The 115343-nt window shown below is 68.9% G+C and carries 103 protein-coding genes (2 of these 103 running past the window's edge); 47 read left to right on the top strand and 56 right to left on the bottom strand.

Features of this window, described 5'->3' with window-relative positions:
- Window positions 1–465 carry the end of an NAD-dependent formate dehydrogenase gene (locus J9315_RS01525; protein ID WP_211978667.1) on the top strand. It extends 696 nt beyond the left edge of the window, so only the last 465 of its 1161 coding nucleotides appear in the window; its start codon lies beyond the left edge, outside the window; the stop codon is at window positions 463–465.
- Window positions 466–866: 401 nt separating this feature from the next.
- Here J9315_RS01525 and J9315_RS01520 read toward each other — a convergent pair whose 3' ends face one another.
- Window positions 867–1667, bottom strand: coding sequence for an SDR family NAD(P)-dependent oxidoreductase (locus J9315_RS01520; protein WP_211978666.1), 801 nt, complete (start codon window positions 1665–1667; stop codon window positions 867–869).
- Complete coding sequence (locus J9315_RS01515) at window positions 1664–2488, bottom strand: thioesterase family protein (RefSeq protein ID WP_211978665.1); 825 nt, start codon at window positions 2486–2488, stop codon at window positions 1664–1666. Before J9315_RS01515 ends, J9315_RS01520 begins: the two co-directional genes overlap by 4 nt.
- Window positions 2489–2525: 37 nt before the next feature.
- On the opposite strand from J9315_RS01515, the gene J9315_RS01510 reads away from it, so the two are divergent.
- The 6 genes from J9315_RS01510 (at window position 2526) to J9315_RS01485 (ending at window position 8718) form a co-directional block, all read left to right on the top strand.
- Window positions 2526–3311 (top strand): exodeoxyribonuclease III, encoded by a 786-nt coding sequence (locus J9315_RS01510; RefSeq protein WP_211978664.1) that lies wholly within the window; start codon window positions 2526–2528, stop codon window positions 3309–3311.
- 170 nt (window positions 3312–3481) lie between these two features.
- The gene (locus J9315_RS01505) at window positions 3482–4393 is read left to right on the top strand and encodes a RelA/SpoT domain-containing protein (RefSeq protein WP_211978663.1); all 912 of its coding nucleotides are present in this window, start codon (window positions 3482–3484) and stop codon (window positions 4391–4393) included.
- Window positions 4394–4448: 55 nt separating this feature from the next.
- Entirely contained in the window at window positions 4449–5321 is an 873-nt protein-coding gene (locus J9315_RS01500; RefSeq protein WP_211978662.1) for a DUF5926 family protein, read from the top strand.
- A 2-nt stretch (window positions 5322–5323) separates the two neighbouring features.
- Entirely contained in the window at window positions 5324–6073 is a 750-nt protein-coding gene (locus J9315_RS01495; RefSeq protein WP_211978661.1) for a glycosyltransferase family 2 protein, read from the top strand.
- Window positions 6070–7020, top strand: coding sequence for a prephenate dehydratase (gene pheA, locus J9315_RS01490; RefSeq protein ID WP_211978660.1), 951 nt, complete (start codon window positions 6070–6072; stop codon window positions 7018–7020). Before J9315_RS01495 ends, pheA begins: the two co-directional genes overlap by 4 nt.
- Window positions 7021–7050: 30 nt before the next feature.
- Window positions 7051–8718, top strand: a complete 1668-nt coding sequence (locus tag J9315_RS01485) for an FAD-binding dehydrogenase (RefSeq protein ID WP_211978659.1) — start codon at window positions 7051–7053, stop codon at window positions 8716–8718.
- Here the strand turns inward: J9315_RS01485 and J9315_RS01480 are convergent.
- Window positions 8715–9677: an NAD(P)-dependent oxidoreductase gene (locus tag J9315_RS01480; protein WP_249120991.1), complete on the bottom strand. Its 963-nt coding sequence runs from the start codon at window positions 9675–9677 to the stop codon at window positions 8715–8717. The two genes, J9315_RS01485 and J9315_RS01480, sit on opposite strands and share 4 nt — an antisense overlap.
- A 285-nt stretch (window positions 9678–9962) precedes the next feature.
- Here J9315_RS01480 and J9315_RS01475 point away from each other — a divergent pair, with 285 nt between their 5' ends.
- Complete coding sequence (locus tag J9315_RS01475) at window positions 9963–11543, top strand: Na+/H+ antiporter (RefSeq protein ID WP_249120990.1); 1581 nt, start codon at window positions 9963–9965, stop codon at window positions 11541–11543.
- Window positions 11544–11682: 139 nt separating this feature from the next.
- Window positions 11683–14289 (top strand): ATP-dependent chaperone ClpB, encoded by a 2607-nt coding sequence (clpB, locus tag J9315_RS01470; protein WP_198499874.1) that lies wholly within the window; start codon window positions 11683–11685, stop codon window positions 14287–14289.
- Between the two features lie 96 nt (window positions 14290–14385).
- Here the strand turns inward: clpB and J9315_RS01465 are convergent, their stop codons facing one another.
- The 3 genes from J9315_RS01465 to J9315_RS01455 all read right to left on the bottom strand — a co-directional run bounded on the left by J9315_RS01465 (window position 14386) and on the right by J9315_RS01455 (window position 17836).
- The gene (locus J9315_RS01465) at window positions 14386–15600 is read right to left on the bottom strand and encodes an HTTM domain-containing protein (protein WP_232623743.1); all 1215 of its coding nucleotides are present in this window, start codon (window positions 15598–15600) and stop codon (window positions 14386–14388) included.
- Window positions 15601–15655: 55 nt separating this feature from the next.
- On the bottom strand, window positions 15656–16525 hold the full coding sequence (locus J9315_RS01460) for a DUF5819 family protein (RefSeq protein WP_232623744.1): 870 nt from the start codon (window positions 16523–16525) through the stop codon (window positions 15656–15658).
- Between the two features lie 129 nt (window positions 16526–16654).
- Complete coding sequence (locus J9315_RS01455; RefSeq protein ID WP_198499875.1) at window positions 16655–17836, bottom strand: CoA transferase; 1182 nt, start codon at window positions 17834–17836, stop codon at window positions 16655–16657.
- 189 nt (window positions 17837–18025) lie between these two features.
- Between J9315_RS01455 and J9315_RS01450 the strand changes: the two genes are divergently transcribed.
- Both J9315_RS01450 and J9315_RS01445 read left to right on the top strand, forming a co-directional pair.
- The gene (locus tag J9315_RS01450; RefSeq protein ID WP_211978657.1) at window positions 18026–19042 is read left to right on the top strand and encodes an agmatine deiminase family protein; all 1017 of its coding nucleotides are present in this window, start codon (window positions 18026–18028) and stop codon (window positions 19040–19042) included.
- A gap of 218 nt (window positions 19043–19260) precedes the next feature.
- The gene (locus J9315_RS01445; protein WP_198499877.1) at window positions 19261–19917 is read left to right on the top strand and encodes a hypothetical protein; all 657 of its coding nucleotides are present in this window, start codon (window positions 19261–19263) and stop codon (window positions 19915–19917) included.
- A gap of 140 nt (window positions 19918–20057) precedes the next feature.
- On the opposite strand, the gene cls is transcribed toward J9315_RS01445, so the two are convergent.
- On the bottom strand, window positions 20058–21545 hold the full coding sequence (gene cls, locus J9315_RS01440) for a cardiolipin synthase (RefSeq protein WP_232623746.1): 1488 nt from the start codon (window positions 21543–21545) through the stop codon (window positions 20058–20060).
- Between the two features lie 142 nt (window positions 21546–21687).
- Between cls and J9315_RS01435 the strand changes: the two genes are divergently transcribed.
- Window positions 21688–22296 (top strand): NUDIX hydrolase, encoded by a 609-nt coding sequence (locus J9315_RS01435; protein WP_198499879.1) that lies wholly within the window; start codon window positions 21688–21690, stop codon window positions 22294–22296.
- 13 nt (window positions 22297–22309) lie between these two features.
- On the opposite strand, the gene J9315_RS01430 is transcribed toward J9315_RS01435, so the two are convergent.
- From J9315_RS01430 to J9315_RS01420, 3 genes are all read right to left on the bottom strand, one after another.
- A complete protein-coding gene (locus J9315_RS01430; RefSeq protein ID WP_198499880.1) occupies window positions 22310–23101 on the bottom strand; it encodes an enoyl-CoA hydratase-related protein in 792 nt (263 codons plus the stop codon).
- An 11-nt stretch (window positions 23102–23112) separates the two neighbouring features.
- Window positions 23113–24291, bottom strand: a complete 1179-nt coding sequence (locus J9315_RS01425; protein WP_198499881.1) for an MFS transporter — start codon at window positions 24289–24291, stop codon at window positions 23113–23115.
- Between the two features lie 66 nt (window positions 24292–24357).
- Window positions 24358–26169 carry an HNH endonuclease signature motif containing protein gene (locus tag J9315_RS01420; RefSeq protein WP_232623747.1) on the bottom strand — a complete coding sequence of 604 codons (1812 nt, stop codon included), beginning with the start codon at window positions 26167–26169 and terminating at the stop codon, window positions 24358–24360.
- Window positions 26170–26277: 108 nt separating this feature from the next.
- Here J9315_RS01420 and J9315_RS01415 point away from each other — a divergent pair, with 108 nt between their 5' ends.
- From J9315_RS01415 to J9315_RS01400, 4 genes are all read left to right on the top strand, one after another.
- Window positions 26278–26646, top strand: coding sequence for a hypothetical protein (locus J9315_RS01415; protein ID WP_198499882.1), 369 nt, complete (start codon window positions 26278–26280; stop codon window positions 26644–26646).
- A gap of 966 nt (window positions 26647–27612) precedes the next feature.
- Window positions 27613–29196 carry an FMN-binding glutamate synthase family protein gene (locus J9315_RS01410; RefSeq protein WP_211978656.1) on the top strand — a complete coding sequence of 528 codons (1584 nt, stop codon included), beginning with the start codon at window positions 27613–27615 and terminating at the stop codon, window positions 29194–29196.
- Between the two features lie 17 nt (window positions 29197–29213).
- Window positions 29214–29789: an alpha/beta fold hydrolase gene (locus J9315_RS01405; protein WP_211978655.1), complete on the top strand. Its 576-nt coding sequence runs from the start codon at window positions 29214–29216 to the stop codon at window positions 29787–29789.
- Between the two features lie 652 nt (window positions 29790–30441).
- Complete coding sequence (locus tag J9315_RS01400) at window positions 30442–30687, top strand: hypothetical protein (protein ID WP_211978654.1); 246 nt, start codon at window positions 30442–30444, stop codon at window positions 30685–30687.
- Between the two features lie 69 nt (window positions 30688–30756).
- On the opposite strand, the gene J9315_RS01395 is transcribed toward J9315_RS01400, so the two are convergent.
- Window positions 30757–31617 carry a MurR/RpiR family transcriptional regulator gene (locus tag J9315_RS01395; protein WP_211978653.1) on the bottom strand — a complete coding sequence of 287 codons (861 nt, stop codon included), beginning with the start codon at window positions 31615–31617 and terminating at the stop codon, window positions 30757–30759.
- A gap of 115 nt (window positions 31618–31732) precedes the next feature.
- A complete protein-coding gene (locus J9315_RS01390; RefSeq protein WP_211978652.1) occupies window positions 31733–32536 on the bottom strand; it encodes a 3-oxoacyl-ACP reductase in 804 nt (267 codons plus the stop codon).
- Between the two features lie 201 nt (window positions 32537–32737).
- Here J9315_RS01390 and J9315_RS01385 point away from each other — a divergent pair, with 201 nt between their 5' ends.
- From J9315_RS01385 to J9315_RS01365, 5 genes are all read left to right on the top strand, one after another.
- Window positions 32738–33775: a hypothetical protein gene (locus J9315_RS01385; protein WP_211978651.1), complete on the top strand. Its 1038-nt coding sequence runs from the start codon at window positions 32738–32740 to the stop codon at window positions 33773–33775.
- 222 nt (window positions 33776–33997) lie between these two features.
- Window positions 33998–35026, top strand: coding sequence for a 3-oxoacyl-ACP synthase III (locus J9315_RS01380; protein ID WP_211978650.1), 1029 nt, complete (start codon window positions 33998–34000; stop codon window positions 35024–35026).
- Between the two features lie 7 nt (window positions 35027–35033).
- Window positions 35034–37865 (top strand): alpha/beta fold hydrolase, encoded by a 2832-nt coding sequence (locus J9315_RS01375; protein WP_211978649.1) that lies wholly within the window; start codon window positions 35034–35036, stop codon window positions 37863–37865.
- 44 nt (window positions 37866–37909) lie between these two features.
- Window positions 37910–38899, top strand: a complete 990-nt coding sequence (locus tag J9315_RS01370; RefSeq protein WP_211978648.1) for an NAD-dependent epimerase/dehydratase family protein — start codon at window positions 37910–37912, stop codon at window positions 38897–38899.
- A 105-nt stretch (window positions 38900–39004) separates the two neighbouring features.
- Window positions 39005–39556 carry an AAA family ATPase gene (locus J9315_RS01365; RefSeq protein ID WP_211978647.1) on the top strand — a complete coding sequence of 184 codons (552 nt, stop codon included), beginning with the start codon at window positions 39005–39007 and terminating at the stop codon, window positions 39554–39556.
- An 82-nt stretch (window positions 39557–39638) separates the two neighbouring features.
- Here J9315_RS01365 and J9315_RS01360 read toward each other — a convergent pair whose 3' ends face one another.
- The 5 genes from J9315_RS01360 to J9315_RS01340 form a co-directional block, all read right to left on the bottom strand.
- Complete coding sequence (locus J9315_RS01360; protein ID WP_211978646.1) at window positions 39639–40448, bottom strand: hypothetical protein; 810 nt, start codon at window positions 40446–40448, stop codon at window positions 39639–39641.
- 113 nt (window positions 40449–40561) lie between these two features.
- Entirely contained in the window at window positions 40562–40900 is a 339-nt protein-coding gene (locus J9315_RS01355; protein WP_211978645.1) for a P-II family nitrogen regulator, read from the bottom strand.
- Between the two features lie 47 nt (window positions 40901–40947).
- A complete protein-coding gene (locus J9315_RS01350) occupies window positions 40948–42219 on the bottom strand; it encodes an ammonium transporter (protein ID WP_211978644.1) in 1272 nt (423 codons plus the stop codon).
- An 89-nt stretch (window positions 42220–42308) separates the two neighbouring features.
- Window positions 42309–43556: an FAD-dependent oxidoreductase gene (locus J9315_RS01345; RefSeq protein ID WP_249120989.1), complete on the bottom strand. Its 1248-nt coding sequence runs from the start codon at window positions 43554–43556 to the stop codon at window positions 42309–42311.
- Window positions 43557–43634: 78 nt separating this feature from the next.
- The gene (locus J9315_RS01340; RefSeq protein ID WP_249120988.1) at window positions 43635–44918 is read right to left on the bottom strand and encodes a tyramine oxidase subunit B; all 1284 of its coding nucleotides are present in this window, start codon (window positions 44916–44918) and stop codon (window positions 43635–43637) included.
- Between the two features lie 127 nt (window positions 44919–45045).
- Between J9315_RS01340 and J9315_RS01335 the strand changes: the two genes are divergently transcribed.
- Together J9315_RS01335 and J9315_RS01330 are read left to right on the top strand one after the other, a co-directional pair.
- Window positions 45046–46047 carry a LysR substrate-binding domain-containing protein gene (locus tag J9315_RS01335; RefSeq protein WP_211978643.1) on the top strand — a complete coding sequence of 334 codons (1002 nt, stop codon included), beginning with the start codon at window positions 45046–45048 and terminating at the stop codon, window positions 46045–46047.
- Window positions 46048–46199: 152 nt separating this feature from the next.
- Window positions 46200–48110 (top strand): acetate--CoA ligase, encoded by a 1911-nt coding sequence (locus tag J9315_RS01330; RefSeq protein ID WP_211978642.1) that lies wholly within the window; start codon window positions 46200–46202, stop codon window positions 48108–48110.
- 35 nt (window positions 48111–48145) lie between these two features.
- Here J9315_RS01330 and J9315_RS01325 read toward each other — a convergent pair whose 3' ends face one another.
- The gene (locus J9315_RS01325; RefSeq protein ID WP_211978641.1) at window positions 48146–49174 is read right to left on the bottom strand and encodes a hypothetical protein; all 1029 of its coding nucleotides are present in this window, start codon (window positions 49172–49174) and stop codon (window positions 48146–48148) included.
- 86 nt (window positions 49175–49260) lie between these two features.
- Between J9315_RS01325 and J9315_RS17395 the strand changes: the two genes are divergently transcribed.
- Window positions 49261–49926 (top strand): MarR family winged helix-turn-helix transcriptional regulator, encoded by a 666-nt coding sequence (locus J9315_RS17395; RefSeq protein ID WP_249120987.1) that lies wholly within the window; start codon window positions 49261–49263, stop codon window positions 49924–49926.
- Window positions 49927–49975: 49 nt separating this feature from the next.
- Here the strand turns inward: J9315_RS17395 and J9315_RS01315 are convergent, their stop codons facing one another.
- The 4 genes from J9315_RS01315 to J9315_RS01300 all read right to left on the bottom strand — a co-directional run bounded on the left by J9315_RS01315 (window position 49976) and on the right by J9315_RS01300 (window position 54057).
- Window positions 49976–50467, bottom strand: a complete 492-nt coding sequence (locus J9315_RS01315; protein ID WP_211978640.1) for an SRPBCC family protein — start codon at window positions 50465–50467, stop codon at window positions 49976–49978.
- A gap of 90 nt (window positions 50468–50557) precedes the next feature.
- Window positions 50558–52027 (bottom strand): LssY C-terminal domain-containing protein, encoded by a 1470-nt coding sequence (locus tag J9315_RS01310; protein WP_211978639.1) that lies wholly within the window; start codon window positions 52025–52027, stop codon window positions 50558–50560.
- 154 nt (window positions 52028–52181) lie between these two features.
- Window positions 52182–53243: a MerR family transcriptional regulator gene (locus J9315_RS01305; protein ID WP_211978638.1), complete on the bottom strand. Its 1062-nt coding sequence runs from the start codon at window positions 53241–53243 to the stop codon at window positions 52182–52184.
- A gap of 142 nt (window positions 53244–53385) precedes the next feature.
- Entirely contained in the window at window positions 53386–54057 is a 672-nt protein-coding gene (locus tag J9315_RS01300; protein ID WP_211978637.1) for a HEAT repeat domain-containing protein, read from the bottom strand.
- 169 nt (window positions 54058–54226) lie between these two features.
- Between J9315_RS01300 and J9315_RS01295 the strand changes: the two genes are divergently transcribed.
- The 4 genes from J9315_RS01295 to J9315_RS01280 all read left to right on the top strand — a co-directional run bounded on the left by J9315_RS01295 (window position 54227) and on the right by J9315_RS01280 (window position 57432).
- Window positions 54227–54871, top strand: coding sequence for a GyrI-like domain-containing protein (locus J9315_RS01295; RefSeq protein WP_211978636.1), 645 nt, complete (start codon window positions 54227–54229; stop codon window positions 54869–54871).
- 96 nt (window positions 54872–54967) lie between these two features.
- The gene (locus tag J9315_RS01290) at window positions 54968–55555 is read left to right on the top strand and encodes a peptidoglycan-binding protein (protein WP_137826531.1); all 588 of its coding nucleotides are present in this window, start codon (window positions 54968–54970) and stop codon (window positions 55553–55555) included.
- Window positions 55556–55568: 13 nt separating this feature from the next.
- Complete coding sequence (locus J9315_RS01285) at window positions 55569–56558, top strand: ABC transporter substrate-binding protein (protein WP_211978635.1); 990 nt, start codon at window positions 55569–55571, stop codon at window positions 56556–56558.
- Window positions 56559–56676: 118 nt separating this feature from the next.
- Complete coding sequence (locus J9315_RS01280) at window positions 56677–57432, top strand: class I SAM-dependent methyltransferase (protein ID WP_211978634.1); 756 nt, start codon at window positions 56677–56679, stop codon at window positions 57430–57432.
- 70 nt (window positions 57433–57502) lie between these two features.
- On the opposite strand, the gene J9315_RS01275 is transcribed toward J9315_RS01280, so the two are convergent.
- Window positions 57503–58900 carry a PLP-dependent aminotransferase family protein gene (locus J9315_RS01275; protein WP_211978633.1) on the bottom strand — a complete coding sequence of 466 codons (1398 nt, stop codon included), beginning with the start codon at window positions 58898–58900 and terminating at the stop codon, window positions 57503–57505.
- Between J9315_RS01275 and J9315_RS01270 the strand changes: the two genes are divergently transcribed.
- The 3 genes from J9315_RS01270 (at window position 58899) to J9315_RS01260 (ending at window position 60702) form a co-directional block, all read left to right on the top strand.
- Complete coding sequence (locus tag J9315_RS01270; protein WP_211978632.1) at window positions 58899–59924, top strand: DMT family transporter; 1026 nt, start codon at window positions 58899–58901, stop codon at window positions 59922–59924. The genes J9315_RS01275 and J9315_RS01270 overlap by 2 nt on opposite strands.
- Complete coding sequence (locus J9315_RS01265; protein ID WP_211978631.1) at window positions 59921–60181, top strand: hypothetical protein; 261 nt, start codon at window positions 59921–59923, stop codon at window positions 60179–60181. The genes J9315_RS01270 and J9315_RS01265 overlap by 4 nt, the downstream gene beginning before the upstream one ends.
- Before the next feature lie 161 nt (window positions 60182–60342).
- Window positions 60343–60702: a metalloregulator ArsR/SmtB family transcription factor gene (locus tag J9315_RS01260; RefSeq protein ID WP_140954867.1), complete on the top strand. Its 360-nt coding sequence runs from the start codon at window positions 60343–60345 to the stop codon at window positions 60700–60702.
- Window positions 60703–60764: 62 nt separating this feature from the next.
- Here J9315_RS01260 and J9315_RS01255 read toward each other — a convergent pair whose 3' ends face one another.
- On the bottom strand, window positions 60765–61973 hold the full coding sequence (locus J9315_RS01255) for an aminotransferase class I/II-fold pyridoxal phosphate-dependent enzyme (protein WP_211978630.1): 1209 nt from the start codon (window positions 61971–61973) through the stop codon (window positions 60765–60767).
- Window positions 61970–62683 carry a peroxidase-related enzyme gene (locus J9315_RS01250; protein WP_249120985.1) on the bottom strand — a complete coding sequence of 238 codons (714 nt, stop codon included), beginning with the start codon at window positions 62681–62683 and terminating at the stop codon, window positions 61970–61972. Before J9315_RS01250 ends, J9315_RS01255 begins: the two co-directional genes overlap by 4 nt.
- A gap of 149 nt (window positions 62684–62832) precedes the next feature.
- Here J9315_RS01250 and J9315_RS01245 point away from each other — a divergent pair, with 149 nt between their 5' ends.
- The gene (locus J9315_RS01245) at window positions 62833–63141 is read left to right on the top strand and encodes a cupin domain-containing protein (RefSeq protein WP_211978628.1); all 309 of its coding nucleotides are present in this window, start codon (window positions 62833–62835) and stop codon (window positions 63139–63141) included.
- 351 nt (window positions 63142–63492) lie between these two features.
- Here J9315_RS01245 and J9315_RS01240 read toward each other — a convergent pair whose 3' ends face one another.
- The gene (locus J9315_RS01240; protein ID WP_211978627.1) at window positions 63493–63804 is read right to left on the bottom strand and encodes a hypothetical protein; all 312 of its coding nucleotides are present in this window, start codon (window positions 63802–63804) and stop codon (window positions 63493–63495) included.
- A 159-nt stretch (window positions 63805–63963) separates the two neighbouring features.
- Complete coding sequence (locus tag J9315_RS01235; RefSeq protein WP_249120984.1) at window positions 63964–65430, bottom strand: glutamate--cysteine ligase; 1467 nt, start codon at window positions 65428–65430, stop codon at window positions 63964–63966.
- 171 nt (window positions 65431–65601) lie between these two features.
- On the opposite strand from J9315_RS01235, the gene J9315_RS01230 reads away from it, so the two are divergent.
- A complete protein-coding gene (locus J9315_RS01230; RefSeq protein ID WP_211978625.1) occupies window positions 65602–66774 on the top strand; it encodes a M20 family metallopeptidase in 1173 nt (390 codons plus the stop codon).
- Window positions 66775–66932: 158 nt separating this feature from the next.
- On the opposite strand, the gene J9315_RS01225 is transcribed toward J9315_RS01230, so the two are convergent.
- Window positions 66933–67877 carry an FkbM family methyltransferase gene (locus tag J9315_RS01225; RefSeq protein WP_198499909.1) on the bottom strand — a complete coding sequence of 315 codons (945 nt, stop codon included), beginning with the start codon at window positions 67875–67877 and terminating at the stop codon, window positions 66933–66935.
- 134 nt (window positions 67878–68011) lie between these two features.
- Here J9315_RS01225 and menC point away from each other — a divergent pair, with 134 nt between their 5' ends.
- Window positions 68012–69136, top strand: coding sequence for an o-succinylbenzoate synthase (gene menC, locus J9315_RS01220; RefSeq protein ID WP_198499910.1), 1125 nt, complete (start codon window positions 68012–68014; stop codon window positions 69134–69136).
- A gap of 70 nt (window positions 69137–69206) precedes the next feature.
- Here menC and J9315_RS01215 read toward each other — a convergent pair whose 3' ends face one another.
- Window positions 69207–70835: a DASS family sodium-coupled anion symporter gene (locus tag J9315_RS01215; protein ID WP_232623751.1), complete on the bottom strand. Its 1629-nt coding sequence runs from the start codon at window positions 70833–70835 to the stop codon at window positions 69207–69209.
- A 94-nt stretch (window positions 70836–70929) separates the two neighbouring features.
- Between J9315_RS01215 and J9315_RS01210 the strand changes: the two genes are divergently transcribed.
- Together J9315_RS01210 and J9315_RS01205 are read left to right on the top strand one after the other, a co-directional pair.
- The gene (locus tag J9315_RS01210) at window positions 70930–71856 is read left to right on the top strand and encodes a LysR substrate-binding domain-containing protein (protein ID WP_211978624.1); all 927 of its coding nucleotides are present in this window, start codon (window positions 70930–70932) and stop codon (window positions 71854–71856) included.
- A 99-nt stretch (window positions 71857–71955) separates the two neighbouring features.
- Entirely contained in the window at window positions 71956–73074 is a 1119-nt protein-coding gene (locus J9315_RS01205) for a tartrate dehydrogenase (protein ID WP_211978623.1), read from the top strand.
- A 97-nt stretch (window positions 73075–73171) separates the two neighbouring features.
- Here the strand turns inward: J9315_RS01205 and J9315_RS01200 are convergent, their stop codons facing one another.
- The 4 genes from J9315_RS01200 to J9315_RS01185 all read right to left on the bottom strand — a co-directional run bounded on the left by J9315_RS01200 (window position 73172) and on the right by J9315_RS01185 (window position 79437).
- Window positions 73172–74080 (bottom strand): cation diffusion facilitator family transporter, encoded by a 909-nt coding sequence (locus J9315_RS01200; protein ID WP_211978622.1) that lies wholly within the window; start codon window positions 74078–74080, stop codon window positions 73172–73174.
- A gap of 405 nt (window positions 74081–74485) precedes the next feature.
- Window positions 74486–76471: an SPFH domain-containing protein gene (locus J9315_RS01195; RefSeq protein ID WP_211978621.1), complete on the bottom strand. Its 1986-nt coding sequence runs from the start codon at window positions 76469–76471 to the stop codon at window positions 74486–74488.
- A 162-nt stretch (window positions 76472–76633) separates the two neighbouring features.
- Window positions 76634–77086 (bottom strand): DUF3817 domain-containing protein, encoded by a 453-nt coding sequence (locus tag J9315_RS01190; protein ID WP_211978620.1) that lies wholly within the window; start codon window positions 77084–77086, stop codon window positions 76634–76636.
- Between the two features lie 323 nt (window positions 77087–77409).
- A complete protein-coding gene (locus tag J9315_RS01185) occupies window positions 77410–79437 on the bottom strand; it encodes a M20/M25/M40 family metallo-hydrolase (RefSeq protein WP_211978619.1) in 2028 nt (675 codons plus the stop codon).
- Between the two features lie 348 nt (window positions 79438–79785).
- Here J9315_RS01185 and J9315_RS01180 point away from each other — a divergent pair, with 348 nt between their 5' ends.
- Together J9315_RS01180 and J9315_RS01175 are read left to right on the top strand one after the other, a co-directional pair.
- Window positions 79786–80895 (top strand): VIT1/CCC1 transporter family protein, encoded by a 1110-nt coding sequence (locus J9315_RS01180; RefSeq protein ID WP_198499918.1) that lies wholly within the window; start codon window positions 79786–79788, stop codon window positions 80893–80895.
- A 132-nt stretch (window positions 80896–81027) separates the two neighbouring features.
- On the top strand, window positions 81028–81903 hold the full coding sequence (locus J9315_RS01175; RefSeq protein WP_211978618.1) for an aminodeoxychorismate lyase: 876 nt from the start codon (window positions 81028–81030) through the stop codon (window positions 81901–81903).
- A gap of 27 nt (window positions 81904–81930) precedes the next feature.
- Here J9315_RS01175 and J9315_RS01170 read toward each other — a convergent pair whose 3' ends face one another.
- Complete coding sequence (locus J9315_RS01170) at window positions 81931–82215, bottom strand: hypothetical protein (protein ID WP_211978617.1); 285 nt, start codon at window positions 82213–82215, stop codon at window positions 81931–81933.
- Between the two features lie 190 nt (window positions 82216–82405).
- On the opposite strand from J9315_RS01170, the gene J9315_RS01165 reads away from it, so the two are divergent.
- Window positions 82406–82702 (top strand): DUF4235 domain-containing protein, encoded by a 297-nt coding sequence (locus tag J9315_RS01165; protein ID WP_137826580.1) that lies wholly within the window; start codon window positions 82406–82408, stop codon window positions 82700–82702.
- A 150-nt stretch (window positions 82703–82852) separates the two neighbouring features.
- Here J9315_RS01165 and J9315_RS01160 read toward each other — a convergent pair whose 3' ends face one another.
- Entirely contained in the window at window positions 82853–83722 is an 870-nt protein-coding gene (locus J9315_RS01160) for a type I 3-dehydroquinate dehydratase (protein WP_211978616.1), read from the bottom strand.
- Between the two features lie 462 nt (window positions 83723–84184).
- On the opposite strand from J9315_RS01160, the gene J9315_RS01155 reads away from it, so the two are divergent.
- The 4 genes from J9315_RS01155 (at window position 84185) to J9315_RS01140 (ending at window position 88136) form a co-directional block, all read left to right on the top strand.
- Window positions 84185–85477: a glycine betaine/L-proline ABC transporter ATP-binding protein gene (locus J9315_RS01155; RefSeq protein WP_198499922.1), complete on the top strand. Its 1293-nt coding sequence runs from the start codon at window positions 84185–84187 to the stop codon at window positions 85475–85477.
- Window positions 85477–86421, top strand: a complete 945-nt coding sequence (locus J9315_RS01150) for a proline/glycine betaine ABC transporter permease (protein WP_211978615.1) — start codon at window positions 85477–85479, stop codon at window positions 86419–86421. The genes J9315_RS01155 and J9315_RS01150 overlap by 1 nt, the downstream gene beginning before the upstream one ends.
- 46 nt (window positions 86422–86467) lie before the next feature.
- Window positions 86468–87376, top strand: a complete 909-nt coding sequence (locus J9315_RS01145) for a glycine betaine ABC transporter substrate-binding protein (protein WP_198499924.1) — start codon at window positions 86468–86470, stop codon at window positions 87374–87376.
- Between the two features lie 244 nt (window positions 87377–87620).
- Window positions 87621–88136, top strand: coding sequence for a methylated-DNA--[protein]-cysteine S-methyltransferase (locus tag J9315_RS01140; RefSeq protein ID WP_211978614.1), 516 nt, complete (start codon window positions 87621–87623; stop codon window positions 88134–88136).
- Window positions 88137–88284: 148 nt separating this feature from the next.
- On the opposite strand, the gene J9315_RS01135 is transcribed toward J9315_RS01140, so the two are convergent.
- From J9315_RS01135 to J9315_RS01125, 3 genes are all read right to left on the bottom strand, one after another.
- Window positions 88285–89739 (bottom strand): Dyp-type peroxidase, encoded by a 1455-nt coding sequence (locus tag J9315_RS01135; RefSeq protein ID WP_349251974.1) that lies wholly within the window; start codon window positions 89737–89739, stop codon window positions 88285–88287.
- Window positions 89729–90331, bottom strand: coding sequence for a copper chaperone PCu(A)C (locus J9315_RS01130; RefSeq protein WP_249120983.1), 603 nt, complete (start codon window positions 90329–90331; stop codon window positions 89729–89731). The genes J9315_RS01135 and J9315_RS01130 overlap by 11 nt, the downstream gene beginning before the upstream one ends.
- 363 nt (window positions 90332–90694) lie before the next feature.
- Window positions 90695–91360 carry a hypothetical protein gene (locus tag J9315_RS01125; RefSeq protein ID WP_211978611.1) on the bottom strand — a complete coding sequence of 222 codons (666 nt, stop codon included), beginning with the start codon at window positions 91358–91360 and terminating at the stop codon, window positions 90695–90697.
- A 283-nt stretch (window positions 91361–91643) separates the two neighbouring features.
- Here J9315_RS01125 and J9315_RS01120 point away from each other — a divergent pair, with 283 nt between their 5' ends.
- Window positions 91644–92783, top strand: a complete 1140-nt coding sequence (locus tag J9315_RS01120; protein WP_211978610.1) for a hypothetical protein — start codon at window positions 91644–91646, stop codon at window positions 92781–92783.
- 190 nt (window positions 92784–92973) lie between these two features.
- Here the strand turns inward: J9315_RS01120 and J9315_RS01115 are convergent, their stop codons facing one another.
- From J9315_RS01115 to J9315_RS01085, 7 genes are read right to left on the bottom strand one after another with little or no spacing between them, the layout of a single operon-like run.
- Window positions 92974–93444, bottom strand: a complete 471-nt coding sequence (locus J9315_RS01115; RefSeq protein WP_211978609.1) for an isochorismatase family protein — start codon at window positions 93442–93444, stop codon at window positions 92974–92976.
- Between the two features lie 46 nt (window positions 93445–93490).
- The gene (locus J9315_RS01110) at window positions 93491–94681 is read right to left on the bottom strand and encodes an N-acetylglucosamine-6-phosphate deacetylase (RefSeq protein ID WP_249120982.1); all 1191 of its coding nucleotides are present in this window, start codon (window positions 94679–94681) and stop codon (window positions 93491–93493) included.
- Entirely contained in the window at window positions 94678–95481 is an 804-nt protein-coding gene (locus tag J9315_RS01105; RefSeq protein ID WP_198499930.1) for a DeoR/GlpR family DNA-binding transcription regulator, read from the bottom strand. Before J9315_RS01105 ends, J9315_RS01110 begins: the two co-directional genes overlap by 4 nt.
- 10 nt (window positions 95482–95491) lie before the next feature.
- A complete protein-coding gene (locus J9315_RS01100) occupies window positions 95492–96439 on the bottom strand; it encodes a class II fructose-bisphosphate aldolase (RefSeq protein WP_211978608.1) in 948 nt (315 codons plus the stop codon).
- Window positions 96436–97641: a PfkB family carbohydrate kinase gene (locus J9315_RS17390; RefSeq protein ID WP_249120981.1), complete on the bottom strand. Its 1206-nt coding sequence runs from the start codon at window positions 97639–97641 to the stop codon at window positions 96436–96438. Before J9315_RS17390 ends, J9315_RS01100 begins: the two co-directional genes overlap by 4 nt.
- A complete protein-coding gene (locus J9315_RS01090) occupies window positions 97638–98585 on the bottom strand; it encodes an ROK family protein (RefSeq protein ID WP_211978607.1) in 948 nt (315 codons plus the stop codon). Before J9315_RS01090 ends, J9315_RS17390 begins: the two co-directional genes overlap by 4 nt.
- Window positions 98582–99511 carry an SIS domain-containing protein gene (locus J9315_RS01085; protein WP_211978606.1) on the bottom strand — a complete coding sequence of 310 codons (930 nt, stop codon included), beginning with the start codon at window positions 99509–99511 and terminating at the stop codon, window positions 98582–98584. The genes J9315_RS01090 and J9315_RS01085 overlap by 4 nt, the downstream gene beginning before the upstream one ends.
- A gap of 62 nt (window positions 99512–99573) precedes the next feature.
- On the opposite strand from J9315_RS01085, the gene J9315_RS01080 reads away from it, so the two are divergent.
- Complete coding sequence (locus tag J9315_RS01080) at window positions 99574–101031, top strand: sugar porter family MFS transporter (protein WP_349251973.1); 1458 nt, start codon at window positions 99574–99576, stop codon at window positions 101029–101031.
- Window positions 101032–101127: 96 nt separating this feature from the next.
- Here the strand turns inward: J9315_RS01080 and J9315_RS01075 are convergent, their stop codons facing one another.
- The 11 genes from J9315_RS01075 to dcd form a co-directional block, all read right to left on the bottom strand.
- Window positions 101128–101814, bottom strand: a complete 687-nt coding sequence (locus J9315_RS01075) for a hypothetical protein (protein WP_211978605.1) — start codon at window positions 101812–101814, stop codon at window positions 101128–101130.
- Window positions 101811–103910, bottom strand: coding sequence for an ATP-binding protein (locus J9315_RS17385; protein WP_249120980.1), 2100 nt, complete (start codon window positions 103908–103910; stop codon window positions 101811–101813). The genes J9315_RS01075 and J9315_RS17385 overlap by 4 nt, the downstream gene beginning before the upstream one ends.
- Entirely contained in the window at window positions 103907–104659 is a 753-nt protein-coding gene (locus J9315_RS01065) for a response regulator transcription factor (RefSeq protein ID WP_198499935.1), read from the bottom strand. The genes J9315_RS17385 and J9315_RS01065 overlap by 4 nt, the downstream gene beginning before the upstream one ends.
- On the bottom strand, window positions 104649–105044 hold the full coding sequence (gene mnhG / locus J9315_RS01060; RefSeq protein WP_198499936.1) for a monovalent cation/H(+) antiporter subunit G: 396 nt from the start codon (window positions 105042–105044) through the stop codon (window positions 104649–104651). The genes J9315_RS01065 and mnhG overlap by 11 nt, the downstream gene beginning before the upstream one ends.
- Window positions 105034–105726: a monovalent cation/H+ antiporter complex subunit F gene (locus tag J9315_RS01055; protein WP_211978604.1), complete on the bottom strand. Its 693-nt coding sequence runs from the start codon at window positions 105724–105726 to the stop codon at window positions 105034–105036. The genes mnhG and J9315_RS01055 overlap by 11 nt, the downstream gene beginning before the upstream one ends.
- Entirely contained in the window at window positions 105723–106316 is a 594-nt protein-coding gene (locus J9315_RS01050) for a Na+/H+ antiporter subunit E (protein WP_198499938.1), read from the bottom strand. Before J9315_RS01050 ends, J9315_RS01055 begins: the two co-directional genes overlap by 4 nt.
- Window positions 106316–107896: a Na+/H+ antiporter subunit D gene (locus J9315_RS01045; RefSeq protein ID WP_211978603.1), complete on the bottom strand. Its 1581-nt coding sequence runs from the start codon at window positions 107894–107896 to the stop codon at window positions 106316–106318. Before J9315_RS01045 ends, J9315_RS01050 begins: the two co-directional genes overlap by 1 nt.
- The gene (locus J9315_RS01040; protein ID WP_211978602.1) at window positions 107893–108558 is read right to left on the bottom strand and encodes a Na(+)/H(+) antiporter subunit C; all 666 of its coding nucleotides are present in this window, start codon (window positions 108556–108558) and stop codon (window positions 107893–107895) included. The genes J9315_RS01045 and J9315_RS01040 overlap by 4 nt, the downstream gene beginning before the upstream one ends.
- Entirely contained in the window at window positions 108555–111605 is a 3051-nt protein-coding gene (locus J9315_RS01035) for a Na+/H+ antiporter subunit A (RefSeq protein ID WP_211979227.1), read from the bottom strand. The genes J9315_RS01040 and J9315_RS01035 overlap by 4 nt, the downstream gene beginning before the upstream one ends.
- A 125-nt stretch (window positions 111606–111730) precedes the next feature.
- Complete coding sequence (locus J9315_RS01030; protein ID WP_211978601.1) at window positions 111731–112729, bottom strand: hypothetical protein; 999 nt, start codon at window positions 112727–112729, stop codon at window positions 111731–111733.
- On the bottom strand, window positions 112726–113304 hold the full coding sequence (gene dcd, locus J9315_RS01025) for a dCTP deaminase (protein ID WP_137824968.1): 579 nt from the start codon (window positions 113302–113304) through the stop codon (window positions 112726–112728). Before dcd ends, J9315_RS01030 begins: the two co-directional genes overlap by 4 nt.
- Window positions 113305–113755: 451 nt before the next feature.
- Between dcd and J9315_RS01020 the strand changes: the two genes are divergently transcribed.
- Together J9315_RS01020 and J9315_RS01015 are read left to right on the top strand one after the other, a co-directional pair.
- Entirely contained in the window at window positions 113756–115126 is a 1371-nt protein-coding gene (locus tag J9315_RS01020) for an LPXTG cell wall anchor domain-containing protein (RefSeq protein ID WP_211978600.1), read from the top strand.
- Between the two features lie 6 nt (window positions 115127–115132).
- On the top strand, window positions 115133–115343 hold the start of the coding sequence (locus J9315_RS01015) for an ABC transporter (RefSeq protein WP_211978599.1). The gene runs 896 nt beyond the window's last position; only the first 211 of its 1107 coding nucleotides appear in the window; the start codon lies at window positions 115133–115135; the stop codon falls past the right edge of the window.

Raw genomic sequence — 115343 nt, 5'->3', positions numbered from 1 at the left:
GAGGAGCTCGGCCTCACCTTCCATCCCGACATCGGTCAGATGGCTCAGCATATGGACATCATCAGCCTGCAGGTTCCGCTCTATCCGGCGACTCGGCATCTCTTCGACGCGGAGCTCCTCGGCTCCCTCAGGCGTGGAACGTACCTTGTCAACTGCGGGCGGGCCGAGCTCGTCGACCCCGCCGCCGTCGATGCCGCCGTGCGCTCGGGGCATCTGGCCGCGTACGCCGGCGATGTGTGGAATCCGGAGCCGGCCGGCGCCGACGACCCGTGGCGGTCGATGCCGTGGAACGGGATGACCCCGCACATCTCGGGAACGACGCTGTCGGCCCAGGCGAGGTATGCCGCCGGCACCCTCGACATCCTCCAGCGCTTCCTCGAGGGGCGCCCCATCGAAGAGGACTACCTCATCGTCGAGGGCGGCGGGCTCGCCGGAACGGGTGCCCAGTCCTACGGACTTCGCTGACCTCGTTGCGATCTCAGCTGATCGCCCGTTCGAACCGGTCGGTCATGTCCCGTTCGTGACCTGTCAGCGACTTGTTCATGACCTGCGTTTGTCGTGAATGACAAAGACCCCGGGGCGCGTAATCGCGTCAACCCGGGGTCCTCGCAGCACTCCCCTCGAGTACCCGGACGCATCCCCATACGTCCGTTATGTCCACCCGATCCCCACCGGGCGGACATCACAATTCCACCACACTTCACGGCCTGTTGTAAAGAATGATTTGAGACATATTTGGTCTCATTGAACAAGAATGCTGAACGCGAACTTCCGCGAATTTCCAGTTCAGAGCGGTGGGTCAGATGGTTCAACCCTCAACTTCTCTTACCGCGTGCGGCCGAAAAAACTTTGCGAAAAAGTTCCCCTCAGGCCCCTCGCGCACCGCCCTCGCCGCGCTGCCGATCGAAGGCGAATCCCGCCGACCCCCAGCGGATGAGACGGCGCGGGACCAATCTCGCCGCATTTGCCGCAAGACGGTAGTGGATTCCGGGGATTGAGACGACCTTCCCGGCCCGCGCGTCACGCAGGGACACGTCGACGACCTCGTCGATGTCGAGCCACATCCAGCCCGGTCCCGGACGCCTCGCGCCGAGGCGGTCGTGGAACTCCGTGCGGACGAAACCGGGGAGCACGGCGGTGACCGTGACCGGCTCGTCGCGCAGCTCGCCGGCGAGCGCCTCGGTGAAGACGAGGGCCGCTGCCTTCGAGGCCGCGTACTGGCCCATCGTCGTCACGGCCGCGAGCGAGGAGACCGTGATGATCCCGCCGCGACCGCGGGCCCGCATCCCCGGCACGGCGGCCAGGGCGAGCTCGCGCACGGCGGTGCTGAGCACCCGGTCCTGAGCGGCGAGCGCCTCGGAATCGGAGTCGAGGAGGCCCTCCTTCAGTCCGTAGCCGGCGTTGCCTATGAGGACATCGATGCGCGTGGACCTGATGACCTCCGCAACCGCGGCGATGCCCGCCTCCGTCGCGAGGTCGGCGACGACCACCTCGGCGCTGATCCCGTGGGCGGTCGAGAACTGCGCCGCCAACTCCCGCAGCCGGTCCTCAGTGCGGGCGACGAGCACGAGGTCATAGTGCTCGGCCGCGAGCGCCCCCGCGTACCCGCGCCCCAGCCCAGCACTCGCGCCGGTGACGAGGGCTCTCGGACGCGGGCTCTCGCTCACTTCGCGCCCTGCCCCACCCGCACGGTCAGGGACTGGGCGGCGGTGCCGAGCGGGCCGGTGGCGTCGCTGAGGACGCTCGCGGTCTCCCCGATCCCGGTCGGGCCGAAGGCCACGCGGGTCTCGAAGCCGACCCAGCCGGGCTCCGGGGTGCGCGTGAGGTGGATCGTGAGGTCGACGTTGGGGAAGAACGTCGTCGCCGGGTCGACCCGGACGGCGAGGCCGTTCGCGGTGTCGACGAGTTTGACGAGCGCCGCGGTCGGCGGGTCGACCTCGCCATCGACGAGGGGATAGGGCGAGCGGATCCAGCTGCGCGCATAGCCGGGCCGGGCATCGTCGGCCTGTCGCCCCTCGAGGGAGGCGATGAAGCCGCCGGACCACCGTTGGGCGAACGGGACGGCGGGAACGAACTCCGGGTCGGGCAGGTGCGTCCACTCGTGGTCGGCGACGTCCGCGGTGTCGCTGCCGAGCAGCCGCCACACCCGGGCGGCGATGCTCACGCGGTCGCCGTGGCGCATCCGCGCCTCGACGAGTTCGATCGTCCGACCCGGCCGGACGACGTCGACATCGATCGTGAACTCACCGGAGTGGATGACGCCGAGGATGTCGTAGCTGATGCGCGAGACGATCTTGTCACTCGGCAGGCGCCGTTCGACCTCGGCGAGGATGAGCCCCGACGCGGGCGCGAGATGCTGCTCGCCGGGCTGCCACGCCCCCTGGCTGTGCAGGGTCGAGACGAAGCGGTCCTCACCGCGGCGCACGTAGTAGGAGTCGGGGACCGGTGATCCGTCGTGGCCGAGGTGGGCGTTGAGAGCGTCAGGCATGGCTTCAGACTATCCGGTAACCGGTTAGGGTGGTGGGGTGAGAATCGCGACGTGGAATGTCAACTCGATCCGTGCCCGCCAGGAGAGGATCGGAGCGTGGCTCGACCGCTCCGATGCCGATGTGCTCGCCATCCAGGAGCTCAAGTGCCGGGACGACCAGTTCCCCCGGGAGATCTTCGACTCCCGCGGCTACGAGGTCGCCTTCCACGGGCTCAACCAGTGGAACGGCGTGGCGATCGCCTCCCGCGTGGGACTGAGCGATCCGCAGATCGGCTTCGCCGGCATCCCCGAGTACGAAGGCGTCGTCGAGGCGCGTGCGCTGTCGGCGACGTGCGGCGGCGTGCGGGTCCACTCCCTCTACGTGCCCAACGGCCGTGAGCTCGACCACCCGCATCTGGCCTACAAGCTTCAGTGGTACCGGGCGCTGACGGCCGACATCGCCGCGCAGCTCGCCGCAGACCCTGAGAAGCGGATCGTGCTCTGCGGCGACTTCAACGTCGCCCCGCTCGACATGGACGTCTGGGACATGGCGGCCTTCGACGGCGCCACCCACGTCTCCCCGCCCGAGCGCGCGGCGTTCACCGACCTCCTCGGCGCGGGCCTGCAGGAGGTGACCCGGCAGTTCACCCCGGGGCCCGGCGTCTACACGTACTGGGACTATCAGAAGCTGCGCTTCCCGAAGAAGGAGGGGATGCGCATCGACTTCGAGCTCGCATCCTCAGTCCTCGCCGAGGCGGCGGTCTCCGCGCAGATCGACCGCGAGGAGCGCAAGGGCAAGGGCGCGTCCGACCACGCCCCCGTCATCGTCGACTACGACCTCTGAGGTCGGCTGGGACTGCCGAGTCGCGCGGGCGGTCGATCGCGCCCGCGGATAGCGCCCGCGGATTCCCCGCCACCGCCTCGGCGAGTGATCCGGTCGCGCAAAACGACGCGCAAAGCATGGACATCGCCCGTCTCATCTGGTGAAGTTGAACCAGGAGGAAGGTGACGACGATGTCAGCAAAAGTCCGCGAGCTAGTCGGTGAGGCCTACGACCGGCGCGAGTCCACCTGGAGGGCAGCGCTCGAGACGGTCGAGGATTGGATCGAGTCCGCCCGCTCGCGGTCTCCGCAGCTGACGGAGGACCGTGTCCGCATCGTCCCCGGCCGGATCAAGGACCCGCTGCGCACGGGCGAGAAGCTGCGCCGGAAGCTCGCCGACGCCAACGACGAGATCCACGAGGCCGTCGAGGTCGAGAACCAGGTCATCGACGTCGTCGGCGCCCGAGTGGTGTGCCGCACCGAACGCGAGCAGGCCGTGCTCTGGGACGTGCTCACCGATCCGAACGACGATTCGTCCCTGTCGATCGCCGAGGTGCGCGACTACTCCGCGCACCCGAAGCCCTCGGGCTACCGAGGACGCCACCTCATCGTCGAGGTGCCCTTCGACTCCGAACCCTCCGTCCTCGTCGAACTCCAGATCCGCACGATCCTCCAGGACGCGTGGTGCGTGCTCTCCGAGGAGCACCTCTTCAAGCCCGGTCAGGTGCTCACCTCCGACTCGCAGCAGGAGAGGCTCGGCCTCGTCCTCGCCGGGCTCTTCGCGCAGGCCGATTCCGTCGCCGGCTTCATCGCCGACGACGTCGGCGCCTACCTCGGCCTCGGCAATGCGGCCCCGCTGCGGGCGATGACCGACCCCGACGCCGAGGCGCCCTCGATCGAAGTGACGATCCGCGAGCTCAAGCACTCCTACGTCCTCGCCGCCGACGAGGTGGGCCGCCATGGGATCATCCGCTTCGAGACCCTCGGGCTCACCCCGGACAACCCGGACCGGGCGGGACTGCCCTCCCCCGGCGACACCCTGCGGGTGCGGATGGACGAGTCCCACTCGACCCGGTACTTCATTCCCGTCGCCGGGGAGAGTTGACGGCGCGCCGGACGCTGACCGTCCAGGGGCCCGGCACCGACTAGACTTGCGTCCCATGGGAAAGAAGTCGAAGCGCTCCAAGGAAGACCTCATCGCCAAGCGTCTGGCCCGGGCTCAGGCCACGGCCTTCGTGCCCCGCCCCTTCGAGGGCCTGCCGTTCGAAGCCGACCTCATCTGCCTGCGCGAGCTCGTGCCCGCCGCGACCGCGGAGGTCCGGCTGCGCGAGGACTTCGGCGGACACACCGTGACGATCGCCTCCCTGCTGCCGGCGGCCTGGCAGGCCTGGCACCGCGAGGACGGCACCGTGCTCGCCGGCATGCAGGTGCCCGTGTCCTCGACCGATGCCTCCCGTGACGTCGCCCGCGGCATCCTCGCCGCTGTCGACGCGACCCCCGGCACGACGATCGAGGCGACGACCGAACCCGGTGAGGGACCGCGGCTGCAGGACATCCTCGACGACGCCCACCCCTTCGACGTCCGCGTCCTCGAGACCTTCGAGTACTGGGAGCTGCCCGGTGACGACGCCGAGGTCGCGGCGGCCCTCGAACAGGCCAACGACTCGATCGCCCCGACGGAGAAGCTCGCCTCCGTCGACTCCGCCTACTGGACGGAGATGTCGGGCCGCACCTATGTGCGCTGGGCTCGCAGCGAAGGCGAGGACCAGGTCGTCGACGCCCTCGCACGGCTGCAGGCCGAGGGGCGCAACGACCTCGGCGGACCGGGGACGTTCCTCGGCTACTTCCGCGCCCACGGGATCATCGTGCCCGTCTGGGAGCTCGAGTTCGGCACCCAGGTCGACGACGTCGAGGAGCCGATCGCCGAGTTCGCGGCCCGTCTCGACGAGGCCCTGAGCGACGACTCCCCGCTGAGCACCGAGGCCCGCCGGACCCGCTCCGGCATCGTCGCCCGCCAGCTCACCATCCACTGACCATGGCTGAGCACCCGAGCCCGATCGGCATCGCCGCCGTCATCCCCGCGATGAACGAGGCCGAGCGCATCGCCGCGACCGTGGCGAGCACGAAGCTCATCCCCGGCGTCGACATCGTCATGGTCGTCGACGACGGGTCGAGCGATGACACCGGCACCGTGGCCCGGCGCGCCGGCGCCGAGGTCGTCACCCACCCGAAGAACAAGGGCAAGGCCGCGGCGATGATGACCGGGGCCTTCGCGATCCGCAACCGGGAGATCTCTCAGACCCCGCCCGGGCAGACACCGGCCCACCGGGCGCTGCTCTTCATCGACGGCGACCTCGAGGACTCCGCGGTCAACACCGCACCCCTGGCAGCCCCCGTGCTCGCCGGGGAGGCCGATATGACGATCGCGATCCTGCCCGCGCAGAAGCGCAAGGGCGGGGGCTTCGGCTTCGTCGTCGGGCTCGCGAAGAAGGGCATCGCCGAACTCTCCGGGTTCGAGGCCACCCAGCCCCTGTCGGGCATGCGCTGCCTCTCCCGGGAGGCCTTCGACGCGGCCCTGCCGTTCGCCGCCGGCTGGGGCGTGGAGACCGGCATGACGATCGACGTCGTCAACGCCGGCCTGCGCGTCGAGGAGGTCGAATGCGACCTCCACCACCGGGTCACCGGCCGCGATCTCAAGGCCCAGCTTCACCGCGCAGCCCAGTACCGCGATGTCGCACGGGCGCTCATGGCCAGGCGGCGGCAGGCGAAGCAGGCGTCCTCATGAGGTACGCGTACCTCGGCCCCGAGGCGACCTTCACCGAAGCCGCCCTGCTCAGCTACCTCGGCGAGCAGGGACAGACCGAGACGGCGACGACCCTGCCGATGCGGGGCGCCGCAGCCGCCCTCGACGCCGTCCTCGACGGCGACTGCGCGGCCGCGATCGTGCCGATCGAGAACTCCGTCGAAGGCGGTGTGCCCGCGACGATCGACGCGCTCACCGGGCACGGTGACCTGCAGATCATCGCCGAGGTGGTCGTGCCCGTCCGCTTCGTCCTCGCGGTGCGCCCGGGCACCGACCCGACCGCGATCACGTCGTTCGGCAGCCACCCGCACGGTGAGGCGCAGGTGCGCGGCTACATGGCCGAGCACTTCCCCGACGCCGTCTACATTCCGACGTCCTCGACGGCCGCGGCCGCCCGCGACCTCGCCGGTGACGCCGCGGACTACGTCGCCGCCGTGTGCCCGGCACTGGCCGCGCAGCGCTACGGCCTCGACGTCATCGCCGAGGACATCGGCGACCGCCAGGATGCCGTCACCCGCTTCGTCGTCGTCACGCTGCCCGGACGCATTCCCGATCCGACGGGAGCGGACAAGACGACGGTCGTCGCGGCCCTGCGCTCCGACCGGGCCGGCGCCCTCCTCGAACTCCTCGAGCAGTTCTCGACGCGCGGGATCACGATGTCGCGGATCGAGTCGCGCCCGACCGGCGACCGCCTCGGCCTCTACCAGTTCTCGATCGACCTCCTCGGCCACATCAGCGAGGCCCGGGTCTCCGATGCCCTCATCGGCGTCCACCGTGTCGCCCGGTCGCTGACCTTCCTCGGCAGCTACCCGAGCGCCGACGGGACCCGGCCGATCGTCGATCCGACGACGACCGACGCCTCGTTCGACGACGCGATCGCCTGGATGTCCGGCATCCTCGACGCAGCGGACGGTTCGCCGACCGCCTGACCCCACCCGCCGACGAAGGAGTCGAGCCCGATGAGCACCGCCGCCACCTCACCGACCCCGGACGCGATCATCGTCGGAGCCGGCCTCGCCGGACTCGTCGCCGCCCACGAGCTCACACAGGCCGGCAGGTCCGTGCTCATCGTCGACCAGGAGAACCGGGCCAACCTCGGCGGGCAGGCCCACTGGTCGCTCGGCGGCCTGTTCCTCGTCGACTCCCCCGAGCAGCGCCGCCTCGGCGTCCGGGACTCCCTTGCCCTCGCGCGGCAGGACTGGGCCGCCTCGGCAGGGTTCGACCGGGCCGAGGACCGCTGGCCGCGTGCGTGGGCCGAGGCCTATCTCGAGTTCGCCGCCGGGGAGAAGCGGGACTACCTGCGCCGGCTCGGTCTGCGGCTCACCCCGATCGTCGGCTGGGCCGAGCGCGGTGGGTCGGGTGCCTCCGAGCACGGGAACTCCGTGCCCCGATTCCACCTCACGTGGGGCACCGGCCCCGAGGTGGTCCGGGTGTTCCGGGAACCCGTCGAGGCGGCGGAGGAGCGTGGGCTCGTCGATCTGCGCTTCCGCCACCGGGTCGACGAACTCGTCGTCGCCGACGGCGCCGTCGTCGGCATCCGCGGGCACGTGCTCGCCCCGAGTCCGACGGCCAGGGGTGTGGCCTCGAACCGCGAGGAGGTCGGCGAGTTCGAGTTCCGCGCTCCCGCCATCATCGTCACCAGCGGCGGGATCGGCCACAATGCCGAACTGCTGCGCCGCTTCTGGCCCACCGACCGCCTCGGCGAATTCCCCGCCCACCTGCTGGCCGGGGTGCCCGCGCACGTCGACGGGCGGATGCTCGACATCGCGCAGGCGGCCGGGGCGAACCTCATCAACCGCGACCGGATCTGGGCGTACACGGAGGGCATCGAGAATTGGAATCCGATCTGGCCGGGCCACGGGATCCGGATCATCCCGGGACCGTCCTCGCTGTGGTTCGACGCCGCCGGCAACCGCTTCCCCGCTCCGAACTACCCGGGCTTCGACACGAACCGGACGATGGCGGCGATCCTCGGCACCGGTCACGACTACTCGTGGTTCGTCCTCAACGAGACGATCATCGCCAAGGAGTTCGCGCTCTCGGGCTCCGAGCAGAACCCCGACATCACGCTCAAGGACTGGCGGCTGAGCCTCGCGCGCGCCCGGTCCACCGGGGCTCCGGCCCCGGTGGAGGCGTTCACGCGCTACGGTGCCGACTTCGTCGTCGCGGACACGACCGAGGAGCTCGTCGCGGGGATGAACGCCCGCTCCCGCGGACCCGTCATCGACCACGACCACCTCGTCGCCCAGATCGTCGACCGGGACCGGGAGGTCGCCAACCCCTACTCGAAGGACCCGCAGGTGCAGGCGATCCACGGAGCCCGCCGCTACCTCGGCGATCGGATCGTGCGGGTGGCGCCACCGCATGAGATCCTCGACCCCGCGCACGGCCCGCTCATCGCGGTGCGGCTGGGGATCCTCTCGCGCAAGACCCTCGGCGGGCTCGAGACGAACCTCGAGGGTGAGGTGCTCGCGTCCGACGGGACGCCGATCCCCGGTCTCTTCGCCGCCGGTGAGGTCAGCGGCTTCGGGGGCATGCACGGGTACAACGCGCTCGAGGGGACGTTCCTCGGCGGGTGCATCTTCACGGGGCTGCGCGCCGGACGTGCCGTGGCGCAGTCGGTCTAGGCGCTCCGGTCCGGGGCGTCGGGGCCCTGCTGGAAGCGCGAGGGCGTGAGGAACTGGGTCGTCGAGATGCCGAGGACGCGCTGCTGCCGGGAGAGGTTGTACGTCCGGTCGAACTGCAGGTACTCGACGAGGAAGAGCCGGGCGCTGTCGCCGCGCTTGAAGAGGGACTTGACCTTGAGCCCGACCTTCGCCGCGACGAGGGCCTTGTCCTTCGCGATCGCCTCGATGACGACCGGCGGATAGCCCATGCGCGCGAAGTGCGTGGCCACGGCGTCCTTGAGCCGGTACGGGGTGGGGTCGCCGATGTTGAACGGACCGGAGGCCGAGGGCACGTCGAGGCACGCGAGCGCGGCCCGCACGAGGTTGTCGATCGCCGTCAGCGTCATCTTCTGCCGACCGCCGCCGGGCAGGGTGAGCACGCCCTTCTTCGCGAAGTGGCTGAGGCTGGGCATGAGCATCGTCTCCCCCGGGCCGTAGACCGCGGCGGGACGGAGGACGGCGGCGTCCGGGCGGATGCGGGCGAGCAGCTGTTCGGCGAGCACATGCGTCTTCGCATAGTCGTCGTGGTACTCGCTCGGATCCTGCGGGCCCGCCTCCTCCCACAGGTCGGTGTGCGGCTGGGTCGGCGAGTAGACCGTCGTCGAGGAGATGTGGACGACCCGGGCGTCGGCGAAGACGTCGAGGACGTGGCGCGTGCCGGTCACGCGGACATCGTAGAAGTCGTCGTAGGCCGCGGTGACATCGGTGAGTCCGGCGCAGTGGAAGACTGCGGTGACGGACTTCGCCAGCGACTGCACGGCGGTCGGGGCCGGCTGCCTGATGTCCCACTCGTGGAAGTTGACCCCGGGGATCTCCGGGTCGCGGCGGCAGAGCGCATAGACCGTCTCGTCACGCGTCGCCAGGGCGCGAGCGATGGCTCCGCCGATGAAGCCGCTTGCGCCGGTCACCACTATCGCCACCGCTGCTCCTTCCCTTCAACCGCTCTCCCGCACGCTGTGCGTCGCCCTGCTAGTGCCACTGTAGCCGACGTCGGGGCCGCATCCGCGCGGATGCCCACATGGTCGATCCGCATCCGCGACATCGCACGGTCCGCACCGACCTGCGACACCCCGGCCCCGCCTCGGCGCCGCGATTTCCTCATCCTTTCCCCTCTCAAGCGGTGAGCGCGAGCCTACAATGGGCACTGTCGCAACCGATACCTGTGCGAACAGCCTGCTCGCACACGCCGCCGCAGGAGGATGCCGATGACGACTCTGCTCATGGTCATCGGCTTCGGCGCGGCGACGAGCATCGTCGTCGGCATCGGACAGCGGCTGCGTCTGCCCTGGCCGGCGCTCATGGTCGTCGTCGGCATCGTCGGCGCGTTCATCCCCACCTTCGCCGATGTCACGATCGACCCCGAGCTCATCCTCCCCCTCTTCCTCCCGCCGCTGCTCTTCGCGGCCGCGCAGAAGACCTCGTGGGCGCTCTTCGCGATCCGGTGGCGGACGATCCTCGGCATGGCCATCGCCCTCGTCGGCGTCACCGTCGCCGCCGTCGCCGGGTCCGCGCTGCTCCTCATCCCCGGGATCACGATCGCCGCCGCCATCGCCCTCGGCGCGATGCTCGCCCCGCCGGACCCCGTCGCCGTCGACGCGGTCGCCGGCACCGTGTCGATCCCGCGCCGGATCATGAGCACCCTGCAGAGCGAGGGCCTGTTCAACGACGCCGCCTCCCTCGTCATCTTCCAGACCGCGATGGCCGCCGCCCTGGCCGACACGGATGTCGACTTCGGCAGCCTCGCCGTCGCCTTCGTCCTCTCGGCGGTCGTCGCGATCGCCATCGGCTGGCTCGTCGTCTTCGTCGCGTGGTGGGTGATGGAGCGCATCGACCACACGGTCGCCCGCTCCTCCCTCCTCCTCGTCCTCCCCTTCGGCGTCTATCTGCTCGCCGAGCACTTCCACGCCAGCGGCGTCATCGCCGTCGTCGTCGCCGCCCTCGAGGTCCGGCGGCGCGACGTCGAGGGCAACTCCGCCGAACGCGTCACGCAGGCCACGACGTGGCAGGTCCTCGAGATGCTCATCACCGGCATCGCGTTCGGCCTCATCGGCCTCGACCTCCGCGTCGTCATCGAGACCGAGAGCTCCGACCTCGGGCGCGCCGTGCTCATCGGGCTGGCGATCGCCGCGGTCATCATCGTCGTGCGCTTCGTCTGGCTCCTGCTCTCGATGCTCCTCATCAGCAAGCGCATCCGGGAGGAGGATCCGGACGCGGCCCCGCTCAACGTCCGCGACTCGGTGCTCATGACCTGGGGCGGGATGCGCGGGCTGGCGACGATCGCCCTGGCCCTGTCGATCCCGCAGCTGACCGACACCGGCGAGCCGTTCCCCGGTCGCTCCTACCTCCTCGTCGCCGCCGCCGTCGTCCTCCTCGTCACCCTCGTCCTCGCGGGCCTGACGTTCCCGGCCGTCGTCGGTGCCCTCGGCATCGACGACGAGGCGGAGAAGGAGAGGCGGCAGACGGAGGAGATCGCGAAGCGCGCGTATGCCGCGGCGATCAGGCAGATCCAGTCCGATGACGACCTGCCCGATGATGTCGCCGAGGCGCTGCGGACCCGGTTCAGGACGCTGCGCACCCAGCTGCTCGGCACTCCCGATGATCAGGTGAGTGCGGAGAAGGCGACCGAGTTCAAGGAGAACCGCCAGCGGCTCCTCGCCGTGCAGAAGCGGGCGATGCAGGCCGCCCGCGACGAGGTGCTCCGGGCCCGCCGCGAACGCGGCATCGACCCCGAGGCGGCGGACAAGGTGCTGCGGCGCTTCGACCTGCAGGCGGTGCTGCAGTCATGACCGGGACGGAGGCATGGGACCCCTGACATGATCGCTTGTGTGAACTGACCCTCGAAAATCAAAGTTGAGTGGAATAGACTCAACTTTGGAGGCGTTGCACCGGAGAGAAGCACAATCCACCACTGTTGAGGAGATGCGCATGGACGCACAGATGACCACCAAATCGCGAGAGGCGCTGCAGACGGCAGTCAACGACGTCGTTGCGCGCCACAACAACCAGGTCGAGCCCGCCCACATCGTGGCCGCACTGCTCGAGCAGCCCGATTCTCTCGCCTCGAACCTCCTGGCGAAGGTCGGCGCTGACCGAAACACCGTGCTCACCGCGGTCGCCGCCGTCATCGGCGGCTTCCCCACCGTGAGCGGACAGTCCGTGGCGCAGCCGAGCCTGTCCCGGGCCGCCCTCGAGCTGATGAACCAGGCGCAGGAGGAGATGACCTCGCTCGGAGACCAGTACGTCTCGACCGAGCATCTGCTGCTCGCCGCCGCCGGCGGCCATGACGGCTCCGGCGATGCGCTGCGCGCGAACGGCGCCAGCCGCGACGCCCTGCTCGCGGCTCTGCCGGAGCTGCGCGGGGGCAAGAAGGTGACCTCGGAGAACCCCGAGGACACGATGCAGTCGCTCGAGAAGTTCGGCATCGACCTCACCGCCGCCGCGCGCGAGGGCAAGCTCGATCCCGTCATCGGCCGAGACAAGGAAGTCCGTCGCGTCATCCAGGTGCTCTCCCGCCGGACGAAGAACAACCCCGTCCTCATCGGCGAGCCCGGAGTCGGCAAGACGGCCGTCGTCGAGGGCCTCGCCCAGCGCATCGTCGCCGGTGACGTGCCCGAGTCGCTGCGGGACAAGACGCTCATCAGCCTCGATCTCTCGGCCATGGTGGCCGGCGCGAAGTACCGCGGCGAGTTCGAGGAGCGGCTCAAGGCGGTGCTCGAGGAGATCAAGAACGCCGACGGTCAGATCATCACGTTCATCGACGAGCTCCACACGATCGTCGGCGCCGGTGCCGGCGGCGACTCCTCGATGGACGCCGGCAACATGCTCAAGCCGATGCTCGCCCGCGGCGAGCTGCGGCTCATCGGCGCGACGACCCTCGACGAGTACCGCGAGAACATCGAGAAGGATCCGGCGCTCGAGCGTCGCTTCCAGCAGGTCTACGTCGGGGAGCCGAGCGTCGAGGACACGATCGCGATCCTCCGCGGTCTCAAGGAGCGCTACGAGGCCCACCACAAGGTCTCGATCAACGACGGCGCGCTCGTCGCCGCGGCGGGTCTGTCGAACCGGTACATCACCGGCCGTCAGCTGCCGGACAAGGCGATCGACCTCGTCGACGAGGCGGCCAGCCGGCTGCGCATGGAGATCGACTCCGCTCCGGCGGAGATCGACGAGCTGCGCCGCTCGGTCGACCGCCTGAAGATGGAGGAGATGGCGCTGTCGAAGGAGACGGACTCCGCGTCGCAGGAGCGCCTGAGCAATCTGCGCGCCGACCTCGCCGACAAGGAGGAGAACCTCCGTGCCCTCGAGGCGACGTGGGAGTCCCAGCGGGCCGGCCTCAACCGGGTCGGTGAGCTGAAGACGAAGCTCGACGAGCTGCGGTCGCAGGCCGAGAAGGCCCAGCGCGACACCGACCTGGAGACGGCGTCCCGCCTGCTCTACGGGGAGATCCCCGCCGTGCAGAAGGAGATCGCCGAGGCCGAAGCCGAAGAGGCCGAAGCCGATGCCGGGCAGAGCTCGGATCCGATGGTCAGCGACAAGGTCACGGCCAACGACATCGCCGAGGTCGTCGCCTCGTGGACCGGCATCCCCGCCGGACGCCTCATGCAGGGCGAGGTCGAGAAGCTCCTCGGCGCCGAGAACGAGCTGGGCAAGCGCCTCATCGGTCAGAAGGACGCGGTCGCCGCGGTCTCCGATGCGATCCGCCGGTCCCGGGCCGGGGTCTCCGACCCGGATCGCCCGACCGGTTCGTTCCTCTTCCTCGGCCCCACGGGTGTCGGCAAGACGGAGCTCGCGAAGTCGCTGGCCGACTTCCTCTTCGACGACGAGAAGGCCCTCATCCGCATCGACATGAGCGAGTACGGCGAGAAGCACACGGTCTCGCGGCTCGTCGGTGCGCCTCCCGGCTACGTCGGCTACGACGAGGGCGGTCAGCTCACCGAGGCGGTGCGCCGTCGGCCGTACTCCGTCGTCCTCCTCGACGAGGTGGAGAAGGCGCACCCGAGCGTCTTCGACATCCTCCTGCAGGTGCTCGATGACGGTCGTCTCACGGATGGTCAGGGCCGCACGGTCGACTTCCGGAACACGATCCTCATCCTCACCTCGAACCTCGGTTCGCAGTTCCTCGTCGATCAGGCGATGACCGAGCAGGAGCAGAAGGATGCGGTCATGGACGTCGTCGCCTCGGCGTTCAAGCCCGAGTTCCTCAACCGCCTCGACGACATCGTGCTCTTCGATGCGCTGAGCAGCGACGAGCTGACCTCGATCGTCGACCTGCAGATCAAGAGCATGGACAAGCGTCTGGCCGACCGCCGGATCACGCTCGACGTCACGCAGGAGGCGAAGGACTGGCTGGCGCTCGAAGGCTACGATCCCGCCTACGGTGCGCGTCCGCTGCGTCGCCTCGTGCAGCGCGAGATCGGCGACAAGCTCGCCCGTGCGATGCTCGCCGGTGACGTCCAGGACGGCGACACCGTCGAGGTGACGATGCCGGTGCACGCCGACACGACGGGCCTGGAGCTGCACGCGAAGAAGTGACCACTGATTGGGCGAGGGGGCGACCGCACCGGTCGCCCCCTCGCTGTGTCTGCGGCCACCTCGGTGAGGGTGCGGCGCTCAGCCGGTCTGCCGCACTCAGCCGGTCTGTCGGACACCGCTCCGGGAGCCGATGCCCGTCGCTGACCACCAGCGTCGCAGGAGTGCGCTGAGCTTCTCGTAGCTGCTGTCCTTGATGAAGATCGCGTCGACGGCGATCATCGTCAGCGAGAACCACGGCAGGCCCATGAGGAGGGCGATGCCGAGGTGGAACGAGAGGATGCCGAGGAGCGCGACGACCCGCGTGTAGCGGTTGAAGAGCATGAACGGGAAGGCGCACTGGAAGAGGATCGACCCCCACGAGATGACGACGACGCCGGGACCCCACGCGGTGACGAGGTCGGAGAGCACCGGCCAGGTGCCGAACTGGAGGGTCTGCAGCGGGTTGTAGACCGCGTAGCCGTGCTGCCACGCCTGGCCGCCGGCCTTGTAGAGTCCCCCGGACATGTAGATCGCGCAGACCTGGAAGGCGAGCACGACGATCGCGAGGTTGTTGGCCATGATGAGGATCCACGGGCCGTCGGCGGCTGCCGGGAGAGTGCCGAAGCGCTTCCGGTGGCGGCGGGAGTCGAGAGACCAGCGTCGCGTCGTGTCGGCGAAGAGGAGCGCGATGAGGAAGATCCGGTAGGCGTTGTCGCCCTGGTCGCCGGCACTGTCGTTGAGCTCGATGAAGCTCACCCAGGCTACGAGGTAGAACGGCAGGATGATGCGGGTGCGCCAGCCGAGGATGATCGTCACGGCGAGCACGGCGAGGCCGATGATCATCGCCGTGAACAGCGGCGGGTTCGTCACCGCACGGTGGAAGAGAGAGAACAGCCAGATGTTCGGGAAGTCGCTCTGGGGTTCGGCGATCTCGCCGTTCCAGGCCGACCCGACGCCGAACGCATAGTTGCGGGCCGCGAAGTTCGTGAGGATGAGCCCGAGCCCCGTCACCCCGATGAGGATGCGGGTGACGGCGAGGCCGTAGGTCGCGTGGTAGCGGCCGGTGAGCATCTCCTCGAGCCAGTTCCAGCCGCTGGCGAGCTTCGCCACGACGCGGGCGGCGACAGGGGTGGATGAGCCGTCAGCGGATGATGAGTCGTCGGCGGCGCTGTGGTGGCTGCCCTCGAGGGTGTCGGTGCTGTAGGAGCCGTTGATGCGGTCAGCGCCGCCGGAGCCGTCAGTGCCGCCGCTGCGGTCGTCACGGTTCGCCGTCGCTTGCGCTGTTCCCGCCTGCGCTGCGCCCGCAGCCGTCGCGCTGTCTGCAGTCGTCACGTCATCCGCCGACACTGCGTCCGACGGCGTCGTGGTCCTCTTCCCGGCCGGAGTCTCACTGCTCACTGACGCACCTCACTGTGTCCGAGGCGCAGAAGTAGTCCGCGAAGTCCTCATTCGACTGGTCATCGGCGAAGGTCAGGGCCCGCCAGCCGACGGCGGCGGGCTGGACCGCGGGACGCTCGGCGTCCTTGTCGTTGCGCTGCGCGAACGGCACGACGTTCTGCCGGGCCGCGAGGAACTGGACCCGCTGGACATCCTCGCCCCAGACGGCGAGCGCGACCTGCGTCGCGTACGCCGTCGCCGTGTTCTCCTCCGCCAGGTAGTCGTCGACCACGCCGTCGGGGTCGGCGTACTCGTCGAGCTTCGTCGTCAGTCGCTCGACCGAGTCCTCTCCCCGGAAGTAGTCGAGGGCGACGATCGACTTGTGGTCGTCGCTGAGGTCGTCCCACGATCCCTTGAGATCCGAGGCCACACTGATGCCGAGGCCGGCGGAGCGCGGCGGGAAGAGCTTGTACGTCGAGTGGTCGAGTTCGACATCGGTCGCCCGCACCCAGTCCGTCGTCTCCTCTCCGCCATCCGGGGTGGAGACGACGGCGCGGACGTCGAAGTAGTAGTCGCCGTTGATCGGTTCGGGGGCGAACACGCTCCACGACTGTCCCCACATCGGGATCATGTACTGCGAGAGCAGGTTGCCGGGGATGACCTCCCGCAGCGTCGACGACGGCGCGATCCAGAGGAACGAGGCGAACAGGTGGAACCCGGTCAGCGCCATGGCGATGACCATGATCGTGCGTTTGACCACGGGATTCGTCTTCGACTTCGCTGTTCGCGGCGAAGCAGTGCTCTTCGTGTCGTCCATCTCAGTTCCGGATTCGTCGTCGGCCACACCGCCGCGGAACCCGCGGCCGCGGGCACCGATCACCTGGCGATTCAGGGTTCGTTCAGACTCTAGGCTAACCGAGTCGCGAGCGCTCCCGTCGACTTTTCGCCATCACACAGTTCCCGCCGGCAACGATCCCTGCCGCCGGAGTCATGTGCCCTGCCACCGCACTCACTCCCCCGCCGGCTGTCGCAGCCACTCCTTGACCGCTTCGGTGCTCTGCCCGAGCGTCGGCGGCGCGAGATCGTAGCTCGGCGGCGTCTCGGAGAGGCGGATCGGGTTGGCCACGGTGGGGATGACGCGGTCACCGGTGCCCGCCTCGGCGATGGGGTCGAGGCCGAGCCGGGCGGCGAGTTCGACGCCCTCGGCGATCGTGTTGATCGGCGCGCTCGGCAGCCCGGCCGCCGAGAGGATCTCGTACCATTCCTGGTTCGTCTTCCGGGCGAGGGCGGTGACGAGGTAGGGCTCGAGCTCGGCACGGTTCTCGTTGCGGTTCGCGGCCTGGGCGAAACGGTCGTCGGCTGCCCATTCGGGGTGGCCGAGCACCTCGGCGAGCTTGCCGAACTGAGCATCGTTGCCGATGGCGATGATGATCTGGCCGTCAGCGGTGGGCATCGGCTGGTAGGGGTAGAGGCTCGGGTGGGCGTTGCCCATCGCCCGCGGCACGACACCGCCGGCGATGTAGGCCGAGGTCTGGTTCGCCAGGCCCGAGAGCGCCGAGGAGAGCAGGTTCGTCTCGACGAGCTGCCCGATACCGGTCTCCTGGCGGTGGACGAGTGCGGCGAGTATGCCGACGGTCGTGTGGAGGCCGGTGAACACGTCGACGATCGCGACACCGGCTTTGACCGGGCCGGACTCCTCGGTGCCGGTGACGCTCATGAACCCCGACAGTCCCTGGATGAGGAGGTCGTAGCCCGGCTGCGGATTGTCCCGCCCGAAACCGGTCACCGAGGCGTAGACGATGCCCGGGTTCTCCGCCCGCACCGAGTCGTAGTCGAGGCCGTACTTGGCCAGGCCCCCGGCCTTGAAGTTCTCGACGAGGACGTCGGCCCGGCGGGCGAGCTCCTGGGCGAGGGCGCGATCGTCGGGGTCGGTGAAGTCGAGGACGACGGAGTGCTTGTTCCGGTTGGCCGTGAGGAAGTACGTCGCATCGTCCCCGCGCCGAGGCGGTGCCCAGTACCGGGTGTCGTCACCGGTGCGGCCCTCGACCTTGATGACCGTGGCGCCGAGGTCGGCGAGCATCATCGTCGCGTACGGGCCGGCGAGGACCCGGGAGAAGTCCGCGACGAGGATCCCGGCCAGCGGACCGGTCCCCTTCCTGGCGAAGAGCTCGTCGATGTCCTCGGTCTTCACGTGCGACTCCCTTCGGCGCTGCCAGTCGGTCTCCCTTGCCGGACTGATCTCCTCGCCCGACTATACGGGGTCGGCAGGTGCGGAATCCGCAGGTCCTGCCGCGAGCAGGATCGCTAGACTCGGAGTCACACTGCGTCCGCAGTCGCACCACCAGATTTCCGGATGAGAGCACCACAGAAGAGGTAGACGATGACGTACCGCATGCCGGCAGAGACCGCCGCCCACGACCGCATCTGGATGGCGTTCCCGTCCTCGGGCTATGCGCTGGGTGCCTCGGAGGAGGACGCCGAGGCGGCGCGCACGACGTGGGCGGCCGTGGCCAATGCGGCCAGTGAGTTCACCCCGGTCACCGTCGTCGTCTCCCCGGCGCAGGTCGACCACGCCAAGCGCCACCTCGGCGAGGGCATCGAGATCGTCACTGCGGAACTCGACGATGCGTGGATGCGCGACATCGGCCCGACCTTCGTCGTCGACGACGAGGGGAAGCTCGCGGCCGTCGACTGGGTGTTCAACGGCTGGGGCGCGCAGGAGTGGGCGACGTGGGACAACGATGAGCACATCGGGCGCTTCGTCGCCGAGGCCGCGGACGTTCCGGTGATCTCCTCGCAGCTGCGCAACGAAGGCGGCGGCATCCACGTCGATGGCCACGGAACGGTGCTCGCCACCCGCAGCGTGCAGCTCGATCCGGGACGGAATCCGGGGCTCACCGAGGCCGATGTCGAGGCCGAGTTCGCCCGCACGATCGGCGCGAAGAAGGTCATCTGGCTCGATCACGGGCTGCACCGGGACAATCAGACCTTCGGCACGCGCGGGCACGTCGACATCGTGGCGACGATGCCGAGCCCCGGTGTCGTCCTCGTCCACGATCAGCGCAATCCCGAGCATCCGGACCATGAGTTCAGTGAGCAGCTCAAGGAGTTCTTCGCGAACGAGACGACCGCCGACGGTCAGCCGTTCGAGGTCGTGCCGATTCCGGCGCCGGAGATCCTCGAGGACGACGAGGGCTGGGTCGACTACTCCTACGTCAACCATCTCGTGACGAACGGCGGAGTCATCGCGTGCACGTTCGATGACCCGATGGACGCCGAGGCGCAGGCGATCCTCGAGCGGGTGTACCCGGGTCGCACCGTGGTCGGGGTCGATGCCCGCGAGCTCTACGCCCGCGGCGGCGGCATCCACTGCATCACGCAGCAGCCGAGTCTGTGACGGTGTCGCTGCGCTGAGGACACAGTCCGCTGACGCTGGGAGTTTTCCGGCAATGTCGCTTTTCCCCATCGACGCCGTGCGCGGCAGTGCGCGCCTGCCCTGGCGGACGGTGGCGCGATCGACCTCGCAGCGCGAAATTGCCTCACCACTGACCCGGTGTGTCGGTATAGGCTGGTGGCTCAGAACACATTTGCGACGCAGCGAAGGAGAGCACAACCATGAAGAAGCGATTGATTCTCCTGGCCGGACTGGGAATCGGGTACGTCCTCGGATCTCGGACCGGCCGCCAGAGCTACGAGAAGCTCAAGGCGCAGTTGCAGGAGCTGTGGACCGACCCGAAGGTGCAGGAGACGGTCGAGAAGGCCAACCAGTCGATCCGCGAGAAGGCTCCGGCGGTGGCCGATGCCGTCCAGACGGCGACCGACAAGGTCAACGCCGCAGCGCAGGAGCTCGACGGTGACGAGGATGCACACGACGGACCCTCGTCGAGCGGCTCGACAGGGGCGAAGGGTTCGAACGCGGCCGGTTCTGCCTCGGCTGGTTCGTCCGCTGCCGGTGCGGCGTCGAAGCCTGTGACGCCCGGAACCGGCTCGACCAGCGGTTCGAAGCCGACCACCGGAACCGGTTCCACGGCCGGTTCCACGCCCGGCTCGGCGACGTCCGGATCGGCCGCGACGCCGAAACCGGCCGGCAGCTCGGCAGGCGGCGCGACTCCCTCGCCGAAGCCCGGCGCCAAGCCGACTCCGGGAACTACCGCGAGTGCTGGGTCGAGCGCGAAGCCTGCCGGGGGCACGACCCCGACGCCGAAGCGAGTCAACGATGTCATCTCCGACCCCGAGCGCTCGATCGAGGACGAAGGACCTGCCCGCAGCTGACGGAGCTCAGTGCAGGATAGCGGCGGTTGCCTCATCGAGGCAGCCGCCGCTTCGTATTGCCAATGTCTACTGCGGCGAGCTCGTCAGACAGCGCCTACAGCGGCACACTGGCAGCGCCTTGAGCAGCGCACTGCCCGCGACTACAACAGCGAGCTCGTCAAGCGCGCGACGTTCTCGATGTACTTCTTGTGCAGCGGCCGGTTCCGCCACTCCTCGGCGTCGAGCTCGACGGAGTTCGGCGCGTACTCCTCGGCTTCGAGCGCGTACATCCGCGCCGTGAACTCCTTGTCGACGATGAACATCGTCACCTCGAGGTTCATCGCGAACGAGCGTTCGTCCATGTTCGAGGACCCGATGATCGACACATCGTCGTCGATGAGGAGGAACTTCGAGTGGAGGACGGTCGGGGCGTGGTACATGAAGATGCGGACCCCGGCGCGGACGAGCTCGTCGTAGTACGACTGCTGGGCGCGGTGGGTGAGCCAGTGGTCGCTCGTCTCACCGACGTAGAGGCGGACGTCGACGCCTGAGCGCGCCTCCGTCGTCAGCGCGTGGAGCAGCGACTCGTCGGGGACGAAGTACGGGGAGCACACGACGACCGTGCGGTTGGCGTTGTAGATGAGGTGGTTGAACAGTCGCAGGTTGTTCTCGTCCTCGAACCCGGGACCGGACGGGACGACCTGGGCGAGGGCGCCACCGCTGATGGGGGCGTTGAGTTCGAGCTGCGCGGACTCGTCGAAGAGCTCGTCGGTCTCCGAATACCAGTCCGTGGTGAAGACCGCGTCGAGTTCGTCGACGACCGGCCCCTCGCATTCGAGGGAGAGATCCATCCACTGGAAGCCCTTCCGCCGGTTGCGGGCCTTGTTGTACGAGCGGTCGATGATGTTCTGCGAACCGGTGAACGCCCTGACCCCGTCGACGACGAGGATCTTGCGATGATTGCGCAGGTCAGGCCGCTGATACTCGCCTCGCCAGGGGCGGATCGGGAGGGCGCGGCGCCACGGTATCCCCGACGAGTCGAGCCGTTTGACGAGCTCCGAATAGCCCGGATACCCGATCGACCCGAGGTGGTCGATGAGGATCCGCACCCGCACTCCCCGCGCGTGGGCGTTGAAGAGGGAGTCGATGAGCCGTTTCGTCGTCGCGTCGATGGCGACGATGTAGAACTCGAAGTGGACGTAGTCGTGGGCGGCGTCGATGGCGTCGGCCATCGCCTCCATGCACTCGTGGTTGTCCGTGTGCAGGATGAACGCATTGCCGTGGGTCATCGGCAGGGCGCCGAGGTCGAAGTTGAGCTGGGCCGCCGTCGCCAGGGGTTCGGGCAGGTGGCTGTGCTCGCCGACGATCGCCTGTTCGTTCGACTCCTCGCGGATGATGTCGTTGATGACGGTCTGCTTCTTCCGCCGATGCTTGGGCAGCTTCGACGAGCCGAGCAGGAGGAACGCGAGCAGCCCGACATAGGGGATGAGGAAGATCGCGAGCAGCCAGCCGAGCGCCACCGACGGGCGGCGGTTGTGCGGGATCCACCCGAGCGCGATGATCCGGATGAGGAGGTCGACGGCGAAGAGGAGGAAGATCAGCCAGTTCGGCCAGGCGCTGTCGACGGTGAAGAGAGGGTAGACCTCCACGTCGATCACCTCCTCCGCCTGGCACTCCGGCCGCCGGGGCGGCTCTGACTTCCTCATCGTATCGCGCAAGGTCACCCTGCCGATCCGCGGTGCGAACGCGCGATAATGTGATGACCAGCCCCGACCGAAGGTGTCCACTGCTATGACCGTCGATCCCACCGCCGTCCCCATCCGTCCAGCCGTGAGCGTGATCATGGTCAGGGACGGCGAGTCCGGACTCGAGGTCTTCGTCCAGCACCGGGTCTCGACGATGGATTTCGCCGCCGGTGTCGTCGTCTTCCCCGGCGGCCGTGTCGATCCCGTCGATGTCGCCGGCGCCGAGGCGGTCATCGTCTCCGACCCCGAGCTCCACCGGGCGGCGTGGCAGGATTCCACGATCGACGATTGGCGGGTCCTCATCGCGACCGCGGTCCGTGAGGTCGCCGAGGAGACGGGTGCCGTCATCGACCCGAATGCGCTCACACCGTGGGCGAACTGGGTGACCCCGCTCGGACAGCCGAAGCGCTTCGACACGTACTTCTACGTCATGGCCGCCGATGATGCGCTGGCCCCGCAGCATGTCACGACCGAGGCGCACACGAGCGAGTGGCTGTCGGTCGCGGCGCTCCTCGCCGCTGAGTCGGCCGGCGAGCTCAAGCTCATGCGTCCCACGTTCGTCCTGCTCAGCGAGCTGGCGACCTTCGCCTCCGCCGCAGCGGTCACGGCAGGGCCCCGCGCCATCGACGTCGTGCGCCCGGACGAGGCACGCTGAGCCAGGCTTCGATTCAGCGGCGGGAGGCCCGCATGCTGGTGAGGCGCTCTTCGACGACCCTGCGCTGTTCGTCCGAGCCGAGGAGTTCGGAGAGCGCCTGCTGTTCGGCGGCGAGTCCCTCGGCGAAGGGGACAGAGTAGGAGAGGTCGACGAGGCGCTTCGACCACACGAGCGCCTGACGGGACTTCGCGGCGATGTCGGCGGCCAGCTCGAGGGCTCTGGCGATCGGGTCCTCGGCGAGCTCCTCGACGAGTCCGATCCGCTGCGCCTCGACGCCGCCGATCGCCTCACCGGTGACGATGAGCTTCTTCGCCATGCCGGGGCCGACGAGACGGGGCAGCAGCTGGGTGCCGCACATGTCGGGGATGATCCCCCATTTGATCTCCATGAGCGAGAACTGGGAGTCGGGGCTCGCGACTCGGATGTCGGCGCCGAGGGCGATCTGCATGCCCCCGCCGAGGGCGGGCCCGGTGACCGCGGCGATGACGGGCACCTCGACGAGGGACCACACGTGCACGGCCTTCTGAGCGAGTGCTCGGGCTGAACCGAGGAGGTCACCGTCGGCGCCGATGCCACTGGGTCCCTCCTCGGCGATCCGGGCCATCTCTGCGAGGTCGAGACCTGCGCTGAAGGCGCGCCCGCGGCCGGAGAGGACGATCGCGCGCACCTCGGGGAGCGTGCTGAGGTGGAGACCGACCTCGACGAGCTCCTCGAAGACGTCCCTGGTCAGGGAGTTGAGTTTGTCGGCGCGGTCGATCTCGACGTGGGCGACGCCGTCGGCGATGGAATGGACGATCTGGGGCATCGAGGATCCTTTCACTGGCGTTGTCTGAACCCTACAAGGGTGAGCACGATCACGGCGACCAGGGAGGTCAGACACATGCCGACGACGCCCGGCCAGGCGAAGTCGGTGAAGAGCACGGCGGAGAGCCAGGCCCCGAGGCTCGTGCCGAGGTAGTAGACGGTGAGGTAGATGGCGGAGGACCGCGTGGTGTCGACGCCGGGTCGGGCGGTGCTCGCGGCGGCCGAGGCGCCGGTGTGGCCGAGGAAGAAGCCGCCGGTGAGCAGCGACATGCCGATGACGATGAGCGGGAGGGAGTCGACGAGGGTGAGGCAGGCGCCGATGATCGCGGTGGCCATGCCGATGAGCGTGAGGCGACGGCGGGTGAAGGCCACGGCGAGGCGACCGTAGTACGTCGTCACGACGGTGCCGACGAGGTAGATGAGGAAGAAGAGGGCGACGGTGCCCTCGCTGAGGTTCCACGGGTCCTGTTGGAGTCGGGAGCCGAGCATTGTGAAGGAGCCACCGAAGACGATCATGCAGAGGAACCCGGTGAGGTAGATTCCCCACAGTCCGCTCGGGGTTCGTCGAGGCGATCGGGTCGTGTCGCGCGGAGTCGTATCGGACTCGGGTCGGACCATGTCGCCGCGGAGGAGCCAGACGACGATGAGTCCGATGGCGAGCGCGACCGCTGCGGTGAAGGCGAGGCCGCCGTGCCAGCCGAGGACTTCGGCGGCGAGTCCGGTGAGCAGCCGGGAGCACAGGCCGCCGATCGTGTTCCCGGCGATGTAGACGCCGATCGCGCCGGGCAGAGCCGAGGGCGGAAGCCGCAGTGACAGGTAGGCCATCGCGGTGGCCGGCACCGAGGCGATCGCCACGCCTTGGAGGAAGCGGACGGTGATGAGCAGTTCGGGGTTGGGGGTGAACGGCAGGATGAGGGCGAGGACTGCGGCGAGGATGACGCCGCCGACGATCTGCCGGGCGTGGCCGATGCGGGAGGCGAGCAGTGAGAACGGGATGAGGAAGCAGGCCATGGCGACGTTCGTCGCCGAGACCGTGAGGCTCGCGGTGGGGGTGTCGATCGAGTACGCCTCGCGGATGGCGGGGATGAGGCCCTGGGTCTCGTAGAGGACGAGGAAGACCGAGATGCCGGCAAGGAACACTGCAACGATGGTGCGCCGGTTGCTCGTCGCGTTCGGCTCACCGGTGCTCATGGTCCTCACGGTATGCCTGCAGGACGGGATCGCTCAAACCGTTCCGCAGAGCGAACCCGTGACCGCTCAGCCGTCGAAGAGCGTGTCGATGATCCCCTGGGCGACGAACTTCGCATGGAGGATGGGGCGTCGCTCCGGGTCGATCGAGGCGGGTGGCACCCACGCCGGCTGCCCGCTGGTGAGCATCACTGCGTGCCAATCGGATCTGTCGATGAGATGGTGGTGTGCTCCGCAGGCCAGTGTGAGGTTGTTGATGTCGGTGATGCCGTTGTCGATCCACGGCACGATGTGGTGGACTTCGCACCACCCCGGCGGTGCATCGCAGCCCGGGAAAGTGCATCCCATATCCCTCGCCGTGATGATCGCCGTCTGCTTCTCGTCGGCGAAGCGCTTCTCGGTGGCGACCTGCACCGTCTTGGCCGAGTCGCTCATGAGGTGGAAGAACACTCTGCCGTTGAGTCCGGAGGAGGTGAGTTCGGACATCGGCACCGGATTCTCGGTGCCGGTCTTGCCCTGGCCAGTTCTCGAGGCGAGATCCTCGGCCTTCGCCGTGACGACGAGCGAGTACCTCGCGCCCGAATTCGGGCGATTCATCTCGATCTTGCCGATCAGGGAGGCGAATCGTTCGTAGATCCACCGGCGGGCCGAGGGCTGAGCGTCGATCGTGCTCACCGTCGTGCCGTCGCTGCGCACTCCATAGGCGCTGCCGTCCGCACCGCCGTGACCTGCCATCGCAGCCGTTCCTCCCGAGGCATCGGCACTGGTGCCCGTGCCCGGAAGTCGCTGGCCGGTGCCGTCCTGAGCGAACAGCGGCGCATCGTGCCGGTCGCCGGAGAGCACCGCATCGAGCACGTCGAAGGCGCTGGGTGACTCCTCGCCGGCCGCCTCGGTGCCGGGGAACCCGCTGCTGCCGAGGCCGCCATCTCGGCTGGCATCGCGATCACTGGTGGGGTCGTCATTCCTGCCGGCGTCGCCATTCCTGCCGGCGTCGCCCTGACCGCTCGCTGCATCCGCGCCGCCCTGCTCGCCGGTTGTCCGGCATGACTCGATTCTCGAGGTCAGCAGGCCGTTGAGCAGGCCGCCGGTGATCGGGTCGAGCCGACCCGACAGCTCCCAGTCACCGTTGCGGCGAGCGCGCAGATGAACCGAGTAGTCCGACCGGTCGCGTCCCTCGGACGGCTCCTTGCCGTCGGGGTCGATGATGTCGAGCATGCGCTGGAAGATCTCGCGCAGGTCGGAGACGCGGACGTTGGGCGCTTCCTTGACCAGTCGCTCCTCGGTCTCGGCCCGCAGTTCGGCGCTCACCCAGGCAGGCAGTCGTTTCATGCATTCGGCGATGACCGCCGCCTGGTTCGCCGACAGGACTCCCTCGTGGAGGCCGTCTGCGGCCTTGGGGGCCAGCGGCGGCATCGGCTGACCGGAGAGGTCGACGCGTCCGCCGAGGTTGTTCGCCGCCTCGGTGCGCCGATAGGCCTCCTGGTCCGACAGTCCCAAACGATCCTTGACGAGTGCCTTCGTCGTCTTCGCGCCGAAGTCCGTGGGCACTCCGACTCGCTGGAAGATGGCGAGGGTGACGGCGTTGAGTGAGGCGTTGACGCGGTTGATCGCTTCGAGCGCATCGGCGAGGATCACCGCGTCGTCGGGGCCCACCGGCCGTTCGAAGGTGCGGACTTCGCTTTCGAGCCGGGTCAGGTTCGTGATGCTGTCGAGGACTTCGGGCGCGAACTCGGACAGACGGGACCAGGCCGCATCGGTGAGCAGCGGATGCCGGCTCAGCTTCCTCGTGTCCGGCATAGAGCGCGTCGAGTCAGACGTGGCGTTCCCCGTGTCGAGCGTGGCATTCTGCGAGGCGGAGATGACGTTCCCCGTGTCAGCCATGTCGGCGACCGCCGCAGCCGGGTCGTCGTCATCGATGGGTCCCGGGCCGATTACGTCTTCGTCGACCGACAGCGCCGAGACGTCGGCCGCGAGCGCTGCGCTGCGGCGATGCCCATAGTCATCGGGATCGTTGGCACCGGGAGAGTCATCGGGCTCCTCAGCGCCGGGGGCTTCCCCGGCCGGAGTCGCATCACTTTGAGCCTCGCCGATCTGAGCCTCGTCGATGTGAGCGTCAACGACGGGAACCTCGCCGACCGGATTCCCATCGAACGGAGCCCCCTCGACCGGAGTCTCCTGGATCGAAGCCTCAGCGATCGACGTCTCAGGCGACGCTGGACCCTCAGCTTCCGGTACGGCCGGGATCTCCTCGAAGAGTTCGGCGTGGATGCTGCCGCTGAGGTCGAGTCCGGCATCCCTGAGCTGGTCGAACAGCGATTCCGGAGCTCCGGTCGGTCGACTCGAGCCGCCTGCGGATGACCCCGGTCCAGATGAACCCGGCCCAGAAGAACTCGGCCCAGATGAACCCGGTCGCTTCGACGCGGATCCCCGCTTCCCCGCAGGCGACGTACGGGCACGGTCGCCGTTCCCGTGGTTCTGCCTGTCCGGGGTGAGTGTCATGACTCCTGATCCGTTCGCCAACGCTCATCGTTGTTGGTCTGATTCTACTCCGCGAGTGTGACATGCACAACAGTCTGTTCCCAATTTATTCGATCTTTTTTTCACAATGAATTCATTCACTCAGTGATTTCCGCCTGCCGACAGAAGTCGCTGGTCACGGACGTACGCGGTCGGGAATTCATCGAACTCGCAACGACTTCACCCGACATCACCGCCCCACGCCGACCGCACCCTCGGTTCGCCGCGCCGACCGCGCCCACCGTCCCGGTCCGCCGCACCCACCGCCGCGTCCGCCCCTGGGCCACCGCACTCACCCTCGGTTCGCTGCGCCGACCGCCCCGCCCCTGAGCTCCGAGCAGTTCCGTCCCGGCCTCGCCCATCTCCAGACTCCGCATCCATCCTCGACTCCCCTCCACCCACGACTCCCCGCCACCCCAGACGCCAACTCCCGACTCGCGCTCCCTCCCGACCCCAACACCGACCCCGCACCACCACCTCCGAACACCCACCGCGCAGGCCGAGACCACCCACCGCGCACACCGAGACCACCCAGGGTTCACGAAAACTCAGGTGGCCCTTTCCTGAAATCTCCGTTCCGGCGGTCTAGGCTCGGCTTGAGGCACATCTGTGCACGTCGTCCGCGCTGGCCTGCGCGGCTCGCCGCCCGCACAGAGCCGTCAGATCCGCACAGACCCATCAGTTCCCACAGAGCCGATAGTTCCGCACAGAGCCGTCAGTTCCCACAGCACCGTCAGTCCGTGCAGTGACCACCGTCGCGCACCGCCGCCTCGGTGCCTGCGCTGACGCGCAACCCAAGGAGGCGCAATGAAAGGTCAGCTCCCCATCGTTCGCTTGGTCACCGGTGAGACCACGGGACAGCGCATCGCACGGATCGCCGCAGCCGCCTCGGCGGTCGGGCTCGGAGCACTCGCCGCCTGGGACGTCACGCAGAAGAAGCACTCGATCCTCCGCAACTACCCGATCGCGGGACATGCGCGCTTCCTCCTCGAGTCGATCCGACCGGAGATCCAGCAGTACTTCATCGAACGGAACTGGGACGGCCGACCCTTCAGCCGCGACGCCCGCACGACGATCTACGAACGGTCGAAGGGCATCCTCTCCGAGCACGCCTTCGGCACCGAGCACGACGTCGACCGCACCGGCTACGAAGCGCTCATGCACTCGACGACCCCGCTGCCCAACTCCCCCACCCCGCCGCGGATCCGGGTGGGCGGCAACGACTGCACCCAGCCCTACGACATCTCCCTGCTCAACGTCTCCGCGATGAGCTTCGGCTCGCTCAGCGACAACGCGGTGCGCGCGCTCAACAAGGGCGCGGCGATGGGCGGCTTCGCCCAGGACACCGGCGAGGGCTCGATCTCCCCGTACCACCAGGAGTTCGGCGGCGACCTCATCTGGGAGCTCGGCACCGGATACTTCGGCGCCCGCACCCCCGACGGCGACTTCGACCCCGACAAGTTCGCCGCGAAGGCCCAGGACCCGCAGGTCAAGATGACCTCGCTCAAGCTCTCGCAGGGAGCCAAGCCCGGCCTCGGCGGCGTCCTCCCCGGCAAGAAGGTCACCGAGGAGATCGCGCAGATCCGCGACGTGCCCGTCGGTCAGACGTGCATCAGCCCGCCGAACCACCGCGTCTTCTCCACCCCGATCGAGCTGCTCCAGTTCATCGCGAAGATGCGCGAGCTCTCCGGCGGCAAACCGGCCGGCTTCAAGCTCTGCGTCGGCTCCCGCACCGAGTTCCTCGCGATCTGCAAGGCGATGCTCGAGACCGGGATCACCCCCGACTTCATCATCGTCGACGGCTCCGAGGGCGGCACGGGTGCCGCGCCCCTGGAGTTCGAGGACCACGTCGGCCTCCCCCTCACCCAGGGCCTGATGATCGTCCACAACGCGCTCGTCGGCGCGGGGCTGCGCGACCAGATCAGGATCGGCGCTTCGGGCAAGGTCGCGAGCGGCTCCGACATCGTAAAGCGCCTCATCCAGGGCGCCGACTTCACGAACTCGGCCCGCGCCATGATGATGGCCGTCGGCTGCATCCAGGCCCAGGTCTGCCACACCGGCAAGTGCCCCGTCGGCGTCGCCACGCAGGATCCCCGCCGCGCTCGCGCGATCTACGTCCCCGACAAGGCCGAACGCGTGCGCAACTACCACGACGGCACCGTCGCCGAGGCGGTCCGCCTCATGGCCTCGATGGGCGCGGCCCATCCCAGCGAACTCGAACCGACGATGCTCCGCCGCAACCTCTCCCCGTCCGAATCCTGGTCCTACGCCCGCCTCTACGACTGGCTCGAACCCGGCGAACTCCTCAACGGCGCCCCCGAGGACTGGGCCGCCGACTGGGCCACCGCCCGCGCGGACACCTTCCACATCGCCCGCGGCCAGAGCCGCTGACCAGGCAGGACACGCTCATGAGCCGCATCGTCCTCCTCCACTCCGCGTTCGGGCTCACCCCCGGCATCGGCCGCATCGCCGATGAGTTCCGCAGCCGGGGTCACGAGGTCCACACCCCCGACTACTACGCGGGGCAGACCTTCACCAGCGCCGAGGCGGGGGTGGCCCATTCCCGGGATGTCGGCTTCCGCACGCTGGTCGACCGCGTCGCCGAGCTGAGCAGCGAGCTGACCGGGCCGCTCGTGTTCGCCGGGCTCTCGCTCGGAGCGAGCGTCGCCCAGCAGATGGGCAAGAACGACTCCCGCGCCCGCGCGGCCCTTCTCTTCCACGGCGGTGGCTTCCCCTCCCGCACCCGCTGGCAGCCGCAGGTGCCCGTGCAGATCCACTTCGCCGTCGACGACGAATGGCGCACGCCGGGTCTGGCGGAGACCCTCTTGGAATCCGCCGCCGCTGCCGGGGCACCGGCCGAGTCCTTCCTCTACCCGGGCAGCTCGCACCTCTTCAGCGACCCCGAATCGCCGGACTTCGAGTCCGAGAGCGCCGCCCTGCTCCTCGCTCGCGCCGACCGCTTCCTCGCGGAGTTCGCGGACTGAATCGGCAGCCCCTCGGCGCCCCCTCACCGGGCCCCTCACCGGGCCACTCGCCGAGCCGCTCACCGAGCATTTCAGCCGTCGCCCGCGACGCCCCGCACACCGCGGCAGAGCCCTTTCGCGGCGGTTTCCGATACAGGCAAGCTCACCTGACAAGCCCGCCTCATTGATGACGTCATTGAAAAATCTTCTAAAAGTGGGGTTACATTCGTCACGCAATGTTCTACTCTGGAATGAAAATTCCATACCGGTGAGCGACCTTCGGAATCCGTGGTGCACGGTCACCTCCGCGCCCTCGATTCCCCGGCTCAGGCTGCGATGCCCCGTCCGTCCGCCTCCTCCTGCGAGGCTCCGACGGCGGAGCTCCCTCATCGCCAGCACTCCGATGCGCACCGGCTGGCAGCGACCACCCCACGCTGCAAGCACCGCGCACCAGGCGAACTTCGCCGCTCCCCTCCTGCGCCCACCTCTGCGAACGGATCCCCATGACCAGCACCCGCCCCGATCCGACGGCTCCCACCACGAGCCGTCGGCGGACGCAGCCCGACTCCCCTCCTGCGTCCACCCCTCGACGTACCCGGACGGCACCCCAGGACCCCGGCGCTCCCCGTGTCTCCTCGACACAGCGCCGACATCCCTCGTGCCGGTGGTCGCGATGAACGACAGTGGGACGGGTGACATCCCCATCATCGGCACCCCGGCCTCCGGGATCCCCGTCACCCCGCCCGGCCCCGACGGACCGGCCCCCTACCGGGCGAGCGACAGCGGCTCTGGCAGCCTCGGCGGATCCGGAAACGGGCACACGACCACCGGCGGTGGGGGCGAACGGTCCTACGCGATCCCGACCGGGTTCCCGAGCGTCCCCTTCGGCCAGCGCCGCCACCCGGGACGACGCCGGTGAGGTGAACCGTCGCCCGCACGAGGCAGCCGCCCGCTCAGCTCGCGGCCTCCCGAGGCGCCGGTCTGCCCGTCACAGCCGGTCCGCGCCCCTGCTCAGCCGCAGCCGCAGCGGGTCGATGCGGCTGAGGCGGTCGACGGCGGCCTCCCCCAGCTCGGCGGCGACGAGCTCGCTCACCGTCTCGACGAGCGCGAGCATCGGGGCGAGGGTGTCCGCCGGCCCTGCCGCCCGGACCTCGGCGGTGAGCACCCGATCAGCCAGCGACGCCGCCGGGGAGAGCCACAGGTCGGTGAAGACGACGACGGTGAGGCCGAGTTCCTTCCCGATCCGCACCACCTCGGTGATCGCCGGATCGTAGCGCCGGACATCGAGGACGACGAGGATGTCGCCGCGTTTGAGGTCGAGGAGATCAGCGGCCGCGAGCAGCGGATTCGCGTGCACCCGGACGACCCCCGAGCGCACCGAGCCGAGCTGCGCGTGGAAGATGTCGGCGATGTGGGCCGTGTACGTCGCGCCGACGAGGGCGACGCTGCGCTTGGGTTGGGCGAGGAGTTCGACGGTGCGCTCGAGCTCGTCGCCGATGACCGAGTCGAAGGTCTCATCGATGCCCGCGTGGAACGCGGTCCGCGCCGCATCGAACTCCGCCCCCTCACCGGGGGCGAGCGCCTGCGAGAGATTCGACTCCTCGCGCTCGCGCATCTCCGCCTTGAGGGCGTCCTGGAACTCCCGGTAGCCGCTGAAGCCGAGCGTGCGCGCGAACCGCACGACCGAGGGTCCGCTGACACCGGCGGCGTGCGCGAGGTCGGCGATCGGCTCGAGCCCGGCGAACGGGTAGGCGGCCAGGACGGCGCGTGCGATCTTCTTCTCCGCCGGAGTGAGCCGGGACATCACCGCACGCAGGCTGATGGCCAGGCTCGGCCCGTCGTCCGTCATCGGTCCCTCTCCTTTGGAAATCGCCCTCGACTCCACCGCCCAGGCAGCACGATTCCCGCAGGTCACCGCCTCAACTATCGCTCCAGCATAGCGAGGCCGAACTGGAAATGGGGTGTCAGCTCATGACATACCCGTTGTCGACGATGAGGTTCTGTCCGGTCACCGCGCGGGAGTCCGGGGAGGCGAAGAAGACCACCGCCGAGGCGAACTCCTCCGGAGTCGTCACGTGCCCGAGCGCACTCGCCTCGGCGATCCGGTCGAAGACCTCCTCCGCCGTCGCCGCCGAGGCGTCCGTGGTCCGCAGGAGACCGCCGGAGACCATGTTGACCCGCACCCCGAGCGGCCCGAGGTCCCGCGCGAACGTCCGGGTCAGCGCCAGCAGCGCCGCCTTCGCCGCGGTGTAGTCGTGATACGGCACCACCGGGTTCTGGACGAGGTTCGAGCCGACGTTGATCACCCGCCCCGAGCCGATCTCCCGGAACCCGCTCATCGCCGCCTGGACCGTGTTCATCGCCGAGCCGACGGTGCCGCGGAACTGGTCGGAGAGGTCCGCGAAGTCGATCTCGTCCGCCGGCTGTCGCCCCTCGACGTCGAACGTGTAGTCCATGAGCGCACTGTTGACGACGGTGGACACGGGCATCCCGAACTCGGCGTGGGCGGCGTCGAACATCGCATCGACGGCCCGGTCGTCGGTGACGTCGGCCTCGAGCGCCGCCGCACGTCCGCCGCGAGCGCGGATCGCCTCGGCGAGCTCCTCCGCGGCATCCGCGGAATAGCGGTAGTTGACGACGACCGCGGAGCCGACGTGGGCGAACGCCTTCGCGATCGCCGCCCCCAGGCCGCGGCCGGCCCCGGTGACGAGGACGAGCTGCTGGTCGAGCGGCATCGCCGCGGTCGAGAAGGCCTGGGCGTTGCTCATCGGGATTCTCCTTCGAAGGCCGGCGCGAGTGCTCTGCGGCCAGCTTACCCATGACAGGTGCAGTCGGGGCGGTTGCACGGCAGAGTCACAGGAACGCCGGATCTCAGGATCACCGAGTCGCAGGACCGCGCGCGGGAAGCCAATAGAATAGGACAAGACCACTGTTGTCCAATCCACCGTCAGCCCTGCAAGGAGGAGCCTATGGCCGAGATCGGCGCCAACCTCTCGATCGGAGTCCTCGCGGCCATTGTCGTGATCCTCATCTACGTGCTCGCCGCGAAGGTCGGCAAGTGGTACCCGGCCCCCGAGTACCGCGGCCCCGGCGCAGCGCAGCCCGGGCAGCCGGGTTACGGACAGCCGGGTCAGCCAGGCTATGACCAGCAGGGATATGCGCAGCAGGGCTATGGTCAGCCGCCGACGCAGCAGCGTCGTCGGGACATGCGCGCCTACAGCGCCGACGAAGCCGAGACCCGGGTGATGTCGACGACCGAGGACGATGAGAAGGCGACGACCGCCGAGCTCACGCAGAACATCGCCCACTCCGGTCAGATGATCGCGCAGAACCGGCGGGCGGCGACGGCCGGCAACGGTGACACGCTCGCGGTCTTCACGTACATCCTCGGCGCGGGTCTGCTCGCGGCCATCGCGTTCGTCTTCTTCAACAACCTCCTCCTGCCCGCCACGGTCGGCGCGCTCGTCGGTGCGATCATCTGCGTGGCGCTGGCCTCGACGTACACGATCAGGAACCTCGACTTCTGGCCGGACAACTCGACGATCACGATCATCAACCTCGGCGTCGCCCTGGCCGCCGCGCTCGTCATGTACATCGGGGCCAGCCGCACAGAACGCGACCGGATGACCCTCAACTCGATCATGGACTCCCTTGATCCGCTGCCGCTGGGCGAGGGGTTCTCCGGCTTCATCACCGCGATCGGCGACCGCGTCGTCACGTTCTTCGAAACGTACGGCTTCCTCGGCTTCGTCTTCCTCCTCTTCATGGCCATCGGCGCGATCATCGTCTTCACGCTCGCCGCGAAGTCCCTCATCGACGTCATGGACTGGCGGATCTTCGCCCAGTTCGGCCACAACGTCACCGATCGGCCCATGGCGTACTCGCGCGCCGAGCGCTTCCAGTCCTCGAAGGTCTCGCACACCGTGACCTCGATCGTGCTCGCCGGCATCGCGGTCCTCGCCGCGACCGGCCTGCTCTACGACGGGTTCACGTGGTTCACGCGCTGAGCCGCCCGCGGGCGCGGCAGCCCGGGCGCCCAGGCGCAGCAGCCCGGCACAGACCCCGGCAGCAGCCCCGGCACCTGGGCCGGAACCGCGCCGCGACGGCACTGAGCACAGTCTCAGACACCGCGCGCTAGGATAGTCCCCGAACTTCCTCCGCCCACCCTGCCCGCCAGGACGGTGGGCGCAGACGTCGACGAACGACCCGAAAAGGGATGAGAACCTCAATTGGCGAACGGCAACGCAACTTTCCGTCACTCGAATGTGGCTCTTCTCGGTCTGGCCGAGATCATCGCCCCCAACGTAGTGACCTCCCACGAATTCGACGAGCGCCTCGCCGATACCCTGACCACCCTCGGACTCCCGACCGGACTCCTCCAGCGCGTGGCAGGCGTTGACGCCCGCCGCAACTGGGATCAGCCGGCCGAGTTCGTCGCCGGTGCCGTGGCCGCCGGCAAGAAGGCCCTCGCCGAGGCGGGCGTCGAGCCGGGTGCCATCGGGCTGATGGTCAACACCTCCGTCACCCGCGAGCACCTCGAGCCCTCGGTGGCCGTCGGCGTCCATGCCGGCATCGGCCTCGGGCCGCAGGCGATGAACTTCGACATCGCCAACGCGTGCCTCGGCTTCGTCAACGGCATGACCCTGGCCGCGAACATGATCGATGCCGGGCAGATCGACTATGCCCTCGTCGTCGCCGGAGAGGACGCCTCGCGCGTCCAGGAGGCGACCCTGCGTCGGCTCACCCGCGACGGCATCACCCGTGAGGAGTACCTCAACGAGTTCGCCTCGCTCACGCTCGGCTCCGGGGCGGCCGCCGCCGTCATCGGCCCCGCGGATCGGCATCCGGAGGGCCACCGCATCCTCGGCGGGATCACCCGTGCGGCCACCCAGCACCATGAGCTGTGCGTGGGCGACCACAACGGGATGTTCACCGACACGAAGGGACTGCTCGCCGGCGGCATGGAGCTCGTCGTCGCCGCGTGGGAGGAAGCCCACGACGACGGCTGGGACTGGCGGAACATGGACCGCTACGTCATGCACCAGGTCTCCGACGTCCACACGAACTCGATCACGCGCGCCGCGGGCCTCGACCCCGAGCGGATCCCCGTGACGTACCCCGAGCTCGGCAACGTCGGGCCGGCCTCGCTGCCGATCACGCTCAGCCGTGAGGCCGAGTCCCTGGAGAAGGGCGACCGCATCCTCTGCATGGGCGTCGGCTCCGGGCTCAACACCGCAATGACCGAGATCGAGTGGTAGGACATCGATGAACCATCCCGGACGGCCGGCCGCCCTTCCCCCGACGCTGCCCGAATGGGATCCCGCGTGGTCCCGGATCGTCGAGGTCGACACCGGCGACGGCGCGCATGCGTTCCACGTCCTCGACACGCTGTCGACCCTGCGCGCCGAGGGGATCGAGCCGACCGGCACGATCCTCGCCCTCCACGGCAACCCGACGTGGTCGTATCTGTGGCGCCGCCTCGCCGCGGCCACCGTCGAATCCGCGCGCTCCGGTGGGCGCGCGTGGCGGCTCATCGCCCCCGACCAGCTCGACATGGGGTTCTCCGAGCGTCTGACCCATGACGGCCTGCCGACCCCGCACGGCCCCGAGGTGCGCCGCATCTCCCAGCGCATCGCCGATTTCGATGCCGTCGTCACGCCCCTCCTCGCCGAGGCGACCGGCAGTTCCGCGGCCGACACCGCACCCGATCCCACCGAGGCACCCGATCCCACCGAGGCGGGGCCGGAGCATCCCGTCGTGACGATCGGCCATGACTGGGGCGGTGTCCTCTCGCTCGGGTGGGCGGCCCGGAACACCGACCGGGTCGCGGCCGCGATCAGCCTCAACACCGCCGTCCACCAGCCGGAGGACGCGCCGCTCCCGGCCCCGCTGCGGGCCACGCTCGCCGGCCCCATGCTGCCGACGGCCACCGTCGTCACCGACGGCTTCCTCCGGGTCACGCTGCGCCTCGGCGAGCTCTCCCCCGAGGTCCGTGCGGCGTTCCGCGCGCCCTACGAGTCCGCGTCGCTGCGGCACGGGATCGGCGGGTTCGTCGCCGACATCCCCGTCGACGAGCACCATCCCTCGCATGCCGAACTGCAGCGCATCGGCGCGGACATCGCCGCCTTCGACCGTCCCGCGCTCCTCGTGTGGGGGCCGAAGGACCCGGTGTTCCTCGAGCGCTACCTCCGCGACCTCCGCGGGCGCCTCCCGCAGGCCGACGTCCACCGCTTCGAGCTCGGCTCGCACCTCGTCAGCGAGGACTACGACGTGCCCGGGCTCGTCCTCGACTGGCTCACCGCGCAGTTCCCGACGGCTGCGGACTCCGGGGCCGCCGCGGACTCCGGAGCGGGCGCCGGGACCGGCGCCTCCGCTTCGGTGCCGACCGCCTCGGTGCCACCCACGACACCAGCATCGGACGCGACGCAGGACGCGGTGCCGGCCCCACGTCCGGTCACCGCGATCCTCGATGCGCGCGCGGACGACGAGACGATCGCCTCGGTGGACTTCTCGCAGGATCCCGCCCAGCAGATCTCGTGGCGGCAGCTGTGGCATGTCACGACGAGCATCGCGCACGGCCTGCGCGACCTCGGCGTGCGTCCCGGTGACCGGGTGTCGATGCTCGTGCCGCCGGGCAACAACCTCACCGCCGCGCTCTACGCGTGCCTGAAGATCGGGGCGGTCGCCGTCGTCGCTGACGCCGGGCTCGGCCCGCGCGGCATGACGCGGGCGGTCACCTCGGCGGATCCGCAGTGGATCATCGGGGAGCTGCCCGGACTCGGCCTCGCCCGGGCGTTCGGGTGGCCCGGTCGCCGGATCTCCGTCTCCCCGCTCGGCCCGCTGCAGCGCCGGCTCTTCCGCACCGAGACGAGCCTCACCGAGCTCGCGCGCACCCCGCACACCGGTGCCCTGCCGACGCCGACCGGAGCGGACGACGCCGCGATCCTCTTCACCTCCGGGTCGACGGGTCCGGCGAAGGGCGTGCGCTACACGCACGCGGACATCGCAGCACTCGCCGCGGTCCTCACCCGCGTCTTCGACGTCCGGGAGGGCACGGGCCTCGTTGCCGGATTCCCGCCGTTCGCCCTGCTCGGACCGGCGATCGGGGCCACCTCGGTGACGCCGGACATGTCCGTGACGAAGCCGAAGACGCTCACCGCGGCCGCGATCGCCGAGGCGATCATCGCCGGCGACGCGACGATGGTCTTCGCCTCCCCCGCCGCGTACCGCAATGTCGCCGCCACCGCGGGCGACCTCAGCGCCGAGCAGCGGGCCGCGTGCGCGCAGGTCGAGCTCGTCCTCTCCGCCGGCGCGCCGGTCCCGCTCGATCTCATGGACGCCATCGCCGAGGTGTTCCCCGCGGCCGCGATCCACTCGCCGTACGGGATGACGGAGGGACTCCTCCTCACCGACATCGACCGTGAGGGGGTGGCCGCGGCGGCTGCCGGGGACGACCTCGGCGTGTGCGTGGGCACCCCGATCGACGGAGTCGAGCTCGCGCTGGCCCCGATCGACGACGCGGGGAACTCCGCCGATGAGCTGCTCACGGGCACGGATGCGCGGGGCCGCCTCGGCGAGTTCGTCGTCAGCGCCGCCCACCTGAAGTCCGGGTACGACAATCTCTGGCGCACGTCTGCGCAGGCGGCGCGCGATGGCCTCGGCGGGCGGTCCTGGCATCGGACGAACGACATCGGGCACATCGACGACGCCGGTCGGGTGTGGCTCGAGGGACGGCTGCAGCACGTCGTGACGACGCCGCGCGGGCCGGTGGGTCCCGGCGGGCTCGAGGCGCTCATCGACACGGATCCCGAGGTCAGCCGCAGTGCCGTCGTCGGGGTCGGCCCGCGGGGGACGCAGGCGCTCGTCGCCGTGCTCGACGCCGAGGGGACCGCGCTGTCACCGGGCCTCGCCCCGCTCGACCTCTCCGCCCGGCTGCGCGCCCGGGTCGCCGAGGTCGACGGCCAGGATCTCGCGGCCGTGCTCGTCGCCCCGGCGTTCCCCACCGACATCCGCCACAACTCGAAGATCGACCGGTCGCGGTTGGCCGCCTGGGCCGCTCGCGTGCTCACCGGCGACGGCGTTCCCCGCCGCGTGTGAGTGCGGCCACCCGGCAATCTGCGGCCACCGACCTGAGGAGTCTCATGAAGATCACCGTCACCGGAGCCTCGGGCCTGCTCGGCTCGTCCGTGGCCCGCGCCCTCGTCGCCGCCGGCCACGCGGTGACGACGCTCCAGCGGCGCCCGTCGGGGGTCGAGGGTGCCCGCGATGTGCTGGGCACGGTGACCGATCCGAACGCCGTCGCCGAGGCGGTCGCCGGGGCCGATGCGGTCATCCACCTCGCCGCGAAGGTGTCGCTGACCGGTGACCCGAGCGAGTTCGCGGCCGTCAACATCGGGGGCACTCGGACGCTCATCTCTGCGGCGCAGACCGCGGGAGTGGAGCGGTTCGTCCACATCTCGTCACCGTCGGTGGCGCACACCGGCGAGTCGATCGTCGGTGACGGTGCCGGCCCGGCCTCCCCTGATCATGCCCGGGGCGAGTACGCCCGGACGAAGGCCGCCGGGGAGCGGCTCGCGCTGGCTGCCGATGCCGACGACTTCCGGGTCCTCGTCCTCCGGCCGCACCTCATGTGGGGTCCCGGCGACACCCAGCTGACCGAACGCGTCATCGACCGGGCCCGTGACGGCCGGATGCCGGTGCTCGGGTCGGGGGCCGCGCTCGTCGACACGCTCTTCGTCGACAACGCCGTCGAGGCGATCATCGCGGCGTTGACCGCCGTCGACCACACGCACGGGGAGGCGCTCGTCGTCACGAACGGCCAGCCGCGGCCGATCGGCGAGCTGATGTCGCGGATCGCGATCGCCGGCGGGGCCGCGGAGCCGCGGCTGCGGATTCCGGTGGCGCCGGCGCTGGTCGCCGGATCGCTCGTCGAGCGGGTGTGGGACCTGTCCGACCATGACGACGAACCCCCGCTCACCCGGTTCCTCGCCGAGCAGCTCTCGACCGCGCACTGGTTCGACCAGCGCCGGACGCAGGAGGTGCTGGGCTGGACGCCGCGCGTGAGCATCGAAAAGGGCCTCGACCTCCTCGCCGCGCACTGTGCGCAGCGCGGGGGCGGAAGCGGCGCGTAGGGGCGTCGCAGCTCCGACGCGCAGAGCGTGGCACCGGCGCGTCTCGTCGGAGGTCGCGATCTCGGCTCGAATCCGCGTCACAGGTGACGACTGCACAATGGGTCCATGACTCCGACCGCCCCGTCACCGGTGATCCTGCTCGCAGGCGTTCCCGGAGCGGGCAAGACGGAGACCCTCAAGGAGGTCCGGCGGCGAGCGCCGTGGCTGCGGGTCTCCGATCCGGAGACCGTGCGCGACGGCCTGCGTCGCCTCGCCCCCTGGCTGCCGTACACGCTGGGGCGTCCGATCGTCCACACGATCGCTCATGTGCTCGCGCTCTTCCGGATCCTCCGCCGAGGCGGTCCCCCGCTCATCGTCCACGATCCCGGCACCCGCCGGTGGAGCAGGCGGCTCTTCCTGCGTCTGGCGCGGCTGAGTCGGCGCCCGGCCATCGGCGTGTTCATCGATGTCGATCGCGATGTGGCGCTGCGCGGTCAGAAGAAGCGGTCGCGCATCGTCCGCGGTCCCGCGTTCGCCAGGCATTGGCGGCGGTGGCTCGGCCTGCGTTCGCACCTCATCGCCGAGGAGGAGCCGGCGCCCGGGGAACGCTGGCCGCAGATCGTGCTGACGACGAGGGATCGCGCCGTCGACGATCTCCTCGCCCTCGTCGGCCGCTGAGGTGGAGCCGCGTCGAGTCGGCGCGCCCTCGCGGGGCGGCATCAGTCTCTGTCCCTGCCCGCTCAGCGGGATGACACCGGGATCAGCGGGACTCGCGCGGGTCCTCACCGTGATAGTCGCCGGAGTCCTCGCCCTCATACGAGCTCGATTCCTCGCCTCGGTAGCCCGAACCGGAGCCCTCGGCGTCGCGGGCATCGGCTTCGTCGTCGAGAGCGCTCGAGGAGATCCCCGGCTGCCCGACGGGCGGGGCCTCGAGGGACGAATTCGTCGCTGACTCCTCGTGGCCATGGTCCTCGAAGTCGCCGTCAGTCCCGTCGTCGGCCTGCGCCGCATCCGCACCGTCGGCACGATCCGCGCGATCGGCCGAGACTGCACCGGAGCCTCCTGCTGCCACAGCACCCGCGCGACCCGGTGAGTTCGCGCCGCCAGTGGCCCGGTCATCCGCGTCCCTCCGACTGCCGGCGCTCTCCTCCGCATCAGCCCCCGCGGGCCGCTGTCCAGCGGCGTCCGCGGGGCGCTTTGCATCAGCCTCCGCAGGCAGCTCGCCGTCGCCTTCGCTGCCCGTCTCCTTCTTCAGCCGTTCGATGTCCTCGGACTCCTCCACGGCCGCGTCGTAGCCCTCGAGACTCACGCCCGCCTCGGCGGCGAGCTGAGCACGACGCTCCGCACGGGCACGCGCGCGCTCCTCCTCGCTGAGCTTCGGCTTCGCGGTCTCGGCGTGCTGGCTCGGCCGCACCGCCTCCCAGATGAGGAGAACGGCGACCATCGTCACCCCGACGATGCCGCCCATGATGAGCGACCCCCACGGGCGGGGCATCGAGAAGAGGTCGGCGAAGATGTTGACGGCGAAGAGAAGGACGACGCCGAGGACGAGAGCAACGAGATAGCGCATCTCCCCATTGTGCCCCGTGAGCCTGAGCAGATGAGGGAGGTCGCAGGTCACGGTTCGCTCGCCCCGCCTCGGCATGACCTGCCCCCGCCTCGGCGAGGGGATGTGGTGACGGTTCAGAGGGCGTCGTCGTCGGTTTCGCCGGTGCGGATGCGGATGACGCGCGAGACCTCGGTGACCCAGATCTTCCCATCACCGATCTGCCCGGTTCGGGCGGCATCGGCGATCGCGGCCACCGCCTCGTCGAGGGCCTCATCGGTGACGATGACCTCGACAGCGATCTTCGGCAGGAACTCGACACGGATCTTCTGCGACCGGTAGACCTCGACCTTGCCGGCCTGTGTGCCATGCCCCTTGACCTCGCACACCGTCATCCCAGTGATGCCGACCTCGGCGAGTGCCGACTTCACCGGGCTCAGCGCACTCGGTTGGAGCACTGCTGTGATGAGCTGCATGTCGTTCTCCTTCTCTCTTCAGATTGCGCCTGGGCCCGCAGAACGGGTCATGAACGGATGTCGTCGACGTCGTACGCGGTCTCGGCGTGCAGGCTCGTGTCGAGACCGGCTGACTCCTGGCCGCCGGTGACTCGCACCCCGATCGTCGCCTTGAGCACCCAGACGATGACCGCAGTGACGACGAACGTGTACGCGAAGACCGCTGCCACCGCCAGGACCTGTCCGCCGAGGAGGCCGAGTCCTCCACCGTAGAACAGTCCTGCCGCTTCCGCTGGGGCCGTGGGATCGGCGAGGAACGCGATCGCCACTGTGCCGAAGATGCCGGGGAACATGTGGATGGCCACCGCGTCGAGGGCATCGTCGTATCCGAGCTTCTCCTTCAGCCCCAGCGCGAAGAAAGCGATCATGCCCGCTCCCAGTCCGATGACGATGGCCCCGACCGGCGACACCGAGTTGGCGGCCGGTGTGATGCCGACCAACCCCGCCAGCACGCCGGACATCGCGCCGAGCGACGTCGCCGACCCGCGGCGAATGCGTTCGACGAGCAGCCAGCCGAGCAGTCCCGCGCAGGCGGCGATGAGCGTGTTCGTGACGGCCACGACAGCGCTCTCATTGACCCCGAGGGACGAACCGCCGTTGAACCCGTACCAGCCGACCAAGAGGAGTCCACCGCCGAGGATCGCCATCGGCAGATTGCCCGGACGTCCCACTTGGGGGAAGTTCTGCCGTCTGCCGAGGAACAGCGCCAGCACCAGTGCGGCCACGCCTGCGTTGAGATGCACTGCGGTGCCGCCGGCGAAGTCGAGGGCACCGACCCGGTTGGCGATCCATCCGCCGATAACCGACCCGTCTTCGGAGTCGAAGGCGAACACCCAGTGCGCGACGGGGAAGTAGACGAGAGTCGCCCACACCCCTGAGAAGATCAGCCACGTGGAGAACTTCATCCGCCCTTCCACCGCGCCCCCGATGATGCCCACCGTCAAACCGGCGAAGATGAGCTGGAAGACGGCGACGAGCAGCCCCGGCACCGCCCCTTCAGGGGTCGGTTCGTCCAGAAGTGCTCCCAATCCGAAGAGTCCTGCCGGATCGCCGATGAGCCCGGCTCCTCCGACTGAGTTCCCGAGCGTGAGGCCGTAGCCGTAGAGCACCCAGAGCATCGCGGTCACGGCGAACCCGCCGAAGACGACGATGACGGTGTTGAGGATGTTCTTAGTCCGGGACAGGCCTCCGTAGTAGAGCGCCAGCCCTGGCAGCATGAGAGTCACGGCGATGGTGGCTGTGAGCATCCAACCGGTGCTGATCATTGACGTGATGTCCATCGTGGAGTCCTTCGCGTACGGTCGCAGCTGCGAGTCGTTCAGGCGACCTGATTGGCAAACAGGGGTGGTGCGGTCCAGGGGGGCGGGGGTCACCGACGCCAGTGGTCTGGGCCACCGGCCCCGACCGATTCGGGTGGTTCGCTCGCCGCACCCCGCCGTGTGGCGAAGCGCTGTCCCGACGCGCGGAAGTGCGGCTTCGGCGGCCCGTGGCGGAGGACAAGCTCGGCGACCAGCTCTCCCACGAGAGGGGCGAACTTCGCGCCCTGCCCAGAGCAGGGGGAGACGACGGTGACGGAGTCGCTGCGGTCGATGATCATGTCGTCGCCGGGAACATTCGTGAACAGGCACGTCGTCTCCGCATAGGGCTCGGAGATGAGGCCGGGAAGGCAGCGATCCACGACTTCGGTCACTCGCGCCCGGCTACGGGCGTCGACGAGTCCGTTCTGCTCGTAGCCCGAACGCAGCACCGGCCCGCCGTTGTATTCGGCGATCTTCTGTCCTCGGAAGTCAGCGTCTCTGCCCCCTGGCAGACCGTAGAGCTGGATCTCCGGGGTCTTGCAGATGAAGCTCGGCCACGAGGTGTGCTCCCCGGCCGCGGTGTCGATCGGCTCGGCGGCGTCGCGATACGGGAAGTGGAACGCCGATTCCTGCCGGACTTCGAACTCCGGCATCCTGGCACGAAAGTCCGCAGGCAGGTCGAGACTCTCGAGAAGCGCGGGCAGATACGGCCCTGCGGCCACGACCACCTGCGCAGACTCGACCTGGCGACCGTCGAACGAGGTGACGGTGAAACCGGCACCACCTGACGCCCCACCGCGGCGGACTCTGCTGACTTCCCAGTTGCTCAGCACCCGTGCCCCGGATGCGCAGGCGAGCTCGAGCATGCCGCATACCGCTGCCTCTGAGTCGATGACCCCAGCGCCCGGATGCCACAGCACTTCGCTGTCGAAGGCGAACTGCGGCCAGCGCGCCTCGGCAGCGGTGGCACAGAGCAGCTCGTGATCGATTCCCTCGGCCTCGAGCACGTCGGCCAGGGCCGCGGGGTTCCGGAGGGACCCGAAGTCGAGTGCCCCGCTCGGGGTGAGGAGGCGGCGACCGCTGCGGGCTTCGAGTTCGCCCCAGCCTCGGGCCGCCTCGGCGACGAGGCGGATCCTGGACCGATCGGGGTAAGCATAACGGAAGATGCGCGCCGAACCGTGGGAGCTGGCTGCAGCGGAGGCAGGGCAGTCGCGTTCGAGGACGAGCACCTCGGCGCCGGCCTCGGCCAGGCGCCATGCTGCCGCGGCACCCGAGAGCCCGGCGCCGACGATGACGATGTCTGCTGAGTCAGTGATCACGATGTTCCCATCGTCTGCAAGCGCGCACTGCCGACAGGAGGTCAGCGTCGGACGGACTGATCTGTTGACTGGGCGAGGTCATGTCAGGTCCGGGGTCTTCCACAGGTTGAGGTTCGTGCCCAGGCCGGCGGCCACGGCGTTGTCGTAGACCGTCTTGCCCCACGCGACGTCTTCGACGCCCATGCCGCCGACACTGAAGAGGACGGGCTGCTCATCGAAGTCACGCCCCGGGGCGGTGCCTGAGAACACGTCGCCGACATTGATCACCCGGCTCTCATCAAGCGCGCCCTCGTCGATGAGGTCCTGCCAGTAGAGGCCGATCATGCCGAACGCGGTCTCATGGGATGGAGCCGGGTACTCCTCGGCCCAGGCCTGGTAGATCTTCTTGGCGTCGACGAGCAGACGCGCCTGCCCCGAGAGCGTGTAGTCCTTGTCCATACGCAGGTTGGCGGGCAGGCTGAGGAAGGCGCCCGGCTTGATCCAATCGCCGTCGATGAACGGGTAGTTCTCGGATCCGACCAAACCGGTGACGGCCTCGGAGACGATGTCACTGTCCCGGACGGCACCTTCGACCGTGTCGCTGATCTCGATGGTGGAGAACTGCGGATAGTGCTCACGCACATAATCGGCGAACAGCTCCGCAGTGATCCGTCGGCGACCGTGGATGACGATGGAGTCCAGTGTGGGGCGAGCGATCGTCATCGCGTGCAGCGCGCTCTTGTTCATCGCCCCGGGACCGATGATCCCCAATCGCGATGCCTCAGGTGGAGCAAGCTTCCGCGCTGCCGCACCCGGCACGGCTGCCGTCCGGTAAGCGCTCTCCAGGTTGCCCGACATGATGGCGAACGGTGCACCCGTCTCCTTGTCGTTGAGCACGATGAGGTGGATCGATCGGGGAAGCCCTCGGTCACGATTGTCGACATTCGAGCCGTACCATTTCACCCCGGCAGTGTCGAAACGTCCGCCGAGGTAGGCCGCCATGGCCATGAATCGTCGATCCGAGGCGTCAAGGGGCATTGAGGGAAACGGGCTGGTGGCCGGAAAGGAGATCTGCGCGCCGTGAGAATTGGCCGAATTCCCGGCCATTCGATAATCGCCCTCGGCCACGAGGACGAGCACTTCCTCCATGACGTCCATACACGATGCCATGTCCTTGACTCCGGCCGCAATCATCTGCGGCTCGTCGAGATAGAGCATGTCGATGGCGGTGCCTGCCTCAGCGGTTCTCGCAGTCGGATTCTCGTTCGGATGATCCCTGGTCAGGTGGTCAGCGGTGGCAGTGGAGTGGGCGGTCATGTCGGCTCCTGGCAATGTGGTGCAACGGAATTCGCAACGCCTTTCCAGAACATCCCAGAAATGCATTCGCGTCCAATACAATTTCCGGGCCGATTGACAGCGAATCGCTCTCAATCGCAATAGCGGATGAGCCGTAACAGAAGCGAAACAGGGGCGAAACCCCGTCTCCACAATCTTCGGCTACGGTGACTGCGTGGAGATTCGACAATTGCGGTACTTCGTTGCTGTGGCCGACGAGCTTCACTTCGGTCGAGCCGCCCGGAAGCTGCACATGTCCCAGCCGCCGCTCAGTCTTCAGGTCGGCAAGCTCGAACGCGAACTCGGGGTGCGGCTCTTCGAGCGCAGCACCCGCAGCGTGACCCTGACCGCGGCGGGGGCGAAGTTCCTCGACAGTGCCCGCCGGATCCTCCACGACATCGACCGGGCGGCGTACGAACTGGAGGGATTCGCCGCCGGCACCACAGGAAGCCTGTCTGTGGGCTTCGTGAGCTCGGCCGGCTACACACTGCTGCCCGAGGCGGTGCCGAAGTTCAGGAGCATGCGCGACCAAGTCGCCCTGCACCTCATTCCACTGACCTCAGGGGAACAGCTCGCCCGACTCTCCGAAGGCACCCTCGACCTGGGCATCGTCCGCGACGAGGAGCATGGCGCCCTTCACGCACTGCCGCAGGGCAAGGCATCGCCTGGTGCCGTCACACTGCCGAACCGGGAGCACCAGTCCGGCCGAGCACCGTCCGCGACCTTCCCGATGGCACAGGTGGTCTACGAGGAACGGCTCGTCGCCTGTCTGCCGCACACCCATCCACTCGCACAGCAGACCGAAGTCACTCCGCGACAGATCAGCGCGGTGCCGATGATCTCCTACCCGCGCGAACTCATGCCCGGCTTCGTCGACCGCGTGACAATCGCACTGGGCAGCCACGCGTCACGAGTCACCGTTGTCGAGCAGGTGATCCACCAGGAGACAGCACTGGGATTCGTCGCCACCGGAGCCGGCACCAGCATCCTGCCGGAATCGATCGGCCAACTCCTGCCGCCGACCATCGTCGCCGTTCCGCTCGCCGGTTCGCCGACGACTCGCCTCATCGCGATTCCCAGCCCCCACATCCAGCAGCCGAGCCTCATCGACACCTTCATCGACCGCCTCCGCGCCGCCTCGGGGATCCCACGTGTCCCGAACGCCGCGATCGCCTGAATCGCCCCGCAGTCGCGGTCACTGGTCCTGGAGAACCCTCCCTTCTCGCCGCGGCGGGACCCTGACTCCCGGCCAGGCGGCTGGGGCCTCTGGCCCTTCGCGATCACTCCCCCACCTCGGCGCCAAGATGTGCCATGCGTCACAATGGGGACATGAACGCGAAATACGATGACGTCATCGCAGAGATCTCGCAGGACCCGGGCGCCTTCTGGCTCACGCAGGCCACGGAGCTCATCGACTGGGTGAAGGAGCCGACCGAGGCCGTCGACGACGCGAACGCCCCGATCTACCGCTGGTTCCCCGACGGCGAACTCAACGTCGCCTACAACGCGCTCGACCGCCACGTCGCCGCCGGCCGCGGGGATCAGGCAGCGATCATCTACGACTCGCCCGTCACCGACACCGTCCGCACGATCACGTACGCGCAGCTGCTCGACGAGGTCTCCCGCTTCGCGCGCGCCCTCTCCGACCGCGGCGTGGAGAAGGGCGACCGGGTCGTCATCTACATGCCGATGATCCCCGAGGCGGCCGTCGCCATGCTCGCGTGCGCGCGCCTCGGGGCGATCCACTCCGTCGTCTTCGGCGGGTTCGCCCCGGCCGAACTCGCCGTGCGCATCAACGACACCGCGCCGAAGGCGGTGATCTCCACCTCGGCGGGCGTCGAGCGCGGCCGCGTCCTCGAATACAAGCCGATGCTCGATGAGGCGATCACCCTCGCCGAGGCGAAACCCGAGTTCACCGTCATCGTCCAGCGTCCCGAACATCAGGCCGAGATGGGTGAGACCGACCTCGACTACGCCGAGCTCCTGGCCGCCACCCCCGAGGGCATCGACCCGGTGACCGTGAAGTCGACCGACGAGCTCTACGTCCTCTACACCTCGGGCACGACGGGCAAGCCCAAGGGCATCGTCCGCGACTCCGGTGGCTACGCGGTCGCCCTGGCCTACTCGATGCCGAACATCTTCGGCCTCGAACCCGGCGACACGATGTTCACCGCCTCGGACGTGGGGTGGGTCGTCGGGCACTCCTACATCGTCTACGGTCCGCTGCTCGCCGGGGTCACCTCGGTGCTCTTCGAGGGCAAGCCGATCGGCACCCCGGACGCGGGCACGTTCTTCCGCATCATCGACGACCACGACGTCAACGTCCACTTCACGGCGCCGACGGCGATGCGCGTCGTCCGCAAGGAGGATCCCGACGGGGCGCTGATGAGGAAGTACGACCTCTCCTCCCTGAGGGCGTCGTTCCTCGCCGGTGAGCGGCTCGACCCGGACACGTACGAATGGACGACGTCGAAGCTCGCCGAGGCGACCGGTCGTGACATCCCCGTCGTCGACAACTGGTGGCAGACGGAGACGGGGTGGCCGATCGCGGCGAATCCGCTCGGCCTCACGCAGTTCCCCCTCAAGCCGGGGTCCCCGACGAAACCCGTGCCCGGCTATCAGATCGAGGTCGTCGACCCCGGCGGCGCCCCGGTGCCCGCGGGCCAGGAGGGGCTCATCGTCATGAAGCTGCCCCTGCCACCGGGGACGATGGCGACGGTGTGGGGCGACGATTCGCGGTTCGTCTCCTCGTACCTCGCCGCGTTCGACGGCTACTACCTCACCGGCGACTCCGGCTACCTCGACGAGGACGGGTACGTCTTCGTCATGGGCCGCACCGACGATGTCATCAACGTCGCCGGCCACCGGCTCTCGACCGGAGTGATGGAGGCCGTCATCGCCTCCCACCCGGCCGTCACCGAGGCGGCGGTCATCGGCGTCCACGATGACACGAAGGGGCAGAGTCCGCGGGCGCTCGTCGTCCTCGGTGATTCCGCCGAGGCGGTCGATGCGGAGGCGATCAAAGACGAGCTCGTCGCGATGGTGCGCCGGGAGATCGGGCCGGTTGCCGCATTCCGCGAGGTCGACATCGTCTCTGCGCTGCCGAAGACCAGGTCGGGCAAGATCCTGCGCAAGACGATGCGCGAGATGGCCGACGGCGCCGAGAACCCCGCGGTGCCCTCGACGATCGAGGACCGCACCGTGCTCGACGACCTCGAGGCCGTGCTGCGCCGCAGCTGATGGAAGGCGCCGGGGCTGTCGGTGGCTCGGCGAGGTCAGTCGTCGCGACGCTTGCCGGCCTCGAAGCCCTTCTCGAAACCGTCGGCGAATCCCCGCTCGTAGGCATCGTCGCGTCCTCGACCGCGATCGCCTCGCGCGCCGCGGACGAACTGCGCGAAGAACTCGCGGGGGTCCCAGTCGACGTCGGGGCCGCAGCCGGAATCGGAGCGTCCGCGTCCGCGCGGTCCGCTACGGTCACCCGAACGGCTGCGGTCCGCACCGGGTCCGAACCCGTCGTGGCCTCCACGGCTGCGCCGACCGTGGCCGCCGAAACCGCGGCTCGGCCCGAAGCCCCGTGAGGGGTCGAAGCCGCGCGAGGAGTCGAAACCTCGGCGGCGGGCGAACTCGCGCATGCGGTCGCGGACCTCGCGGATGTCCTCCTCGTCGGGACGGAGTTCGTCGACGATCTTCGTCAGCGTCGCGATCATGGCTGCGACCTCGTCATCACTGAGAACCTCCTCGACGCGCGCATTGACACGGTCACGCAGCGCGCGGACCTGGGCACGGATCTCGGCTTCACGGGTGGCCTCATCAGCGGACTCGTCCTCCGCGGCATCATCGAGCCAGGCATCACCGGCCACGACGTCGTCAGTGCGCCGATTGCGGCGCGCTCGCCGCCGCAGATCCGCGACCTCGCGCGGATCGATGTCGGCATCGTCCATCGCCGAGAAGAAGTCCCGACGCAGGGTTCTGCCGACCTGACGAAGAAGATCGGCGAGCTGCGGCGCATCGTCGCTCACCTCATGGTCGATGGGCCGGTCGCCGGCGTCTGTGCCTGTGCTGTCGACATCTGTACCGTCGACGCCCGTGCCGTCGACGACGTTCGCCTCAACGGGCTCGGCAGCGTTCGCTCCGGACGAGTCGGCCTCACCACGCGCACGGTCAGTGCCCGCAGCCTCGGTGCCGTCGGTCTCGCTGCGGTTGTCACGGTCGGTGCCCGCCGCCTCGGTGCCGTCGGCGTCGCGGCGGTCGTCACTGCGGTCGTCACGGTCATTGTCATTGTCAAAGTTGTGTGGGGTGGACATGTCATCTCCTTTACTTGTTATCTGACATGTATATGTATAGTCACATGTATTCCCAAAGCATGTCAAGGGACATGTAAAATCGAGGCATGGACACCACCGACAAGATCGCCGAGGCGCTCACCAAGCTCCAGTGGAGGCGCGGCTTCCGCGGATTCGCGGGACCCGGCGGACCCGGCGGACGCTCGGGAGGTCCCGGGGGCCGCCACGGCCGACAGCACGGCGGACCGTTCGGCAAGGACGGGCTCTTCGGCGAGAACGGCCCCTTCGGCGACGGCGGTCCGTTCGGTGACAGCGGCCCCTTCGGCAAGGACGGACCATTCGGCAGCCACTTCACCGACACGGACGGCCACAGTCACGGGGAGACCGTCGGACGCGACGAGTGGCGGGAGTGGGCACGCCGCCTGGGAGGTCGCCTCGGCGGACGCGCCCAGCTGCGTCTGCTCATCGCACTCGCCCAGGTGGGGCATGCGATCGGCGTCAGCGCTCTCGGCGAGGCGATCGGCGTCGATCAGCCTCGCGCTTCGCGCCTCGTCGCGCAGGGCGTCGAACTCGACCTCCTGCGCAGGGAGGCCGATCCCGACGACGCCAGGCGCACGCTCATCGCGCTCACCGACAAGGGCCGGGCGATCACGAACCGCTTCCTCGGCGCGCAGAAGGCCAGCGTCGATGTCGCCCTCGACTCGTTCACCGACGAGGAGAAGGAGACTCTCGCGAACCTCCTCACCCGCCTCGCCGACGCCTGGCCGAAATAGGATCGCCTCGGCCAGGCGAGCTCACGGCTCAGCGAGCACCCCAGCCCGGTCACGCCTCGGCGAGGGCCTTGAGCCTCTCGAGCGAGGCACGCAGGCTGTCCGCCGTCGTCGACTGCGCCCGCGGCAGCCGCTGCGGGTCGCGCAGCTCCGTCCAGTCGTAGGTATGGCGCACGAGCACCGCCCCCTCCCCTGCCGGTTCGAGCTCCCATCTCCAGACATGCCCGAGCATCGGCTGACCCACCTCGGCGGGCTTCCACGCGATCCGCCGCCCCTCCTCGAAGTCGACGACGTGGTTCTCCCGATCGACGCCCTTCGTCAGCGTCGTGATGAACGTGCCCCCGGTGCCGGTGATGCGCTGGCCGGGCGCCGCCTCGCCGAGGTTGTCGTTGCCGTCCCATTCCGGCTGCTGGGCGGGATCGGCGATGAGTTCGAAGACCTCGGCCACGGGGGCGTCGATGGTGATCTCTGCGGTGACGACCTTGAGCGCGGGGTCGATCGTGTCGAAGACGGAGTCGTCGGCGGGTGTCGGGGAATCGGTCATGGGCGTCCTCTCGTCGTTGAGTCTGCCGCTGCGGCAGCCGCTTTCAGACTACTCCGCGGCGTCACCTCAGACCTCGGACGCGGCGTCACCTCAGTCCTCGATCGCGCGGTCCTGCCGGTCGGCTCTGGCCGCCTCGGTGCTGAAGCGGGTGAAGAGACGTGAGGAGTCGCTGGAGAGCGTGAGCAGGACACCGACCTGCAGGGCGATCGTCATGAGCGAGTAGAAGTTCGTCTCGACGTCGCTGTCGCCGGTGAAGAAGTTCGTCATCGAGACGATGACGGAGAACGTCGACAGCGCGAGGATCCACAGCCGGGCACGGTTGCTGCCGCGGAAGACGGCGATGCTCGCGATGACCTGGATGATGCCGATGAGCAGGCTGATCCCGATGAGGATGCCGGCGACGATCCGGGCGACCTCCTCGTCGGAGAGTCCGCCGGCATCGCCCTCGACGCTGGCGACCGCTGCGCGCACGCTCCCCCAGTCGGTGAAGGTGCTCGCGACGTCCCAGGCCTGGAAGATGAGGAGCACGAGGACGAGGGCGGCGCCGATGAGGGTCTGCAGCGGGCGCTTGCTCCACAGCGTCCGGGCGACGTCGGAGACCGTGTGCGACTGGTTGTAGATCTGCGTGGCGTCGAGCGCGAGATCGAGCCGATCGGGGTAGTCGGAGGAATCGGTCGTGACGCTGTCGACATCGAGGATGGGCAGATTGCCGTCGGTGATGATCGCGTCGCCGCCGCCGTTGCGCGAGTGGTATCCGGTGGAGAAGTCCTTGATGACGTCGACGGTCACCGACGGTTCGGCCTCGGTCACGGTCTTGACGATGTAGTCGCGTTCGACGTCGGTGTTCTCTTCGATCTTGTGGGTGATCTGCAGGGTGAAGAGCGAGAGACCGACGCTCTTGTCATACGTGCCCGCGGCGAGCCAGCCGACCTCGTATCCGCCGGGCAGCAGCCACCCCTTGGGCGTCTTCCAGAAGCGGACGTGGTGCCGCTGACCCGGATCGCCGTCGACCTCCTGCTGATAGGCGAAGTCCTGCCTCCGGCCGAAGAGGAGCAGAGGGGAGACCGGGGCCTCCGGATAGCTCTTCTTCGTCAGCGTCGACTTGATGATGCCCCACGTCGAGGCGGCGGTGATCTCGTCGGCGAGGGTCCACCCGGCCGCTTTCATCGCGTGATGGATCTGCGCCTCCTCCCCCTTGAACGCGAGATTGACGGGGTCGCCGAGCAGTCCGTCGGACGTCCGCGCCCGCCCGATGAAGTAGTTGGGGACGTAGATCTGCGTGAGGATCCGGTGCAGCCGGGGCAGGGTGAGGTAGGAGATGACGACCCAGAAGACGAGCAGGGTGAGCAGCTGCCACCATCCCAGGGTGAAGCCCTTGATGAGGATGAGGATGGCGAGGAACGTCGAGGCGGCGCCGCCGAAGAGGAAGAAGAAGTAGTCGAGGACGCCGGTGACGGTGTGCCGGGTGCGGCGGAAGGTGAACGCCTGCCGACGCCTGCCCCGATCATTGCTGTCGGGGGTTCCGGGCGTGGGATCCGGTGCCGCGGTGTGTGACGTCATGGGCCAATTGTAGTGAGCGCATGGCCGTTGCGGGAGACAAGGCAGCATACAAATGACGCCGAGGTGACTCGCCGTCCCGCTGTGCGTCCCGCAGCCGGTCGGCGCGCTGTTCGCTGCCGCTGTGTGCGATCCCGACCGCCCGGCTCACTCGACCTCACTGTGTGCGACGCCGGCGCAGACCCGCTGCGGCTGTCGCCGCGATGCGCGGGTCGATGTCCTCGCTCAAGCGCGCGATGAGGCCGTCGCTGAGCGGCCCCGGGATCTCGAGGAGCACTTGGAGGACCTGGAAGCGCTCATGCGGGTCGTGGGATTCGCTGCGCTCATGCAGCTCGACGAGGATCCAACCGGTCACCGAGCCCGGCGCGCTCCGCGAGTCGTGGCTGTCCTCGCCGTAGTAGCCGCCGAGGAGTTCGGCCGCCTCGACGTCGGTGTCGCCGCCCATCGCCATGTCCATGAGCGCGGACGCGACGATCGGGTCGCGCTGCCGGCCCAGGGCGAGAGTCGCGAGAGTCCTCACCTGCGAGTCGTCGTCGCCCAGGCCGGAGCGCAGTGCCGCAACGAGGTCATCGGCGATGACCGTGCCGAGGTCGTCCGCCGAGGTGGTCCTCGCGATCTCGTCGAGCGCGCGGACGGCGTTGCGCCGCACGGCAGGATCGGCTGAGTCGAGACCGCCGATGAGGTGCGGGACGGCCTCGGGACCCGACTGCGCGAGCGCCCATCGCATGGCTCCGGCGACATTGAGCACGGACTCGTCGAGGACCGCCGCGACCAGGGTCTCGACGGGCGCTCCCCCGTCGACCCCGACGCCGAGCGCGGCCTTGTGGCGCTGGATGGCATCACGGGATTCGAGCGAGCGCATGAGGTCGATCGCCGCCAGCAGACCGTCGCCATCGGTGAGACCGACCCGGTCGATCCGCTCGAGATGGTCGAGGAGGGCCTGCTCCGCGGCGATCCGGGACCGCGTCGCCGCGATGAGCCGGGTGACGAGCTCTCCGGCGCCGAACGAGGGATCGTCGAGGACTGTGCCGACGTCGGACAGCGACATCCCCAGCTTCCGCAGTCCCTCGATGTGGAAGATGCGGCCGATGTCGGCAGCGGAGTAGTCGCGGTAGCCGCTCGACGTCCGCTCACTCGGGGCGAGCAGTCCGAGCGATTCGTAGTGTCTGAGCATGCGAGCGCTCACTCCCGACCTCCGGGACACCTCACCGATGCGCATCCGCACCTCGCTTTCCCCTCAGACACGGGCTCGCGGCCGCCGGGCTCATGAGGAAGGAGTCCGAGCCGCCGGCACCGCGGGCGACACCGTGCTTGCCCCACACAGTATCGCCCGCAGGTGACCGACCCTTCCCAAAACCGGTCTATGCCGACGCCTCGGACCCCAGTGCGACCACCCGCTTGGCCTCGTTCAAGGCGTGAGCGAAACCGGCGTCGGGGTCATGGAACATCTCGACCGTCGCCAGAGCGTGTGCCCGCACTGTTTCTTCCTCTGCCTCCACACTGCCATCCACCACTGACACGACATCCTCGCCCAGGGACACCAGCGCCCTGCTCAGGCTCTTCTGCATCTCGACATCACCGCGCCCCAACTGCGTGACCAGGAACGATGCGAGCTCGTGCCGACTCTCACCCGGCACCAGCGCAACCGCGGACCTCCATGCACTGCGGGCCACCACGGCGTCGGGATGAGCGATGAGATCGACACCGATGACGGCCGGATCCATCGCCGCCCAGGCACGGCGGTCCCCGATCTTCGACAGCGTGTGCAGGGCCTGGCTCCGGGCCTGCGGGGTCTCCGACTCGAGTTCGGCGATGAGCCGGGCGACGACGAGGTGGGGCGACAGGCGCGTCAGGGCCCACGTGAGCATGTCGCGGACGAAGAAGTCGGGCTCGATGCGACTGCGTTCGAGGAGGACGTCGAGGAAGCAGTCGTCCGCCTCGGTGCCGATCGCGAGCGCGGCCTGCAGCCGCTGCTGCGCAGGGCCCGAGCGCAGCGCCCGGGTGAGTTGTGGATGGGTCGGTTGTCTGGTCATGTCATCCACCTCCTTCACTCCCCACTCAAGACCCTGACAGCGTGTCAAGGTCAAGCCCCGGCGCGACCGCAGTGCGCCGCCCGATGTCGACCCCGGCTTAGAATCAGAGGGCATCGCCCCACCATCTCCGCCTCAGACGGTCGCCCGCACTTCCGCACAGGAGCAGCCCGTGGACAAGATCGATCTCAAGAAGACCCTGCCGAGCTATCGCGCCCGCCACGGCGAATTCGACGTCATCGAGGTGCCGCCGCGGGCCTACCTCATGATCACCGGCCACGGCGACCCGAACAGCTCGCCCGAGTTCACCTCGGCGGTCGAATCCCTCTACCCGCTGGCGTATGCGCTGAAGTTCTTCAGCAAGCGCGAGCTCGGCCGCGACTACATCGTCCCCCCGCTCGAGGGACTGTGGTGGGCCGCGGACATGAGCGCCTTCACCACGGCCCGGGACAAGTCCGCGTGGGACTTCACCCTCATGCTCCTCGTTCCCGACTGGCTCGATCGCCCGCAGGTCGAAGAGGTCGCCGAGGCGGTCGAGCGGAAGAGCGCTCCCCCGCGACTGCGCGACGTCCGGTTCGAGACCCTCGACGAGGGGACGTGCGTCCAGACGCTCCACATCGGGCCCTTCGACGCCGAGGCCGAGGTGCTCGCCCGCCTCCACGACGAGGTCATCCCCGACGCCGGCCTGACGATGACCGGCAAGCATCATGAGATCTACCTCAGCGACTTTCGGCGGACGGCGCCGGAGCGACTGCGTACGATCCTCCGCCAGCCCGTGCGCCGCCGATCCGAACGACACCCACCCGTGCGCCGCTGAGATCACTCCCGCATCGAGGGTTTCGTGACCTTCCTGTGACAAAAACCACGGCGTGGTCACATTGGCCCTTAAGTTTGTTGCATTATCGTTATATTCATGCCTCGACAGACTCGACACCGCAAGGGACGCCGGTCCCCGCTCGTCGGTGCCCTGATCGGCCTCGGAGCAGCAGCGGCGGCGCTGGCGATCGCCGCTGTCGTCATCATCAACGCGCCCGTGTCCTTCGGCTCGACGACCATCAGGCAGATGCAGATGTCCTCCGTCCAGCAGCTCAACCAGCAGCAGATCGACAATGCCCGCCTCATCATCGCCGTCGGTCGCGGCGGCGGCTTCGACGACGAGGCGATCCGGATCGCACTCATGACCGCGCTCCAGGAGTCCTCGCTGCGCAACATCGACTACGGCGACCGCGATTCCGTCGGGCTCTTCCAGCAGCGGCCCTCACAGGGCTGGGGCGAGCCGAGCGAACTCACCGACCGCGTCTTCGCGACGAAGTCGTTCTACGGCATCAATCCCGAGGTCCACAACCCGGGCCTCGACCAGATCGAGAACTGGCATCGGATGACGCCCACCGAGGCGGCACAGGCCGTGCAGCGGTCGGCCTACCCGGATGCGTACGGCCAGTGGGAGACCCTCGCCGACGACCTCATCGGCACCCAGACGGACGTCGAAGCGCTGCCCTGACTACACTGGCCGGGTGAAACTCAGCACCGCATTCCCCGCCATCGCCTCTGCCACCATCGCAGCCCTGCTCGTCAGCGGCTGCTCGATCCTGCCCGGCCCCGCCGATGACCAGGCCCGCGGCAGCTATCCGCAGACGATCGATTCGCCCTACGGCACCGCCGAGATCGCCGAGCAGCCGACGACGGTCGCCGTGACCAGCCCCGTCGACCTCGACATCGCTCTGTCCCTCGGCGTCGATCCCGTCCTCGCGCCGGCCGCCGACACCGCGGTCGACGGCGGCCTCTCCCCCTGGGCTGCCGCTGCGCTCACGGACAAGGGGCTCGACGCCCCGGCCACCTACAACGCCGCCGACGGGCCCGACCTCGACGCCCTGAAGAAGGCCGCTCCCGACGTCATCCTCGCCACCGGCCTCGACTCCGCCGAGGCGGACTACGACGCGCTGTCGCAGATCGCCCCCGTCGTCGCCTCGGCGCCGGATGCCACATGGACCGATCGTACCGCCGCCGTCGCCACGGCTCTCGACCGGGCGGATGAGGCGAAGACGGTCGTCGATGGCATCGCCGCGACCGCCGAGGACATCGCCGCAAGCCACCTCGAGTTCGAGGACACCACCTACACGTTCGCGAACGTCGAGAAGTCCTCGGTCGACTACCTCTCCTACGACGGCAGCGACGACAGCTTCTTCACCGGTCTCGGGCTGCTGCCGTCCACCTCGGCGAAGGAGTACACCGCGGATGAGCACGAGGTGAAGAAGTCCCAGGTCGACCGCCTCGACGCCGATGTCCTCTTCATCCACTTCCCCGATACGGGCGAGGGCCTGTTCGACAAGGCCGACCTCGCCGACCCGTTCTATCGCGAGGTCAAGGTCATCCGCGGCAAGCACTACGCGATCCTCGACGACGATGAGTTCACCGCCCTGACGAACCTCTCGCCCCTGAGCTACCCATGGCTGCTCGATGACCTTCCCGACGCCATCGGCACGGCCGAACAGGGCGAGGCATAGGCGCTCTTCACCCTGACCGTCACGGTTCCGGGGCCGGTCAGTCCCGACCAAGAACCTCGCCGAGGCGGCCCTGTAGGGTTCACAGTGACCCAGTCACCGTGGACCCCTCAGGAGCACCATGCCCGAGCGCGCGAAATTCGACGGCCTCGCCGACGACTATGACAAGCACCGCCCTCGCTACCCGGCCGACCTCGCCGAGGTGGCATTCGACGGCCTGCGGGAGGGTGCGCGGCTCGTTGACGTGGGCTCCGGCTCGGGAATCGGCTTGGAGTGGGCTCTGCCCACGCTGACCGCTCCCGACGTCGTCGCCATCGAACCGTCGGGAGACATGATCGAGGCCGGACGACGGAAGTTTCCCATGGTGACCTGGCTGCAGGGACGCGGGGAGGACCACCTTCCCGCGCTTGCCGATGTCGACGTCGTCATGGCAGCGCAGGCCTACCAGTGGTTCGACCGGCCGGCATTTCTCCATGCCGCGCAGGGTGCGCTGCGGCCCGGAGGTCGGGTCGTCATCATCCAGAACAACCGCAATCACGCCGCGAGCGCGTTCCTCGACGCCTACGAGGGCCTGCTCGAAGCACACAGCCCCGGATACACGCGCGACTACCGCACCATCGACATCGCAGGCGAACTCGCTTCAGGTCTCGACATCGCGCTCCCTGACGTCGTCACCACCGTCTCAGACTGGGAGCGGACGATGACGGTCGACGACTTCGTCGGCATGTCGGCGAGCTCAACTCAGGCCCAACGCGCCGTTGCCGCCCAGGGCCCGAGCTTCCTCGCCGACGTTCGCACTCTCGCAGACGACTGCTCCGTCGACGGCATCGTCGCGGTGCCCTACCGCACCGAGCTCTTCGCAGCCGCACGGCGCTGAGACGCAGACCCCCGGCAGAGTCCGCGCCCTGACTGTCGCACGTCCCGACCTGTCGTCCATCCGGGGCCGCTCAGTCCCGACCAAGAACCTCGCCGAGGCGGCCCATCGCCTCGCGGTAGCCTTCCGGATTCGGGCCGGCGAAGTTGAGCCTGACGTAGGGCGCCGAGGCCTCGGCGGGGAAGAGCTCGGTGCCGCCGGTGACGAGCACACCGCGCGCGGCCGCCTCGGCGACGAATGATCCCACATCGCTTCCCTCCGGCAGTCGGCCCCAGACATTCAGCCCACCCTGCGGCACATGGTCGACCGCGATCCGGTCCGCTTCGGTGCGGATGGCCGCGAGCAGCGCATCCCGCCGCTCACCGAGGCGGCGGCCGAGGTCGCGGACATGCGTGCGCCACGCCGGGCGGGTGACGACATCGAGGGCGGCGGCCTGGAGGAGCGGACTGACGTACATCGATTCGGCCTGCACATCGGCGCGGATGCGATCGCGTGCGGGGCCGCGTGCGATGACGGCGGCCACCCGCACTGCCGGGGACACGCTCTTCGTCAGCGACCGCACGTAGACGATGTGGCCGTTCGCGTCATCGCCGATGAGCGGGACCGACGCCGCATCGATCCCGAAGTCGTGGGCCCAGTCGTCCTCGATGAGGAACGCCCGGCGGTCGGCGACGACCTCGAGGACGCGTGCCCGCAGTTCCGGCGACCACTGGACGCCGGTCGGATTCGTGAAGTTCGGCTGGGCGTAGAACGCGGTGGCGCCCGTCCGCTCGAGTGCCTCGGCGACGACCTCCGGGTCGGGTCCGCTCGGTCCCGTCGGCACCGGCACGAGAGTGACACCGGACCGGCGGGCTGCGGTGATGAGTCCCCAATAGGTGGGCGATTCGACGACGAGCGGGCCTCCGGCCCCGACGAGCGACCGCAGGATCGACCCGAGCCCGGTCTGGCTGCCGGGCACGATCGTCACGTCCGCGGCACTCGGCGGTGAGGCGGCGCCGTTGTCCGAGACCTCCGCGGCGAACCAGGCCTGCAGGTCGGGCAGCCCCGCAGACGGGCCCCGGCGCAGAGCGTCCTCCGACCGCGACGCGCGACCGAAGGCGGCGCGGACGAGAGTGCGCGGCAGCAGACCCGCCTCCGGATAGCCGTCGTTGAGGGCGAACTGGTCCTGGCTCGAGTCCCGCAGCGGTGCGGCAGTGGCCGGGACATAGTCCCGCGGTCCGAGCGTCCCCGTCTGCCAGCTGAGGTCCGGTGCCGCGAACGATCGGTGACCGCGCACGAACGTTCCCACGCCCGGTCGCGACTCGACGAGGCCTCGGCGGGCGAGGCTCGCCAGCGCCTTCTGCACCGTCACGGGCGAGGCCTCGTACTGCCGGACAAGCTCCCGCGACGACGGCAGCCGATCACCGGCTGAGGCGTCAGCGACCCACCGGGAGAGTTCCGCGGCGATCCGCGAACTGCTATCGTGTTGCATGAAGGACAATAATAGCGCTACTGATCTCAGCGACCAACCGCTACACACCGGGTCTGCGGGGCCGGGACTCCTGTGGGGCCTGCTCGGCGTCACCGCGTTCTCCTTCACCGTGCCGCTCACCCGCATTGCCGCGGAACCCGGGACCCTGTCCCCGCTGTTCATCGGTGCCGGTCGCGCCGCCGTCGCCTCCGTTCTCGCCGGCCTGCTCCTCCTCATCGCCTGGAGGCGAACCCGCCGAGGCGACTCATCGATCCGCGCACACCGCTCCGAAACGTCCGCCGCCGACGGGTCGGGAGCGTGGCCAGCGCAGGTGCCGACGCTCCCCCGACCGGGCGTGTCCCAGGGCCTGCGTCTGCTCGTCGTCGCCGGAGGCGTCGTCCTCGGCTTCCCCCTCCTCACCTCCTATGCGCTCACCCAGACACCGGCCAGCCACGGTGCGGTCGTCATCGCCCTGCTGCCCGCCGCCACGGCCGCTGCGGCTGTGCTGCGCACGAAGGAGCGGACGAGCCCGCTGTTCTGGATGCTGGCAGGCCTGAGCGCCGTCCTCGCCGTCGTCTTCGCAGTCGTTCAGGGCGCGGGTCTCGGCGGCATCCAGCCCGCCGATCTCCTCCTCTTCGCCGCCGTCTGCGCCGCAGCGATCGGCTACGCCGAAGGCGGTGTGCTCGCACGTGAACTCGGGGCCTGGCAGACGATCTCGTGGGCACTCGTCCTCTCGGCCCCGGTGACACTCACCCTGACGATCATTGCGATCGTCGCACAGCCGCCCACCGGCACCGTCGGGCAGTGGGCATCATTCGCCTACCTGTGCGTGATCAGCATGTTCCTCGGCTTCTTCGCGTGGTACCGAGGGCTGGCGATCGGCCCGATGGCGCAGGTCTCCCAGATCCAACTCGTCCAGCCGGTCATGTCGATCGCGTGGGCGGCCCTTCTCCTCGGCGAGCACCTCGACGTGCCGACGATCCTCTGCGGCACCGCGGTCATCGCCAGTGCCGCACTCACGGTGCGCACGAGGCTGCGCTCATGATCGCCGTCATCGTCCTCGGGGTCACGGTCGTCATCTTCACGATCGGGCGACTCGCCTGTCCCCCGCATGACCGGCTGCCGATGCGGTGCCTCGATGCCGCGACACTCATCGGCACCGTTGTGCGGAGTGCGCGCGTCCTCGCAGCGGCGGGCCCGCTCTCCACGCTGACGGCAGCCGACGGCACGCGCATCACGGGAGACACCCCTTCCCCTCGCCGACCGGAGGATCCCGACGCCGAGGACGATGGGAACGGGTGACGGGTCGGACGACCACCTCGGCGAGCTGGGCATGGCCGGCGGAGCGGCGGGGACGACCTCCTCGCCGAGCTGGACCGTGCCGGTGGCGCTGCGGGGACGACCGCCTCGGCGAGCGTCGCCTCGGTTGAGGGACCGCACAGCTGTTGCGGTAATCTCAGTCCATGGCTGCCTCCTCTGATTCCGTCCCGGTCAACGCCGACGTCGAGGCCCTGCTGCGCGATCCCGAGGGCAACCTCGAGGCGATCTCCGAGACCGCCGATCTCTTCAAGGCGCTCGCGACTCCGTCCCGGCTGAAGATGCTCCTCGTCCTCGCGCACGGCGAGGCGACGGTGACGCACATCGTCGACTCGACGGGGCTGTCGCAGCCGCTCGTGTCCCAGCACCTCAAGTTCCTCCGCGGGCTCCACCTCGTCGGGGTCAACCGCGTCGGCCGGGAGGCGTACTACTCGCTCAAGGACGACCACGTCGCCCACATCATCCTCGACGCCATCGCCCACACCGTCGAGGGCCACGAGCACTGAGCTGCTGTCCGGTCGCGTGAGACCTGAGCCCTCACCCGGACCCGCAGGGCCCGCGCCGACCCTCAGCTGAGGTGGTCGAGGACCCGGTCGAGCGCCTCTGCGGTCCGGTCGGCACCGACGGCCAGGGACAGGCGCACGGATCGCCATCCGTCCACGGAATCGAAGTCGTCACCCGGGGCGAAGGCGACGCCCGTGGCCTGGAGGATGTCCTCGCACCAGTCGGTCGCCGTCGCGAACCGGCCGTCCGAGCGGGCGAGGATGTCGTCGATGCGCGCATACATGTAGAACGCGCCGTCGGGCGGGGCCATATCGGTGAACCCGAGGTCATCGGTCGCGGCGAGGACGTGGTCCCGGGCGCGGGCGAACGAGGCGACAGCGGCCTCGCACTCGGCATAGGACTCGGGGTCGAAAGCGGCCAGGGCGGCGTACTGGGCGGGGGCCGGAGCGCACAGGGCGAGGTTGCCGGTGACGTTCGTCGCGGCCGTGACGAGGCGCTCGGGCAGGATCGCCCAGCCCAGCCGCCACCCTGTCATTGCCCAGTACTTCGAGAACGAGGAGATGACGATCGCCTCGTCGTCGTGGGCGAGTGCGGTCTCGCCGGGCGTGCCGATGTAGCTGATGCCGTGGTAGATCTCGTCGGAGATCACCTGGACGTCGTGGTCGCGGCACCAGCTGATGAGCTCGCCGAGGTGGTCGGCCCCGATCATCGTCCCCGTCGGATTCGCGGGCGAGGCGAGCATGAGGCCGGCCAGCGGCGCCTCGGCGTGGGCCTGTTCGAGGAGGTCGACGGTCGGCTGGTAGCCGTGGTCGGCACCGCAGTCGAGTTCGACGATGTCAGCGCCGAGGGCGGCGAGGATGTTCTTGTACGCGCCGTAGCCGGGGCGGGCCACGGCCACCCTGTCACCGACGTCGAAGCACGTGAGGAACACCGTCTGGAAGGCGCCGGAGGATCCCGTCGTCACCTGGATCCGCTCGATCGGGATGTCGACGCCGTACCAGTCCTGGTAGTGGCCGGCGATCGCCTCCCTCAGGTCGGGGATGCCGAAGATCGCCGAGTAGCCGAGGTTCGTGCCGTCGGTCAGCGCCTCGGCCGCCCGCCGTTTGACCGGGCTCGGGGCTCCCTGTGTCGGTTCGCCGAGGCACATCGCGATCGCGTCGCGTCCCTCCCGCTGCATCTGCTGGACCTTGGCGACGATGTTCATCGCAGCGAAGGGACGGACGCGGCCGGCGCGTTCGGAGACGTGGAGGCTCGGCGTGTGGTCGATGGTCATCGTCGGTTCGCTTCCTTCGGGGTCGGGGTCGTCGGCGGACGGGTGGCAGTCGATTCGCTGGGCTGACGCGCTGTCTCGGTCGGTGCGGGAGCATCCGTGTCCGCCGGCTCCCTCGAACCGGCCGTGTCGAAGGCGGCCGTCGCCTCGGTGCTCCCCTTCTCCCGCGGGGTCCGGCCCATGAGGTGGAATTCGGGGTTCGGGCGCATGCCGGCGATGTGGGCCATCCGGTTCGACAGACCGAAGAAGCCGGTGATCGCGGCGATGTCCCACGCGTCCTCCGCGTCGAAACCGTGGGCGGCCAAGGCGGCGTGGTCCTCCTCGGTGATCGTCCACGGCGCCTGCGCAACCGTCATCGCGAAGTCGAGCATCGCCTTCTGCCGGTCGGTGATGTCTGCGTGGGCGTAGTCGACGGCGACCTGGTCGGCGACGAACGGGTCCTTCGCGTAGATCCGCAGCACCGCACCATGGGCGACGACGCAGTAGAGACAGTGATTGGCCGCCGAGGTGGCTGTCACGATCATCTCGCGATCGGCCTTCGTGAGGTTCCCCGTCTCCTTCTCCATGAGGGCGTCGTAGTAGGCGAAGAACGCGCGGAACTCGTCGGGGCGACGGGCCAGTGAGAGGAAGACGTTGGGGACGAATCCCGTCTTCTCGGACACGGCAAGGATGTGCTCGCGGATGTCGTCGTCGACCTCGGCGATGTCAGCCATGGGGTATCGCATAGTGCACATGCTAGCCGTCGCCGCAGCAGTCGGCTTAGGGTGGGCGGATGGCCGCAGGCTCTACCGGAGCAGTTCCCGCTGAGACATCGCTGTGGTCCAGCCCTCTGGCGCGCACCACCAACGAAGGAGTCGGGACGATGAGCACAGATGACGCAGCAGCGGACACCGGGGCGACCGGGGAGGTGCAGCTCGACAACGGAGTGTTCCGGGTGACGAAGTGGACGATCGAGCCCGGCGGGATCATCCCGATGCACCGGCACGAACACGAGTACGTTGTCGTGCCCATGGTCACCGACTCGATGCACGTGCGCAATGCCGACGGCACCGAGCTCACAGCGGAGCTCGAAGCCGGCGTCGCCTATACGCGTGCCGCCGGTACCGAACATGAGGTCTCCAACCCGGGCAGCGACGAGGCGGTCATCTTCGTCGAGGTCGAAAGGCTGTGACGCGGTCGGGCGGGTCGCGCCTGGTGGTCGCTGGAGGGCGGCGGGGACGACTCAGCGTCGGCGCCTCTCGCGCCTGAGCTGATCTCCCGGACGCAGAGTGTCGATTCTTCCATCGCGATTCGACACTCTGCGTCCGGAGAATCGCGGACCTTCCGTTGACCCTCCGCCGCCCACTGACTTCAGGTCATTCTGGACAGATCATTCAGCCGAAAATCTGTCCAGAACGACCTGGAGTCGAGGCGTCAGGGCAAGGTGAGGGGCAGTCTGCGCAAACGCCTCACGCGGGGACGTCCCACGTATGGACGGGACTCGTGCACCAATTCAATTCCGCAGCGAAGGAGCATGCCCGTTTCAGCCATTGATGCTGTCGATCCATTCGAGAAGACGCTCCATGCGGCTGACCAAATTCTGTTCAGTAGGTTCGATCGAGGCGACGACGCTGTTCAGCTCACTGACTTCAGATCTGACGAATTCGGAGCTCGGGGCGGTCGGTAGCTCTTGTGCCATAGACCATTGTTCGAGCGTTTCGACGATCATTTCCACCGCGCCCGACACGTCGGCTTCGCGTTCGCTGAGCCCAGCGGCGCGCTCCTCCCACAATGGTGGGTACGTCCTATCGAACTGTTTGAGAATGAACACCGCTCTCGCCCGGAGGGTCTTCACCTCGGGCGGTAGAGGTCGGCGAAACACCATACGCAAGATAGGAATCTCCGGAGGACTGACTTCAGGTCGTTCTGGGCAGAATATTCAGCCGAGAATCTGTCCAGAACGACCTGGAGTCGAGGCGTCAGGGCAAGGTGAGGGGCAGTCAGCGCAAACCCCTCACGCGGGGACGTCCCATGTGTGGACGGGGCGGCCGCTCTCCTGGTTCGTCAGGTAGGCGTCCATCATCGCCTTGAGCCCCTCGTCGCGTTCGCGGGTGTTCTTCCGGCTGCCCGGCGCAAGCCGGTCGAGCATCCGCAGCTGCCACGTCGCCCCGTTGGCCTTGCGCTCAGCACGGCCCTCGATGATCGACATGTACTCGTCGATGACGTCCTTGTCGATGTTGAGGCGCCGCAGACCGCGGCGGGCCTGCGGGATGAGGACGTCGATGACGAGATCGGAGACGGCGATGTGCCCGATCTTCGGCCACGTCACCCGGGCGGTGATGCCGTCCTTCGCGCACGCGAAGAAGTTCTCGCGCGCCTCGGCGAAGGACATCCGCGACCAGACGGGACGGTTCTCTCCGACGAGGAACTCGGCGAGTCCGTAGTAGAACGCGGCATCGGCGACCATGTCGACGGGGGTGGGGCCGGCCGGCAGCAGACGATTCTCCACCCGGATGTGCGCGCCGTTGTCGCCGGCATCGTAGATCGGCCGGTTCCACCGCCACACGGTGCCGTTGTGGAGGTTGAGCTCGAAGAGCTTCGGGGCATCGGCATCGCTGAACTCGACGAAGTCCTTGATCTCCGGCAGCAGCGGCGGGAAATAGCGGACGTTCTCCTCGAAGAGGTCGAAGACGCTCGTGATCCACCGCTCCCCGAACCACACGCGCGGGCGCACCCCCTGGGTGACGAGCTCCGGGGTGCGGGTGTCGATCGACTGGCCGAAGACGGGGATCCGCGACTCGTGCCAGAGCTTGTGGCCGACGAACAGCGGGGAGTTCGCGCTCACCGCGACCTGTGCGGCGGCGATCGCCTGGGAGGCGTTCCATGCCTCGGCGAACTTGTTCGGGGCGACCTGGAGGTGGAGTTGCATCGACGTGCACGAGGACTCCGGGGCGATGTCGGAGAACTCCTGCCGGTACGTCTCCTTGCCGTCGAGTTCGATCTGCACGTACTCCCCGCGCGCGTCGATGACCGAGTTGCTCAGCGCCGCGTAGCGGTTCTCCTCCGTCATCCACGGCTCGGTCCTGAGGAACTGCGTCGTCAGCGTCGGCAGGGTCCCGATCGAGGCGATCTTCAGCCCCTTCGCCTTGGCGGCGCGCTTGGCCCGGGCCAGGCGATCGGCGACCCCGGACTCCAGGGTCTTCAGTCCGCGCCCGGCGACCTGGAGGACCGGATGGTTGAGTTCGAGGTTGAAGCCGCCGATCTCGGACTGGAACTCGTCGTCGAGGTCGGCGAGCACCTCCTTGTTCCGCAGGCTCGGCTGATTGTCCTCGTCGACGAGGTTGAGCTCGAGTTCGAGCCCGATCGTGCCCGCCGATTTGAATTCGGCATGACGGAGGTACGTGTCGAAGAGCTCCAGATTCTCCGCGAGCTTCTCGCGGTACAAGGTCCGCTCTTCCGGTGTGTACCGCTTCGAACTCACTGCCTCACCCATACGACAAGCAAACCACACACTGCAGAGGTTGTGTCCGCCCTCCCCGTGACTTCTCTCAGCGCGAACACCGCCGGACACCCCGGCCAGGACCGCCGCTCCCTGAGCACGCGATGCGGACAGGGCGGGTTACCGTCGGTGTCCCGCACTAGAATCGGGCCCATGTCGACCTCTGCGAACACCTCCACTCAGCCCTCTGACCTCGTCCGCAGCGCCGAGGATCGCCTTCCTGCCATGCTCGCCGACCTCGAGCGGGTCATCTCGCTCGAGACGCCGTCGGCCGACAAGGAGGCGGTGGCGCGCGGGGCAGCCGACTTCGCCGCGCTCCTGCGCGAGCGCCTCGGCGCCGAGGCCGAACTCCTCACCGTCGACGGCGTCACGCACGTGCGCCTGCGGTTCGGCGACAGCGCTCCCCGCGTCGTCCTCCTCAACCATCAGGACACCGTGTGGCCCCACGGCACGCTCGATCGCCTCCCGTTCTCCACCGCCGACGGCGTCCTCCGCGGTCCCGGCAGCTTCGACATGCTCACCGGGGCGATCATGAGCGTCCACGCGGTCGCGATGCTCCGCGACCGCCTCGGCGAGGAGGGCCTCGCTGGGCTCTCGATCCTCATCACCGGCGATGAGGAGGTGGGGTCGGTGACGTCGTCCGATCTCATCCGCGCCGAGGCGGCCGATGCCGCGGCCGTGTTCGTCATGGAGGCGAGCGCCGACGGTGCGCTCAAGCTCGAGCGCAAGGGCACCGGAATCTACACGCTCGTGTTCCGCGGCCGGGCCGCGCACGCGGGGCTCGAACCGGAAAAGGGCGTCAACGCGGGGATGGCGCTGGCGCTCACCCTCCCGCTCGTCGCCGGTCTCTCCGACGCCGAGGCGGGCACCACCGTCGTGCCGACCGTGATCTCCGCGGGGACGACGTCGAACACGGTTCCCGCCGAGGCGCGCGTCGACGTCGATGTCCGCGCCCGCACCGCGGCCGAGCTCGAACGTGTCGACGCGGCCATCCGGGCACTCGCCGCAGACCCGCAGCTCGACGGGTCGACGACCGAGGTGATCGGCGGGATCAACCGCCCGCCGTTCGAACCCGAGCAGTCGGCGGCCCTCTTCGACCGGGCGACGGCACTGGCCGCCGAGCTCGGGATCGCGGCCCCGCGCGGAGTCGCCGTCGGCGGTGCCTCCGACGGGAACTTCACCGCCGGCGACGGGATTCCCACGCTCGACGGCCTCGGCGCCGTGGGCGACGGGGCGCATGCCGAACACGAGCACGCACTCATCGCCGAGATCGCCCCGCGCACGGCGCTGCTGGCAGCCCTCATCGCCGATCAGCTGGGACGCTGAAGGCGGCGGGGCTGCCGCCACCGCCCGATTCTGCGCCACGTTCAGGGTGAGATTCGCGGAGATATCACCATGGACGTTCCGCACAATCGCCTTCGAATCGGCGCAGACTGCTCAAGCCCCTCTGCCGTGGCCCCGCGTCCCAGCCCAAGCCGGCCCGTTCACGCCACGGGGTACCCGTTCGCGCTCAGCTCCTCCGGGGTCTGCACCGTGAACAGCCAGTCCCGGAAGTGGGGGTCGGGGACGATGCGCTCGGAGTGGGTGAGCTCCTCGGACCCGACGAGGAAGTAGCTGTACCCGTGCGGTTCGAGCAGTCTCATGAGCTCGCCCGGCTGGGCCCGGTCGTCGAGGACTTCGCAGAGGATGTCCGGGCGCAGGGCGGCGAGGAACTCCGCCCCATGGCCGAGGACGTCGTTCTCCGCCCCCTCGACGTCGATCTTCACCGTCACCCGCGACGTGCCGGCAGGCAGTTCGGCGAGCAGTTCGTCGAGGGAGGTGAAGCGGACCTCGACGCCCTCGGCGAAGTCCATGCTCGCGGCGTAGAACGACGGCAGCGCCGATCCCCCGTCCCCTCTGGGCACGCGCATCGTCGTGCCCGGTGCGCCCACGCCCGTCGGATGGACGGTCACCCGCTCGCCGAGGCGGTTGCGCGCGATGTTCTTCTCCAACCCGGCCACGACGGCGGGGATGATCTCGAAGGAGTGGGCGACGGCAGTGGGGTTGGCGGCGAGGACGGCCATCGTGAAGACCCCGGTGTAGGCGCCGATGTCGACGAACACCTCGGCGTCGCGACTGAGGTCGACCATGAGGTCGAGGGCGAAGGCGTCCTCGGGTTCGGTGCGCCGGCCCTTCCCCCAGTAGAACTCCTTGGCGATCTCGCAGCGGAAGGGATCGACGAGGACGAAGGAGGCTCCGCCGGCACGACCGGTCACCTCGGTGAGTCCGATCGGGGCGGGCAGCCGGCCGATCCGGATGCCGGAGATGTGCGGGGCGACCGCGCGCATGAGCGGGTGGAGCAGCGGCTGTGCGAGGGCCGCCTTGACGGGGAGTTTGAGCCCGAACCATGACTGCTTGCGTGCGGTGAGACTCCGCAGGTAGTCGTTCACGGTGGGCCCCTCTTCGTCGTGTGCCCTCTTCGCCCCACCGTACCAATCCACGGCCCGGGGCACTACCGCCTCGGTGCCGGGGCATAAGGTGGTGACGATCACCTTTCCCTTTTGCGAAGCAGGAGCCGCGGCCGATGAAGCTCACGTCGATCACCCTTCACCAGGTGTCCATTCCCCTCGTCACCCCGTTCGAGACCTCGTTCATGCGGGAGACGGAGAAGGACTGCTACCTCGTCGAGGCGCGGTTCGACACCTCCAAGGGCGAGATCACCGGGTGGGGCGAATCGGTCGCGATGATCTCCCCGCTCTACTCCTCCGAGTACGTCGCCGCGGGCATCGATGTCACTCGGCGGTGGCTGGCCCCGATCCTCTTCGCCGTCGACGAACTCACGGCCGAGACGGTCGGCTGGCACCTGCGGCATGTCATCGGGCACCCGATGGCGAAGTCCGCGCTCGAGATGGCCGTCATCGACGCGCAGCTCCAGCTCACCGGCCAGTCGTTCAAGTCCTACCTCGGCGGGGTCGTCGACTCCGTGCCCTCAGGGGTGTCGGTCGGCATCCAGGACTCCGTCGAGGAGACGGTCAGGGTCATCGGCGGCTACCTCGACGAGGGCTACGCGCGGATCAAGCTGAAGATCAAGCCGGGCAAGGACATCGCCCCGGTCGCCGCGGTCCGTCAGGCCTTCGGCGACGACTTCGGGTTCCAGGTCGACGCGAACGCCGCGTACACGCTCGTCGATGCCTCCCACCTGCGCCGCCTCGACGACTACGGCCTCCTCCTCATCGAACAGCCCCTCGGTGAGGCCGACATCCGGCAGCACGCGGAGCTCGCGAAGCTCATGGAGACCCCGATGTGCCTCGATGAGTCGATCGTCTCCGCCGAGGCGGCCGCCGACGCGATCGCGCTCGGGGCAGCGGCGGTCATCAACATCAAACCCGGCCGGGTGGGCGGGTACATCGAGGCGAAGCGGATCCACGACCTCGCTGCCGCCAACGGTGTGGCCGTGTGGCACGGCGGGATGGTCGAGACCGGTCTCGGGCGTGCGGCGAACGCGGCGCTGGCCTCACTGCCCGGCTTCACCCTCCCCGGTGACATCTCCGGGTCGAATCGCTTCTTCCACGAGGACATCACCGAGGAGATCGTCATGCGCGACGGCCGTGTCGACGTCCCCGACACCGTCGGCTTCGGGGTGACGATCGACCCGGCGAAGCTCGAGAAGTTCCGGACCGAGTCGATCGAGATCCTCCCGGAGCGCTGAATTCTCGCCGAGGCGGTCATTCCTCGCCGCGGCGGTCGCCGGCAGGCCGGACCACCTCGGCGAGGGGACCTCACTGTCCGAGGCCGACGACTCCGATCATGATCGGGGCGAGGACGATGATGAGGATGGCACCGGCGATGTCGAAGGTGAACCCGGTGCGGATCATCTTCGTGATCGGCACCGCTCCGGTGCCGTAGACGATGGCGTTCTGCGGCGTCGACACCGGAAGCATGAACCCGAAGGAGGCGGCCAGTGTCGCCGCCATCGCCGGCACGAACGGATCGACTCCTGCCGCCTGGCAGAGCGGGATGACGATCGGGACGATGACGGCGGCCGCCGCGGTGTTCGACGTCGTCTCCGAGATGAGGATCGCGAGGATCACCGAGACGATCGTGATGGTGAACAGGCTCGTCACGCCCAGCGTCTCCGCGAACCCGTTGCCGATCGTCTCGGCGAGTCCGGTGTCGGCGAGCAGCGACCCGAAGATGATGCCGCATCCGAAGAGGATGATCGTGCCCCAGTCGATCTTCGCCGCCTGGCTCCACGTCAGGGTCGGCTCGCGCCTCTTCCAGTTGACCGGCAGGATGAAGAGCAACGACGCGCCGATGACCGCGACGATCCCCTCGTCGAGACGGGAGTCGAGGAACTCGTAGATCGCGGAGTCGGTGCCCGCGAACAGCGCAGCGAAGGCCGGCAGCAGCCAGAGGACGACAGTGAGACCGAAGGCGAAGAGCGTGTTCTTCTCCGCGCGGGAGACGGGTCCGAGCTCGGCGAGCTCCTTCTTCACATACTCCTCGACGCCTTCGATCCTGCGGATCTCCGGCTTGTTGAGCAGCAGCAGGAGGACGAGGGCGAGCACGATGAACATCGCCACACAGATCGGGAACGCGACGGCCATCCACTGACCGAAGGAGATCTTCTCGCCGGTGGCCTCCTCGATGAGGCCGCGCCCGATGAGGTTGGGCGGCGACCCGACCGGCGTGAGCAGACCGCCGACGCTCGCCCCGTAGGCGAGCATGAGCAGCAGCGCCGCTCCCACCCGCAGCCGCAGCGGGTCGAAGTCGGGTTTGACGATGCCGCGCGATTGGAGGAGCTCGGCGATGACCGCGAGGATGCCGAGCGCGGTGGGCATGAGCATCGCCACCGTCGCCGTGTTCGACACGAACGCGGAGAGGATGCACGTGATGAGACCGAAGGCGATGATCACCCGGTACACCGATCTGCCGACCCCGGGCAGGGAGAGCACGGTGAGCGCGAGCCGCTGGGCGATCCCGTGGTGGAGCATCGCCTGCGCGAGGATGAACGCGCCGATGAAGGTGAAGATCGTCGACGACCCGAACGGTCCGACGGCGTCCGCGGCCGGCACGATACCGAGCACGACGACGACCCCGACACCGAGGAGTCCTCCGATCGGGATCGGCACCGGCTCGGTGATCCAGAGGACGATGACGCCGAGGAGGACGGCAGCGAGCATGTGCTGCTGATATGTGAGGTCGAACGGGATGAGCGCGAAGATGATCGCGACCGCAGGAGCGAGGATGAACCCCGAGGTCATCCGGGCCCGTTCGAACCTCTCCTCCCGTGGAGAGAGCTTCTGTTCGCTCAGGCTGCGGAAGGTCTTGCCGCCGAGCAGCGCTTCGCGCACATCTGTCTTCTGAACCGACGAGCCGCCGTTGCCTCGTCCCTGCGAGATATCCACCGTCTTTGGTCCTTTCATCGCTGTGAGTCCAGCGTGACCGAGCGGACCGATATAGTCCAAGGCCTGTTTCCGATCAGACCAATAGCATGGGCCTATGGATATTCGTCAGCTCCGCCAGTTCCTCGCCGTCGTCGACACCGGCAGCTTCACGAAGGCGGCAGAGGCCATGCTCGTCGCCCAACCGTCCTTGTCGCAGACGATCAAGGGGCTGGAGCGGGAACTCGGGGTCTCGCTCTTCCATCGCATCGGCCGCACCGTGCGCCTGAGCGAGGCCGGACGTGAGTTCGAAGGTCCGGCGCGGCTCGCGGTCCGCGACCTCGATGCGGCGAAGGCGCACATCGATCGTCTGCGCGGGCTCCAGGCCGGGCGGATCGAGATCGCGGCGATGCCGTCGCCGAGCATCGAACCGCTGTCGTCGCTGATGGCGAGCTTCACGCTCGCGCATCCCAAGATCGCCTTCGCCGTCGACGGCACCTTCACCGCCGAGGAGACCCTCGAAGCCGTCCGCCACGGACGCGCCGAGATCGGCTTCCCCGGCAGCCGCGAGCCGCTGAAGGTCAAGGATCTCGACGTCCTCGAGGTCACCGCTCACCCCCTCATGCTCGCCCGCCCGCGGTCGCAGACGCCTCCCGGACCAGCGCCGGTCGACCCGAGAGCGCTGGCGGGCACCCGCTTCATCGTCTCCCACCCGGGCTCGCTCATGCGCGCCTACGTCGATGAGCTCATCGCGGAGGGGATCGACATCGACATCACCGCCGAGGTGGCGCATCGCTCATCGATCCTGCCCCTCGTCCGTGCGGGGCTCGGCTCAGCCGTCCTGCCCTCGGCCTGGCAGGTGTTCGCCGCGGCGAACGACGTCGAGATGGTCCCCCTGCGCGGCGCGCCGGCCCTGCACGTCTCCGCCGTCTCCCGTCCCGCGGGGCTCACGCCGGCCGCCGCGGCGTTCCTCGACACGGCCGCCCGCCTCGGCGACTCAGGGATGCTCCCCCGAACAGAGGAGGGGCCACTCCCCCAACCATAGGCAGAGCCGATGAATGGAATCGAGAACTCGTCTTGGACTTATGACTCGTCGACGCGCTCAATGGAATGAGCCCACTCCCTCAGACGATCGAGGACCGACATGACCGATACCCAGACCTTCTCCATCGCATCGATTCCCGGCGACGGCATCGGCGGCGAGGTCGTCGCCGCTGGACTGCGCGTGCTCGACACGGTCGCCAAGCTCTCCGACGGCGCGATCGCCTTCGACATCACCGAGTACCCGTGGAGCTCGGAGCACTACCTCGAGCACGGCCACTACATCCCCGCCGGCGGCCTCGACGAGCTGCAGAAGCACGACGCCATCTACTTCGGTGCCGTCGGTTCGGCCGATGTCCCCGATCACACGAGCCTGTGGGGGCTGCGCCTGGCGATCACGCAGCCGTTCGACCAGTGGGCGAACATCCGGCCCGTGACCTTCCTGCCCGGAGTCCAATCCCCGCTGCGCAAGGCCGATGACACCGAACTCGACTGGATCGTCGTCCGGGAGAACAGCGAGGGCGAGTACGCGGGTATGGGCGGGCGCAATCTGAGCGGTCGCGGCCCCGGCAATGAGGTCGCCCTGCAGACGAGCCTCCACACGGAGAAGGGGACCGAGCGGATCATCCGCTTCGCCTTCGATCTCGCTCGCACCCGTCCGGTGAAGAAGGTCTCGAGCGTGACGAAATCGAACGCCCAGCAGTACGGCATGGTGCTCTGGGACGAGGTCTTCGCCCGCGTCGCCGAGGACTATCCGGACGTCGCGACCGAGAGCGTCCTCGTCGATGCGATGAGCGCGAAGTTCGTCCTTCGCCCCGAGGAGCTTTCCGTCGTCGTCGCCTCGAACCTCCACGCCGACATCCTCTCGGATCTCGGCTCCGCATTGGCCGGCAGCCTCGGACTCGCCGCGAGTGCGAACCTCAACCCCGAACGCAGGCATCCCTCGATGTTCGAGCCGGTCCACGGCTCGGCACCCGACATCGCCGGGCAGGGGGTCGCGAATCCCATCGGAGCGATCTCCTCGGCCGCGCTCATGCTCGACCATCTCGGCCGGCCCGCCGAGGCCGACGCGGTGCGGCAGGCCGTCGAGAACGTCACCGGGGCGGGGATCCTGCCGCGTGACCTCGGCGGAAACGCGAACACGATCGAGATGACCGAGGCGATCGTCGCCCAGCTCGAAGCGATCCACGCCGAGGCGGCCGCACCGCTGCCGACTCCCTGACCTCCCAGCCCGGCACAGCCGCGCCCGCCGTCTCCTCGCTCAACGGGGGAACAGCGGGCGCTCTGGTTTGCGGTGCAGCCGCCTCGGTGCCGAGGCCTCAGCTGTGGGTCTGCTTCTCCTTCTCCGCGTCCTTCGCCGTGTCGAACTGGAACGTCGAGTGCTCGATCGAGACGTCGAAGTGGTCGGCCACGCACGCCTGCAGGTCCGCGAGGATCCGCGGCGCGTGCCCGTCGTAGAAGCACTCGTCGGCGAGGACGACGTGGGCGGTGAGCACGGGGAGGTTCGAGTCGATGCGGGTGACGTGGAGGTCGTGGACCGCCTCGACGTGATCGACGTCTTCGATGTGCTTCTTCACGGCCTCGAGGTCGAGCTTCTTCGGCGCGGACTCCAGCAGGATCGATCCGGTCTCCTTGAGGATCGCGAACGCGCGGGGCACGATGAGGGCGGCGATGACGAGGGCGGCGACGGCATCGGCGCGGGTCCAGTCGAAGAGCCAGATCGAGACCGCGGCGACGATGACGGCGACGGAGCCGAGCGCATCGGCGATGACCTCGAGGAATGCTGCCCGCAGGTTGAGCGAGGAGTTCTTCGACGAGGTGAGGATGAGGATCGAGACGACGTTGCCGGCGAGGCCGACGACGCCGAAGATGAGCAGTTCGGGGCCGGGCACCTCGGGCGGCGCGAAGAAGCGGCGCACACCCTCGATGAGGCTGTAGATGCCGAGGCCGAGGAGCAGGGTCGCCTGCGCACCGGCGGCGAGCACCTCGGCGCGCTTGAAGCCCCACGTCTTCTGCCCCTTCGGCGGCCGCGCGACGAGCGTCGCGGCGAACAGCGCGATGCCCAGTCCGATGAGGTCGACGGAGTTGTGTCCGGTGTCGACGAGCAGGGCGAGCGAGCCGGTCCAGATCGAACCGAAGACCTGGAAGGCGAAGATCACCAGGACGATGCAGAACACGATCGCGAGCCGCTTGCGCGACCCGGTTTCGTGCGAGTGGTCATGAGACATGAGGACTCCTTTCACACTCACATTAACATATGCGTATGTATTTATGAATATGCCTGAAGTGAATGCTCACGTGCCGGAGGACAGTGGGGGACGCGGACGCAGCGGGGATCGCGGATATGACGACGTCCCCGTTGGGTGCCCGCGGACATTACGCCACGAGGTGGTTCCCGCGGACATGACGACGGCCCCGAGGTGGATCCCGCTCGATGATCGCGTGATTATCGAGCGGGATCCACCTCGGGGGCGCAGGAGCCTCAGCGTGGTAGGTCCTCAGTGTGAAGGGTCCTCGAGTGCGGATGACCCGCAGGGGAGGAGGACCCTCACAGCGGAGGCGAGCCGCCGCTCACCGGAAGGCGAGCGGCGCCGCCTCGGTGCGGATCAGGTTCCGCTGGAGACCGACCGACGTCAGTTCGACGTCGAACCGCTGCCGGTCTCATCGTCGTCGGACGCACCGCCGGTGCCGCCCGTCGCGCCACCAGTGCCGCCTGTCGCGCCACCAGTGCCGCCGCCGGACGCACCGCCACCAGTGCCGCCGCCGGAGGGAGTCGGTCCCGACCCCGGTCCACCTGCGGGTCCCGAACCAGGCCCCGAACCGGTGCCCGCACCGGAGCCCGATCCGGCGCTGCCTCCCGCGGCACCGCCGTCGCGGCGGCGCAGCGCCTCGTCGATGTAGGCCTGGACGTCGATGCCGGTCGCGCGCTTGACCTCGTCGCCGATGTGCTGGATGTCGAGACCGCCATCCGGGTCGAGGAAGTCCTTCGGGTCGAACCCGGCCCACTGGCTGCTGTCACGCTGACTGCTGTCGCGCTGACCGCCGTCAGCGCGGCCACCGGTTCCTCCGCTGCCCGAACGGCGACCGCCGGAGCCGTCACGGGCTTCGCGCCGGGCCTCCCGGCGCGCGGCCGGAGTGTCGTCGGCGAGACGACCCTCGATGACCTGACCGCGGCCACCCGATCCACCAGAGCCCGACCCGGAACCGCCGGACCCCGGACCACCCGAGCCCGGACCGTCCGCATCGTCGTCGCCGTCACCCGAGGCCGACCCTCCGCCCTGCGCCTTGTCGACGAGGTCGGTGAGGTCGATGCCGGTCGTCCCGCGGACGACCTCGAGCACCTGGGCGAGGTTGTTCGACACCGAGTTCGCGAGCTTCGACTCGCCGTCGGTCGACACGATCGAGAGGTCCTTGATGTTCGCGTACGGAGCGACGAGTTCGCCGGCGATGTCCGGCAGCACTTCGAGCACCTTCGAGAGGACGGCGGCGTCATTGAACTTCTTGTACGCCTCGGCCTGTGCCTCGAGGGCTCCGGCCTCGGCCTCACCGCGTGCCTTGATGGCGTCGGCCTCGGCCTGGCCCTCGAGGCGGATGGCTTCGGCTTCCTTCGACCGGCGGTGGAGTTCGGCAGCAGCCTCGGCTCGGCCCTGGGCTTCGATCTCGTAGGCTCGGGCGTCGGCCTCGGCCTGCTGGCGGTAGCGCTCGGCATCGGCCGGGCGGCGCACCTCGGCGTCGAGCTGTTCGGCACGCAGCTCCGCGGCCTCCTTCGCCACGACCCGGTCGCGTTCGAGGAGCTTCTGCTTCTCCGCCGCGGCGGCGAGCGGTCCGGCGTTGTCGGCCGTCGCCTGTCGCTGGTCGGCCTCCTCCTTCAGCGCCGCCCGGCGCAGCGCGAGCTGCTGCTGCTGTTCGGCGATCGCCTGATCGGTCAGCGCCTGCTGCTTCTGCGTCTCCTCGTTCTGCTGCGCCTCCTCGACGGCCGCGGCGCGGGAGGCATTCGCCTCGGCGATGGCGGCGTTCTTCGCGACCTCAGCGGCCTGCGGGCGACCCCAGTCGCGCAGGTAGCTGCCCTCGTCCTCGACCGCGGAGATCTGGAAGGTGTCGATGACGAGACCCTGGTTGTTCATCGAGTGCGCGGATTCCTCCTGCACCTGCGCGGCGAAGGAGGCGCGGTCCTGGATGATCTGCTCGACGGTGAGCGTGCCGACGACGGCGCGCAGGGTGCCGGAGAGGATCTCCTTGCTGTAGTGGTCGATCTGATCCTGCTGGTCGAGGAAGCGCTGCGCGGCCTTGCGCACGTCATCGTCGGTGCCGCCGACCTTGACCTGAGCGACGCCGCGCAGCTTGAGCGCGATGCCGTTCTTCGAGATGCCGTCGATCTCGACCGAGATCTGCCGCGACGACAGCGAGAGAATGAACGCCTTCTGCACGATCGGGTAGACGACTGCGCGTCCGCCGATGATGATCCGTCCCGACCCGGACGCTCCCGAGGCGTTGCGTCCGGTGATGATGAGGGCCTCGGACGGGGAGGCGATCTTGTACGACCGGAGAATGACGACGAGTGCGATGAGCACGACGATGGCGATGGCGCCGATGATGACGGCGCCGAGTATGAGGTCCATGAGCGGGCCTTTCGTTTCCTCAACGGGGATGCAGGCGAGCCGACGCATGTAGTCGGCCCGTGCTCACCACCCTATCGGAGGCCACGACGCCTGCCCAGGCCGCAGAGGACGGAGATGTTCCAGGTCAGGAACTCGCCGAGGCGGTGGGAATCGTGCGGCGGCTCAGCTGCCGGGAGGACCGACGACGAGGAGTCCGGAGAACACCGCGATGACGACGATCGCGCCGACCCCGGCGGCCAGCCACGGCGAGCGCAGCGCCCACGCGCTCAGCTTCTCCAGCGGTCCGCGCGGCGCCCGGCCGCCACGGCCGAGCCCCCAGTCGCCGTCGAGGGCTCCGGCCTTCGCCGAGGCGATCTCGAACGGGATCGTCGCGAACGGGATGACCGCGGAGACGAGGCCCATGAGGATGCGCCCGATGCTCCACTTCTGGGAGATGCCGACGAGGAGGACGACGACGACGAAGCAGAGGAAGACGAATCCGTGGATTCCGCCTCCGATGCGCACCCCCACCTCGGTGGTCTGGGTGACGTACTTGAGGAACATGCCGAAGAGCAGGAGGGCCCACGTGATGGCCTCGGCGACGGCGAAGAAATTGAAGAGCTTCTTAGGGGTCACGGAACCTCATTGTGCCGGGCGAAGCTGGGCGGATCCTGCGTCGCCGAGCCCAGAGAAGCACCGTCACACCTGGTCAGACCGCACCAGCGCCCGTGAGATGCGGAGGAGGGGCGTGTCCGGGGTCACGCTCGCACGGTGCGATTCCCGCCGCCTCGGCGCGTGCCGGCAGACAAGGATGCGGGCCCCGGCATACGACGATGAGGTCGCCGGCAGAGAATGATCACGCGGGCCGGCGAACTTGTCCAGTCACCGGCCCGCGTGGCTTCGGGGTGGATCAGTCCGGGGCGGTGCGGTCATGACCGCGCCGACCCGGACTCACCGTCTCACTCGAGGCTGCCGGCCTTCCTGCGGCGGGCGCCCATGGTCATGACGACACCGAGCACGATGAGCGCTGCGGCCGAGGCGACGAGGGGAAGAGCCTCGTTACCGGTGCGCGGGAGGTCTCCCCCGCCACCGCCGCCGGCGCCCGGATCGTCGGCTCCGGCCGCGACGACCTCGAACGAGCCGTTGAGGGCGTCGCCGCCCTCGCAGTCGACGGTGACGTCGTACTTTCCGACGTACTCGGCCGACTTCGACTCATCGAGTCCGCGGACACCGAACTTCGCCACGCCGTCGGAGTCGACGGTCGCGGTCTGCTCGAACTTCTCGATGGTGCCGTTCTTCGGATCCACCGTCATCGTCGCCGTCGTCCCCGGCGTGCAGCCGGTGGCCGTGACCTGGACGCCGGTGTCGGAGACGAAGTCGTTCTCATCGATCGTCGTCGGATCGATCGTCAGACTCCGCTCGTCGGGAGCGTCCGTCGGCGACTCCGTCGGAGTCGAGGTCGGGGTCTCGGTCGGCGTGGAGGTCGGCGTCTCCGTCGGGGTCTCCGTGGGAGCCGGCGCGAGGTCGTAGGCGAGCGTGTGGACGGAGTAGGCGATCGCGGGTCCGAAGATGTCGATCGCGTCCCGGCTCACGTTGTCGATCGTGTCGGTGGGCTGGTGGTAGTTCGTGTCCTGCGGCTTGCCCGCCTCACCGCCGAACCACTCGACCTGCTCCGCCGTCTTGATCTCATCGGCCCCGGAGAACAGACCGCTGACCGGCACACCGGCGTCGAGGAACGCCTGGTAGTCGGAGCGGCCGGAGAACTCGGTGCCGATGTTCTTCTGGTCGTTGTCGGCGAAGTAGTCGGTGAAGACCTTCTCGAGTTCGGCCGAACCGGCGGGGACGTTGACGCCGTCGGGCACCGGAACGTCGGAGCCGTCGGAGTCGAGGGTGCCGACGACGTAGTTGTCGGAGCCGATCATGTCGAAGTTCATGTAGGCCTTGACCTTGGCGAGCTCGTCCGCGCTCAGGCTCTCGACGTACTTCGTCGACCCGACGAGTCCGACCTCCTCAGCACCCCACCACGCGAAGCGGACCGCATTGTCGACCTCGGTCGGCTGCTGGGCGAGCGCCTCAGCACTGGCGAGCAGCGCAGCCGAGCCCGAGCCGTTGTCGTTGGCGGCCGGCCCATCAGCCACACCGTCGAGGTGGGCGCCGAACATCTGCACGTTGTCCTTGTCGCCGGCCTTCGTCTCGGCGATGACGTTCCACGTCGTCGACGTCTTGTACTCGGTCTCGAGCGTGAAGTCGGTGGCCGGCGCCTCCCCGTCGGCCGCGGCCTGCACCTTCTCGAGCAGTCCGTTGCCGAGGCTGTACGTCGTGCCCACGGTGGGCGCGCCGTTCTCGATGCGCTCGCCGAGGGTGGCGTTGAGCTCCTCGTCGGGGGCGTCCTTCGTGTTGTTGTAGATGATGACGGCGGCTGCTCCGGCGTCCGTGGCGGCCTGTGCCTTTTCCCCGAAGGTGCAGGAACCACGGGCGACGAGGACGACCGCGCCATTGGCCGAATCGTCGTAGTCGCCGGCCTGGCAGCCGAGCTGACCGCCGGCGAGATCGGAGTAGTCGTCATCGACGGGCACGACGAGCGGCAGATCCGTCAGCGGCGCCGAGGTGCCCTCGGTGTAGCTCGCGGGGGTGACGGCGACGTCCTCCCCGTCGACGTTGACGGAGACGGTGCCGAAGTCCTGGTTCTCGACGTCGAAGGCCTGCCGGCTGACGTCGTAGGCACCCGTGGCCTTGAGCGTCTGCTCGACGTATTCCACGGCCTCCTCGTATCCCGGGGCGCCGAGCGCCCGGTACCCGGTGTCGGCGTTCTTCACCGAGATGTCTGAGATGTTCTGCAGCTGTTCCATCACGGCGTCGCCGGTGACGCCCATATCGGTGTGCTCGGTCGGACCTGCGGTTCCGGCGGCCATCGCCGGAGCCATGCCGCTGAAGACAAGTCCCGCGGATGCGGTGACGGCCAACGCGGCTTTCATGCGCAACTTCATGGAGTTCCTTTCGCTCCTCAGGTGCCACGCGAATCGATCTCGCCTCACGGGCCGTCGACGGTGCACGACCCCACATGCTCACCCGAGCGCGGACTGCGGACACCCGGTGTCTGTCATCCCTGGGTGCGGTGCGCTCGGGGCTGGGAGAGCCTGACTCTGGTGTTTCGCCGAGTGGTTCGCCGTTGGTAACGAATCACAAACATCTATAACGAAACGGTGACACAACTCACATGGTTCATTAACCTATCGCATCAGTAACATCCTTAGGTCACGAATGGATAACAACCCATACTTAAGCAATTGCGCAAGTGTTGAACTGAGGGGGTGGTCTCCGATAGCATCGCACCAGTGACGAACCAGCAGTCTGCGCCCGCCGCGCCCACCGACCCTCCGCCCGACCGCCGGACCATCCGGCGGTGGCAGCGCTACCTCGCCAACGAGCGCCTCGAAGAGCGCGTCTACCGGGATCTCGCCGAGCGCCGCACCGGTGAGGACCGGGAGATCCTCCTCGGACTCGCCGCCGCCGAATCCCGGCACCAGCAGCATTGGATCCGCCTCCTCGGCCCGCATGCCGCGAAGAAGCGCACCCCCGACCTCGTCACCCTCTTCCTCGCCTTCTTCGGCCGGATCTTCGGCTCGGTCTTCATCCTCGCGCTCGCGCAGCAGTCGGAGACGAGCTCCCCGTACCAGAACGACGACGCCGCGTCACCGGAGATGGCCGCCGACGAGCGGATCCACGCCGAGGTCGTCCGCGCCCTCGCCGCCCGCTCCCGGGCCCGCCTGTCGGGCAACTTCCGCGCCGCCGTCTTCGGCGCCAACGACGGTCTCGTCTCGAACCTCGCGCTCGTCCTCGGCGTCGGTGCGGCCGGAGTGCCGAACACCGTCATCCTCCTCACGGGCGTCTCGGGACTCCTCGCAGGCGCCCTGTCGATGGGTGCCGGCGAGTACATCTCCGTGCGCTCCCAGCGCGAGCTCCTCGACGCCTCGACCCCGGATCCGGAGTCCCGGCACGCGCTCGCCGACCTCAACATCGATGCGAACGAGCTCGCCCTCGTCTTCCGCGCCCGCGGCATGGACCCCGACGAAGCGGAGATCCAGGCCCACCGGACGATCTCCGAGGCGAAGACGACGAACGCCCCACAGCTGCCGAGCCTCGAATCCGGCATCGAGAGCTCCGCGCTGGGCACCGGCATCGGCGCTGCGCTCTCGAGCTTCGCGTTCTTCTCCTCGGGCGCGCTCATCCCGATCCTGCCCTACATCTTCGGCATGACGGGCCTGCCCGCCGTCTTCCTCTCCGCTGGTCTCGTCGGCATCGCCCTCCTCTTCACCGGCGGCACCGTCGGCCTGCTCTCGGGCAAGGCACCAGGACCGCGGGCGCTGCGGCAGATGGCGATCGGCTTCGGCGCCGCCGCCGTGACCTACGGCCTCGGCCTCGTCTTCGGCATCAGCACCGGCTGAGCGCGCGACGCCGGCTGAGGTGTCAGCACCGGCATGCGGCGGGGCCGACCTTCGCCCACGCCGGCGCTCGACGACATCGTCACTTGCCGGTGAGGACTCCCGGACTCGGACCGGCGACCGTAGACTGTCCCCATGACCCAAGTCCTCGTCCTCATCGATCCCGGCACTTCGACGGTCACCACCGCCGACCTCGCCTCCCCTCAGCTGCCGGTCACGGACCTGGCCGCCCACCGCGGCGACGGCATCTTCGAGACGGTGCTCGTCCGCGTCAACCCGGACACCCGTGAGGCCACCGTCGTCTCTCGCGAACGCCACTTCGCCCGCTTCCATTCGTCCGCCTCGGCGCTCGATCTGCCCGAACCCGACCGGAAGCTGTGGCGGCAGGCCGTCGACCGACTCATCGCCGAGGCGATCGCCGCGAACCCGGGGACCACGGAGTTCGCGGTCCGCTACACGCTCTCCCGCGGCGGCGACGCCCCGCGCGGGTGGGCGTTCACCGTGCCCATCGAGGATGCGATCGTCACCGCCCGCGCCGAGGGCGTGAGCGCCGTGAGCGTCGACCGCGGCTACGACGCCTACGTCGGGCGGCGCGCACCGTGGCTCCTCCTCGGCGCGAAGACCCTGTCGTATGCGGTCAACCAGGCGGCCCTGCGGTACGCGAAGGCGCAGGGAGCCGACGAGGCCCTCTTCATCTCCCGCGACGGCGTCGTCCTCGAAGGTCCGACCGCGAACATCGTCATCCGCCGAGGCGACCACCTCCTCACCCCGGATCCCGCCGCCGGTCTGCTCGCCGGGACGACCCAGCGGCTGCTCTTCGACCATGCCGGTCGACTCGAGCTCAAGGCCGACTACGCCGACCTCAGCGTCGACGATGTCCTCTCCGCCGACGGCGCGTGGTTCGTCTCATCGGTGCGCACCGCGGTGACGCTGCGCGCGCTCGATGGGAAGTCGCTGTCGCGTGACGAGGCGCTGACCAGGGAGTTCCAGAGGATCATCGCCGCCGGGTGAGCGGGGCGGGACAGCCAGTCGGGTGGGTCAGTGCTGATCGCGTGACACGCGCGTCCGCGACGGCCCGTCTTCAGCCCCGCTGCGGCGGCCCGCTTCGCAGTGCCCGGCTTCGCCGCGGCAGTTCGCATGCCGTTCGGCTGCGGGCCGGGGCACGGTGACGGCGAGGATGAGACCGAGCATCGAGGCCCCGCAGCCGATGAACCAGAGGACCCAGAAATAGGCGGCGAGCTCGGGGACGAGGCCGAGGACGAATCCGCAGATGCCCAGCACGAAGAGACTCGTGACCATGACGTTCTTCCGTCTGGTGAGCACGCGGACCTCCTCCCTGCATCGGTGGTCTCACGCTATCGGTCGACGGCGCGTCGCACATCGCACAAAAGTATGAAATTCAGGCGCCTGCGATAGTGTGGACGACGAAGGACTCCTTCATCCGACGGCGGTCGTCGCCGCGGCCGGAGCAGCGGAGGAGTCGCGCCTCAACTTCGGACGAAAGGACACGGGCATGGGAAAGCTCGCTTGGCAGATCATCGGCGTCGGAGCGCCCATCGTGGCAGCTGTCGCAGCCCGGAAGGTGCTCACCTTCGCGTGGGAGAAGTCGACTCATCGTCCCGCACCGTCGAACCCCGTCGACGAAGAGATCTCGATGTCCGAGGCCCTGGCCTGGACCGTCGTCTCCGGTGTCGGCGTGGCCATCGCCCAGCTCGTCGTTCAGCGCCTGGCCGCGAACACCGTGCGCAACAACTTCGGCGACCAGGCTCTGCCGAAGAAGTTCCGCAAGCAGATCGCCGAAGGCGTCTGAGCCGACCCCTCACCGAAACACCAGCGCCCTGCCGAGTGGTTCCCACCCGGCAGGGCGTTCGTCGTCCCCGGCGACGTCGACATGCAGGGTCGCATATCCGCACCCGCCGGAGTTCCCCCGAGGGGTGGCCTCAGCGGTCCCGCAGTGGGGTCAGGCGTAGAGCCGGTCGAGGATGACCGCGAGTTCGCCGGCGGCGATCTGTCCCGGCGCCGAGGCGGTACCCATCTGCGCGAAGGTCGAGCAGCTGCCGAAGTCGGCGCCGAGGATCCGGCTCGTCCGGCCCAGTTCCCCCATCGAGATCCCGAGCACAGGGCAGTCGAGGTCCGCGTCGGCCTCGGCGGTGGCCCGGAGCAGATCGGCGACATCGGCGGCAGTCGTCGGCATCATCGCGATCTTGACGACAGCGGCTCCCGCCGCCCGCATCTCATTGAGCGTTTCGCGCATGTCGGCGACGCGCTCGGTGTCCGCGAAGTTGTGCCGGGAGGCGACGACGGGCACGCCGACGGTCCGCAGCACCCCGATGACGTCCTGCGCCGAATCTCGGGCGATCTCGACATCGATCGCGATCGGGACAGACGCACCGGCCGCCGCGTTCGCGTCGGTCAGCGCCGCCGCGAGGCCGGCGACCACCTCGGCGTAAGCGGCATCGCTGAGCTCGGCCTCCCCGCCTTCGGCAGCGGTGCGCAGCGTGGCGAGGACCGGCAGACCGGCGGCCGTGACGTGCGGGGCGAGCTCTCGGATCGCCTCAGCCACCGCATCGACTCCACCGCCGGCGGGATCGAGGGTGTCGGCGACGAGGGGGTCGACGCGCCACTCGATGACATCGACGAGGCCGCTGTCGGCGGCTTCCCGGCAGCCGAGCGCCAGCAGTTCGGCATCGGTGTGGAGGACGGGCACGATGACCGCCGGGCGGCGGGGGTTCCGCGTCGCCGGGGTCGAGGACGGGGCGGTCGGGGCGGCGGCTCCGGGTGCGGAGTCGGACGCGGGGGCGGAGTCGAGAAGGAACGGCAGCGGCTTCATGGTCTCAAGGGTAGAGGCTCCCACGAGGTGAGGCGTGCGCAGCCGCCCGCTGGACCGGGGTCTGCGCGCAGCGGTTCGCTGCGCCGCGAACTTCAGCAGTGATGCGCACGAGAATCAGTCCCGACCGCATTGTGGAATTATCGAGTGATCAATGGCAAATGCAATCGTCGAATGGTAAAGGGAATTAGGTCATGACGTCCTTCCGCAAGACGCAAATGTAACGATCAAGTAACGCATCGTCCTGCATCATCGCAGGTCAGATACCCTGTCAACCACAACACTCCCGGTGACAGGAATATTGTTCCCGCCGAAAAGCGTGGAAAATTCTATAATGAGGTCTGAGATTTCCGTGAGCGGTGAGGCCCATGTGATCGACTCCTGTTCGATTCGACAGTCGCCGAACCGCGCGACAGGGTGAGGCCTCTCGTTCTGCGGACGGTCAGGACTCCAAGGAGGTAATCCGTGAGCGTCGTCAAGGCATCACACGTCTACAAGGTCTTCGGCAAACGCCAGAACGAAGTCGTCAAGCGCCTCGAAGAGGGCGCCGACCGTGACGAGCTGACGAAGCTCGGCACCGCCGCAGTCATCGATGCGAGCTTCGAAGTCGAGAAGGGCGAGATCTTCGTCGTCATGGGCCTGTCGGGCTCGGGCAAGTCCACTCTCATCCGCACGCTCAACGGCTTGTGGACGACGACAGCGGGGTCCGTCGAGGTGCTCGGCACCGATATCGCCAAAGCCGACGCCCGCACCCTCCGCAAGGTCCGCAGCGACCACATCTCGATGGTCTTCCAGCACTTCGCCCTCCTCCCCCACCGGACCGTGCGGGAGAACGCCGCCTATGCCCTCGAGCTGCGAGGCGTCCCCAGAGCTGAGCGACTGGCGAAGGCCGAGGAATGGCTCAAGGCCGTCGGGCTCGAGGGCTGGGGAGACAAGTTCCCCGAGCAGCTCTCCGGTGGCATGCAGCAGCGCGTCGGCCTCGCCCGCGCCTTCACGGCCGAGACCGACATCCTCCTCATGGACGAGGCGTTCTCCGCTCTCGATCCGCTCATCCGCCGGGAGATGCAGGAGCAGCTCGTCGAGCTGCAGGCGAAATTCAAGAAGACGATCATCTTCATCACCCACGACCTCAATGAGGCGATGTTCATGGGCGACCGCATTGCGGTCATGCGCAACGGGCGCATCGTCCAGATCGGCACGCCGGAGGAGATCCTCACGGATCCTGCCAACGACTACGTCGCACAGTTCGTGCAGGACGTCGACCGTGCTCGCGTGCTCACGGCGAGAAACGTCATGGAGAAGCCCCGCCAGGTCCTCTCCGACCAGAGCGGACCGCGCGTGGCCCTGCGCGCGATGCGGGACAGCTACGCCTCGGCGCTGTGCGTCGTCGATCGCGATCGCCGCCTGCTCGGGGTGGTCACCGACCGCGACGCCGTTGCGCAGATCCGCAGCGGAGCGACGACGCTCGACGGCATCGTCAATCCCCCGACGATCGTCGCCCACCCCGACGACGTCCTCATCGATCTGTTCATCCCGTCGGCCGAATCGCCGCTGCCGCTGCCGGTCGTCAACGATCTGGGACAGCTCGTCGGAGTGATCCCCCGTGCCACTCTGCTCGCAGCACTCGGCCATCACACCGGTGACGGAGAGGTGCAGCAGCCGGCGCCGCCGCTGGCGGCCAGCGAGATCGAGGACGTGCTCGGCGATGATCCGGACACCGTGATCGTCGACAACTCCGTGGAGAGGGAGGCCCTGTGATGGAGGACATCAGAATCCCGGTCGGCGCGTGGGCCGACACTTTCTTCGACTGGCTCAAGGACAATCTGGGCTGGCTCTTCGACTTCATCACCGTGGTCGTCCGCCTCCTCGTCGAGGGCCTCACCACCGTACTCGTTGACCTGCACCCGCTCGTCATCATCATCATCCTCGCGTTCCTCGGATGGCTCGTGCGGTCGTGGCAGTTCGCCATCGGCACACTCATCACGATGTTCTTCATCATGACGATGGACCAGTGGGTGTCGGCGATGCAGACGCTCGCGCTCGTCGTCCTCGCCGCCCTCGTCGCGGTCATCATCGCGATCCCCGTCGGCATTCTGGCGGCGAGGAACGACACGGTCTCGGCGATCGTCAAACCGATCCTCGACTTCATGCAGACGATGCCGGCGTTCGTCTACCTCATTCCCGCGGTGACGTTCTTCAGCATCGGCGTCGTGCCCGGCCTCGTCTCGACGGTGATCTTCGCCCTGCCGCCGGGCGTCCGCTTCACCGAGCTCGGCATCCGCGGCGTCGACAAGGAGACCGTCGAGGCCGGCTACGCCTTCGGCGCCACGCCGAGACAGATCCTGCGCGGAGTCCAGATCCCGCTGGCCACCCCGACGATCATGGCCGGCATCAACCAGGTCATCATGCTCGCCCTGGCGATGGCCGTCATCGCCGGCATCGTCGGAGCCGACGGCCTCGGCAAGAACGTCGTCGAAGCCGTCGCCACGCAGAACCTGCCGCTCGGAGTCGAAGCCGGACTCGGCGTGGTCATCCTCGCGATCTACCTCGACCGCGTCACCGCAGCTCTGGGCACGGCGAAGGACTATCCGAACTCCCTCCTCGGCGCCCTCAAGCGACGCAGGGCCACCGCCGCGAACACCCGTGCGGCGGCCGAACCGGACACTGTGGAAGAGGTAGAGATCGTCCGCACTCAGAGTTGACACACCGTTCTCAACAGACCACACAACCAGTAGTTAGGAAACCACGATGAAGAAGCGTTTCGTCACGAAGATCGCCGCCGTCAGCGCGGCTCTGGCCTTGGCTCTCACCGGCTGCTCGCAGGAAGCCAGCAACAACAGCGGCGGCGGCGAAGGCGGAGACAAGGGCACCATCACCCTCGGATTCATCCCGTCATGGACCGATGGTCTCAGCACCGCGTACCTGCTGGAGAACCAGCTGACCCAGCTGGGCTACAACGTGGAGATGGAGACGATCACCGAGGCCGCGATCCTCTACTCGGGTCTGGCCAACGGCGATGTCGACATCTATCCCTCGGCATGGCCGGAGGTCACCCACAAGCAGTACATGGACGAGTACGGGGATCAGCTCGAAGACCTCGGCGCGTACTACGACAATGCGAAGCTGACGATCGCCGTGCCCTCGTACAGCAACATCAACTCGATCGAGGACCTCAAGGGCAAGGCGAGCGAATTCGACGGCAAGATCATCGGCATCGAGCCCGGCGCCGGTCTGACCGCGCAGACCAAGGACACGATGATGCCCGAGTACGGTCTCGACGGCGAGTACGAGCTCGTCACCTCGTCGACTGCGACGATGCTCACCGAGCTGAAGAACAAGATCGACAACCAGGAAGAGGTCGTGGTGACCCTGTGGCGTCCGTTCTGGGCGAACAGCGCCTACGACGTCAAGGACCTCGAGGACCCCAAGGGCGCGATGGGTGAAGCGGAAGCCCTCCACTTCCTCGGCACCAAGGGCTTCGCCGAGGAGAACCCTGAGGCCGCCGAGTACATCAAGGGCATCAAACTCGACGACCAGCAGTACGGTTCGCTCGAGGACATGGTCGTCAACGAGTACGGAGAGGGCAAGGAAGCCGAGGCCGTGACCCAGTGGATCAAGGACAACCCCGACGCCTACTCCACCGAGATCAGCGAGTGACGCAGGGCGCCGCTGACCGTGTGATCGGCTGACCTCCGGGCGCAGCTGGTTGCGGTCTCCGCTGACCTGACCGGGCCCGTCGGTTCGCATCGCGAACCGGCGGGCCCGGTCTTGTTCTCAGCCGTGCCCCGACCGCAGAACGGCCGCCGTCGGTGGTGCCGCGTGCACGGTCGCCCGATCATCGGGCGCAGTCGTTTCGGTCGTGCCACGACGATTGAGATCGCAGGCAGGTGATAATCAAGGCATGGAGATCACCGAGGCGACCCACCCGGCAGCGGCGACCCTGACCACCCCGGTCGGGACGATCGCCGTGACGAGCTCGCGCGCGGCGATCGTCCGCGTCGAATGGGTCGACGCCGAATCCGCGCCCGCCCCGGATCACGGGGATCCCCTCCTCGCCGAGGCGCTCGGACAGCTGCGCGCCTACTTCGACGGCCGCCTCGGCGAGTTCGATCTCCCGCTCTCGCTCGACGGGATCTCCCCGGTCGCGACGACCGTCCTCACAGTGCTCGCCGAGACCGTCGGCTATGGGGAGACCGTGACCTACGGGGAGCTCGCCGCACGCTCTGGCACCGGCGTCCCGGCGCGGGCGATCGGGAGCATCATGGGGCTCAACCCGCTGCCGCTGATCATCCCCTGCCATCGCGTCGTCGCCGGTGACGGCCTCGGCGGATACTCGGGCGGGCCCCGAGGTGAGGGACTGGCGACGAAGCGCCATCTTCTCGAGATGGAGGGAGCCCTGCCGAGCCCGCTGTTCTGAGGAGGACTGGACGAGGCCGGGGGCCGGAGGGTGTGACCCTCCGGCCCCCGGCCTCGTTCGTCGCTGTCCGGCTCTCCGGTGCGCAACCGCGCAAGAGCCGGTGAGCAGCTTTCGCCGTGCCGGTGAGCAGCCTCCGCAGTGCCGGTGCTCAGCCGCCGAAGAGCGTCTGGCCGACGTATTCGCCGTCCTTCGCCCCGGGCGGAATCGCCCACACCGTCGACCCGATGGGCACGGTCCAGACGTTGAGCAGATCCACCTCGGCGAGCCGCCGCTGGATCGGCAGGAACTGCCGGTCGATGTTCGCCTGGAACGACGCGAACATCAGCCCCGACTGACCCCCGGCACCGGTCTCGTAGTTGTACGGCCGACGCACGATCTGCACCTCCGGTCCGAGCCCGTCGCGGGCCCTGGCCATGTGCGAGGCCGCCGAGATCACCGTGAGACCCCGGTCGTCGACGGCCGTGAAATCGGGCTCGTCGAACTCGTCCGTGCCCGTCGTCGGCGCCCCCGAGTCGACGAAGCGGCCGACGGAGAAGTCACGCGCCGGACGGTCCGCCTCGTCCCACGTCTCGAGGTTCATCTCGATGTCGCGCAGCACGAGCGTCGTCCCGCCCTGCATCCACGACGGCAGCGCCTCGCCGAGGTCGGTCGGCGGCTCACCCCGCGCGGAGAAGACCGCGTCCGTCCGGCCGGTCGCCCGACCCCACACGAGGCGGCTGAAGTCCTCGGACCCCATGCCCGGGTTCGCCGTGCCGTCGAGCTGGCCGAAGAGGTTGCGCTGCGTCTGCCCTTCGCCCTTCGTGCCGTAGGAGTTGCGGAACCCCGTGCGCTGCCAGGCGATGTCGGCGAACGCCCGGGAGTCCTTCCACAGCATCCGGCGGGCATGCGCGACCCCGAGCGGATCGTCACCGCAGATCTGCAGGAGCAGGTCCCCGGTCGAGCGCTGCGGGTCGAGCCGGTCGATCGAGAAGCTCTCGAGCGGCCGCAGCCACTCGGGGACCGCCTGGCCGCCCGCGAGCGCGACGAGGTTCTGGCCGAAGCCGAAGGTCACCGTCAGGCGCGCGGGATCGGCCGCCATCTCGGGTTCGGAGTCCGCCAGGGGCGCGGTGCCCTGCGTGAGCGCGGCGGCATCCGCGGTGAGCAGACGCAGCCACCGCACGACGGCCGCGGCGTTCTTCGTCTCCGGCTTCATCGTGAACGCGAGGAACTCGCCGTGGGCCTGCGGGGCCGTCTCGATCCCGGCCTGGTGCTCGCCGTAGAACGGCACCGCGACCTCCCCGTTGACGCCGGTGGTGTCGGCGCGCGGCGGCCGCGGGGTGTTCGCCTCGGTGGCGCGCCCGATGCCGAAGCCGGCGAGCGACCCGACGGCTCCGACACCGCCGGCGACGGCCGCCGAGGCTATGAGGCCCCGGCGGCTGAAGCCGCGGCGGGTCGGAGCCGCCTCGGCGCTGTCCGACGCGGCCCCGGCGGCCGAGGACGTCACGTCCTCGGGCGCCGACCCGCCCGGCGGAGTCGACGACTCCGCCGATGACGACGTCCGCTCAGCGGCGGGCTCGGTGTCGCGACCCGACGCGGAGTCCGGGTCGCGGGGATCAGTTGTCACCGGAGCCCTCATCGCCCATGCCCGACATGTCGCCCATGCCGTCCATGCCGTCGCCGCCGTCGGAGGCGGCATCGGGCTCACCGGGCGCGTAGGTCTCCTGCGCACCCGTGTACTCCTTGGCCACCGCGGTCACGGAGATCGTCTCGTCATCGGCGGTGACGAGTTCGACGGTGATCTCCTCGCCGGGCTTGATCGGGCGCGTCATGTCCATGACCATGATGTGGTCGCCGCCCGGTTCGAGGTCGAGGGAGCCGCCGGCGGGAATGACGAAGCCGCCGTCCTTCTCCTGCATCATCATCGAACCGGAGCCGTCACCGACGGTCTCGTGGAGCTGGACCATGTTCGCGCCGTCGTAGTTGGCGCCGACGAGGTTGATGTCGGCGTCGGTCGTGTTCGTCACCTTGCCGAAGATTCCCGTCATGCCCTCGTCAGCGGCCTTGACCCACGCATCGTCGAACGTCAGCGAAGCCGACGCGTCGACCGAGGCGCTGCTGCTCGAGGCCGAGGGTTCCGAGGCGCTGCTCTGGCTGCCGCTCTGACCGCAGCCGCTGAGGCCGAGGACGAGAGCCGCCGACATGGCGAGTGCGGGCATGGTGGACTTGAGAATGGTGTTCTTGCGCATTTCGTCTGCACTTTCGTGTGGTGGCGTTCGTCGGCGGTCGGGTGCGGATCATGCCGTCGCCGAGGCGGGTCCGATGCGGCCATGAGGCGATCCCTGTCAGGAGGTCCCGCAGGGCGGGAGGCTCACCGGGATGTCCGCTCTCTATCGCGCCGTGTGTCGACGCGTGGCCGTGACCGATGCCGTAGGCGTGACGGCCCGGGCACGTAACCGACACCGGTCGGCGCTGGGCAACCGCGCCGCCGGGGCTGCATGATCGCATGACTCTGCGACGAATGCCGAGGGTGATGTGGAGTGCAGCGCGTCGTCAGATCGCGCGCTGCCGGTGGTGAGGTGTCAGACGAGCGCGGGAGGACCGCGACGGTAGTTCGGACCGATGACGGCCGCTGGCACCATGCGCGGGAGTTCGCGCACATGGCGGACGACGCGCAGGCGCGCCCCCGCAAGACTGTGCTGCGCGGACGCGAGCGCGCGCAGGGCGATGACAACCGGCCCCAGTGCCAGTTGGAGGATGCTGAAGAGGAGATCCTCACCGCGCTTGAGGATGATCGCGGTGACGATGACGGCGACGATGTGGGCGATGATCATGCCCGGGCCGGCGCCGTTGGCATGGCCCATCGAATGGCCCATCGGCGCGGCCTGACCGAGGTCGAGAGACCCGGTGGCCGGGGTCATGAGCTCGTGTTCGGCTGCCGACATCGTCGGATCCGGCGACGCCGAGGCGGTTCCACCGGCAGTCCCTCGCATCATCGACGACATCGGGCCGAACCAGCCCATCGAGGCGTGCATGAGGAGCTGACCGAGGCCGAGGATCGCGGCGAGGGCGAGGTATCCGAGGCGACGTCCCGCGAGGATCATCGCCGCCCAGAGGACGAGGACGAAGACGAAGCCGGTGCCGAGGGCGGAGAAGTCACCGCCGGCGCCGACGTGCATGAGGACCGCGAGCATCGTCGTCATCACGGCCGCGAAGAGAGCACGGATCGACTTGTGCCAGCCGGTCATGCCACCTCCTCACCTCAGGGTCCATGCAGGCTCCATTTACCCACTACACAGTGTAGAACCGCGCCCGGTGGCCGTGCCAGTCAGCGCCGACGGCTCAGAGCAATGTCACACTGCCGAGGCGGGCAGGAGTCACATGTGCGGCGCCACATCATGACCGTGTGACTCGAACTCACAATTCGCCCGTCGACAATCCACTTGCGTGCGCGCCGTCCACAGTAGCCGTGCCGTTTGTGGTCACAGAACCGAGCAAAATGCGGCCGAAGTAGTTGTCATCCTCGGGTTTGTGACCACAAATGGAGCCCCTGCACCTCTGCATCACTGCAGATCACACGCGTGCGGCCGCGTCAGGACGCCGTCAGATAAGTACTCGCACCGTCTCGGCGACATTCGCTACCCACTCGTCTCCACAATCGGCTGCATAACCCTACGCTGTCCACAGGCGCCATCTCAGCCCTTTCGCTTCCACACACCCCTGGCCACGATGGTGCACATGTTCGGCTACCTCGACACTCGCCCTTCGCATCGCCTGTTCCTCACGGGCGATGCCGGCGAACACGGTGTGACGGAATGGGACCTTCGTCAACGCTCCAGCGTCCGCACGATCTCTCACGGCATCCGCGCTGACGACCTGCAGACCGTGTGGCGAAAAGTGCCCTCGTGGGCGGATGAGCAATGGGAAGCCGAGAGCGAAGCGCTCAGAGCGCTTGAACTCCGGTATCCGCTCATCGCGGCGAGCCATTCCTCGGCGGCGCGGCTCTTCGGACTGCCGCTGCCACGCCGGCTCACCGACGGCCCTCTCCATGTCTGCAGCGACGACAGAGACCTGCGCATCCGACGATCGTCTGTCGTGCGGCACCGGGTCGCCGATTTCTCCACTGTGAGCATCCTCGGCCACACCCTCGTGTCTCCGTCCGTCCTCTTCCTGCAGCTGGCGACCATCCTCGACCGCGACGAACTGGTCCGCGTCGGCGATGCGATGATCGGTCGCTGGCATGGGCCGCCGCTCTGCACCCTCGAGGAGCTCGTCGCACACCTGAGGTCACGCGCGTCGATCCGCCGCAGACGAGTGGCCGAAAGCGGGCTCGAGCTCGTCCGCCCGGGGGTCGATTCACCGCGCGAGACCGATCTGCGACTGTGGGCGATATCGGTCGGGCTGCCCGAGCCCGAGGTCCATCCCGCGGTGTTCTGCCGCCAGCTCGGTGTCGAGATCCATCCTGATCTCGGCTATCGCAGGGCGCTGCTCGGACTCGAGTACGAAGGAGACCACCACCGCACCGACAGGACTCAGTGGGATGAGGACATTCGCCGGGTCAACGCACTGAATGCCGAGGGCTGGCTGATCATCCGCGTGAATTCGCGAACCGACATGGTCCAGCTCGAATTCGCGATCCGCCAGCGGCTGACGCAGAAGGGGCTCCTCTGACCGCAGAGTCGACCAGTGCGAGTGCCCGGGCCCCGTTTGTGGTCACAGAACCGAGCGAAACGCGGCCGAAACGGCTATCGCGCTCGGGTTTGTGACCACAAACGGGTGGTGACACCGGTCTGCCGCGAAGGGCCGTGCCGCTGTGGCCGCGTGGGCTGAATCATCCCGCCCGCGCCGAGGCGGTCGGCAGTCACATGCGCAGCCAGGTGTCCTCGGTGCGCTTGACCATGGCACCCGCCTCTTCGGCCGCATCGGCCCAGGTGACGGGATCGCCGGCGGCGCTGACGACGGAGTCGGAGAGAACGATGACGTCGAAGTTGCAGACGAGGGCCGCCATCGCCGAGGCCCACACGGCCCCGGGGTTCTCATCGACTCCGGCGATGACGATCCGGTCGACGGCCATGTCGTGGAGACCGGCGGCGAGGTCGTCGACGCCTTCGAAGATGTCGGGGTTGTCCGAGCGGAGGACGAGGTCCTCCTCGTCGGGGCCGAAGACGCTGATCTCCTCGTCGTCGCGACCGGAGACCTCCTCGTTCGTCGTGGCGAAGATGAGCACTCCGCCCACCGCACGGGTGCGGCCGACGATCCCGCCGAGGGTCTCGACGGCCTTCTCGGAGGTCAGCGCTGTGTCGTCGGTGTCGATGAGGAGCAGGGCATCCATGCCGACCATCTTCCCATGACATCGGCTCTCCCGGGCAACCAGACCCTCAGCTCGGGTCCCCGATCCACACGGTCGTCACCCGCATCTCGGCGTCGAAGAGGACGCAGTCGGCGGGTTGACCCACCCGCAGGAGGCTGTGGACGTCGGGGGCGAGACGGCCGAGTGCCCGCAGGGGAGTCAGCCCCGCGGCCTGGGCGGCGGCGATCGGACTCATCCCCACCTCGGCGACGGCCCGCTGCACGGCATCGTCCATGGTCAGCGTCGATCCGGCGATCGACCCGACCGATCCGTCGGCGGACCTGACCCGGGCGACCGAGTCCTCGACCCGCACCGGCAGACTGCCGAGCACATAGTCCCCGTCGCCCATCCCGGTGGCCGCCATGGCATCGGTGATGAGGGCGACGCGACCCGGCGCGAGCCCCGTGACCAGCCGCGCGGCCGGGGCCTGGACGTGGATGCCGTCGTTGATGAGTTCGAGCGTGACGTGCGGGGCGTCGAGGGCGGCGAGGATCGGACCCGGGCTGCGGTGGTGGATGCCGGGCATCCCGTTGAACGCGTGCGTGAGGATGCTCGCGCCCGCCTCGAAGGCCCGCATCGTCTGCGCGTAGTCGGCGGCGGTGTGGCCGACGGCCACGCTCACCCCGGCGTCCGCGAAGCGGGCGATCGCCTCGGGTGCGCCGGGCAGTTCGGGTGCGAGGGTGACCTGGGCGAGCTGCCCGCCCGCGGCCTCGAGGATGGTCTCGACCGCCTCGGGGGTCGGGGCGGTGAGCACCTCCGGGGAGTGCGCGCCCTTGAAATCCGGGGAGAGGAACGGGCCTTCGGCGTGGAGTCCGAGGACCGCGGGATTCTCCCGCGCGAGTCCCGCCCCGACCCGCAGCGAGGACGCGAGCCCGGCGATCGTGTCGGAGACATAGGAGAGGATGAGGGCACGGGTGCCGTGGGCGCGGTGGACGTCGAGGATCGCGCCGAGGTGGTCGGGGCCGTCCTCGACGTTGTGCCCGCCGCCGCCGTGGGTGTGGATGTCGACGAACGCGGGGGCGAGGTAGGCGCCCTCGGCGTCGATGATCCGCGTCGCCGGACTCGCGCACTGGTGCCACATCACGCCCCGACCGCGGTCGACGACGATGCCGTCGGCGACGGCGATCCACGTGTCGGCGAAGTCGATTGAGAACGTCGCGGGATCGCTGTCGAGGATGACCGCGTTGTGGACGACGACGTCGGGGATGGGAGCCGTCACCGCGTGCCTCCTGTCGGGCCGTCGGTCGTCGCGAGGTCGACGTCGAAGCCGGCGGCGGTGAGCTCGGTGACCGCCTCGGCGCCGAGACCGTCGTCGGTGATGATCGATGAGAACACGTCCGCCCCGCCCACCGAGGCGAACGAGCGCCTGCCGTACTTCGAGGAGTCGGCGACGACGACCGCCCGCTGTGCGCGCTGCGCCATGAGCCGGTTGACGTGCGCTTCGGCCTCGTTGACGGTCATCACGCCGGCACCGGCGGAGAAGGCATGCACCCCGATGAACGCGAGGTCGAGCCAGATGCTCGCGAGCACCGCGTCGACGAAGGAGCCGACGAGCTCGAAGCTCGAGGGGTTGATGATGCCGCCGCAGACGACGACCTTGATGCCCGGGTGCACCGCGAGCTTGTGGGCGACGTTGACGGCGTTCGTCACGACCGTGAGGTCGCTGACGAGGTCGTCGCGTTCGCTGATGGCATCGGCGACCTGAAACGTCGTCGTCCCCCCGGAGAGCCCGACGGCGGTGCCGGGGCTGATCTGGGCGACCGCGGCGCGCGCGATCGCGGCCTTCGCCTCGGTGGCGGCGGCCTCCTTGTAGCGCAGGGACAGGTCGTAGTTGACGTTCTTGCGGGTCGCCCCGCCGTGGGTGCGCTCGAGCAGGCGCCGTTCCTCGAGCAGGTCGAGGTCCCGGCGGATCGTGGCCAGCGAGACTCCGAGCTCCTCGCTGAGCGCGTCGACGCCGACCGTGCCCTCCCGGTCGAGGCGACCGAGGATGCGGTCGAGGCGGTCTTCGCGCGTGCTCATAGTGCCACTCTCAAGCCTCGTGTGCGGGTTTGGCAAGCGGATCCGGTGCCGGCGCCTCGGCGAACAGTTCGAGCAGGCGGGCGACCTCGGCGGCGAAGGCCTCGCGCCCGGGCGCGAGGTACCGGCGCGGGTCGACGAGGCGCGGGTCCGCCGCGAGGGTCTCCCGCACCGCCCCGGTGAAGACGGAACCCAGGTGAGTGGAGACGTTGATCTTCGCCATGCCGGCCCCGATCGCCCGCTCGAGCTCGCCGTCGGGAACCCCCGAGGAGCCGTGGAGGACGAGGGGCACGGGCACCGCCGCGGCGAGCCGGATGATGAGGTCGAGGTCGAGGCGGCTCGTGCGCTCGAGCATGGCGTGGGAGCTGCCGACGGCGACGGCGAGCGCATCGACACTGGTCGCAGCCGCGAAGTCGACCGCCTCGGCGGGATCGGTGCGCACGCCCGGGGCATGCGCGCCGTCCTTGCCGCCGATCTCCCCGAGCTCGGCCTCGACGCCGATGCCCTGGCGGTGGGCACGGCGGACCACCTCGGCGGTCGTCGCGCAGTTCTCCGCGTAGGGCAGGTGGGCGCCGTCGTACATCACGGAGTCGAAGCCGAGCTCGAGCGCCTCGTCGACGAGGGCGAGGTCCGTCGCATGGTCGAGGTGGACGGCGATGGGCACGCTCGCGGCGGCGGCGATCGTGAGCGTCGCCCGGGCGATCGGCGCGAGGGTCCCGTGGTATCTCACGCAGTTCTCGGAGATCTGCATGATGACCGGGCGCCCGGCGGTCTCGGCGCCGGCGGCGATCGCCTCGGCCGATTCGAGGGTGATGACGTTGAACGCGCCGATCGCCGAGGCGGGGGTGGCGGGGGTGCCTGCCGTGCTGGCCTGGCCGGGGGTCGCCGAGGCGGGGGCCGTCGCGTCCGAGGTACGGCGCCCGAGTGCGGCGAGGAGATCCGTCGTCGCTGCCTTCGTCATGGTCTCGCTCCGTCTGTGTGAGGGGTCGGGGTGGTGGCCGGGGCCGGAATGTCCTCGGTGATGACCTGATGGCCGAAGTCGCGCCAGCGCGCGTGGATCTGCCCGGCCTGCGGCATGAGCACGGCGGCGGCCGATACTGCGACCGCGCGCGTGAGCAGCACGCCGATCTCCGCAGCGCCGAGGTGGTCGCCCGCGAACTCCCGCGCTGAGTCGTCCCCGGCGTCGGCTCCCCCGCCGGCGTCGGCTCTCGCACCGGCCCCGGCCTCGCGGGAGGCGAGCGTCCAGGCCAGTGCGGCGACGGCCGCATCCCCCGCCCCGGTCGGATTGCCGTGGAGGGTCCGGGCGAGCCGTGCCCGGCGGCGCGGACCGGTCGCATCGACGAGGTCCATGCCGTCGGCTCCGCGGGAGACGAGGACGTGGCGAGCGCCCGCGTCGATGAGGCGTCCGGCGCCGCGGAGCACGGGATCGCCGCACGCGGAGACCGCGACGGCCGTGTCGCTGAGGCGCGCACCGGCCAGCGCCGTGCCAGATGAGGACGCCCGCTCGATCGCCGCCGCGCACTTCGCGCGTTCGGTGCCGGCCTCGCCTGCGAAGAGCGCGCGCAGCTCCTCGTCGTTGGGTTTGACCCAGTCGGCGCCCGCCTCGGCGGCGGTGAGGAGACCGGCCCCGGACGTGTCGACGATGACCGTGACCCCGACCGCGTGGGCGGCGGCGATGAGCCCGGGCACGAGATCGGCGGGACAGTCGTCCGGGGTCGACCCGGAGATGACGAGGACCCGCAGACCCGGTGCGCGCAGTCGGGCGGTCAGACCGGCACGCAGCTCTGCCCACACGTGCGCCGGATGCGGGTGGGCGGTCTCGTTGATGAGCGTCGCGCGCCCCGAGTCCTCGATGACGGCGATGCTGCGGCGCAGCGGAGCCGGGGTGTCGGTGAGCTCCCACCGCACCGACTCCTCGTCGTCCGCGGCCGGCCAGTGCTTGGCGCCGACGGGACCGACGGCGACGGAGGGCACTCCGAGGGCGGCGAGCACCCGGGCGACGTTGACGCCCTTGCCGCCGAGCACCTCGGCGGCCGGTGCCGCACGATGCGTGCGCCCCCGGTCGAGCCGGGGGACGGTGAGCGTGCAGTCGAGCGCGGGACTGAGCGTGAGCACGGCGACCGCCGGCGCCGCTCCGTCCGGCAACGAACTGTCCGCGGTCATGCGTGCCCTCGGGTGAGCAGGCCCGCTCCGATGAGGCCGGCGACCGGGCCCAGACCGGCCCGCCGGATGTGCGGGGCACGGTGGAAGTCGAGGCGGGAGCGCAGTGCGGCGTCGACGCCGTCGAGGAGCTCATCGGCGCTCGAGAGTCCCCCGCCGAAGACGATGACCTCGGGCGCGACGACGGCGACGAGCTGGGCGCACATCGCACCGAGGGCATCGACCGCCTCGGCGAAGACCGCGGCGGCGATCGGGTCCCCGTCGTGCATCGCCTCGAGCACCCCGAGCGACCCGGAGACGTCCCGGCGGCTGCGCGCGGTGTAGCGTTTGGCGATCGAAGCCGCCGAGGCGATGTGCTCGATCGGCCCGCGGAACACGCCGTCGGCGACATCGACGGTCACCTCGGTGAATCCGACCTCACCGGCGAACCCGCCGGCGGACACGAGCGTGCCCTCGACCATGATCGCCGCGGCGATCCCCGTGCCGATCGTCACCATCGCCGCGTTGTCCGGCATCGCCTCGGCGAAGGCGAACTCCGCGCGCCCGGCCGAGCGGACATCGTGGGAGACCGTCACGGGCACGCCGAGGCGCTCGCTGAGGATCGCCGCGAACGGGACGTCGCGCCAGCCGAGGTTGGCCGAGAACACCCCGGTCCCCGTCGCCTCGTCGACGATCCCGGGGAGGACGACGGCCGCCTCGGCGATGGGATGGGCGGGGTGAGCGGTCGCGAAGCGGGCACGGAAGTCCGCGACGACGTCGACGACCTCACCGGCGGCGGTGTCGGTGCACTCGGGGGTCGGGGCGGTGATCGCGTCGACGAACCGACCCGCGGAATCGAAGAGGACGGCCTTCATCCCCGTCCCGCCGACGTCGACGGCGAGCGCGATCGGTCCGGGACCGAGGCTCCGACCGGCGGCGACGCGGTGGATCTCCTCCCGCGTCGTCATCGGTCGAGGATGACGGAACGGGTCAGCGAACGCGGATGATCGGGGTCGACGCCGAGGCGGCGGGCCTTGATGAGCGCGAGCGCGTGGAGGCGGACGAGGTCGGCCAGGGGGTCCCGGTCGGCCTCGACGAAGCGGGCGCCCGTCGCCTCGACCTGATCGGCGAGCCCCTCGGGGGCCTCACCGAACTGCCAGGTCACCCGGCCGGGCGCAGCGATCGCGATGGGACCGTGCCGGTACTCCATCGACGAGTACGACTCCGTCCACGCCTGCGCGGACTCGCGCAGCTTGAGCGCCGCCTCGTCGGCCACTCCCCAGGTCCATCCCATGCCGAGGAAGCTGTACTGCTCAGCATCGATGAGGCCGTCGTCGAGGATGTCGGGATCGACCTCGGAGAAGTCGGCGGAGATCCCGTCGAGCACGGTCCGCGCCTGGCCGATCGCCTGCTCGACGGCCGCGGTCTGCCCGGCCCACGCCCGCAACAGGGCCATCGTCGAGGTCCCGAAGCGCGTCTGGACGACGGAGCGCTCATCGGCGTAGTCGAGGGCGATGGCAGCGGTGGCCGCTCGCGCGATCGGGGTGTCGGCGCCGCCGACGATCGCCGTCACCGGCACCGCACCGTCGAGGCGGGCCAGCGTGTCGATGACCTCGGTCGTCGTGCCGGACCGGGAGATCGCGACGACGCGGTCGTACGCGCGGTCGAAGGGGTATTCGCTCGCTGTGAACGCGTCGGTCTCGCCCTGTCCGGCGGCCTCGCGGAGGTTCGCGTAGACCTGCGCGCCGAACCAGGAGGATCCGCATCCGATGACCGCGATCCGCTCGCCGTCGCCCGGGACGGCCGCCTCGGCGACGGGGAAGGACAATGTGGTCTCCCACATGTCCGGCTGACTGCGGAGCTCCTCCGCCATGAACGTGCCGCCACTGGCCATTACTCATTCTCCTGATCGTTTTTCGATTCAATCAATCATTATCATGGCATATTTCTCCACAAGTGGATAGTATTCGTGTACGGTTACCTGTGGTTCACATCTCGCAAAGGAGCAGTCACGTGGCATTCCTCACCGACCTGGGGCGGGCACCGCGGCTCGTCACGATCGTCGCGTTCGCGGCCGTCGCACTCGGCATCACCTACGGGTACGACATCTCCAACATCGCCGGCGCCCTCCTCTTCCTCGAAGGGGATCTGGGCCTGAGCAGCGCCGAACTCGGCGGTCTCGCGACCGCCGTCGTCATCGGTCAGATCGTCGGGGCGATCATCGGCGGTCCGCTGTCGAACGCGATCGGCCGCAAGAAGTCGATGTTCCTCATCGCCGCCGGCTACATCGTCTTCTCCGTCATCTCCGGCTTCGCCCCCGGCTATCTCTCCCTGCTCATCGCCCGCCTCCTCCTCGGCGTCGCGATCGGCATCGCCCTGGCCGTCGTCCCCGTCTTCATCGCCGAGTCCTCGCCGACGAACGTCCGCGGCGGCCTCCTCGTGGCCTACCAGGTGACGACCGTCATCGGCATCATCGCCGGCTACCTCGTGTGCTGGGGACTCGCGCTCATCGAATCGTGGCGCCTCATGCTCGGACTCGCCGCGGTGCCCGCGGCGATCGTCTTCCTCCTGCTGCTCAAGGTCAGGGAGACCCCGCACTGGCTCATGCTCAAGGGACGCGACGCCGAGGCGGCCGATGCCCTCCGTGCGCTCGATCCGGACCGCGACGTCGACCGGGATCTCGGGCAGATCCGCACCGAGCTCAATCAGGAGAGCGGCCGCCTCGTCGACATGTTCCGCGGCCATCTGCTCAAGGCCACGCTCTTCGTCATCGGGCTCGGCTTCTTCATCCAGATCACCGGCATCAACGCGACGATCTACTACGCGCCCTCGATCTTCGAGTCGATGGGCTTCAGCGGCTACGGCGCACTGCTCGGCCTGCCGGCGATCGTCCAGACCTTCGCGCTGGCCGCGGTCATCGTCTCGATGTTCATCGTCGACCGCTTCGGGCGGCGGCCGGTGCTGCTCACCGGCATCGGGGTGATGATCGTCTCGACAGTCGTCCTCGTCCTCACCTTCAGCCTCGGCGGCGAAGCGGGCAGCACGACCGGCGGCACGGTCTTCGGGGTCATCGGCATCATCGCGTTCACGATGGGCTATACGTTCGGCTTCGGCTCGCTGGTCTGGGTCTACGCGGGTGAGACCTTCCCCGCGAAGTACCGGGCGCTCGGCGCCTCGCTCATGCTCACCGCGGACCTCGTCGCCAATGCGATCGTCGCCCAGTTCTTCCCCGGGCTGCTCGAGCTCATCGGCGGCGCGGGCGTCTTCCTCGTCTTCGGTGCGCTCTCCGTGCTCGCGTTCCTCTTCGTCTTCCGCTTCGCCCCGGAGACGAAGGGCCGCGACCTCTCGGAGATCTCCGCCTACTGGGCCAACGGCGCGAAGTGGCCGACGGGCCTCGAGAGCTCGCGCCGGTAGGACGGTCGCTGCCCTGCGGGTCAGCGGACGGCCGCGGTCGTCCGGGGCGCCGGCAGTCGACCGTGCCGGTCGGTGCCCGGTGCCGTCGCCGTCAGCTCATTTGAAGGTCGGTGAAGGAACCGGTTCGCCGTCGACGGTGAGCGTCGGCAGCATCTTCTTGAAGTCCTCGGCGGCGGCCTCGTCGGTCTGCAGCGCGCGCATCTCGACGCTGATGTTCACGAGGCGGCCGTTCGTCTGATACCCCAGGGTCGCGCCGTACATGACGGTCGGCTCCTGGTTGATCGCGAAGATCTCGTCCTCTCCGAGCACTGCCTGGTACGTCCAGAAGTAGCCCGATGCGATCGAGCCGGTGCGCTCGGCGTTGACCGTCGATCCCTGTTCGGAGAACTGGTACTGCTTCTTCCCGTCGACGACCGCCTTGGGTGAGTCGTCGAAGGCCTCGTTGCACGAGATGATGATGGTGTCGCTGTCGGTGATCGACGTCCCCCGGCTGTAGACGATGAACGCCGGGCTGCTGCTGCCGTCGAACCAGTCGGGGCCGATCGCGAAGCTGACATTGACCGGGCATTCCGCGCCGAGGTTGTGCGACTTCATCTCCATGCCCTCGGGAACCGTGGGGCCGGTCGGCTCCTCCGTCGGCTCGCCCGGCTCCTCCTGGACGCCGACGGCGAGCGGTCCCGAGTCGCGTTCGGCGGTGCGGACCTGCAGGACGGCGCACCCGCTGAGCAGGAGGGAGGCGGCGGCGCTGACCGCGGTGACTGTGCGGACCACCGGTCTCGTCATCGCGAGTCGTTCCTCCTGCGCAGATCGCGCCGGCTCGGGAACGGCTGGTCGGCCGCACCGGGCTGTGATGGATCAGGCTGCGCCGGGCCAGGCTGAGCAGTGCCCGGCTGAGCAGTGCCAGGCTGAGGAACGCCGGACTGCGGTGAAGCCGGCTGGCTGCCGTGAGGGTGGCCGCCCTGGGGCTGCGCATTGCCCGGCTGGCCGCCCTGGGGCTGTCGATCGCCGTAGCCCGCCTGCGCGTTCGGCTGCGGCTGACCACTCACCGCCTGACGGCCATCGTGCGGCTGCGGCTGAGATCCGGGCTGAGCGCCAGGCTGGCCACCGGGCTGCGGTGTCGGACGGCGCGTGGGATCGGCGAAGCGCCGGTGCTCGGGGACACCGAACTGCTGACCGCCCTGTTGCCCCGGGACTCCGGCGGGAAGCCCTTGGCCGGACCGCTGGTGTCCTGCGCCCTGAGCGCCGGGGACGCCCTGGTGGGGACCCTGCCCGTAGCCTGGTCCCGAGCGCTGTCCGGGACCTTGGGCCGGGTAGCCGCCGGGTTGGCTGCCCACGGGCTGGTGACCGCCGGGCCGCTGCGCGCCCGGCCCCTGCGGCATCGCCGCGGGCCGACCCTGCGGAGACTGCGCTCCCTGCTGCTGCGGGATTCCCTGCTGCGGGACGCCATGCTGCTGTTGCGGAACCTGCTGCTGTGGCGGTCGCTGCTGCGGACCGCTGTCGGATTGTCCACCGCCATGAGGCACCCGCTGGGGTCCGCTGTTGGGCTGCGGCGCACCCGCCGGCATACCGCGGCCCTGCGGCTGACTGCCCACTGGCACACCACCGCTCTGGGCCTGGCCCTCGACAGACACACCACCACTGTGGGGTTGGCTGCCCTGGGGCTGGCCACTCTGCGGCTGGCCACTCTGCGGCTGGCCGCTCTGGGGCGACCGCGTCCCGGGCTTGAACTGCGAATGCTGACCGGAGTCGACGGGGAACCCGCTGCCGCTGCCGACGGACTCCCCCGTCGAGCGATCGATGAGCGTGCCGTCGACGCGTTCGAGGCGGCGCTTCGATGTCCGCCTCGGCGTGCCGAGGATCCGCCCGTTGAGTTCGGCCTCGCTCGGCTGACGCGGCGGGAGGAACCCGGGGGCGTGGCGCATATCGGGGTTCTGCACTGGCTGAACGGGATGCGAGCCGGCAGCTGCGTGGGCACCGCCCTCGGCCATCGGAGGCGCCCCGACCGGATCGGCGTCGGCGAGGACGGGAAGGACCATGCGCACCGAGGTGCCGACGCCCTCCTGGCTGAAGAGCTGCACCGACCCGCCGTGGCGGGCGACGATCGAGCGGACGAGGGAGAGGCCCATGCCCGAACCGGCGACGGCGCGCACCCGCGAGCCGCGGGAGAGTTCGTCCCACACCTGGTCCTGCTCCCCCAACGGGATGCCGCTGCCGGTGTCGGCGACCTCGACGACGACCCACCGATGGTTGTCGATGATCTGCTCGTTCGCGCGGAGTTCGACGACTTCGGCCTGCGAGGAGTACTTGAGTGCATTGCCGAGCAGATTGAGGATCGCGGTGAGGAGGAGATCCTCCTCACCGGCGACGTCGGGCAGGCGCCAGGGAGCACGCGCGACCGTCGCCACGATCATCCGATCCTCGGCGCCCGGGGCGGTCGAGGCGTCCTCGACGGCCTGATGGATGAGACGGTCGAGGTCGACGCGGGAGTACTCGATGATGCGGGTCTCGACATCGGCGAGTTTGCGCAGGTCGGCGAGCAGACGCGCGACCCGGCGGGAGGAGATGTCGACCTGCTTGGCCGAGGGCTCCACCTCGGCGAGCGTGCCGCCCTGTCGGGACACCTCACGGATCGTCGCCGCCGACGTCCGCAGGGCGGTGAGCGGATTCTTCAGCTCGTGGTCGAGGCGGATGAGCATCCGATTGCGCTTGGCGAGCGAATCCTCGGCAGCCGCGGACTCGATCGACTCGCGCAGCGCGGCCTCCCGGCGCTTGAGACGCCGCCAGCCGAAGAACACTGCCGCCGCGAGCCCCGCGAGGACGAGGACGAGGATGAGGAGGAACAGCCAGATCTGGACCTCGATGACCAGGAAGTTCGTCATATCCGTCGGAGTCCTTCCTCACCGTGGACGTCGCCGACGAAACGGTAGCCCCGGCCCTGGACGGTCGCGATCCACCGCGGTTCGGCGGCATCCTCGCCGAGCACTCGCCGCAGCTCGGCGACCCGGGAGTCGACGGCGCGGGTGCCCACGGCCTCCTCGAATCCCCAGAGGACTTCGAGGAGCCGGGCGCGGTCGATGAGTTCGTCCTGATGGACCATGAGGTATTCGAGCAGGGTGAAGCCCTTGGGCGTGATGACGAGTTCGCGCTGCCCGAGCCACGCGCGCCGGCCGACCCGGTCGACCCTCAGCCCGAAGCTCGAGACGAGCACCGGGGCGGTCGCGAGCGGCGGGCCCTCACTCCGGGTCCGGCGCAGCACCGCGCGGATCCGGGCGACGAGCTCATGGGGGTCGAAGGGCTTGTTGAGGTAGTCGTCGGCGCCCTCTTCCAGCGCCATCGCCCGCTCCACGGCCTCCCCGACCTGAGTGAGGAGGAGGACCGGCACCCAGTTCTCCTCCTGCCGCAGGGTGCGCAGCACCTGCCGACCGTCGGCCCCGGGCATGAGCACGTCGAGGACGCAGACGTCGGGCTGGTGGCGGCGGATCTCGTCGAGGGCGAGCAGTCCGTCACCGGCGGCGAGCACCCGGAACCCCGAGCGCTGAAGGAAGGGCACCACCGCGCCGAGCACATCCGGCTCGTCGTCGGCCACGAGCACCAGCGGCTGCTGGTCTCGCTGGTTGTCAACCGTCATGTTCGTCCGTTCCGAACTCTCGTCGGCGCTCACGGGCCGTCTCCCTGGCCTCCGCGCGATCGACGGCTTCGGCCAGCTCATCTCGATACAGCATAGATCGACGCAGGTGCTTGGTGCGATAGCCGGCGCGACCGACCATGTGGGTGGCGACGGGAATCGTCACGAGCTGGAACGACACGATGATCGCCAGCGTCGTCACCGTCGCCCACGTCGGGAACTGGATGGCGATGGCGATCGCGATGAGGACGAGGCCGAGCACCTGGGGCTTCGCACTCGCGTGCATCCGCGAGAGCAGGTCCCCGAACCGGAGCAGACCGACCGCGGCTGCGAGCGAGAGGAGCGCGCCGAGGAGGATGAGGATCGCGCTGATGAGATCAAGGACCATCGTGTCCCCCCTTCCCGTCGTCGTGCCGATGCCGCCCGACCGCATCGGTGGGCCCGGCGAGCCCGTCGCCCTTCGCGGCACCTGCCGCCCCGTCAGGCGATTCGCCGGCGAGCTCGTCATCGGGTCCCGCGTCGGGACCGCTGCCGGCGCCTTCTCCGCGCTCGTCATCGGGTGTCGCCGAGGCGGTCGTCGCCTCGGCGGGGCCCGGATCCGGGACGACGACCTCGTCGCGGACGGTGATCTCGACGGGTCCGTCGGGGACGTTCGAGATGCCGCGGGCGACGTCCTCGGCCCACGCCGCCTCCCGAGCGGACTGGGCGTCACCGGTGGCGGCGGTCTCGCTCTTCGGCATGTGCCAGTCGGAGGCGGAGAAGTCGCTCAGCGCCCCCGCCTCGGCGCCCGGGGTCATCGAATCGGACTTCGAGACGTAGCGGGAGACGCTCACGGACCCGACGAAGCCGAGCATCGCGAGGACGATGAGCACGGGCAGCAGGTCGGTGCGGCCGGTCACGGCCATGAACGCGCCGAGACCGCACATGATGGAGGCGAGGATGACGTCGGTGCCGATCATGCGGTCGAGGATCGAGGGGCCGCGGATGACGCGGTAGAGGGCGACGAACACCGAGGCGGCGAAGAGGATCGTCGCGACGGCGATGATGACGGTGACGACGAGGCCGTTCATCGGGTCCCTCCTCTCTCGGCGGACGCGGCGAGCGGGTCGGGGTCGACCTTGAGCGCGGCGAGGTCACGGGTCGACCCGAGCGCCTTGATGAGCAGGCCCTCGATGTCGTAGACCTGCTTCTTCGCGGCGAGGATCTTCTCGTCGGTGTCGGCGTCGAGGACGTGGAGGTAGAGGCGTCCGCGGGCGCGGTCGCTGTCGACGATGATCGAGCCGGGGATGAGGCTCGCGGTGTCGGCGACGAGCGTCATCATGAGGTCCGAGCGTGTCCGCAGGTCTGCGGCGATGACCGATCCGGCACCCACGGCCTTCGGGCGGAACGAGAACCACGCGACCTCGACCGACGCGATGACCATCGAGTAGAGGAACCAGCCGGCGAAGACCGCGGCGTGGAGGATGTTGAAGCGGCCGGAGAGGACGACCGGCGGCAGGTAGAAGACCCGGGTGACGAGGAACGCGAGGATGATGCCGGTGACGACGCTGAGCACTGTGAGCGAATCCCACAGCATCACCCAGAGGACGACGAGGAAGAAGACGAGGACGAGCTGCTGGATGATCCGGCGGCCCTTGTTCACCGGTGTGCGCGGCGTCATCAGCCACCACCTCCGAGCACCTGGTTGACGTAGTTGAGTGGGTCGGCGAGGTTCTCCGCGGCGCGCATCGACAGGTCCCACAGGGGTCCGGCGAAGATCGTCAGGAGGATCGAGACGAGGACGATCGCCGAGGTGGCCGCGAACATCGGTCCCGGCACGCCGATCCGCGAGCGCCAGGTCCCGCCGGCCAGGATCGTGCGCTTGCGCTCGGCGAACTCCTCGACGAGCTCCTCGTTCGGCTCCTCGGCGTCGGCCGGGTCGCGCCAGAACGCGAGGTTGAACGTGCGGCCGATGACGTAGAGGGTGAGCAGGCTCGTCACGGTGCCGGCGACGATGAGCGCGGTGGCGAGCCAGTTCTGGTCCTCGAAGCCGGCGGCGAAGAGCGCGACCTTGCCGATGAACCCGGAGAACGGCGGAATCCCGGAGAGGTTGAGGGCGGGGAGGAAGAAGATGATCGTCAGCGCCGGGGAGAGCACCATGAGCCCGCCGAGGGAGCGCGTCGACGTCGACCCGCCGCGCATTTCGACGAGTCCGATCGCGAGGAACAGCGCGGTCTGGACGATGATGTGGTGGACCGTGTAGTAGATCGCCGCGGCGAGCCCGAACGTCGTGCCGAGCGCGACGCCGAAGAGCATGTACCCGATGTGGGAGATGAGCGTGAAGGACACGATGCGCTTGATCTCCGACTGCGCGATCGCCCCGAGGATGCCGACGAGCATCGTCAGTCCCGCGGCGATGAGCAGCGGGACCCGCAGCGACGAATCGGAGAAGAGCAGGGTCTCGGTGCGGATGATCGCGTAGATGCCGACCTTCGTCAACAGGCCCGCGAACACCGCGGTGACCGGGGCCGGCGCCGTCGGATACGAGTCGGGCAGCCAGAACGAGAGCGGGAAGATCGCCGCCTTGATGCCGAAGCCGATGAGGAGGAGGACGTGGAGGACCATCTGCACGTCCGGCGGCAGCTGGTCGAGGCGCTCGGCGAGCTGGGCCATGTTGACGGTGCCCGTCGCCGCGTAGATGACGCCGATCGCCGTGAGGAAGATGATCGAGGAGACGAGGGAGACGACGACGTAGGTCACGCCCGCGCGGATCCGCTCGGCCGTCGCACCGAGGGTGAGGAGGACGTAGGACGCAAGCAGGAGCATCTCGAAGCCGACGTACAAGTTGAAGAGGTCGCCGGCGAGGAACGCGTTCGCCACGCCCGCGCAGAGCACGAGGTAGCTGGGGTTGAACACGGAGATCGGCGTCTCGTTCGAATCGTCGTTCGCGTCCTGGCTGAGGGCGTAGATGAGCACGCAGAGGGTGACGAGCGAGGACACGACGAGCATGAGGGCCGAGAGCCGGTCGGCGACGAGCGTGATGCCCTCCGGCGGCTCCCAGCCGCCGATCGCGACGACCTGCGGCCCGTACTGGTCGACCCCGAGCAGGACGACGAACGCGATGACCATGACCGCGGTGAGCGTGAGCACGGAGACGATGTTCTCCGAGCGCGTGTGCTTCGACAGGACGAGGGCGAGGCCCGCGCCCATGAGCGGCAGCAGGACGGGCAGGGGAACGAGGATGGGCAGGAGCTCGGTCATCGGTCCTCCCCCTTCTCCCGTGTGCTCTCGGTCGTGTCGGTGCGACCCGTCGTGTCGGTTCTTCCCGTCGTCTCGGTGCGGCCGGGGTCGGCGGTGCGGTCAGTGCTGTCGGTGCCCCCGGTGGTCCTTCCCGGCGCCGAGGCGGGGCCCTCGTCCGCATCGGATTCCTCGGCGGCCTCGGCCTTCCGCTCTGCCGGGGTGCCGTCGTCGTCGAGGTCGACGGCCCCGCGGATCGGGCTCTCGGCCTCGTCGCCGAACTCGGTGTCGTCGTAGTCGGTGCCGCCTTCGGCCTCCGAGTTGATCATCTTCGTGATCGCGACCTGGAGGTCGGCGGCGTCGTCCTGGAGGGAGTCGGCGCGCACGAGTCGCCATGAGCGGTAGATCATCGCGAGGAGGAACGCGGTGACCGCGAAGGTGATGACGATCGCGGTGAGGACGAGGGCCTGCGGCAGCGGGTCGGACATGCCCACCGTCGAGAGGTTCTTCCCGTCGGTCAGCGGCGGCCTGCCGCGCCCGGCGGTGAGGATGATGAGGAGGTTGACGGCGTTGCCGAGCAGGATGAAGCCGAGCAGCACTCGGGTCAGGGAGCGCTCGAGCATGAGGTAGACGCCGCACGCGAAGAGCACTCCCATCGCGAGGACCATGACGAAGGGCAGACTCACAGCCGTCCTCCTTCAGCGCCGTTGTCGACTTCGAGGTGGTTGACGCGGTTGAGGATCTCGGAGACCGCGTGGTGCTCGGCTTCGTCGCCGATGCGCTCGGTGAGGCCGAGCGAGGTGTTGAGCCGGTCGGTGAGGAGGAGCTCGTCGCGCTCCTGGTGGAGGTCGACCTCGGCGCCGAGGGAGCGGAGGATGTCGAGCATGAGGCCGACGACGATGAGGTAGACGCCGATGTCGAAGAACGTCGGGGTGCCGAACTTGAGCTCGCCGAGGAGCGGGAGCGTGCCCTCGACGTAGATCGACTTGAAGACCGCATCGCCCCAGAACCAGCCGCCGACCGCGGTGAGCACGGAGAGGATGAGCCCGGTGCCGAGCAGGCCCGAGGGAGTGAAGCGGGCCGCCTCGGCGAGTTCGAACTTGCCTCCCGCGAGGTAGCGGACGACGAGGGCGAGACCGGCGACGAGACCGCCGGCGAAACCGCCGCCGGGGGTGTTGTGCCCGGTGAAGAGCAGGTAGACGGAGAAGACGAGGACGGCGTGGAAGATCAGGCGCGCGGTGACCTCGAGGATGATCGAGCGGTTGCGCGGGGCGAGCGTGCGCCCGGCGATGAGCCACGAGGCCCGGCGCTCCTCGAGACCCTCATGGTCGCTGTCGGCCTCCCGGCGCGGGCCGATCTCGTCGGGCACGGGCTGGAAGCGCAGCTGACCGGCCCGGCCGAAGCCGGTGCGGTCCGGGGAGAAGCGGCCGAGGTGGCCCTCGCGGCCGCGGACGAAGATGAGCCCGGCGACTCCGGTGCCGGCGGCGACGAGGACGGAGATCTCACCGAACGTGTCCCACACGCGGATGTCGACGAGGGTGACGTTGACGATGTTCTGGCCGTTGCCGATGACGTAGGCGAGTTCGCCGAAGTCCACGGAGACCGGGTCGAACATCCGCACGCCGGCGGCGAGGAGGACGACGACCATCATCGTCACGCCGACGCCGGCGCCGATGATCGCCCGCCACGCCGGGGTGAAGCGCCCCGTGCTCTGCCCGATCCGCGCGGGCAGGCGGCGGAGGACGAGGACGAAGACGACGATCGTGATCGTCTCGACGAGGACCTGCGTGAGCGCAAGGTCCGGGGCGCCGATGAACGCGAAGAACGCGACCATGGCATAGCCGGAGATGCCGGTGACGACGACGGCGGTGAAGCGCTTCTTCGCGCGGGTCGCGGCGATCGCGACGACGATGAGGACGGCGGCGACGATGAAGTCGAGCGGACTCGCGGCGAGCTGGAAGCGGATCGGCCACGTGTTGTTCGTGATGAGCGCGAGCCCGACGCCGCCGATGAGGACGAGGTAGATGACGCTCTGGTAGAACGGCAGCGAACCGCGCTGCGTGCGTGCGGTGACCCAGAGCGCGAGCGCCTCCATGCCGCTGATGAGGCGGCGGTAGACGTTGTGGAAGTCGATGCCCGCCGGCAGAGTCGACTGGACCTTCGCGACGGTCCGGCGGAACCAGAAGAGGACGAGGCCGGCGGCCACGGTGACCGCGGAGAGGCCGAGCGCGGGTTCGAAGCCGTGCCAGAGCGCCAGGTAGTACTCGCCGTCGGCCGGGTTCGTCGTCGGCAGCACCGAGGTCCACGCCTTGAGATAGGGGTCGAGGACGCCGGCCGCGGGCCCGAGGATGAGGGTGAGAGCGGCGAGGATGATCGGGGAGATGACGAGGGTGACGTTCTCGTCGCGGCGGGCGATGTCGTCGACGCCGGGCTTCGAGGAGAACGCTCCCCACACGAAGCGCGCCGAGTAGGCGACGGTGAGGATCGAGCCGATCATGATGCCGATGAGCGCGATGACCCCGGCCTTCGTCCCCGATTCGAGCAGCGTCGAGTAGACGGCCTCCTTCGCGACGAATCCGAGCGTCGGCGGGATGCCGGCCATCGAGGCCGCGGCGATCGTCGCGCACACGGCGACGACGGGGAACGCCTTCCAGCCGCCGGAGAGCTTCGTGAGGTCGCGCGTGCCGGCACGGTGGTCGATGATGCCGACGCAGAGGAAGAGGCAGGCCTTGAAGAGGGCGTGGCCGACGAGGAGGGCGAGCGCCGCCAGAGTGAGGTCGGGTGACCCGAAGGCGGCCATGACCGTGAGGAACCCGAGCTGGGAGACGGTGCCGAAGGCGAGCAGGAGCTTGAGGTCGGTCTGCCGCAGCGCCTGCCACCCGCCGATGAACATCGTCAGGAGACCGAGGGTGAGGAGGATCTCCGTCCAGCCCGGCAGATTGTGGTAGCCGGGGGCGAGCCGCAGGATGAGGTAGATGCCGGCCTTGACCATGGCCGCGGCGTGGAGATACGCGCTGACCGGAGTGGGCGCGGCCATCGCGCCGGGCAGCCAGAAGTGGAAGGGCAGGAGCGCGGACTTCGAGACCGCGCCGACGAGGATGAGGATGACGGCGGTGGTGATGACCGGGCCGGTGTCCATGCCCAGCTGTGCGCGCTCGACGAGGGCCGACATCGACCCGGTGCCGGTGGCGGTGATGAGCAGGACCATCCCGACGAACATCGCGAGGCCGCCGGCCGTGGTGACGATGAGCGCCTGGAGGGCCGCCTGCCGGGACCGTCGCCGGGACTGGCTGTGGCCGATGAGGAGGTAGGAGAAGACCGTCGTGCCCTCCCAGAACACGAAGAGCACGAGGAGCTCGTCGGCGAGGACGAGTCCGTACATCATGCCCGCGAACGCCATGAACACCGCGGCGAATCGGGCGAGGCCGGGTTCGTCGGCGGGGAAGTAGCGGGCGCAGTAGACGAGGACGAGCGTGCCCACACCGGTGACGATGAGACTCATCACCCACGAGAGGATGTCGAGGCGGAAGATGCCGGAGAGTCCGAGCGCGGGAAGCCAGTCGAGGTTCTCCACGACCGGGGCGCCGTCGGGGCCGAAGAGCGCCGAGGCGGCGCTGAGGGTGAGGATGAATCCCGCCAGCGGGACGAGGGCGAGGAGGAAGAAGGCGTTGCGGCCGAGGATCCTCACCAGCGGATAGGCAATGACAGCAGCCCCGAAGAAGGCTCCCGTCATGGCAATCACCGGCGGACACCTCCGTCTTCAAAGGGGGATTATGGGGTCATATCTGCTCAACAGTATTTTCTCATGGAACACCCCTGATCTCCCAATCAATGGGCTGTTCGCTCAGATGGGGAGATTCAGCCCCGCAGCTGCCCCGAGGTGACAAGGAACCCGTTCTCATCGAGCCCCGTGCCGTCACTGCGGGAGAGCAGCTCCGCACCGATCCGATCGACGAGGTCGGCCACCTCGGCGCGCATCCGACGGAACCGGCGGGGACGGCCGGGTCGGTACCGCAGCTGCTCGGTGTCCATCCAGTGCACGTGGTACTCGATCTGCGGCTCGGCGGTGCTCGCGGCGATGATCGGCGGCACCCATTCGGCCTCGATGACGCGGATCTCGATCTCCCCCGCCCCTTCGTCGATCTCCCCGAGCGGGATGAGGAGTGAGTATCCGTCGAGGACGACCGGTGCCGTGGCGTCGAAGAGGGGATCGTCGAGCGTGGCCTGTGCGAGCACCGCGGCGTCGGGGGTCGGCAGGGCCTGCTGGAAGGCGTGCGGGGCGTGGCGGCGCACGACGGAGAGCGCGACCTCGGGTTCGAGCCAGTACTGCGAGTAGATGTAGAGGTCGACCTTCGCATCGGGGTCGGGGACGAGGACGCGGGTGGGCAGTCCGTCCTCGTCGGCGAGGCGGACGGCGAGGTGCAGGCGGGAGGCGATCGACAGGAGGAGGCTGAGCTGTCGCTCCTCCTCGCGGTCGGGCAGTCCCTTGGGGAACGCCTCGTGGAGGCCGTCGGCGTCGGCGAACCAGTCCGGCGGCGGGGCGGGCTCCCGGTCCCGCGGGCAGTCGAGGACGACGGCGTGGGTCGCCCACTCGGGAACCTCGAGGGCGGCCGCGGTCGCCGGGTCGAGGTCGACCCCGGCGCTGAGCCGCGAATGCCGGGACAGGCGCACCTGGCCGTTGTCCCCGAGCCGGGCGGGGACATCGGGCAGGCGGTTGTGGACGAGCGCGAGGACGTCGGAGACCTCGACCTCGGCGTCGAGGAGCAGGAGGTGGAACACGCGCAGATCGGCGGCGGCCGCCGTCGGCGCGGCCTGCTCCGCCTGTTCCCGCTGCCGCAGCTCGCGCCGGGAGATCACATGGCCCTCCGGAAGAAGTTCGCGTGCGACCGGGAGGCCGTCGGGCCCCGCTGGCCCTGGTACCGACTGCCGGTGATCTGCGAGCCGTAGGGGTTCTCCGCCGAGGAGCTGAGCCGGAAGAAGCAGAGCTGGCCGATCTTCATGCCAGGCCACAGGGTGATCGGCAGCGTCGCGACGTTCGAGAGCTCGAGGGTGACGTGCCCGGTGAACCCGGGGTCGATGAAGCCCGCCGTCGAATGCGTGAGGAGCCCGAGGCGGCCGAGCGAGGACTTGCCCTCGAGCCGCGCGGCGATGTCGTCGGGGAGAGTGACGAGCTCGTGCGTCGACGCGAGGACGAACTCGCCGGGGTGGAGGACGAAGGGCTCCTCGGGGGCGACCTCGACGAACCGGGTGAGCTCGGGCTGTTCGAGGCTAGGGTCGATGACCGGGTACTTGTGGTTGTCGAAGAGACGGAAGTACCGGTCGAGGCACACGTCGACGCTCGCGGGCTGGACGAGGGAGAGATCGCACGGATCGAGGGCGATGCGGCCGGATTCGAGTTCGGCGCGGATGTCGCGATCGGAAAGGAGAGTCACATCCCCGATGGTAGTCGGACGGCCCGTCTCGCGCAGTCTCGGAGGCTGACGGAACCTGCCGACCGCCTCGGCAGGGCTGCGCTGGGGACTGAGGAATCACCTCGGCGGGGGCTGCGTTGCGGACTCAGCAGCCACCTCGTCGAGGAGCGACACGCCGTTACTTGGTCACGAAATGATAACGATCGCGGGATTTTTCCTTGAATTCCCTCCGTGTGTCTCCCCACCCGCCTGAGTGAATGCCTTAGAGTTGTGTGCTGTACGAACCCGCGCACGATGGTGCCTTCCTCTTTTCAGCCAAGGAATGCCGGGAGTTCCATCGCCTTTCGCGGGTTGAGATCAACCGAAAGGCATTACTGTGAAGACCTCGCGTCTTGTGCTTGCCCCCGCAGTAGCCGTCGCATTGACAGGTCTCGCAGGCGCTCCGGCGTTTGCGACGACGGAGTCTCCTACGGTGCCCCAGGGCCCGCTCTGCGCCTACGACGGCGCGCAGAACTCGACCGACCCCGAAAACAGCTCGGCGGTCCCCGACAGCTCCACCCCGCAGGCCACCGTGTCCGCAGCCCAGATCACCCGCGCCGACGTCGCGGACAAGACGAAGGGCATCGGCTTCTCCGGCACCGGGTTCACCGCGGATGAGAAGGCGACCGTCACGGTCGTCGGCACCGACGGCACGGAGTACACCCCGCAGACGCAGCTCACCGTCGACGAGAACGGGAAGGTCAACGGCACCTACTACTTCTCGACGACCGAGGGCGCCCAGGTGCCGGTCGGCAAGTACACGCTCTTCCTCACAGACCTCAAGACCGAGAAGGACTCCTCGAAGGTGACCTTCGAGGTCGTCGCCTCGGATGCCGACATCGACGATTCGGGAGCCGGCGGCACCTGCGAGCGCCCGACCGCTCCGGCCCCGTCGACGACGTCCCCGGCCCCGACCGAGACGCCGTCGGAGACCCAGTCGCCGACCGAGACACCGACCCAGACTCCGACCGAGACGCCCACGCAGACTCCGTCCGAGACCGCGTCGCCGACCGAGACGCCCACGCAGTCGCCGACCGAGACACCGACGCCCACGCCGACGGAGACCCAGTCACCGAGCGAGACGGCTGAGCCGTCCCCGACCGAGACGCAGACTCCTCCGCAGACTCCGACGGAGAGCCCGGCGGAGACCGAGGAGCCGTCCCCGACCGAAACCGCTCCGACCGAGACCGGACAGCCGTCGCCCACCGAGACCGGCACGCCGTCGGAGACCGGCGATCCGTCGCCTTCGACGAGCGAGGGAACGAACGACGATGAGCAGCCGGCGGCAGCACCGCAGGCCCTCATCATCGATCCCACGGAGATCACCTCCGAGGACTTCCTCAACAAGGGCGTGACCCTCGGCGTCACCGGCGCTCAGCCCGGTGAGAAGATCACGATCGTCGTCGAGCACGCCCAGGGCAAGGTCGACCGCTACACGATGTCGAAGGACGCCGACGACGAAGGCAAGGCGACCTTCGGCGTCCAGGCCAAGGTCAAGGCCGTGCTCGGCACGTACAACGTCCGCGTCCAGGCCGAGAGCTTCGACAAGCCCCAGGGCGGCAGCTTCACCGTCGTCACCAACGGCACCGACGTGTCCGAGGACGGCAACGGCTCGGGCTCCGGCGGCGGATCCGGCAGCGGAGACTCAGGCAGCGGCAGCAGCGCCTCGAACGACCTGCCCCGCACCGGTGCCGAACTGACCGGACTCGCGCTCGGCGCGGGACTCCTCGTCGTCGGCGCGGCCGCCGTCGTCATCACCCGTCGTCGCGCCGATGCGGCCGCCGACGATCCTGCGGAGTTCTAAGATCCGTTGAGCACAGAACTGTCCCTGGAGGGGCTGCACCTCGGCAGACGCCCGATCGACCTCGGTCGTCTTCGAGCAGGGACGGTTCTCGGGCTCATGGGCAGCCCGGACAGCATCACCGAGGTGGTGCTGTCCGCGGCGGCCCTGACAGGCGTCGCGCCTCCCCCACAGATCCCGACCGGATTCCGGTCGGGACGTCTGCGTGTGCGCAGATGGG

The organism is Brevibacterium sp. W7.2, from assembly GCF_018137945.1.
Taxonomy (GTDB): Bacteria; Actinomycetota; Actinomycetes; order Actinomycetales; family Brevibacteriaceae; genus Brevibacterium; species Brevibacterium sanguinis.
The sequence above is the reverse complement of the archived record's forward strand: the minus strand, read 5'-3'. Positions and strand labels throughout refer to the sequence as shown.

Excerpts from the sequence above, each read along its gene's own strand:
- J9315_RS01515 (WP_211978665.1), bottom strand. The coding sequence starts at position 2,488 with ATGCCTGACGCTCTCAACGCCCACCTCGGCCACGACGGATCACCGGTC.
- J9315_RS01505 (WP_211978663.1), top strand. The coding sequence starts at position 3,482 with ATGTCAGCAAAAGTCCGCGAGCTAGTCGGTGAGGCCTACGACCGGCGC.
- J9315_RS01500 (WP_211978662.1), top strand. The coding sequence starts at position 4,449 with ATGGGAAAGAAGTCGAAGCGCTCCAAGGAAGACCTCATCGCCAAGCGT.
- J9315_RS01495 (WP_211978661.1), top strand. The coding sequence starts at position 5,324 with ATGGCTGAGCACCCGAGCCCGATCGGCATCGCCGCCGTCATCCCCGCG.
- pheA (WP_211978660.1), top strand. The coding sequence starts at position 6,070 with ATGAGGTACGCGTACCTCGGCCCCGAGGCGACCTTCACCGAAGCCGCC.
- J9315_RS01485 (WP_211978659.1), top strand. The coding sequence starts at position 7,051 with ATGAGCACCGCCGCCACCTCACCGACCCCGGACGCGATCATCGTCGGA.
- J9315_RS01475 (WP_249120990.1), top strand. The coding sequence starts at position 9,963 with ATGACGACTCTGCTCATGGTCATCGGCTTCGGCGCGGCGACGAGCATC.
- clpB (WP_198499874.1), top strand. The coding sequence starts at position 11,683 with ATGGACGCACAGATGACCACCAAATCGCGAGAGGCGCTGCAGACGGCA.
- J9315_RS01450 (WP_211978657.1), top strand. The coding sequence starts at position 18,026 with ATGACGTACCGCATGCCGGCAGAGACCGCCGCCCACGACCGCATCTGG.
- J9315_RS01445 (WP_198499877.1), top strand. The coding sequence starts at position 19,261 with ATGAAGAAGCGATTGATTCTCCTGGCCGGACTGGGAATCGGGTACGTC.
- J9315_RS01435 (WP_198499879.1), top strand. The coding sequence starts at position 21,688 with ATGACCGTCGATCCCACCGCCGTCCCCATCCGTCCAGCCGTGAGCGTG.
- J9315_RS01430 (WP_198499880.1), bottom strand. The coding sequence starts at position 23,101 with ATGCCCCAGATCGTCCATTCCATCGCCGACGGCGTCGCCCACGTCGAG.
- J9315_RS01425 (WP_198499881.1), bottom strand. The coding sequence starts at position 24,291 with ATGAGCACCGGTGAGCCGAACGCGACGAGCAACCGGCGCACCATCGTT.
- J9315_RS01420 (WP_232623747.1), bottom strand. The coding sequence starts at position 26,169 with ATGGCTGACACGGGGAACGTCATCTCCGCCTCGCAGAATGCCACGCTC.
- J9315_RS01415 (WP_198499882.1), top strand. The coding sequence starts at position 26,278 with ATGCCCATAGTCATCGGGATCGTTGGCACCGGGAGAGTCATCGGGCTC.
- J9315_RS01410 (WP_211978656.1), top strand. The coding sequence starts at position 27,613 with ATGAAAGGTCAGCTCCCCATCGTTCGCTTGGTCACCGGTGAGACCACG.
- J9315_RS01405 (WP_211978655.1), top strand. The coding sequence starts at position 29,214 with ATGAGCCGCATCGTCCTCCTCCACTCCGCGTTCGGGCTCACCCCCGGC.
- J9315_RS01400 (WP_211978654.1), top strand. The coding sequence starts at position 30,442 with ATGAACGACAGTGGGACGGGTGACATCCCCATCATCGGCACCCCGGCC.
- J9315_RS01395 (WP_211978653.1), bottom strand. The coding sequence starts at position 31,617 with ATGACGGACGACGGGCCGAGCCTGGCCATCAGCCTGCGTGCGGTGATG.
- J9315_RS01390 (WP_211978652.1), bottom strand. The coding sequence starts at position 32,536 with ATGAGCAACGCCCAGGCCTTCTCGACCGCGGCGATGCCGCTCGACCAG.
- J9315_RS01385 (WP_211978651.1), top strand. The coding sequence starts at position 32,738 with ATGGCCGAGATCGGCGCCAACCTCTCGATCGGAGTCCTCGCGGCCATT.
- J9315_RS01375 (WP_211978649.1), top strand. The coding sequence starts at position 35,034 with ATGAACCATCCCGGACGGCCGGCCGCCCTTCCCCCGACGCTGCCCGAA.
- J9315_RS01370 (WP_211978648.1), top strand. The coding sequence starts at position 37,910 with ATGAAGATCACCGTCACCGGAGCCTCGGGCCTGCTCGGCTCGTCCGTG.
- J9315_RS01365 (WP_211978647.1), top strand. The coding sequence starts at position 39,005 with ATGACTCCGACCGCCCCGTCACCGGTGATCCTGCTCGCAGGCGTTCCC.
- J9315_RS01360 (WP_211978646.1), bottom strand. The coding sequence starts at position 40,448 with ATGCGCTATCTCGTTGCTCTCGTCCTCGGCGTCGTCCTTCTCTTCGCC.
- J9315_RS01355 (WP_211978645.1), bottom strand. The coding sequence starts at position 40,900 with ATGCAGCTCATCACAGCAGTGCTCCAACCGAGTGCGCTGAGCCCGGTG.
- J9315_RS01350 (WP_211978644.1), bottom strand. The coding sequence starts at position 42,219 with ATGGACATCACGTCAATGATCAGCACCGGTTGGATGCTCACAGCCACC.
- J9315_RS01340 (WP_249120988.1), bottom strand. The coding sequence starts at position 44,918 with ATGCATTTCTGGGATGTTCTGGAAAGGCGTTGCGAATTCCGTTGCACC.
- J9315_RS01330 (WP_211978642.1), top strand. The coding sequence starts at position 46,200 with ATGAACGCGAAATACGATGACGTCATCGCAGAGATCTCGCAGGACCCG.
- J9315_RS01325 (WP_211978641.1), bottom strand. The coding sequence starts at position 49,174 with ATGTCCACCCCACACAACTTTGACAATGACAATGACCGTGACGACCGC.
- J9315_RS17395 (WP_249120987.1), top strand. The coding sequence starts at position 49,261 with ATGGACACCACCGACAAGATCGCCGAGGCGCTCACCAAGCTCCAGTGG.
- J9315_RS01315 (WP_211978640.1), bottom strand. The coding sequence starts at position 50,467 with ATGACCGATTCCCCGACACCCGCCGACGACTCCGTCTTCGACACGATC.
- J9315_RS01310 (WP_211978639.1), bottom strand. The coding sequence starts at position 52,027 with ATGACGTCACACACCGCGGCACCGGATCCCACGCCCGGAACCCCCGAC.
- J9315_RS01305 (WP_211978638.1), bottom strand. The coding sequence starts at position 53,243 with ATGCGCATCGGTGAGGTGTCCCGGAGGTCGGGAGTGAGCGCTCGCATG.
- J9315_RS01300 (WP_211978637.1), bottom strand. The coding sequence starts at position 54,057 with ATGACCAGACAACCGACCCATCCACAACTCACCCGGGCGCTGCGCTCG.
- J9315_RS01290 (WP_137826531.1), top strand. The coding sequence starts at position 54,968 with ATGCCTCGACAGACTCGACACCGCAAGGGACGCCGGTCCCCGCTCGTC.
- J9315_RS01280 (WP_211978634.1), top strand. The coding sequence starts at position 56,677 with ATGCCCGAGCGCGCGAAATTCGACGGCCTCGCCGACGACTATGACAAG.
- J9315_RS01270 (WP_211978632.1), top strand. The coding sequence starts at position 58,899 with ATGAAGGACAATAATAGCGCTACTGATCTCAGCGACCAACCGCTACAC.
- J9315_RS01275 (WP_211978633.1), bottom strand. The coding sequence starts at position 58,900 with ATGCAACACGATAGCAGTTCGCGGATCGCCGCGGAACTCTCCCGGTGG.
- J9315_RS01265 (WP_211978631.1), top strand. The coding sequence starts at position 59,921 with ATGATCGCCGTCATCGTCCTCGGGGTCACGGTCGTCATCTTCACGATC.
- J9315_RS01260 (WP_140954867.1), top strand. The coding sequence starts at position 60,343 with ATGGCTGCCTCCTCTGATTCCGTCCCGGTCAACGCCGACGTCGAGGCC.
- J9315_RS01255 (WP_211978630.1), bottom strand. The coding sequence starts at position 61,973 with ATGACCATCGACCACACGCCGAGCCTCCACGTCTCCGAACGCGCCGGC.
- J9315_RS01250 (WP_249120985.1), bottom strand. The coding sequence starts at position 62,683 with ATGGCTGACATCGCCGAGGTCGACGACGACATCCGCGAGCACATCCTT.
- J9315_RS01245 (WP_211978628.1), top strand. The coding sequence starts at position 62,833 with ATGAGCACAGATGACGCAGCAGCGGACACCGGGGCGACCGGGGAGGTG.
- J9315_RS01230 (WP_211978625.1), top strand. The coding sequence starts at position 65,602 with ATGTCGACCTCTGCGAACACCTCCACTCAGCCCTCTGACCTCGTCCGC.
- menC (WP_198499910.1), top strand. The coding sequence starts at position 68,012 with ATGAAGCTCACGTCGATCACCCTTCACCAGGTGTCCATTCCCCTCGTC.
- J9315_RS01210 (WP_211978624.1), top strand. The coding sequence starts at position 70,930 with ATGGATATTCGTCAGCTCCGCCAGTTCCTCGCCGTCGTCGACACCGGC.
- J9315_RS01205 (WP_211978623.1), top strand. The coding sequence starts at position 71,956 with ATGACCGATACCCAGACCTTCTCCATCGCATCGATTCCCGGCGACGGC.
- J9315_RS01200 (WP_211978622.1), bottom strand. The coding sequence starts at position 74,080 with ATGTCTCATGACCACTCGCACGAAACCGGGTCGCGCAAGCGGCTCGCG.
- J9315_RS01195 (WP_211978621.1), bottom strand. The coding sequence starts at position 76,471 with ATGGACCTCATACTCGGCGCCGTCATCATCGGCGCCATCGCCATCGTC.
- J9315_RS01185 (WP_211978619.1), bottom strand. The coding sequence starts at position 79,437 with ATGAAGTTGCGCATGAAAGCCGCGTTGGCCGTCACCGCATCCGCGGGA.
- J9315_RS01175 (WP_211978618.1), top strand. The coding sequence starts at position 81,028 with ATGACCCAAGTCCTCGTCCTCATCGATCCCGGCACTTCGACGGTCACC.
- J9315_RS01165 (WP_137826580.1), top strand. The coding sequence starts at position 82,406 with ATGGGAAAGCTCGCTTGGCAGATCATCGGCGTCGGAGCGCCCATCGTG.
- J9315_RS01160 (WP_211978616.1), bottom strand. The coding sequence starts at position 83,722 with ATGAAGCCGCTGCCGTTCCTTCTCGACTCCGCCCCCGCGTCCGACTCC.
- J9315_RS01150 (WP_211978615.1), top strand. The coding sequence starts at position 85,477 with ATGGAGGACATCAGAATCCCGGTCGGCGCGTGGGCCGACACTTTCTTC.
- J9315_RS01145 (WP_198499924.1), top strand. The coding sequence starts at position 86,468 with ATGAAGAAGCGTTTCGTCACGAAGATCGCCGCCGTCAGCGCGGCTCTG.
- J9315_RS01140 (WP_211978614.1), top strand. The coding sequence starts at position 87,621 with ATGGAGATCACCGAGGCGACCCACCCGGCAGCGGCGACCCTGACCACC.
- J9315_RS01130 (WP_249120983.1), bottom strand. The coding sequence starts at position 90,331 with ATGCCCGCACTCGCCATGTCGGCGGCTCTCGTCCTCGGCCTCAGCGGC.
- J9315_RS01125 (WP_211978611.1), bottom strand. The coding sequence starts at position 91,360 with ATGACCGGCTGGCACAAGTCGATCCGTGCTCTCTTCGCGGCCGTGATG.
- J9315_RS01115 (WP_211978609.1), bottom strand. The coding sequence starts at position 93,444 with ATGGATGCCCTGCTCCTCATCGACACCGACGACACAGCGCTGACCTCC.
- J9315_RS01105 (WP_198499930.1), bottom strand. The coding sequence starts at position 95,481 with ATGAGCACGCGCGAAGACCGCCTCGACCGCATCCTCGGTCGCCTCGAC.
- J9315_RS01100 (WP_211978608.1), bottom strand. The coding sequence starts at position 96,439 with ATGACGAAGGCAGCGACGACGGATCTCCTCGCCGCACTCGGGCGCCGT.
- J9315_RS17390 (WP_249120981.1), bottom strand. The coding sequence starts at position 97,641 with ATGACCGCGGACAGTTCGTTGCCGGACGGAGCGGCGCCGGCGGTCGCC.
- J9315_RS01090 (WP_211978607.1), bottom strand. The coding sequence starts at position 98,585 with ATGACGACGCGGGAGGAGATCCACCGCGTCGCCGCCGGTCGGAGCCTC.
- J9315_RS01085 (WP_211978606.1), bottom strand. The coding sequence starts at position 99,511 with ATGGCCAGTGGCGGCACGTTCATGGCGGAGGAGCTCCGCAGTCAGCCG.
- J9315_RS01075 (WP_211978605.1), bottom strand. The coding sequence starts at position 101,814 with ATGACGAGACCGGTGGTCCGCACAGTCACCGCGGTCAGCGCCGCCGCC.
- J9315_RS17385 (WP_249120980.1), bottom strand. The coding sequence starts at position 103,910 with ATGACGAACTTCCTGGTCATCGAGGTCCAGATCTGGCTGTTCCTCCTC.
- J9315_RS01065 (WP_198499935.1), bottom strand. The coding sequence starts at position 104,659 with ATGACGGTTGACAACCAGCGAGACCAGCAGCCGCTGGTGCTCGTGGCC.
- mnhG (WP_198499936.1), bottom strand. The coding sequence starts at position 105,044 with ATGGTCCTTGATCTCATCAGCGCGATCCTCATCCTCCTCGGCGCGCTC.
- J9315_RS01055 (WP_211978604.1), bottom strand. The coding sequence starts at position 105,726 with ATGAACGGCCTCGTCGTCACCGTCATCATCGCCGTCGCGACGATCCTC.
- J9315_RS01050 (WP_198499938.1), bottom strand. The coding sequence starts at position 106,316 with ATGACGCCGCGCACACCGGTGAACAAGGGCCGCCGGATCATCCAGCAG.
- J9315_RS01045 (WP_211978603.1), bottom strand. The coding sequence starts at position 107,896 with ATGACCGAGCTCCTGCCCATCCTCGTTCCCCTGCCCGTCCTGCTGCCG.
- J9315_RS01035 (WP_211979227.1), bottom strand. The coding sequence starts at position 111,605 with ATGACGGGAGCCTTCTTCGGGGCTGCTGTCATTGCCTATCCGCTGGTG.